The sequence below is a fragment of the Streptosporangium heterodermiicola genome, assembly GCF_051390675.1.
Classification (GTDB): Bacteria; Actinomycetota; Actinomycetes; order Streptosporangiales; family Streptosporangiaceae; genus Streptosporangium.
The window spans coordinates 226,548-309,328 of the sequence record NZ_JBPJSR010000012.1 but is presented as its reverse complement, the minus strand read 5'-3'; the positions used below and the strand labels follow the sequence as shown (position 1 = coordinate 309,328).

Below are 82,781 nucleotides of genomic sequence, written 5' to 3'. Positions count from 1 at the left end.
AGCAACTTCAACTACACACTCGGTTCATTGAGGATCTGTGAGATGCGCTGGTGGGACAGGCGCATCACGCTGCCTACGTCGCGCGTGGTCCACCCTTGGGCGGTGAAGAGGCGGACGGCGTGGCGGACGGCGTCGCGCTCGGCCTGCTCGGCGAGAACGCGCGCCTGACGCGCCTCGATGACAGCCTCAAGAGCGGCCTTGGCCTCCGGGTCGGCGGGGCTGACGTGGAGGCCGATCACTTCGGGCTTGTCCCGGAGAGTGTCGAAGATGAGCTGAGCGACGTTGCTCTTGACATTGGTCCAGCTCGCGCCCTGGGCCTGGACCGTACGCCCGCCAGGAAGTTCAGCGGTGGCGGTCCACTGCTTTCCGGTGCGCGCGACGGTGACAAAGTATGTGACGGTTTCGACGATGGTGTCGTCGTCGCTTGGGGGGGTGAGGTCGGGCTGGTCGAAGATCAAATCGTGGATCATCAGCTCCATGGCCTTCAACTTAGAGACCGCAGCACACACTGTCTAGGCCGGTAGCTCAAGTTCGTCTAGCAAGCTTGCCAAAGTTGACACGCTCGGCGAGCGGCGTACAGCGGTGAACTGCAACCCCGGCCATAGGCCCTCGTGTCCAGCCAGCCGAGAGCCAGCTGACGCCCGTATGGCACTCTCTTATGATGATCACGAAAGGTTCTGCTGCCACGTGCGCGCCGCGATGATCTACCAATACGCCGTACGGGGTGCCGACAGGGTGATCGCGGACGCGATCGAGAGGCAGTTGGAGAAGTGGAACGACGGCGACTGTCCGAGACGAGAGTCAATGGCCCGAGAAGATCGAAAAGCCCCGAAAACAAGTAAGGCCCTGGTCGGAAATCCATCCCTAACCTGGGCCTCGAAGCGTGGAGCGGGTGACGGGAATCGAACCCGCGCTGTCAGCTTGGGAAGCTGATGTTCTGCCATTGAACTACACCCGCGTGCGGCGTGCCGCGCGTCACCACTCTAGCGGAAAGTTGGGCGACTCTCGTCCCTCCCGGGAGCAAGATTCGTTCGGTCCTCAGGAGGCGAGCTTCATGTGCCCCTCCCGGGAGGGAGCTTCCGGGGCGAGCTCCGGGTGTCTCTTCCGGGAGCGGGCTTCATGCGGTCCTCCGGTGGGCGAGCATCGCGCGTCCCTCCCAGAGAGGGAGACCTAGCGTCCCTCCCCGGAGCAAGACCTGGCTCCGGGAGCAAGACCTATAGGGAGCAAGCTTCACGGCTCCGCCGTTGGTAGGTTCCACACGTGCTGCTTTCCGATCGTGACATCGCCGCTCAGATCGAGGCTGGAAGGGTCAGGATCGATCCCTTCCAGCCGGAGATGATCCAGCCGTCCAGCGTCGACGTACGCCTGGACCGCTACTTCAGAGTCTTCGAGAACCACCGGTACCCCCACATCGATCCGGCGGTCGAGCAGCCCGATCTGACGCGGATGGTCGAGCCGGACAAGGGTGAGCCGTTCATCCTGCATCCGGGGGAGTTCGTGCTGGCGAGCACGTACGAGGTCGTCACGCTGCCGGACGACATCGCCTCGCGGCTGGAGGGCAAGAGCTCGCTGGGCAGGCTCGGGCTGCTGACGCACTCGACGGCCGGGTTCATCGACCCCGGGTTCAGCGGGCACGTCACGCTGGAGCTCTCCAACGTCGCGACGCTGCCGATCAAGCTCTGGCCCGGTATGAAGATCGGCCAGCTCTGCATGTTCAGGCTCAGCTCCCCGGCGGAGTACCCCTACGGCTCGGAGAAGTACGGGTCGCGCTACCAGGGGCAGCGGGGGCCGACGCCGAGCCGTTCGTACCTCAACTTCCACCGGACCCCCATCTGATCCTCGCCACCCTCGTGCGGGCCGTCGGGAAGGCCCCGAACGCGGTTTAGTGCGGGGCCGTGATGGAAATCACCCTGATTGTTCGCAGGGGCCGCCGGTCTGTCCGACCCTGGTGGATCTCGGGGAAACGTCGTGGAAGCGGGGGCTTCGGGGGGGAGTGCGGGCGACGCGCCGGACGACGATCCGGGGGAGAGAGTCCCATACGTGACCTGCCTTCGGCATAATGTGGCCGAAAACTAGCAAAAACGGTCACCGGAAAGATGCCCGCAAGACTGCCTCAAGCTGTGTGTCGCCGGGTACCCGCCGGGTAACGACATCACGAAGAGTGCGTGTCTGGCGGGTGAAGTTCGCATTTCCGCTGGTAACCCGTACCCTTCTCTGCGGACCATCCCCGCACATCTGGAGAACGACGTGCGCCTGCGTCTCACACCTAGTGAGGACAGCTACTACGACTTGTTCGCCGACTCGGCGAACAACCTCGTCACAGCGTCCCGTCTGCTGGTAGAGATCATCAGTGACGGATCGGACCGGGAAGCCCTGGCCGAGAAGATGCGCGCATGTGAGCACGCCGGCGACGAGCGCACTCACGCGATCATGAATCGGCTCAACGAGAGCTTCATCACCCCCTTCGACCGCGAGGACATCTACCGTCTCGCCTCGAATCTCGACGACGTGATGGACTACATGGAGGCGGCCGCCGACCTGATCGTCCTGTACCAGATCGACCACCTCCCCAAGGAGGTCGTCCGGCAGGTCGAGGTCCTGGAGCGCGCCGCCGAGCTCACCGCCGAGGCGATGCCGAGGCTGCGCTCGATGAAGAACCTCAACGAGTACTGGATCGAGATCAACCGGCTGGAGAACCAGGCCGACCAGGTCTACCGCCGCCTTCTCGCCAAGCTCTTCGGCGGGGAGTACGACGCGTTGACCGTCCTCAAGATGAAGGAGGTCATCGACCAGCTGGAGATGGCCGCCGACGCCTTCGAGCACGTGGCCAACACGATCGAGTCGATCGCGGTCAAGGAAAGCTAAGTGGATCTCACGCTCGCACTCGTCATCGGCGTGGTGGTCGTGGCGTTGGTGTTCGACTACACCAACGGCTTCCACGACGCCGCGAACGCGATCGCGACCTCCGTCTCGACGCGCGCGCTGACGCCGAGGGCCGCGCTGTTCATGGCCGCGGCCATGAACTTCCTGGGTGCGCATCTCGGTACGCAGGTGGCGGCGACCGTCGGCAAGGGCATCATCGACGCCCCGCAGGGAAGCCACGGCCTCGTCATCGTCGGCTCGGGCCTGATCGGCGCGATCACCTGGAACCTCGTCACGTGGTACTTCGGCCTGCCCTCCTCCAGCAGTCACGCGCTGATCGGAGGCCTGGTCGGCTCCGCGATCGCCTCGGCGAGCACCGTCCACTGGGACGGCGTGATGGAGAAGGTCGTCATCCCGATGATCCTGTCCCCGCTGATCGGCTTCACCCTCGCCGGGCTCATCATGATCGCCATCCTGTGGGGGTTCCGGCGTTCCCAGCCCACGAAGACCAACCGGGGCTTCCGCCTCGCGCAGACCGTGTCCGCGGCGGCGATGGCGCTGGGCCACGGCCTCCAGGACGCGCAGAAGACCATGGGGGTCATCTTCCTGGCCCTCGTGGTCGGCGGCTACCAGAACGACGGTGACCCGATCCCCCAGTGGGTCATCCTCTCCGCAGCCACGGCCATCTCGCTCGGCACGTACGCGGGCGGCTGGCGGATCATGCGGACCCTCGGGCGCCGGATCATCGCGCTCGACCCCCCGCAGGGATTCGCGGCGGAGACGGCCGCGGCGACCGTGCTCTACACGGCGGCCATCGGCTTCGGCGCCCCGATCTCGACCACCCACACGATCACCAGCGCGATCATGGGCGTCGGCGCCACCAAGCGCCTGTCGGCCGTGCGCTGGGGTGTCGCGGGCAACATCGTGACCGCCTGGATCCTCACGATCCCGGCCGCCGCGCTCGTCGCCGCGCTGTCCTACTTCGCGCTCCACTGGATGGTCGAGTAGTCCTCGGGTGACCGCGCCGGACCGGGGAGCCGACCCCGGTCCGGCGCGCCCTGCTTTCCGGCCGCCTTTCCGCTCCCGTTTCCGGGCCGCCTTCCCGCTCCCGTTTCCGGGCCGCCTTCCCGCTCCCGTTTCCGGGCCGCCTTTCCGGCTCCTGTTTTCGAGGCGCCTTTCCCGCTCCGGTTCCCCGCTCCAGCCAGATCGGTTCCGGTACGTCGGTTCCGGTAGGTCACGTGAGGGCACCCGGTACGTCACGCGAGAGCGCCCGGTACGTCCCGTGAAGGCACCCGGTGCGTCCCGCGGAGGGGCATCCCTACTTCCGGTACATCACGTCGACGTCCCAGCGGGTGAAGCCCAGCCTCTCGTACAGGCGGAGCGCCGCGGGGTTGCTCTCGTCGACGTACAGCATCACCTGGCTCAGGCCCCGTGACCGCAGGTAGGTCAGGCCCGCGAGGGTGAGCGATCTGCCCAGGCCGCCTCCCCGCTCGGCGGGGTCGACGCCGACGACGTACACCTCGCCGAGGGGGTCGTGCGCGTGGTCGCCGTCACCGTGGACCTTGGTCCAGTGGAAGCCCACCAGCCGGTCGCCCTCCCCGGGACCGCCCGGTCGTACGGCGAGGAAGAACCCGGCCGGGTCGAACCAGGGCTCCCGCTCGCGCCGTTCCAGGTCCTCGATCGTCCACGCCCCCTGCTCGGGGTGCTGGGCGAAGGCCTTGGCGTTGAGCGCCACCCACGCCTCCCGGTCGGAGGTGCCGGGCTCGAACGTGCGCAGCCGTACCCCCTCGGGGAGGTCGAAGCCGGGGATGCCGGCGGACAGGGGGCGGCGCATCCGCCACAGGGACCTGACCTTGTCGAATCCCGCCGACCGGGCGAGGGCCTCGGCGGCCGGGTGCCCGCCGTGCGCCCACAGGCGCAGGTGCCCGCCGGTGTGGTCGAGCACGGCCTCCAGCAGCCGCCTCCCGTACCCCTTCCGGCGGAACGCCGGGTGGACGACCAGCTCCCCGCTGGGGCCCTCGACGGGGTCTGTCGGGTCGACGTGGGCGTAGCCCGCGAGATCGTCCCCATCGTCCCCATCGTCCCCGGCGTACAGCAGCACGGCCCCGGCCCGTTCGTCGCCGCCGTAGCGCAGGTGCAGCATCACATGTTCGTTGAGCGGCCTGATCCCGTCGGCCTCCGTGGCGGCCTCCACCACCGCGAGGACGCCGGACACCTCATGCTCGCCGAGCGACCCCCGGTACTCCACACGCGCGTTCATGGTGTGGACTCTAAGCGGGCACATGTTTCCCGAGTCCACCGGGGGACTGGCAAAAGGCGCCATGTGCTCGCCGGGCGAATCGTTACCTCTCGGTCATTCCTTGCACAGACAGTCCCCCTAGTGTCGTGGTTCATGATGTCTCGTTCCTTCCTGCGGCTGGCCATGGCGGGCGTACTCGCCACGGGCGGTCTCGTGCTCGCGATGGGACCGGCCCAGGCGGGCGACAAGCCCGCCGCCAAGCCCGCCAAGACGGTGCCGGTCCGCCTGCTCTCCCTCAACGACTTCCACGGCAACCTTGAGCCGCCGACCGGTTCGTCCGGCCGCATGGTCGACGAGAACGGCGCCACGGTCGACGCGGGTGGTGCCGCGTTCGCCGCCACCCACCTCAAGCAGCTCTCCGACAAGAACACGCTGAAGGTCGCCCAGGGCGACCTGATCGGCGCCAGCCCCCTTATCTCCGCGGCCTACCACGACGAGCCCGCGGTGGAGTTCCTCGGCAAGGTCGGCGTCACCGCCTCCGCCGTGGGCAACCACGAGTTCGACGAGGGGTACGCCGAGCTCAAGCGGATCATGAACGGCGGCTGCCACCCGGTGGACGGCTGCTCGCCCGCCGGTAAATGGAAGGGCGCGAAGTTCAGCTACCTCGGCGCGAACGTCATCTTCAAGCGCCCGGAGCGGGGCGCGGAGAAGCAGGCGCTGGAGGCCCTGGGCGGCACGAACAGCGGCTCGCTGCGCAACCTCCTCAAGGACTACGGCATCCCCGCGCTGCCCCCGGTCGCGATCCGCTGGATGAACGGCGTGCCGATCGGCTTCATCGGCCTGGTCACCCAGACCACCCCGGGCATCGTCACCTCCGAGGGCATCAAGGACCTTGAGTTCATCGACGAGGTGAAGGCCGCGAACGTCGCGTCCAAACTCCTGCAGATCGTCGGCGTCAAGGCCCAGGTCGTGCTCGTGCACGAGGGCGACCAGGTCACCGCGGGCCAGTCGCCCGACGCGTGCAGCGCCCAGCCGGGCGCGGGCAACCGGATCGCCACCCAGGTCGACGCCGAGGTCGACATGATCCTCAGCGGTCACTCCCACCAGGCGTACCTGTGCCGGGTGGCCGACCCCAAGGGCGGCTCCCGCCTCTACAGCCAGGGCGGCTCCTTCGGCCGGGTCATCACCAAGGTCGACTTCCAGGTGGACGTCAGGACCCGCGACGTCGTGCGCTCCTCGGTCGTGGCCGACAACCAGGTCGTGACCAGGACCGTCACCCCCGACCCGGAGATCGCCACGTTCGTCCAGACGTGGAAGGACCGCGTCGCGTCGGTGGCCAACAGGCCGATCGGCAGGATCACCGCGGACATCACCAACGCCGCCGTGGCCTCCGGGGAGTCCTCGCTGGGCAACCTCATCGCCGACGCCCAGCTCGCCGCGACCAGGACCGGCGGCAACGCCCAGCTCGCCCTGATGAACCCGGGCGGCGTGCGGGCCAGCCTCAACTACGCGGGCTCGCCCGCCGGTGAGGGAGACGGCGTGGTGACGTACGGAGAGGCGTTCACGGTCCAGCCGTTCAACAACCTCATGCAGGTGGTCACGCTCACCGGGGCGCAGCTCAAGACCGTTCTGGAGCAGCAGTTCGTCGGCGGCCCCAACGCCCAGGCGTTCACCAAGATCCTGCAGCCGTCGTCAAACTTCACCTACACCTACAGCGCGAGCGCGCCGTGGGGTTCGAAGGTCTCCGACATGAAGATCGACGGTGTCGCCGTGACGGACACGCAGACGATCAGGGTCGCGGCCAACAACTTCCTGGTCGGCGGCGGCGACGCGTTCCTCGCCTTCAGGGACGGCACGGACCTGTGGAGCGGCCCGCTGGACATCGACGCCTTCGCCGCCCACTTCGCGGCGAACCCGTCGATCACGCCCCCGGTGCCCAACCACATCACGGTCGTTCCGTAACGCGGGCGAAAGGCACGCCACGCCGCGAGGATCGCGGTACGTCGTGAGGCGTGACACACCGTGAAGGCGTGACACGCGCGAGAGGCCCACCGGACGCGTCCGGTGGGCCTCTCGTCCATCGGGGCTTCCAGCTGAGTCTTCCGTTCCCGGGAGTCGCGTTATGTGGGCTTTTCGTACGCTGTGCGCCCGGCGCCGTACACCGGGCGTGGTATCCGCGGCCCGGCGGAGGCCCGGCGTACGGCAGGGGATGTACGGGTGACCTCCTCCTTCCAGGGGTCGGCACCACGCGTACGGTGACCTACCGTGTCAGAGGTGAGGATCCGGAGAACCGACGCGCTGGTCGCGGCCGGGGCGCTGTCGGGGATCGTCGCGGGCACCTACGGCGGGCTGTCCAGCTCGGGTTTCCCCGAGCGCCCGCTGGACACGTCCGGCCTGGCGCTGATCACGGTGTCGTCGCTGGCGCTGGCGTTCCGGCGGAGCGCGCCACTGCCGGTGGGAACGATCACCGTGGCCTGCGTGGTCGCCTACTACGCCTGGCGGTATCCGGGGATCTTCGCCGCCGCGCCCGCCCTGATGTCGATCTACACGGTGGCGACCCTCGGACGGCGTCACCTCGCGCTCTGGCTGGCCGTCGCGATGGCCGTGGGGGTTTACGGCCTCATCGCGCTGGCCGAGGTCGACCCCGCCCCCGACGGCGGTTTCACCCTGCTCAGCGGCTGGCTGGTGGCGATGGTGGTCCTCGGGGAGACGACCAGGAACCGCCGCGCGTATCTGAACGAGGTCGAGAGGCGGGCGGCCGAGGCCGAGCGTACCCGCGAGGAGGCCGCGCTGCGCCGGGCCGACGAGGAGCGGCTGTGGATCGCCCAGGAGCTGCACGACACCCTCACCCACAACATCTCGGTCATCAACGTCCAGGCCTCCGTCGCCATGCACCTGCTCGACCACGACCCCGCGCGGTCCCGAGAGGCACTGACCGCGATCAAGGAGTCGGGGCGGGAGGCGATGCGGGAGCTCCGCGCCACGCTGGGCGTGCTGAGGCAGGCCGATCCCGACGGCCCCGAGGCGGGTCTCGCCCGGCTGCCCCGGCTGGTCGCCAGGGCGGAGGCGGTGGGGCTGCCGGTCAGGGTCCTCGTCGTCGGAGAGCGCCTGGACCTGCCCCCGGACGTCGACCGGGCGGCCTACCGCATCGCGCAGGAGGCGTTCACCAACGTGCTCCGGCACGCCGGGCCCGCGTCGATCACGCTGACGACCGAGTACCGGCCCGGAACGGTCGTGCTGCGCGTCGAGGACGACGGGAAGTCCGCCGAGGAGGTCGCGAGATACGGGATGGGGCTGATCGGGATGCGCGAGCGCGCCGTCGCCGCCGGAGGATCGCTCACCGCGGGCCCGCGCCCGCAGGGCGGGTTCGCCGTCCGGGCCGAACTGCCCCTGGCGAGGCGGCCGTGATCGGGGTGCTGACGGTCGACGGCCGGAGGCTGGTGGGGTGGGCTGTGATCTGTGATCAGGGTGCCGTCGGCGTACGGCCGGGCGCCGGAGGGGCGGCCGTGATCAGGGGGCTGACGGCCTGCGACCAGGTGCCGGAGGAGGGGTGGCTGTGATCAGGGTGCTGCTCGCCGACGACCAGGCGCTGATCCGTGCGGGCTTCCGTGCGCTGCTCGACATGGCCGGGGACATCACCGTCGTCGGCGAGGCGGGCAACGGCGTCGAGGCCGTCGAGATGTCCCGCGCGCTACGGCCGGACGTGGCGCTGCTGGACGTCAGGATGCCGTTGCTGGACGGCATCCAGGCCACCAGGAGGATCGGCGCCGACCCCGAGCTCGACGCGGTGCGCGTGGTGATACTGACCAACTACGCCCTCGACGAGTACGTCTTCGCCGCGCTGCGCGCCGGGGCCGGGGGCTTCCTGCTCAAGGACATCGAACCGGCCGAGCTGCTGAGGTCGGTCCGGGTGGCCGCCGCCGGGGACGCGCTGCTCTCGCCCTCCGTGACCCGGCGGCTGATCGAGGAGTACGTGTCCACGCCGCCCAGGCCCGCCGCGGGGCCCGGTCTGGAACGCCTGACCGGCCGCGAGCTGGAGATCCTGGCACTGGTCGCCACGGGCATGTCCAACGCGGAGATGGCCGGGCACCTGGCCATCAGCCACGCCACCGTCAAGACCCACGTCAGCCGGTCGATGACCAAGCTGGGGGCACGCGACCGGGCCCAGCTCGTCGTCTTCGCCTACGAGTCGGGGCTGGTCACGCCCGGAGCGTCTGGGCTGTCGGGGGTGTCCGGGCCGTCCGGGGCGCCCGGGGCGTCTGGAACGTCCGGGGATCCTGGAACCCTCGGTGTGCCCGGCGCGTCCGGAGCCGGAGCATCTGGAACGTCTCAGGCGCCCGGAGTGTTCGGAAGGCCCGGCACGTCGTCCGGTGGGCGTGCCTGAGGGCACGCGCGTCACGCGCACGGCCGGACACAGCCGGGCCACCCGGACACGGCCGTCACGACCGCGTACGCACATGGTGTGCCCGACAGCGCCTGGCGTGGCCGGCGCGGGCGCGTTCGGCTCCCGCCCTCGCGAGGACTCCGCGGGGCGGGAGCGGGAACGTGCCACGGCCGTTTCCGGTGACTCCCGGGAACCCCGGGCCCCTGGACTTCCGGATTTCTGGAAGACCAGGATTTCTGGAAGACCTGGACTTCTGGAAGCCAGGGCTGGGAGGCGAGGGGCCTAGTGGCGCGCGGGCTCGCGCTCCTCGACGGGCTCGTTGCCGCGCTCGGGGACGAACCGGTAACCGACGTTGCGGACCGTTCCGATCAGCGCCTCGTACTCGGCGCCGAGCTTGGCGCGGAGCCGCCGGACGTGGACGTCCACGGTGCGGGTGCCGCCGAAGTAGTCGTACCCCCAGACCTCCTGGAGGAGCTGGGCGCGGGTGAAGACCCTGCCGGGGTGCTGCGCCAGGTACTTCAGGAGCTCGAACTCCTTGAAGGTCAGGTCCAGGGCGCGCCCGCGGAGCCTGGCGGTGTAGGTGGCCTCGTCGATCGAGAGGTCCCCGTTGCGGATCTCGTCCGGCACCTCCTCGGCGGCGGACAGGTGGAGCTTGCCCACGGCCATCCTGAGCCGCGCCTCGACCTCGGCGGGTCCGGCGGTGTCGAGGATGACGTCGTCGGTGCCCCACTCCGCGGTGAGCCCGGCGAGACCGCCCTCTGTGACGATCACCACCAGGGGACAGGCGACGCCCGTGGTGCGCAGCAGCCTGCACAGGCTCTTGGCCTGGACGAGCTCGCGGCGCGCGTCCACCAGGATCGCGTCGGCGGGCGGGGCGTCGAGCAGGGCGGATGCCTCCGCGGGCGCGACCCGTACCGAGTGCAGTAGCAGCCCCAGCGCCGGAAGCACCTCAGTTGAGGGCTCAAGGGCGTTGGTGAGCAGCAGGAGATTGCTCACGATGCCTCCTTCCCGCGTCATGTCGGCGATAGCCGTACAAACACGTAAGGACCCGGGGGCTACGTTGCCCAGGTCCCGTAGTAGGTGAGGATAACCCACAAGGGTTCAGCGTCCAGCGAACGTCCACCTGGTGAACACCCGTTCTCCATGTGGATTCGCCGTAATGGTGCGGTAACCCTACGTGTGCTTGGGGAGTTGATTCACTGATGGCGACGGTCATTGTCAGATATTGGGCCGCGGCGAAGGAAGCGGCGGGGATCGCGGAGGAGCGTTCGGAGGCCGCGACGCTTGCCGAGTTGATGACGAAAATCACATCGAATCGTGAAGACCTGGCCCGGGTGGTGAGCCGGTCGTCGTTCCTGGTGGACGGCGATCCGGTGGGCAGAAGGGCCCACGAGACGATCATTCTGACGGACGGGGCGACGGTCGAGGTGCTCCCGCCCTTCGCGGGCGGCTGAGCGGGACTGGCCCGGGGGGACGGCCCAGAGCGGGGTGAATTCCGAGCGAGGCGGACCCGGGAGCGGCCGGCGCTACCACCGGCACGGCGTTTCGGACAGGATTACCAGGGGAGGTCACGCCAATGGCCCCCTCGGGCCGGAGAACGAACAGGGAGTCGGATGCGCAAGCTGATCGGTTTTCTCCTCGTGCTTCTCGTTCTCGTGGTGATCCTCGACAGGGTCGCCGTCACGGGGGTCCAGCGCGAGATCGCCACGCAGGCCACGGCGAAGTACGACCTCTCGACCCCGCCCGAGGTCACGATCGAGGGAATCCCCTTCCTCACCCAGGCGATCGCCGGGCGCTACGAGGAGGTCAGGGTCGCCGCGGGCGCGATGACCATCTCGGGCATCCGGCTGTCGAGCGTCGGCTTCACCCTGCGCGGCGTCACGGCCCCGCTGGAGGACCTGGTGCTCCGCCCCCAGCAGGTGGACATGCGCGCCGAGCGCGTGGAGGGGACGGTGGTCGTCCCGGTGGAGACGCTCAACCAGCGGGCGCCTCAGGGGATCAAGGTCAACGTCGTGGGCGACGAGCTCAACGTCAGCGGGGAGATCACCGTGCTGGGGCAGAAGGTGCCCGTGAAGGCGGCGCTGAAGGTCGAGATCGCCGAGGGCGGCCTGCGGCTCGTCCCCGGGAAGGTGACCCTGGGCGGAGGCATCCCCGTGCCCGATCCCGAGCGGTTCATCAACTACCGCATCCCGATCGGGAAGCTGCCGTACAACCTCAAGCTCACCGAGGTCAAGGCCGTTCCCGAGGGGCTGCGCATCTCCGGCGAGGCCTCCGACGTACCCCTCCGAGGCTGAACGTGCCCCGTGCCTGAACCGGATCGTCCCGCCGTACGTCGTGAGGATGTGAGCCAAGCCGGAACCGCCGACGAGCAACTCGTCAGGGCGCTCTTCGACGAGCACGGCGGGCCACTCTACGGCTACGTGCTGCGGCTGACGGGCGACTCGGGGAGAGCGGAGGATGTCGTGCAGGAAACGCTGTTGCGGGCCTGGCGCCATCCCGACGCGTTCGCCGGCCGCTCCATCCGCGCGTGGCTGTTCACGGTGGCCCGCAACCTCGTCGTCGACCAGCACCGCGCCCGCAAGGCGCGTCCCCCGGAGACGGGTGACGAGGCGCTCGCCGTGGTGCCCGCCGACGACGAGCTGGAGCGGGCCGTCGAGTCGTGGGCGGTCGCAGAGGCGCTGGCCGCGCTGCGGCCCGAGCACCGCGAGGTGCTGGCCGAGGTCTACTACCAGGGGAAATCCGTCAAGGAGGCCGCCGAGTCGCTCGGCATCCCCGCTGGAACGGTTAAATCGCGCACGTATTACGCGCTTCGGGCGCTCAAGCTGGCGCTGGAGGAGCGGGGGCTCGCGCCATGATGATGACCTGTGACGAAGTACGGATGTCGCTCGGGGTCTACGTTCTCGGTGCCCTGGAGCCGGACGAGCGCGTGCTCGTCGAGGCCCATCTCGCCGAGTGCGCCGAGTGCCGGGCCGAGCTGGAGGAGCTGGCCGGGGTGACGACGTTCCTCGGCAGGGTGTCCGAGGGCGACGTGGCGCAGGTGGCGAGCCCGCCCACGGCGGTGCTCGACCGGCTGCTCAGCGCCAAGGTCAAGCGGCGCCGTACGAACCGCCTGATGCTCTCGCTGGCCGCCTCGGTCCTGGTGGTCGGGCTCGGCGGCGGGACCCTGTGGACCGTCGTCCAGACCCAGGGCTCCCAGGAGGCCGCCCCGGCGTCGGGGACTTTGGCGGACAGGGCGCCGGACTCCGCGAGGGAGGGCGAGGAGAACGCCCGGGCCTTCACGGACTCGACCGCGCCCGACACCGACGCCAAGAGCAGCGCCAAGAGGGCCTCCGAGGCCCCGATGGCCGAGCCTGCCCCGTCTCCGGCGGACAGTTCCGCACCGGCGGCGTCCGGGTCCTCGACGGCCGACCCCGCACCGAAGGCCTCCAGGACCCCGCTGTCCAGCCCCGCGCCGGAGGTCCTGCTCGCCCCGAGCGAGCTGCGGTTCACGGGGGAGGACGACACGGGCACGGTCCGCGCGACGGTGACCGCGTCCGCGGGGGAGGGTGCGACCACGGTCAAGGTCATGCTCACCGGGGTGGCCAAGGGCACGCGCTGCCGGCTGGAGGTGATCGGGGCGGGAGGAGTCAGGGAGACGGCGGGCAACTGGGTCGTCAACAGGGCCGCCTACGACGAGTCGGGCGGCTTCGAGGGCACCACGACGATCCCGCCGGAACGGATCACGTCGTTCGTGATCACCACCGCCGAAGGACGGGTGCTGCTCACCGTCCCCGCCCCCTGAACCCGCTCCGCTTCCGCCGGGGCGGTGCGGGAACGGCCCGGGGTCCCGAACCCGTCCCGCCGGGGCGATGTGGGAACGGCCCGGGCCGGGCTTCGTGGGAGAGCGTGTGACCTGGGACCCCGAACCCGTTCCGCTTCCGCCGGGGCGATGTGGGAATGGCCCGGGGTGCACGTCTGTTGTCGTGTTGCGTGACCGGTTTGACGGTGGTGGTCGTCACCCTCGCCCTCGCCACGCTCGTGGGCGTGGTGCTGCGGCGTCGGAACGGCGTGGCGCGAGAGGTGAGGGGCGACGTGGAGCGGCTCACGTCCGGCGACATCCACGCGGAGCTGGGAGAGCGGGCCACGCTCGTGCAGTTCTCCACCTCCTTCTGCCAGCCGTGCCGGGCGACTCGGCGGATCCTCGGCGAGGTGGCCGGAATGGTGCCCGGCGTCGCGCACGTGGAGATCGACGCGGAGTCCCGCCTCGACCTGGTCCGATCGCTGAACATCCTGCGCACCCCCACCGTCCTCGTCCTCGACGCGACCGGCCGGGTCGTGAAGCGCGCCTCCGGCCAGCCCAGGAAAGCCGACGTCATCGGCGCCCTCGGTCTGGCGGTCGGCGAATGAGCGGGGCACCCTATCGCCCATTGAACGATCATGTCTCAGAAATTGGACAGGGATGTGACAGATGGCGGGACGCCGGGGTAATGTCGTGGACATGAACTCCACGACAGAGCTGCTCACGAAGCGGCGCGCGGTTGATTTCTGCCGCGTGACCACCGCTCTCTGTCGCGTTTCCTAAGGGCGATCTCAAGCGGCCGTCGAGCCGCACCGATCTGCACAACCCTTCAGGAGCATCAGGCGATGCAGGTTGATTCCCGAGCCCTCCGCTTCGCAGCGGCCGTGACTACCGTCGTGCTCGCACTCGTCCTCGTGACGGGCAGCGCATGGCTGCTGGCCGCGCAGGCCGTCGTGTTCGCACTGGGCACTCTCGGCACCTCGCCGTACGGGATGATTTTCAAAGGGATAGTGAAGAGCCCGCCCAAGGAGCTGGAGGACGCCGCCCCGCCGCGTTTCGCGCAGGGGGTCGGACTCGCCTTCGCTCTGGTGGGCTTGGTCGGATACGTCGCACAGATCACGCCGCTGGCCCTCGGCGCCGTCGCAGCGGCCCTTTTCGCCGCCTTTCTCAATGCCGCTTTTAGTTTCTGTCTCGGCTGCGAGATGTTTTTGATCATTCGCCGTTTACTACCCGTCGCACGATGATCCTGGAGGATCAAAATGAGCCGCTCCGCCGTCCTGGTCGACGCTGACTGGGTCGAGGCCAACCTCGACACTCCCGGTGTCGTTCTCGTTGAAGTGGACGAGGACGCCAGCGCATATGACAAGGGCCACATCCGTGGTGCCGTCAAGGTCGACTGGAAGCAGGACCTGCAGGACCCGGTCCGCCGCGACTTCATCGACCGTGAGGGCTTCCAGGCGCTGCTGTCGTCCAGGGGCATCGCCAACGACGACACCGTGGTCCTCTACGGCGGCAACAACAACTGGTTCGCCGCCTACGCCTACTGGTACTTCAAGCTCTACGGCCACGAGAACATCAAGCTCCTCGACGGTGGCCGCAAGAAGTGGGAGCTCGACTCCCGCGAGCTGGTCAAGGACGTCGTCGCGCGTCCCGCGACGAGCTACCAGGCCAAGGACCAGGACCTGTCCATCCGCGCCTTCCGCGACGACGTCGTCGCCGCGATCGGCAAGCTCAACCTGGTCGACGTGCGCTCTCCCGACGAGTTCTCCGGCAAGCTGCTCGCGCCCGCCCACCTTCCGCAGGAGGCGGCGCAGCGCGGCGGCCACGTTCCCACCGCCCGCAACATCCCCTGGTCGAAGACGGCCAACGACGACGGCACCTTCAAGACGGACGAGGACCTCAAGGCCCTCTACGAGGGCGAGGGTGTCGACTTCTCCAAGGACACCATCGCCTACTGCCGCATCGGGGAGCGCTCCGCGCACTCGTGGTTCGTCCTCCACGAGATCCTCGACCAGGCCAGCGTCAAGAACTACGACGGATCGTGGACCGAGTACGGCTCGCTCATCGGCGTGCCGATCGAACTGGGAGAGGCCCGATAATGACACAGGGATGCGCTGCTCCGGAACAGACGGTTGCCCTTCCGGCCGGGATCGACCTTTCGAGCCAGGCCGTCATCCAGGGCGTGGTCTCGGGCGCGGGCACGGCATACGCCCGCCTGCTCGACCACGCGGGAGAGTTCACCGGTGAGGTCGTGGTGTCCGAAGAGGGCATCTTCCGCTTCTTCGCCGCCCCCGGTGACTGGACCGTCCGCATCATCGCGGGCGGCGGGATCACCAAGGACATCCCGGCCCAGGCCCGCCTGGGTGAGGTCACCCAGCTCGCCGTGGCCGTCTGACCTCCCGGGTCCGGACTCGCCACAGCGAACCAGCACGTTGACCGAACGGCCCAGGTAGCACCACCGACCAGCAGGGTGAAAGGACCGGCCTCCCGAGGGGAGGCCGGTCCTTTCCGTTGAGCGGGACATGCGGACCGCGCCGGATGCGCCGGCCGTGCGGACCGCGCCGGGCGCGCCGGCCGTGCGGTGTGCCACCGGCCCCGCCGGTCGGGCTGCGCTCCGTCGGGGGAGTCGTTAGCATGCGTCGGGTGCCTGAAACGCCTGTTATGCCCGCACAGTCGCCGGCGGTCGGCCGGAGGTCCGCCTCGCTCTCCGCGACCTCGCTGCCCATGCACACGCTCAGGATCTTCGGCGCCCGCGCCCTGTCGCTGATCCTCTGGTTCTCGGCGGGCAGGGTGGTCCGCGCGCTGCTGATGGTGGCCGCCAGCGAGGTCTCCCACGGTGACCACCGGCAGGTACGGCTCGTCATCACGATGTTCGTGTTCACGCTGATCGTGCTGAACGAGCTCGTGATCATGGTCGGCATGCTGCACTCGGTGCGCGGGGCGCTGCGGGAGATCCAGGCGCGGCGGGCGGGCGGCGAGGCGGACGAGAGCATGTTCGGCGCGCTGAACCGCGCCACGATGGTCTTCGCCACCATCTACCTCGCCTGGAGCTTCCAGAACGCGGACGCCAGGGAGTTCATCGCCGTCGACACCGCCAGGCGGGTCGACCAGGACTTCGCGACGAGTCTCGCGGGCGGCGAGATCGAGGGCGGCACCGGGCTCTCCACGCTGGACGTACGGGTCTCCCTGGGTGTCGCCGTGGTCGCGTACCTGCTCAAGACGCTGTTCGGCTGGTGGCACGTCAACGGCAAGGTCAAGGGCAGTGGCGTGTTCGCGACCTTCTTCGAGCTGGCCTTCGCCTTCTACAGCCTCAACGCCCTGTTCGCCTTCGCCGAGGCGCGGGCGGACTGGCTGGACCACCGGGTCGTCGTGACGACGGTCAAGGACTGGACCGAGGCGGCGGGCGAGGCCATGCCGTGGTGGAAGGCGTTCTGGGACGCGGTCGGTGAGGTCTGGCCCCATGTGATCGACGGTCTGGTCGTCCCGCTCACCTGGCTGACGGTCGCCTCGCTCGTCTACGGGGCCTTCGCCGAGGACACCCGGGCCGTCGTACGGGGGACCAGGCTCGACAACGTGGCCACCCGGATGGAGCGGACGCACAACCTCACCCAGACCACGATGACCCGTGCCACGGCCGGGTTCCAGGAGCGCTGGGTCCCCCCGGTGAACGCCTTCCGGCTCGCGGTCCGGGGCGGTCCCGCGCTGTTCGGTCTCTTCTGTCTCGGCTACGTCGGGATCAGGGTGGTCACCGACTACGCGGACCGGGGCGTACGGACGCTGGTCGGCAACGAGGACCCGTTCGTCTGGCTGGCGCTGGCCGGGCCGGTGTCCTTCGTCAGGGAGATGGTGGTGCTGACGCTGACCGTCTGCCTGCTGGCGGCCACGTTCGACATCGCGGCCACCCGCAGTCGTGAGGCGGGGGAGACGCTCACCGCCTGAAGCGCAGCACCTGGTCCTGGACGGGGTCCTTCTGCTTCGCGGCGTTCTTGAAGATGTCCTTCACGGACTCGTCCTCCACGACGTGGTACGTCGCGGGGCGGACGTAGGCCTCGACCTGTCCGGCCAGCTTCCTGGGCACCACGCCGACCATGTTGTAGGAGTAGGCGGTGCCGACCCTGTGGTCCTTGGCCTCTTCCGGGAGGTCGTTGCTCTCGGGCAGGACCTTCCACACGCGGCCGTCGGAATGCCTCATCTCGACCTGGGGTTCGCCACGCAGGCTGACGCCCTCGGCGTCCAGCGCGGTCCTCGTCACCTTGATCTTCAGCCACTGGCGGTCGGCGGGGAGGGGCTTCTGGCCGGGCAGGTTGTCCACCTGCTCGACCGAGGCCTTCCACGACACGTGCATCAGCGTCATGGCGCCCCCCGGGGCGACGGTGTGGATCCTGTCGGCGGGGTTGCCGGTCCTGTAGACGGTGTAACCGCTCCACGCGGAGACCACGAGGCCGAGTCCCACGGCCACGATCGCCCCGCCGGCCCGCAGCACCGTACGGCGACTCCTCGGGCGGCTACTCGTCGGCGAGGTCTCCTCCGTGGTCGCCGAGGTCTCCGGCGGGGGACGTTCCCCGGGCCGCTCGGTCCGGGGGGCGCCGGTGGGTGCGGCGACGGGGGTGGCCGCGACCGTCCCGGCCCCGGTGGCGGGGGGCCTGGGCAGCGGGGGGCCTGGGACGGAGGGGAACGGCTGGGTCGAGGCCCCCGGTGACTCTTCCGCCGGTTCTTCCACGGGCGGCTTCGGGGGCCAGACCTGCTCGTCGGGGAACGTCCGCATCGGTCCGGGCGTCCACTGGCCACCGCCGCTCGGAGGTTGCCGGCGCTGAGGCGGGGTGGGGCGGCTCCTGGCCGGGGTGAGGGGTGCGGCGGGCCCCGGGGCCGGGGTACCCGGGGTACCCGGGCTGCTCGGTCCGGGGGGCGCCGGTGGCGCGGCGGGCCGAGGCCGGGGGGCGGGGGCCGGCTGCGCCGGAGCGGGGAACCCCTGCCCGGCACGGCGGTTCCCGGGCTCGGGCGGGTTCAGCCGCCGGGCCCGGGGCGGCGCGGGCCGTTCCGGATTCTGCCCGGCGGGCGGCCGGTGGGCCGCGGGAGGCTCCGCGTGACGTTCCGTTTGACGCTCCGCGTGACGTCCGCGAGGTCGCGTGGGCGCGTCGTCGTCGAGATGACCGGGCGGTGCCGGGTGCCTGAGGGGGGTGCCCGGGGTGCCGGGAGTGCTGGGGGGAACCGGCCAGGTGCCGAGGGTGGCGGGCCAGGGGCTGTCTCGGTAGGGATCGTGAGACGGCGTGGAGGAACGACCTTCCGAGGCGGGCCCGTTCTCCCCCGGGGGCCGGGCCCCCTCGGCGGGCCAGGTCTCCCCGGCGGGCCGGGGCTCGTGTGCGGACCGTTCCTCTCGCGCGGACCGTTCCTCTCGTGCGAGCCGTTCCTCCCGCGTGAGCCGTTCTTCTCGCGAGGCGAACCAGTCGCGGCCCTGCTCGTCCTCGGGGCCTCCCTGGTGTGGGGTCCCCATCAGGTCCTGCTCGCCAACTCGTAGACGTCCTTCGCGGTGGAGGTCAGTCGCCGGGCGGCCGCCTCGTCCAGGCCCAGGTCGATCTCGATCTCGGGTCCGTTCGGCTCGACGATGAAACCGGATGAGGGGGCGATCAGGATCCGCGAGTCGGGAAGCTCGGCGGGCGGGATCTCGAAGACCGTCACGCCCTCGGTCCACCAGCCCGGCTGGATGTAGGGGTTGGTGATGGTCAGCGTCCGGTCCACCCTGTCGGAGGCCACGTAACGGTGCCCGCCGCCCGTCAGCAGGCGGGGAGGCCCCAGCTGCTGCGGCTCCCAGGTCGCCGTGGCGCCCACCTCGACGATGACGAAGATCCCCTTGGCGGTCACCCGTTCCCGCTCGCCGCCGGGCTTCGGGGCCGCGATGGCCTTGGCCGCGTGCACCGCCTTGATCCGTGCGGAGATCCGTGAGCCGGTGACCTCCTCGTTGATGTCGCCGGTCGAGGTGAGGGGCGCGTCGTGGTCGGCGATCCCCGAGCGGAAGGCCTGCAGTCCCACGGCCGAGGCCGCCAGCGCGATCCCGGCCAGCACGGCACCGGCGGTGCGCCACCGGCTCGGCGGCGCGGTGGTTCCGCGACGGGCGGGAGGCCCGGAGCGGGAGCGGGAACCGGGCCGGGAAGGGGACGTCTCCGGCCGGGAAGGGGACGGGGGAAGGGTGTCGGGCTGGGGGCGGGAGGAGACGTTCACGATCGCGTTCCCTTCGGTACGACGGGAAGCGTGACCTGAGCCGTCACCACGGGCTTCTCCTTGCCCGCGTCGTCCTCCGTCACCAGGAACCAGCCCGGCGCCAGGGTGACCCCCTCACGCCACTCGTACCTGCCGACGTCGATCGTCAGCTGCTTGGGAGCCCGCTGCCCGTCCTCCAGCTCGTACTTGACCACGATGCTGGTCGGCAGGGCGGGGTGGAGTTGGGTGCTCTCGCCCCCTCCCGTGGGGGAGAACACCGACGCGCCGTACTTGCCCTTGATCGCCGGGGTTATCTTGAGCAGGGACGAGCCGAGGGACCCGCCGGCCAGGCCGCCCTCGTAGAGGAGTCCCGTGGTCGCGGTCTCGTCGCCCTTGTTGACGACCCGGAGCTCGATCTCCAGGAACCGCTTGGCCGGGCTGCCGAACAGGCCGGGCTCGCTCAGGGTGCGGGACCCGACGAACGTGGTCGTGAACTGCGCCTGGTCCACGGTCGAGCCCTGGCCGAGCCGCTTGGGAGGCTTCTCGGAGGCCGTGGCGAAGCCGCCGGCGGCGGCGGTGGCTCCCAGGCCGGCGATCGTCACCAGGGCGACGAGCGGAACCGCGATGGGGCGCCGTCTGGTGGGACCCTCGGGAGGGGGAGTCATGAGAAATGATGTTAATCGCTGACGTCCGTCTCATCCGACTCATCTGTCCCTTAAGTACTGGTGAACCTGGGGAAAATACAGCGGATTGACGGGAACGCTGCCCGAATATGATGTCGAACTCTTACGCTGTCTCCGAGGCTTCCGATGAGCCCGATGGCGGAGGTTCCGTGGCGGACGTGCATCCAGAGCATGCGCAGCTCCAGGCGGACCGGATCTACCTGGGCTGGCAGTACGCCTTGTTGCACCCTGATCCGGGTCCGGCTCCCAGGCGACCCTCGCCCGTCGAGAATCCTCCCGAGCCGCTCGACCCCGAGTGGGTGCGCAGGGAACGCCTCAACGAGGACCTCCTGAACCGGCCGGTCAAGATCGTTCGCGGGTTCATGGCCGCGCTCGCCACCCTGATCCTCGTCCTCGGCCTCACCGAGATGCTCAGCTGGTCGTTCGCCGCCGTCGGGGTGATCGCCGCCGGTGGGATCGCGGCGTTCTGCAGTTACGCCGTCCACCAGGGCGACCGGGCGGTGCGCCACCGCATCAAGGAGCGCGAGGTGGCCGGTGACCGGCTGCGGGAGGAACGCGACAGGGAGCTCTTCCTCGCCCAGGAGGAGCACGCCGCCCGATACCGGGAGTGGGCGGAGAAGAAGGAGCGCCACGACCGCCAGCTGACCTGGTACGCCGTGGCGGTGCCCGACGAGATCGACCGGATCGACGTGGCCGGGGGCACGCTGCCCGGCTGGTCGGCGCTGATCACCCTGCTCGGCGCGACCCGCCTCTACAGCGGCGGCCACCTGACCGTGCTCGACCTGTCCGAGGGCGCGATCGCCAAGGACCTGATCGAGCTCGCGCGCAGGGGCGGCGACGACCCGCTGGTCTGGGTGCTGCCGGTCGACCTGCCCCGGCTCGACCTGGGCGCGACGCTCGCCCCGGAGGCCTTCGCCGACGTCCTCGCCCACGTGGTGAGCGTCAGCGAGGAGCACCGCTCGACCAGGGACCTGTCGTTCGACAACGCCATCCTGGAGCGGGTCCTGGAGGTCCTCGGCGAGAGCGCCACGATCAACCAGGTCACCGCGGCCCTGCGCGCCCTCGCCCAGGTCGGCGACCCCCGAGAGGACCTGCGGTTCGGCCTGATCACCGCCACCCAGCTGGAGCGGATCGGCACGCTGTTCGGCCGGGGCGTCAGCGACCGGGTGGTGATCGAGCGGGCCTGGGCGCTGGAGTCGCAGCTGCGCAAGCTGGAGACCCTCGGCTCCGAGGCGGTGCGCCTGCCGCCCGCGCGCCTGCGGGTCGTGTCGATGGACCGCCAGGCGGGCGTGTTCGGCAACCGCGTCCTCGGCACGTACGTGGCGACCGCGCTCACCCACATCCTGCGCCAGTCGCCCGCCTCCGAGCGGCCCTGGTACCACACGATCATCGTCGCGGGCGCGGACAAGCTCCGCGGTGACGTGCTCGACCGGCTGATGGACGCCTGCGAGACCTCCAGGACCGGCCTCGTCCTCACCTACCGCGCGCTGACCCCGACCGTACGGGAGCGGCTCGGGCGCGGGCACGCGGCGGTGACGTTCATGCGGCTCGGCAACGCCGAGGACGCCCGGGTCGCCAGCGAGCACGTCGGCACCGAGCACCGGCTGGAGCTCGCCCAGCTCACCGAGACGATCAGCGCCGCCGGGGCCGGGATGGACGGCGGCTACGTCTCCACGGTCGGCCAGGCCGAGGAGGGCGACGAGGAGCGCGACGTGAGCCACACGGACCTCAAGGAGGACATCACCGAGTCCACCGAGTGGGGCCGTCGCGCGACCAAGGCGATGGGGGAGACCGAACGGGTGCTGCACCGCTCCAGGGAGTTCCTCGTCGAGCCCCACCAGCTCCAGCAGCTTCCCACCACGTCGGTGATCGTCACCGACGCCACCGCCGACGGCCGCAGGGTCCGTCTCGCCGATGCCAACCCGGCCATACTGACCTTCCCCAAGACGACGCTGGGCGAGTTCGACGAGATCAAGGAAGCCGCGCTGGACCACGTGCACCAGGAGAAGAGGGCCGAGCCGCGCGCGTCGAGCGCGTTCGAGGACGCGCCGCCCAACCTCGGCCCGCCCCCGGCCAGGCTCGACTGGCGCCGCCGCCAATGAGAACCCGGCCCGCGCCGACGAGAGCCCGGCCGACGCGGGCCCGGGGGGTGGGGGCTCGGGCGGCGGCGTTTTCGCCGGATGCGTCAACGGGCCGTCCGTATGTCGTAATGGGATGGTCAATGCGGGGGTGCGAGCCCCGAGTCAGGTTCGACCGTGGTTGCGGGGGTGACCTACCCTCGATCTCGATCATGCGTCGGCCGGTACGACGGAGCGATCCGTGAAGCGTCAACCCTCCGGCCTGGAGCCGGGTCCCCCGGGTGGAGACCAAATGCAGCCAAGTGTGTCCCGTCCGCCCAATGCCTTGACAGGTCCCTGGTACAGAATCCAGGCGATCACGGCGCCCTCGCGCAGCTCCTCCGCCGAGTGGGACTTCGTCACCGTCCTGCCCGCCGTACTCTCCACGGCCCAGCGCAACCGGCCCTTCGTGGTCGGCTGGCTCTCGCGCGGGTCCGGCGCCCCGCTGGAGCTGATCACCAACGCCGGGCCGCTCACCCCGCCGCGCCCGCCCCGCAGGGCCGCCACCGAGGCGGAGCACGCCCCCGGCGGCCCCGAGCCGCTGCTGTTCCCCAGCGGCGCCCGGGGTGTCCGGATCGGCGACGAGTGGCTCCGCGACCTGTCCGACCTCGCCTGGACCGTCTGCCCCGGACGGCAGGCCCCGCCGCTCGGCGGGCGCCGCGAGCCGGACGCCGACGAGATCAGGCGGCCCACGCTCTTCGAGTCGACACTGGTCACGCTCATGTCCCGGCCGTTCGCCTGGCTGGTGGTGGCCGAGCAGACCGACCTGCTCGACGCCGAGGTCGCGCACCTGCGCACCCAGCTCAACGTGCTGCGGCAGTACGGTGACGCCTCCGAGCGCTCCCGCTACGACGCCGAGCGGGCCGAGCGGCGCATGCAGGAGCTGGACGCCTTCCGCGAGGCCGGGCTCTGGAACGTCCGGGTGCTCGCCGGGGCCGCCGGGCCGGAGGAGCTGCGCCAGATCGCCCCGGTGCTCGTCGGCTCCGCCGAGATGAGCCACCACCCCTACCGCCTGCGCAGCGCGCTGTCCGGCCCCGTGTACGGCTTCGCCGAGGCGCTGGCCACCACCCTGCAGGACCCGGCGGACGGCGCGGCCTCGCCGTTCGCGGCCACCGCCGGGGCGCTCGCCGCCCTCGCCGGGCTGCCGCACCGGGAGGTGCCGGGGGTACGGGTCCTCGACGCGGGCTTCTTCGACGTGACCAGCGAGGCGGACACCGTGCCCGGCGCGCTCACCGTCGAGCTCGGGGCCATCCTCGACGGCCAGGACAGGCCGGTCGGCTCGTTCAAGGTCCCGCTGGCCACCCTCAACCGGCACGCGTTCATCACCGGCGCCACCGGCTCCGGCAAGTCCCAGACCGTCAGGCACCTGCTGGAACAGCTCACCGGCGCGGGCATCCCGTGGCTCGCCATCGAGCCGGCCAAGTCCGAGTACGCCTCGATGGGCGGCCGGATCGAGCACCTCGCGCCGGTGACCGTGATCAACCCGTCGGCCCCGGAGAGCGTGCCGTTCAGCGTCAACCCGCTCGCCCCCGAGCCCGGCTACCCGGTGCAGGCGCACATCGACATGGTCCGCGCGCTGTTCATGGCGGCCTTCGACGCGGAGGAGCCGTTCCCGCAGATCATGTCGCTCGCCCTGCAGCGGGTGTACGAGGCGAACGGCTGGGACGTGGTCACCGGCTGGGCCGCCCCGGGGGCCGCAGTCCGGCCCGCCGTGCCGACCCTCGAACAGCTCCAGCGGCACGCGATGGACGTGATCAAGGAGATCGGGTACGGCCGGGAGGTCCAGGCCGACGTGGAGGGCTTCATCTCGCTGCGGCTGCGGTCGCTGCGGGTGGGCTCCGCGGGCCGGTTCTTCGAGGGCGGGCACCCCGCCGACATCGGCGACCTGCTCCAGCGCAACGTGGTGCTCGCGATCGAGGACGTCGCCAACGACGAGGACAAGGCGTTCCTGATGGGCACCTTGATCATCCGGATCGTGGAACACCTGCGGATGCGGGCCAGGAAGGAGCGCAGCAGCGGGCTCAAGCACGTCATCGTGATCGAGGAGGCGCACCGGCTGCTCCGCGACCGGGGCGCCGGCCGGGCCAGCACGCACGCCGTCGAGCTCCTGGCGGGCATGCTCGCCGAGATCCGCGCGTACGGCGAGGGCATCGTGGTCGCCGAGCAGATCCCCACGAAGCTCGTCTCCGACGTGGTGAAGAACACCGCGCTGAAGGTGATCCACCGGCTCCCCGCCGAGGACGACCGCCAGCTGGTCGGCGCGGCGACGAACCTGAGCGAGGAGCAGTCCCGGCAGGTCGTCTCGCTCCCGCCCGGCGTCGCCGCGGTCTTCGCCGACGGCATGGACCGGCCGCTGCGCATCCAGGTGCCGCTGGGCGAGGACCGCGAGCGCCCGGTCCCCGGCCACATGCCGCCCATCTGCGGGCGCCGCTCGGCGGCCTGCGGGCAGGAGTGCCGGGCCGGCCGGGCGTGCACGCTGGTCGAGCTGCGCGAGGCGGACCTGCTCGCGGGGGCGGCCGACTGGGCCTGGCTGCGGATCTGGACCGACACGCTGGTGCTGGCGTTCTGCACCAACCGGCCGATGCCCGGGGTGCCGAGGGCGCTGGCCGACCTCTGGGCGGATCTCCCGGCGCGGCGCCGCGAGTGCCTGCTGGCCACGGCGGTGGAACGCTGCGTGGGCCGCCGCGCCTGGTCGTTGCGGACCGTGAGCGACCCGGCCAATCTGACCGAGCAGGTCGCCGCGGTCGCGACCAGGCTGCTCGGCCCCGACCGCGACCCCGGCGAACGCCCCGGGCCCGCCTGGGTCATCCCGCAGGTGCGGTGGCTGCACGAGGTGGACAGGCTCTTCCCGCACGGCCAGCCCGCGCCCAACCCGCGCGGCTCCGCGCCGGTGATGGAGTACGCCCTGTTCAACCGTCCCGCGGGCGGTACCGAGCTGCTCGGCCACCGGGCCAAGGCGCTCCGCCACCACCCGCTGTCCATGGAGGTCGACAGGAACAGGGAGCTGGCCTGGCGGGTGATCCTCGGCGACGACGAGCGCGAGAGCGTGGAGCGCGACATCCTCACGGTCACCATCGGCGTCGACCCGGCCGACCGGCTCCGGCACGTGTCCCAGACCATGGGGGCGGGCTGGCTGGAGAGCGTGCTGTCGTGGCCGCACCGGTTCGTGCTGCCCTTCGACGCCGACTCGCCGGAGTCCGCGGAGCTCGCCTTCGCCGAGCAGTGAGGGCGGTCCGGCCGTGGAGGATGCGCCGTACGAGTTTCCACGGGCTTTCCACGAGCGTTTCCGTGGGCTCTGCCCGGAGGGCTTTCCCGGGTGCTTTCCGACGGGGTTCGAGGGCTTTCGTACCTCACCGTCACCGGGGGGTACGTGTGACGTGCCGCCGGGGGTGACGGTGCCGAAGCAGGGCTAAGATCTGCGGCATGAACGATTCGGTGATTCCGGTCCCGCGGCCGGGCCGGTCGGCCGCCGGGTCGCCCCGCGACGGGTCGCCACGCTCGTCCCGCGACGGGTCGTCAAACTCGGCCCGCGGCGGGTCGCCAGGCTCGTCCCGCGACGGGTCGCCAAGCGAGGAGACGGCATGACTCAGCTTCCGCTGCGGGCGCAGCTCGCCACCGCTCTCGGCCGGACGGCCGCGACCCTGTCCCGGGTCACCGGGCGCGGCGACGGATCGGTGATCGGGGGCCGGGTCAGCCTGGTCCTGGAGCCCGACCTGCTGCGCAAGCTCGCGCACGACCGCAAGCTCGCGCTGGTGAGCGCGACCAACGGCAAGACCACGACGACCCGCCTGATCACCTCCGCGCTGTCGGAGCTCGGCGACGTCGCCACCAACGCCTTCGGCGCCAACATGCCCGCCGGGCACGTCTCGGCGCTGTCGTCGGCCAAGCACGCCCCGTACGGCGTGCTGGAGGTCGACGAGAAATACCTGCCCGAGGTGATCGACACCACCGGTGCCGGGGTCATCTGCCTGATGAACCTCAGCCGCGACCAGATGGACCGGGCGGGCGAGATCTGGCTGCTCGCCCAGAAGTGGCGGCGGGCGCTGGCCGGGAAGAACACCCACGTGATCGCCAACGCCGACGACCCGCTGGTGGCCTGGGGCGCCTCCACCGCCGCCTCGGTCACCTGGGTGTCGGCGGGCCAGCCGTGGAAGGAGGACTCCTGGTGCTGCCCCGAGTGCGGCGGCCCCCTCGACCGCAAGGGCATGGAGTACGTCCCGCCCGGCAGCGTCGGCGCCGGTGCCCCCTCGAAGGCGGGCGAGAACGACTGGGCCTGCCGCGAGTGCACCTTCCGGCGTCCCGAGCCGTCCTGGATCCTCGACGACGACGCGGTGATCGACCCGCGCGGGCAGCGCTGGGTGCTCGACATCCAGCTCCCCGGGCGCGCCAACCGGGCCAACGCGGCGATCGCGCTGGCCACCGCCGAGGTGTTCGGCCTGCCCGTCGAGCGGGCGCTGCCCCGGCTGCGCGAGGTCAGGTCGGTCGCCGGCCGTTACACCACGGTGGAGCGCGACGGCCGGCACGCCCGGCTGCTGCTCGCCAAGAACCCGGCCGGATGGCTGGAGGCGTTCGACGTGCTCGACTCCTCGCTTCCGGTGATCCTCTCCGTCAACGCCCAGGGGCCCGACGGCCGCGACACCTCATGGCTGTGGGACGTCGACTACCGCGTGCTGCGCGGCAGGCCGGTCTTCGTGTCCGGTGAGCGGCGGCTCGACCTCGCGCTCCGGCTGGACGTGGCGGACGTGCCGTTCCAGCTGGCCGGCTCGTTCGAGCAGGCGCTCGCCGCGCAACCGCCCGGCAAGGTCGACGTGATCGCCAACTACACCGCCTTCCAGCAGATCCGATCGGAGTTCGGTCGTGCAGTCTGACAGCGCCCTGCGCCTTGTCTGGATCTACCCGGACCTACTGAGCACGTACGGCGACCAGGGCAACGTCCTGGTCCTGGAGCAGCGCGCCAAGCGCCGGGGGATCCCGGTCGAGACCGTGCACGTGCGCTCGGCCGATCCGGTCCCCGAGGGCGGCGACATCTATCTGATCGGCGGTGGTGAGGACCGGCCGCAGATCCTGGCCTCCGAGCGGCTGCGGCGCGACGGCGGCCTGCACCGGGCCGTCCAGCGGGGCGCGGCCCTGCTCGCCGTGTGCGCGGGCTACCAGATCATCGGCACCACGTTCGGTGGCGAGGAGGGCCAGCCGGTCGACGGCATCGGCCTGATCGACATCTCCAGCGGGCGCGGCCAGGGCCGGGCCGTCGGCGAGCTGGCGGGGGAGGCGGACCCGGCGCTCGGCATCCCGACGCTGACCGGCTTCGAGAACCACATGGGCGTCACCCGCCTCGGGGCCGGGATCCGGCCGCTGGCGCGTACGGCGGTCGGCACGGGCAACGGCGACGGCACCGAGGGCTGCTACACCGGCAAGATCGTCGGCACCTACCTGCACGGTCCCGCGCTCGCCCGCAACCCCGGCCTCGCCGACCTGCTGCTCACCTGGGCGGTGGGCGCCCAGCTGCCGCCGATCGACGACTCCTGGTTCGACCGCCTCCGCGAGGAGCGTCTGGCCGCGGTGCTGCCCCACTGACCGGGTGCCATCGTCGCCGACGGGGACGTCTTGCTGTCGGAGACCTCTCGGTGAGAGGGAGCTCTCAGAGACAGGGAGCTCTCACCGATGAGGAGTTCTCGCCGATGGGGAGTTCTCATTGGCGGGGGCTCTCAGCTACAGGGGCTTTTCGCTGACGGGTACGTCCCGTCGCCGTGGAAGACCGGCTGCCCGGTCTTGCCGGGCGGCCGGTGGTCCGGCGGAAGCGGGCCTGGGGGCGGTGTTCCGGTGACCTCAGTAGACGAGGGCCTGGACGCCCTCGCCCAGCACCTCTTCCACGAAGGTGGGGGCGCCCGCGATGCGGATGCCCTCGATCACGTCGTCGACCGTGATGTCCCGCCGGGCCGCGCACTGCGTGCACAGGGTCACCCTGCCCCCCGCGAGCACCGCGTCGAGCAGGTCGCCGAGCTGGGCGGCGTGCGGGAGGGTGAACTCCTTCGCCCGGCCGGGAAGGGCGAACCAGGCGGACTCGCCCGTCAGCCAGAGCGAGACGGGAACCCCGCTCGCCAACGCCGCCGCGGCCACCGTGAACGCCTGATTGCAGCGCTCGGGTGAGTCTTCGCCTGCGGTAACCTTGATCACCAGTGATCGTGCCATGCTCGAAGCCTATGCGGCCCGGTGTCACCGGCGCGAACCATACCCGAGCGGCCCTAGGCTCGTTTTCATGGACGTTCCCGAACTGCATCCCGATCTTGAGCCGATCGCCTTCCTCGTGGGCCGATGGGAAGGCGCCGGGGTCGGGGGATATCCGACGATCGAGAGTTTCAACTTCGGCCAGGAGATCGTCTTCGGTCACAACGGCAAGCCGTTCCTGACGTACACCAGCCGCACCTGGCTGCTCGACGAGGCGGGTGACAAGGTCCGCCCGCTGGGCACGGAGACCGGTTTCTGGCGTCAGCTCCCGGGCCGCCAGCTTGAGGTGTGCCTGTCGCACCCCACGGGCATCGTGGAGGTCTACGTCGGCGAGGTGGTCTTCAACAAGATCGAGCTCCAGACCGACGTGGTGGCCCGCACCGCGACCGCCAAGGAGTACACGGCGGGCCACCGCCTCTACGGGCTGGTCAACGGCAACCTGATGTGGGCGTACGACATGGCGGCCATGCGGCAGCCGCTCCAGTCCCACATCTCGGCCGAGCTGAAGCGGGTCGGTGACTTCGTACCCGACGAGGTGTGAGGTCCGCGACCGGGCAGGACACGGCTCTGGCTACGCTCTGGAGCATGAGCACCCCCTTCACCCCCGACGTGGTCGAGGCCATCAAGCGCCACATGAACGACGACCACGCCGATGACGCGCTGCTGATCTGCAAGGGCCTCGGCGGGCAGCCCGAGGCCACCGGCGCGACGACGACCGGCGTCGACGCCGAGGCGATCGAGTTCGCCGCCGTGGTCGGCGGGCGGGACGTCACGGTCCGGGTCCCCTGGAGCGGCACGCTGACCGAACGCGCCCAGGTCCGGATGGAGGTCGTCCGCCTCTACCGTGACGCCTGCGCCGCCCTCGGCGTCCCCGCCCGCGGCGAGCACTGACCCTTCCTGCTCCGTCCCTCCCTCTTCACGCCGACCGCGCGCCGGGCCGGATCCGGTGGAGCGGCGATCCGGCATGGCCGTGCCGTCCGGCCGGTGTTCGCCAGGGGCTCTCCTTCCGAACGGTGAACGGTAGGGGAGGGGCCGGTGGGCCGGTTGATGACGGTCCGGTCACTGTCGAGACCGATCGTGGCGTTCGTGGAAAGCTCCCAGATACCAAAATTTCCTGAAAAAGGAGGCGCGGTGAAACCACGAGCACTCGTACTGGCGCCGATGCGAGGTCAGGAGTGGAACCGCCTGAGAGAGTTGATCGACGTTCACTACGACCCAGCCGACCACAGTCCCCACCAGGCGGCCGAGCTCGCCCGGCAGCTCGTGGACACCGGCGCGCGCATCCTCATCACCGAGTCCGACGAGGTCGCCGGTCCGGTCCTTGACCTTCCCCTGCTGGTGGTGGGCTGCGCCCGTAGCGAGGCGGGGAACGTGGACCTCCCGGCCGCCACGGCGAAGGGCATCCCCGTCGTCTGCGCCCCCGGCCGCGACGCCGACGCGGTCGCCGAACTCACCCTCGCCCTGATCCTCGCGGTGACCCGCCGGGTGGCGGTCGGAGACAGGGAGATCCGGCAGGGCATGGCCTCCTACCGGCGCCACCGCGCGTGGGAGCTCGCGGGCCGGACCGTCGGCCTGATCGGCTACGGGGTGGTCGGCCACGCGGTGGCCTGGCGGATGAAGGGGCTGGGCATGCGCGTCATGGTCCACGACCCCGAGGCGGCGGAGAACCGGTACGGGCTCGACGTCCTGCTGGCCCAGGCCGACGTCGTCTCCGTGCACGCCCCCGCGTCCGCGGGCCGGCTGGTCGGCGCGGCGGAGTTCGCCGCGATGAAGCCCGGAGCGATCTTCGTCAACACCTCGGACGCGACCCTGCACGACATGGACGCGCTCGTCGGGGCCCTGAGGGCCGGCCATCTCGGCGGCGCGGCCCTCGACCGGTTCGCCGGGGAGTGGCTCGACCCGGCCCACCCGCTCGCCGACATGGACAACGTGGTGCTCACCCCGCACCTGGGCTCCGGAACCTACGACACCGAGATCAACCAGACCCGGATGATCTGCGAGGACATCGTCAGGGTCCTCGGCGGCGAGCGCCCGCTGCACTGCGCCAATCCGGGCTTCCAGGAGTGACGGTCTCGTAAAGGGACGGCATCCGGAGGGAAGGGACGGCTTCCGGAGGCGTGCCTCGCGGAAGCGGGACGCTCCAGAAGAAAAGCGCTGGAAAGGGAAGAACCCCGGGCCACTTCCCCCTGCTCGGCAGGGGGGCCGGTGGACTACAGGCGGGATCGCCCGCCTCCGGCGGCCCGGGGTTCCGGTGATTGTCGTGGATTCGCCGAACGTCGCCAGACGCCCGGACAGAGTCCGGTCGCGGCGTCCTAGCGGACAGCCACCTCGCTAGCCCAACTATGAGCAACCATCGTTCGGACCACCTCCTTTCGGCGTGCCTGTACGTTATGAAACTCCGCGCCCCCAGGGCAAATGAATTTTCCCGATCTCCCGCCGCCACCCGGATCCGGCCCTCTGACCAGCCGCAAGGGCCGATGGGAGCGAAACGGGGCCAGTGCGCGGACGCTCGTACCCGCGCCGTCTCCGTTGGCGATTCCCGAACGGGAGCCGCTGCCGTCGGTCGCGATCAGGCGCCGGGGGCGACCGGTTCGTGAGCCGGTGCCCGGCCGGGCGGCAGCGGACGGCCGGTGAGGGTGAGCGCCCGGCCGCCGCCACAACCGAGACGCAAGTGGATCACCAGTGCGCCCCGTGAGCCTCCGTGAGGCAAGCGAAAACGCGTCCCAGGAGACATGCATATGAGGAAGAAGGCGTTATCCGCCGCGGCGGTCACCCTGACCGCCCTGGCGGCCCTGACCGTGGCGGCTCCCGTATCCGCGTCCGCCACGGCCGCGACGATCGAGGTCGAGCGCGCCTACGCCGAGACGGTGTGGGAGTGGATCGACCCGTTCACCTGCCCGACGAACACGGTGCTCACCGGCCGCTCGCACTACGGCGACGAGGACGCTCCCACCACCTACTACTGCAGCTTCATCCTCATCGACGGCGAGCAGGCCCAGGTGCACCTCGGCGACTGGACCTCCCGCCAGAAGGAGAGCAGGTCCGACTACAGCGCCCCCGACCACCACGCGGTCGTCGGCAGGTGGCACGAGGGTGACGAGAACGGCTACACGAGGTACCGCACCGCCACCGTCTATTGGCGGGGTCAGCAGGTGCTGCTGGCCAACGGAGAGATCAGCGGTGCGCACAAGGAGAGCAACCACACCTGGCACGCGAACAGGAACAAGGTCATGACCGGTCGTCTGCACAGCGGGGACGAGAACGGCAGGACCTACTACCGGTCCGCCGGCGTGACCCTCGCGGGCTGACCCCGCCGACCGCCGCCCACCTCGAAGCGGCGGAGATCCACTGACCGTCGCGCCGGGCGGCGCAACCGGCCGGGCCCGATCGTTCCCGAAGCGGTTCTCGTCCTCAGGCCTCCGGGAACAGCCGGCCGGACCCTCCTCGATCCTCGCCGCCCCGCGCGTGATCGCACTTCGAAAGGAACCGAAGACGATGAGAACGTACGGCAAGGCCCTGTCCGTCGTCGCCGTGGCCGCCGCCCTGTCGGCCACCACCATGGTCTCCCCCGCCTCGGCGGCGGTGACGATCAAGATGGAACGCATCTACAGCGAGACCGTGTGGGAATCGGCGGGCGTCCAGTTCACCTGCCCGCCGAACCAGGTGCTCACCGGCCGCTCGCACTACGGCGACGAGAACAAGCCGACCACGTACCAGTGCAGCCGGATTCTGATCAACGGCGAGCAGGTCCAGGCGCACGCCGGCGACTGGACCTCCCCGCAGAGGGAGAGCAGGTCCGACTACAGCGCCCCCGACCATCAGGTGGTCGTCGGCAGGTGGCACCACGACGACGAGAACGGCGACACGAGGTACCGCAGCGCCGCGCTGTACTGGCAGGGACGGCAGGTGCGGCTGATCGACGGGAGCACCAGCGGTGAGTACAAGGAGAGCGGCCACAGCTGGCTGGCGGGGTCCGGCAAGGTCATGACCGGCCGTGTCCACCACGGGGACGAGAACGGCAAGACCTGGTACCGGTTCGCCACCGTGTCGTTCGAGGGCTGAGCTCCCGTGCCACACCGGCCCCCGCCGGTGGATTGGCGGGGGCTTCTCCTCGTGTCAAAAGATGACCTTCAGGCGGTACGCAGGGCGTCGGGGTGTGCGGCGAAGTAGTCGGCGATCGTCGCGGGCCTGCGACCGGCCAGCCGCTCGACGGCGTGCGTGGTGACGTCGAACCAGCCTTCGCGCTTGTACGCGCCCAAACCCATCCACCCCTGGACGTATTGCTCGGGCAGCCCGCGTTCGGACAGCGTCGCGGCCAGTCCGGCGTCCGTGACCTGCTCGCAGCGCACCGGGCGGCCCGTGACCTGGGACAGCGCCTCGGCGACGTCCGCGTCCGTCACCGCCGCGGGGCCCGTGACCTCGACGAGCTGCCCCTCGCACCCGCCGTCGGCGAGCACGGCCGCGGCGACGGCCGCGCTGTCGTCGCGGGTGACGTGTCCCACGCGACCGTCACCCGAGTTGCTGGGCAGCACCCCCGTGGCGACGGCGATCGCGGGCACGCCGACGAGGTTCCACATCTCCGGCCACTGGTTGAAGCGCAGCGCCGTGAACGTCAGCCCCGACTCCGCCAGCAGCCGTTCGGTCCCCAGGTGGTTCTGGATGAGCGGCTGGGGCTGGCCCGGCTCGCCCGCCCTGGCGAACGACGTGTAGATCACATGACCCACGCCCGCCTTGACCGCCGCGTCGATGGCGTTCGCGTGCCCCGGGGCCGGTCCGGTGAACGAGCCGACGCTGATGATCAGCAGTCGTTCCGCGCCCTCGAACGCGCCGGGCAGGCCGGCGGGGTCGTCGAAGTCGGCGTACCGGGTGGTCACTCCGAGATCGGCGACGTCGTCCGGGGTGCGGGACAGGGCCACGACGCGTGCGGCGTCCACCCGCTGGAGCAGATGCCCGACGGTGAGGCGTCCGAGCTTCCCGGACGCTCCGCTGACAACGATCACGGTGAATCCTCCTTGGAGGTCGAGGTGCGTACCCTGATCCTTGGCCAGCAGGTGAACAGCCCGAAAGAAGGCACATTCATGTCCACTGCCTCCGTCACCGTGCCCGTCACGATGGACGATCACCGGAACTGCCCCGCGACGAGTGTGCTGCGCCGGGTGGGCGACAAGTGGAGCGTCGTGATCCTGTCGATCCTGGCGCGCGGCGCCCACGGCTTCAACGAGCTGGACAGGTCGGTGGAGGGCCTCAGCCGCCGCATGCTGACGCGCACGCTGCGCGGGCTCGAAGAGGACGGGCTGATCAGCCGCACCGTGCACCCGAGCGCGCCACCGCGCGTCGACTACGCGCTCACCGACCTCGGACGCTCCTTCCTGGAGCCCGTGCTCGCCCTGGGCCTCTGGGCCGTCGACCACCGGACCGGCCTCGAAGCCGCCCGCACCCGCGCCCGCCGTGATCGCGCCACGGAGGTCACGGCCCGCTAGCTTGCCGCACCGGGAATTCGTCGTGGAAGCCGAGAACGCCTGAGTGGCGAGGACCGGACGGGCATCAGTCGTACAGGTGTCCCAGCGGGGCTCCCCGACCTCTGCTTCGCTCCGGCGTCTCAGGCGAGTCATAAGGAACACCGATGGCGTCCCAGTGCTCATAGACTCTGGACATGACCGAGACGTCGTGGCATGAGGAACTGCGGGCGCGCGGTTACCGGGTCACTCCGCAACGCCAGCTGGTGCTTGAGGCGGTCAAGGCCTGCGAGCACGCCACCCCGGAGGAGATCTGCAACCGGGTGCGGGAGACCGCGCGCGGGGTGAACATCTCAACCGTCTACCGGACCCTGGAGCTCCTTGAGGAGCTCGGCATGGTCACCCACTCCCATCTCGGGCACGGCGCTCCCACCTACCACCTGACGGCCGAGGCCGATCATGTGCACCTGGTCTGCCGTGGCTGCGGGGAGATCAGTGAGGTCAGCCCCGACCTGGTGGAGAATTTCGTCGCCAACCTCGACCAGAAACTCGGGTTCCTCACCGACGTGCACCACCTGACGGTCTTCGGCCGCTGCCGCAACTGCCGCGACTGACGGCCGGGCCGAGGGGCGCGGCGCTCGGCGCGTATCGGCCGAGAGCACAGGACGGCTCCCGCCGGGCACGACCGCCTCGGTGATTTCCGGCGCCGGCGCGCGAGGACGAGGGGTTACCCCTGGCCCCGGCGCCCGGGCGGGAGTGTGATCTGTTCTCGCAGCGCCACCCGGGCCGGAGTGTGATCAGCTCTGGCCCTAGTAGCCGGGCGGGAGCGTGATCAGAGAAGGGTCGGTACCTCGCCGCCCTCCGTCCACTCGACGCCGACTCCGCGCAGGCCGGTCGCCCATGGAGCGGTGATCTCGGCGAGCCTGGCCGCGTCCGGTGGCGTGCGGCCGAGTCCCACGGCGTACCGGGCCGTTCCCCGGCCGATCTCGAACGGTCGGGGCCAGGCGTGCGCGTCCCGTACCCCCGCGCGTTCCAGGGAGGTGAGCAGCGCGCGCATCCGGCCCCGCACGCGGCCCAGCGTCACCTCGAACCCCTCGGATCGTCGCACCCGCACGGTCACCACCGCCCACGCGGCGTGCCGCCGGTGCGACGGCGGTGCCGACAGCAACTCGGGCCGGGGATCCCGGCCGGTCTCCGCCGCCGCCTCCACGATCTCCCAGGCGTTGTAGAGCTCCTGGGTCAGGAGATCTCGCCCACCGGCGCCGACCTGCTCGCTGCACAGGCGGACCGGGGCCGTGGGAGTCATGATCGACACAGCCGCGTCAGACCTTCCGTCCTGCTGTCCGTACGGGGACCTGGCCGACCCGTCCGTTTCCTCCGCCAGTGGTTCGCCCGGGTCGGTCGACGCGCTTTCCGTTCCCGGTACGGGAGCCTCCGGCCGGAGGACGATCGGCCGGTGCCAGTCCCACGCGGCCCAGGTGCCGAAGAAGTGGCGGAGCAGGTCGCCCGGCGGAAGATCCCCTGCCTCGCGCACCGTCCGCGCGGCGAGGACGGTCCAGGCCAGACCCGGCAGCCCCCCGAACGGAGCCGAGTCGAGCCCGCGCGCCCTCGCCCACGCCTTCACCTCCCGGGCCAGCTCGACGAAGGCGGCACGGCGATCGCCGACCGAGGCGAGCACCGCGTCGGCGTCACCGACCGCGCTCAGCGCGATCGCCGAGGCCTCGTCCAGCTCGGTACGGCGCGACACCGCCTCGGCGGGAGTGACCTCCACGGCCCCCGCGATGTCTGTGACCGCTGTGATGTCCGTGGCCCCGGCGGTGTTCGCGGCCACCATGCCCTCTGTGACCTTCGCGATGTCCGTGACCCCCATGGCCCCCGTGACCGGCACGACGACCAGGTCGACGTCCAGGTCGCCGAACCGGAACCGGAGGCCGGGGACCCTGGCGCCGATCACGCGCCGCAACCCGGTCGCCTCCGGCAGGGCCGCCCTCACCCGCGCCTCGACGTCCGCGAGGTCGGCCGTCGAGGGCAACGCCAGCACCAGGTCCAGGTCCGCGCCGGGCAGGGCGCAGCCCAGGCGCCGTGACCCGGCGACGTGGACGACCCCCTCCGCCTGCGGACACCGCAGCCGCTCCACGATCTCCCGGGCCCGATTTTCCGCGGAATCGTCCTCCGGGGTATGCGCCGGGTCCTGCGGGGAGCCGGGCGGGTGTGTCCCGTGGTCGAGCCAGCGCACCTCACCCGTTCCGAGGGCGACGGTCGCCCGGGGCCGCATGGGCTCCTCGCCCCGGCGCGACAGCAGGACCAGCTCGCCGACCCGCGCCGTCTCCCCGGCTTCCCCGCCCAGCCGTCGCTCCCAGTCGGCGGCGAACCGTCCGGGATCCCGGACCCTTCCCAGGGTCAGGTGCGGTGTGTAGTCGCCGGAGCGGCCCCGGCAGTGCGGGAAACCGCGCTCCAGCGCGGCGCGTAGCGCGGCCCAGGGTTCCGGCCCGTCCGACGCCGGATCGAGCCAGACCGTGGAGCCGTCACGATGGGAGAAGGCGCGCACGCCCCGCAGCCGGGCGGTGAACGGGGGGATCGCGGCCGTGGCGGCGGCCAGGACGGGAGCCGCCCGCTCGAAGGAGGATTCCGGTACGAAACCAAACATCACCGTGACGTGCGGCGGCCACCGGTGGCTCCGGGGGTCGTGTTCCCGGCGGATCTCCTGGATCGCCGGCCAGAGTTCGGCCGGGGGGATCCAGACCACCGCCGTCCGGACGGTCGGCCGCGCGTCGAGGACGCCGGGAACGCCGGTGAAGCCGCGTGTTCCCGAGGAGCCGGAGACCCCCGAAGCGCCGTGCGTACCCGAGGCGTCGGGGATCCCCGAAGCGCTGCGCGTACTTGAGAGGCCGGGGATTCCCGACGCGCCGTGCGCCCCCGGGGAGCTGGAGACCCCCGAAGGGCCGCGCTTCCCTGAGGTGCCGGGGACTCCCGAAGCGCCGTGCATCCCTGGGGAGCCGGGGACGTCGGAGGAGCCGTGCCCGGTGGCGATGTCCACGACGACGCCGTAGTGGTCCGACACGAACAGGCCGTCGGCCGCCGGGGAGTCGCCCCGCAGGGCCGCGGCCGTGACCCGCAGGTCGTGGCCGCGCAGCAGCACACGATCGAGCCGGGACGCGCGGCCGGAGAGCGAGGAGAGGGCCGCCAGCGGGTTGACCCGCGGATCGAAGGTGGCGGTCGGGTCGCCGGGGCCGTGGATCTCCGTCCAGGCGTCCCGCAGGCCCAGCACCTCGGCGGGCCCGCTCCCGCCGTCGTTGAGGTCGCCCGCCAGGATCACGTCCCCGTCCACGCCGAGCAGCCCCTCGGCGAGCCGGGCGAGTTCGGCTCCACGCCGGGCGGGACCGTTGTCGGAGTGGTCGCTGCTGAGGTGCGTGACGGCCACCACGATCGGTCCGGCGGCGGACTCCACCGTGACGGCGGTGACGGCCTTGTGCGGGCCGAGGGCGTGCGTGCCCACCTCCAGCACGGGCAGGCGGGTGAGCAGGAGGAGCCCGTCGTTGTCGACGTCCCGGCCCGAGGGGTCGGTGCTCAGCGTGTAGGCGGAACGGATCCACGGGGTCCGCAGCAGCATGCCGAGCAGCTCGGCCTCGACCTCCTGCAGCGCGATGACGTCCGCGTCCGCCCGCTCCAGTTCCTCCAGCAGCATCGGACGGCGCCGCGCGGTGTCCAGCCGGTCGCTGTCGTAGCGGTCCCACAGGGTGTTCCAGGTCAGCACGCGCAGGCACGTCGCGGCCGGAGCGTATCCGGCCGGTGCCGGTGCCGGTGCCGGTGCCGCGGGACGCCAGCCCGCGACCGGATCCCACGAGAACGGCGTCCTGGCCGTGAAGAACGGCGCCCGGAGCCTGCGCGGGTCGCGCACCCGGCCCGCCTGCGACGAGTCGATGAGGTCCAGCCCCGCGGACCGGTCCCAGACCGTCTCGCCGTCGGCCTCGACGAACAGGATCCGGTGCCAGGGGATGTCGCCCCCGGGGACGAACGCGGGCAGCGGCAGTCGCTTGGGCGCGGCCCCGCGCACGTGTATCCCCAGGACGAACCGCGCCGGGTCGAACCGCGGATCCCAGCGGACCCGGTGGAAGATCTCCTCACTTGTCCGCATGCTCACACCTCGTCGCCGTCGAGGGCCCCGGCGACGTCGAGGACGGTCCCCTCCGGCCCGATGTACCAGGTACGGTGCGTCTCTCCCGCGTACGGCGGGGAGAAGCGGCGAAGCTGGGCCGAGAGCACCTCCGGCGGCACCGGGTGCGCACGGCTCGCGTTGCGCCGGGCCAGCAGGTCGCCCGGAACCAGCATGACCGCCTGCGTCGCCAGCGCGTCGCGCCCCCGGGCCACGGTGTGCACCAGGGAGCGCTGGTGCCGGTTCAGGGCCGTGGCGTCCCACACGACGGTCCCGCCGGAGGCGAGGAGCGCGTCGAGCCGGTGCAGGCCCTCGCGGAGGATCGCCTGATTGGCTCGCTGGTCGGACCGGGATCCACGCGCCTGGCGCAGGTCGTCGAGCGCGACGACGGCGCCGGTGTTCGTGAGGTTTCCGGCGAACGTGCTCTTCCCGCTGCCCGATGGGCCGACCATGACGACGAGCCGGGGAAATCCACCGGACCGCCGGTGCCGGCTCAGTGCCAGGCCACCCTCGGCCGTGGAGATCCGGCCCAGCGCGTAGGCCTCCCGGGTCTCGGCCCAGCAACGGTCCGCCACCTCGGGTTCGCAGTCGCCGAGCGCCTGGCGCAGGCCCAGGCGCAGCGGCTCCAGCGGCGCCTCGCCGAGCAGGCCGGCCTCGTCGGCGTGCAGCTCCGACCACGCGACCTGCTCGCGCGCGCCGGTGGCGTCGCCGTCCGCGCGCCCGGTCAGCGCGGCGGCGGCGACCGCGTGCAGGACCCCCAGGTCGGCCGCGAAGGTCAGCCGCACCAGGCCGGTCCTGCGCGCCTCGTCGGGGAAGTCGCGGTGCAGGCGGGGATGCAACTCGACCAGGTCGGCGACCCGCCGCGCCAGGGGCATGCCGAGGGGGGCCACCAGGGCGGGCGCCAGCCAGGACCGGCGCGTGCCACGGAACAGGGCGGCCATGACGCCCGCCAGCCGGGCGTCCCCCGTCCGGCCCAGCAGGTCGAGCCTGGCGGAGACGTCGGCCACGGCCGCCTCGGCGCGCTCGACGGCGGCCTCCGGCGGTGCGGGCCTCGCCGGGCCACCGGCCGTCACTCCCCGTCCGGGCGGCACGGTGACGGCGCGCGTGCCGGCGGCCGGTGTCGCGGTGACCGCGTGAGGGGCGACGGTCCGTGTCGCGACGGTCGCCACGGTCGCGCGGGCACCGGCGGCCGGTGCCGCGTGTCCCGCCGGGGCCAGGTCGCCGGTCGTCAGCCCCGTCGCGGCGAGGAGCGCCGGCACGTCCGGATCGGCTCCCGAACGCACGTCCCACAGTGCCGCGACCGGCCCCAGACCGTTCTCGACGACGGGCGCGAGCATCCAGTGCCCGGTCGTCCGGACATGGCGCGGGCGCACCCACTTGGCGACGCGGTGGGGGAACTCCTCCCGGTGGAACCCGTCGGCGGTCCGCACGACGTACCCCTCCCGCCGCGCCGTGTCCAGGCGCAGGGCCCGCAGCGCCCGCTCGTCGAACGTGCCGCGCCACAGCACCGGCGGGACCGGGACCCCCAGCCGCCTGGTCAGGCGCACCGTCCTGTCCCAGTCGAGGCACCGGTCGCCGTCCCAGACGGAGAAGGCGTAGAACCAGCTCTCCAGGTCCCGGTACTCGATGGAGTGCCGGGCGTAGAGGTTCTCGCCGCACACCCGCCATCCCGGCGGGATGAACCTGGCGATCCTGCCGTGCAGGGCCTTGATCCACGCGCGGGACGGATGGTGCGCCGAGTCCAGCGAACGGGCGTGCGTCCCGTCCGCGTACAGGGTGGTGTTCTCCCCGTCGAGCTTCTCGGTGACGACGACCTCCCGGCCTGCCAGCCCCGACAGGCTCCCGGCACGCACGTCGTCCGAGGTGGCCCCCGGGGACCAGGGCAGGTGGGGAGTGCGGGGATAGTGCACTCGCATGATCTGCTCCCGATGACGAAGTCGCGCTGCGGCGACTGTATGGGAGGCGGCGGGGCGGATCCACATAATAACCGCGCGGCTCGACCGGCCCCCGCTCGAAGCACGAAGCACGAAGCACGAACCGCGTGGCGGCCGGGGCGGCCGGTTTCACCGTGACGGCGGTGACGGCGGTGACGGCACTGTCGATCTTTCTTGTCGTGTGGTCCGGATCATGTGGCGACCGCCGAGGTGGGGGAGTCCTGGTGATCCTTTCGTTCCCGGGCCGCGGGACAGGCGGGGGCTTCGGAATCCTCCTCGTGAGCGGGGCCTCGTGAGCGGGCGGAGCCGCTGCCGTTCGCACCGGCGGGGCCTCGTAGGCTGTGTGTATGCGAAGCCCTCTGCTGGACACTCCCGGCGCGGTCGCGGCTGAGACGCCCGACGCCGACGTCGCCGGACACTACGGCGACCCGTTCGCCGAGCAGCGCGCGCTGCTCGCCGGAGAGGCGATGGTCGACCGGAGCAACCGCGAGGTCGTCCGGATCTCCGGACCCGACCGTCTGAGCTGGCTCAACAGCCTCAGCTCGCAGAAACTCGACGACCTGAAACCCGGTCGGCCCACCGAGACGCTGCTGCTGGACGCCCAGGGCAGGGTGGAGCACCACCTCGTCCTCGTCGACGACGGCGAGGCGGTGTGGGCCCACGTCGAGCCGGGCACCGGCGCGGAGGTGACCGCGTTCCTCGACAAGATGCGGTTCATGCTGAGGGTCGAGGTCGCCGACGTGACGGATCGCTACGCCGTGGTCTCCGTCGCGGGGGAGTCGCACCCCGACCTGCCCGAGGGCGCCGTCGCCGTCGGCCGGGACATCCTGCTCCCGCGTGACCTGCTGGCCGGGCGGCTCGGGCTGGGGCTCGCCGGGCTCTGGGCGTACGAGGCGCTGCGGATCGAGGGGCACCGTCCCCGCCTGGGCTTCGAGACCGACCACAAGACGATCCCGCACGAGGTGGGCTGGATCGGCGCGGCCCTCCACCTCAACAAGGGCTGTTACAAGGGACAGGAGACCGTGGCCCGCGTGCACAACCTGGGCCACCCGCCCCGCCGCCTGGTCTTCCTGCACCTGGACGGCAGCGTCGACACCCTGCCCAAGCACGGCGCCCCGGTGACCCTCGACGGCACGGAGGTCGGGTTCGTGGGCAGCTCGGCGCGCCATCACGAGCTGGGCCCGGTCGCGCTGGCCGTGGTGAAGCGGACCGTGCCGGTGGAGACCACGCTGGAGGCCGGAGGGGTGGCCGCGTCCCAGGAGGTCATCGTGCCGCCGGACGCCGGGCGCAACGTCCAGATCGACCCGAGCCTGCGCCGCCGCGTCCGCTGAAGGCCGACGGCCCGCGACGGAACGGGGGCGACCGGGCGGGCCGCTCGGCCTTCCCGGAAGCCGTGACGACACGGTCCCGAGCCACCCGGCCCTCCCCGGGCAGCGTACGGCCCGGGGCGCGGTTCAGATGTCCAGGACGCGTACGGCCCGGGGCGCGGGTCAGATGTCCAGGACCAGGGTGATCGGGCCGTCGTTGGTCAGGCCGACCTTCATGTCGGCGCCGAACACCCCCGTCTCCACGCGGGCGCCCAGCCCGCGAAGCTCGGCGCAGAGCGCCTCCACCAGCGGTTCGGCGACCGGGCCAGGTGCGGCGGCCTGCCAGGTGGGACGGCGTCCCTTGCGGGTGTCGCCGTACAGGGTGAACTGGCTGACCACCAGCAGGGGCGCGCCGATGTCGGAGCAGGACTTCTCGCCGGAGAGGATCCGCAGGCCCCAGAGCTTGGCGGCGAGCCTGGCCGCCTCGGCGCGCGTGTCGGTGTGGGTCACGCCGACCAGGACCAGCAGCCCCGGCTCGTCGATCGCCCCGACCGTCACGCCGTCCACCACCACAGACGCGGAACTCACCCGCTGTACGACCGCACGCATGCCCCCATCATCCCGCGCCCCCGGGCATCTCTAGACTTCGGACGAAAGGAGACAAAGGTGTCTGCTGAGTCATTGTTGGTCGAGGTCGTCCGCTCGGGGTTCGTGGAGTCCACCCACCGGGCGCGAATGCTCGCTGTGGCCGCCGACGGGTCGCTGGTGAGGGTCCACGGGGAGGTGGACGCGCTGGTCTCGCCGCGCTCGTCCTTGAAGCCCCTGCAGGCGCTCGCCATGGTCCGCGCCGGGCTCCCCCTGCAGGGGGAGCTGCTCGCGCTGGCGTGCGCGAGTCACGCGGGGGAGCCGTTCCACGTGGACGGGGTACGGAGGATCCTGGCCGGGGCCGGGCTGGACGAGAGCGCGCTCGGCTGCCCTGAGGACCTGCCGGAGGACGTCGCCTCCCGCGACGAGGTGCTGCGCGCCGGAGGGAGCCGGGCCAGGGTCTACATGAACTGCTCGGGCAAGCACGCGGCGATGCTCGCCACCTGCGCGGTCAACGGCTGGCCGCTGGAGACCTACCTCGATCCGGCGCATCCGCTGCAGCGGGCCGTACGCGCCACGGTCGAGGAGCTGACCGGCGAGCGCGTCGCCGCGAGCGGGGTGGACGGTTGCGGCGCCCCGCTGTTCTTCGTCTCGATGCTGGGCGTGACGCGGGCGTTCCGCGCCCTCGTCCGGGCCGGAGAGGACACCACGGAGCGCCGGGTCGCCGACGCCTTCCGCGCCCACCCCGAGTGGACGTCGGGCACCACCCGCCCCGAGGCCAGGCTGATGCGGGCGGTTCCCGGGTTGCTGGTCAAGGCCGGGGCCGAGGCGTTCGACGCCTTCGTCTTCACCGACGGGCGCTCGGGAACCGTCAAGATCGAGGACGGCGGCCAGCGCGCCCGGGTCCCGGTCACCGTCGCGGCCCTCACCGCCCTCGGCTTCGAGGCGCCCGCGCTCGACGAGCTCGCCGCCGGGGTCCTGCTCGGCGGGGGGCGCCCGGTGGGCGAGATCCGGCTGAGCCGGGTGCCCTGACGGCCGTACGCCCTGCCAGCCGTGTCCCCGGGGGGAACGGCCCGGGTTTCCCGTGGGCCGCGATCGCCGATGTCTGGTCTTCCACGGCCCGGGTCCGATACGACTGTACGACCCGGTACGACCCGGTTCCCGCGCGCTCCGGCCCCGGGAGGACCAGATGGGGCACATCGTGAGGAAAACCGTGGAAGACACCGCGACGATTCCGCCGGGGCGCAGTCACGAGCGCGTGGGGGCGTTCACCGACGCGGTCTTCGCGATCGCGATGACCCTGCTCGTCATCGAGATCCCCCGGCCGGAGGGTCCCGAGGCGGAGGCGATGGAGGCAGGGGAGGGCGGCGACCGGATGGCCGTGGCGGGCAGGCTCTGGGACTTCCTGGCCCAGAACTCCTGGGTGTTCCTGGCGTTCGTCGTCGCCTTCCTGATGCTCTGGGCGGCCTGGCGGCAGCATCACAAGGTCTTCGACCAGCTCACCCACGTCCCCCAGCGCACGCTCAACCTGCATGTCCCGGGATCCTCACCCCGGCGGTGATACACGGGGCCCGGTGGGCCGGTCACCGGATGATTCCCCAGGTGACCGGCCGCTGACCCGCGGGTCGGCCACGACTCGCCTACAGCGAGCGGAACTGGCGGGTGGTGGAGATCGCCCCCGAGGTGGTCATGGTGAAGGTGCGCATCGAGTCGGCGAACCTGGACAGGTCCCACTCGGCCGGGCCGTGATACCAGTACAGGTGGTCGGCCTGCTGGCCGTTGCCGGTGACCGAGGAGACCACGCGGGCCCAGCGGTCGACGCTGTCGAAGATCACGGCGTACGGCAGGTAGCGGGAGAACAGCTCCACCCGCTGGGCCACCGGGACGTCCCCGCCGATGTCGGCGCCGGACAGATACTCCCTGAAGCCCAGGGTGTGGGCGAGGGCGCCCGCGCCCTTCGCGGTCTTGGCGGGCATGTACTGACCGCCCACGGCGAGGGCGGCACCGGCGATGATCAGAGCCAGTCCGAGCACCCCGTACGTGGTGAACCAGGCCAGCGCGACGGTGGCGAGGACGCCGAGGCCGGTGAGGACCACGCCGACGGTCGTCCAGCGGGTGCGGACGGTGTCGGGGCGGCGGGCGAACCAGCCCTGCGTGACCACGTCGCGGTAGAGGGCCTCGCGGACCTTGCCCAGCTTGGCCCCGAACGACCCCTGGAGCTCCGACAGCAGCACCGCGTCACGGCCGTCGAAGATGGCGTCGTGGAGCTCCCGCTCGTAGGGCATCAGCGAGGCGATCTGGGCGGCGGGCATCCGGACCAGCCTCCAGTCGGGCGTCTCGTACGTCTGCCGGGGCTGCTCGTCGATCCTGAGGTAGCCCCGGACGGCCAGGTCGACGATCGTGGCGGTCACGTCGATCACGTCGGCCTGCTCGTCCATGAGGGTGCCGATCTGGCCGGGGCGGACGCCGTCCGGCGGGGCGAAGTGGCCGTTCTCGACGCCGCTGAGCGAGCCCGACTCGTGGCCGACCACGCGGGCGTCGCGGCCCCGGGTCCAGTAGAGGAGGACGAGGCCGCCGAGCATCAGGAGCAGCAGGGCGGCGAGCGCGCCGCCGGTGACGGCGTTCAGGGTGAAGGCGTTGGACAGCTCGAAGCGGCGTTCCAGGATCGGCGCGCCCTTGGTCGCGCCGCCGGGGTAGCCGACGACCACGGTGAGCACCTCACCGGCGCCGAGGTCCTGCTGCCCGAACTCGGCGGTGACGCCCGTGTGGTCCATGGAGGCCTCGGTGCAGGCGATCGCCGAGCTCAGGGGACCGGCGAAGCACGACAGGTTCTGCATCGTGGCCGGCCCGCTCACGCTGACCTTGGCCCGCTCGACCGGGACGGACCAGGCGCCCACCGCGTACCACCGCAGCTCCTGGGCGTCGGCCAGCGGCGTGACGGCGCCCTGGACGTCGTACTCCAGGGTGGCGCTTCCGGTGCCCTTCAGGGTGATGGTCTCGCCGGTCAGCGTGGCGTCGCCCTTGAGGCCGGTGACCCGGTAGAGGCGGTCGCTGCCGTCGTCGTAGCGGGTCCGGTCGACGAGGCCGCGCGACGGCGCGTCACCCTCGAAGACGACCTCCTCCTTGACGTGGAGCACGCCGTCCTGCCGGAGCTCCAGCTGGACCGTCGTGCTCGTCACCTTGCCGGCCCGCGCGACCTGCCCGGCCTGCCCTGCCTGTCCTGCCCGCGCGAGCCGGGTGTTCCGCCCGGCCTGGGAGGACTTCGCGCCCGCGCCGCTCGCCAGTGCCGGAGAAGCCAGTGCCGGAGAAGCCGGTACGAGGGAAGCCGATGCCGAGGAAGCCGGTGTCAGGGAGGCCGCCGCCGAGGACGCGAGGGCGGGGGAGGTGAGGGCGGGGGACGCGCTGAGTGCCAGCGCGAGGAGGGCCGTCGCGGCCAGGCTCCCGGCTGCCCGGCGGGAGAGAACCGACCCGCGGGAGAAAGCCGACCCGCGGAAGAGAACCGACCCGCGCGAGAGAGCAGATCCGCGGAAGGGAACCGACCTGCGCAGGAGAGCCGACCCGCGCGAGAGAACCGTTCGGCGTGAGGAGGACGGTTGGCGCGAGGAAGCCGCTCGGTACGAGAAAGATGCCGCCATGTGTCGGGAGCTTAGCGAGATCCACCGGCCCGTGATGGCCGACCCCATATCCATTTTTTCCCGCTCATAAACGCATATGTGGCTATATCCGCTAGATTGCCGCCCGGAGATCAACTCTTTGGAGAGGCGGTCGCATGCGACCTCGGGGGTCGAACCCGCTGGCCTTCGGTGTGCTCGGTGTTCTCGCCCTGGCGTTCGCCGCCGTCGTGGTGATCGCGGGCCTGGCCGGGGAGGAGGAGGCCGAGGTTCCCGCCGGGCCCGGGACCGCCCCGGTGGCGACGGGGAGCGCGGTTCCCCGGCAGACGGGCGACACCGAGATCACCACGCCGGACTTCACCCCGCCGGAGAAGCTGGACCTCGGCTCGCTGGGCGGCGTGGCGGTCACGCCGGTCGCCGCCAAGCGGAACCTGGCCGTCGACCTCCGCTACATGCGGCGCTCGGACACCGCGGCCCGGCTCAAGCGCAACCCGCTGTACGGCACGGGCCTGATGCGCAGGACCACCTGCCGCGCCCCGCGCCCCTCGGCCCAGCCCCGCGACATGCTGTCCTACCTCAACGCCGTCACCGACTGCCTGGAACGGGCGTGGTCGGCGAAGTTCTCCCAGGCCGGGGCGGTATTCCTCCCGGCGCGCAAGGTCTACTGGTCCCGTCCCGGACGGGGACCCTGCGGGACCTACCCCGACAAATCGGCCTCCGCCTACTACTGCCCGTTCAACCGGGGCATGTACATCGGCCTGAGCCACGTGATCGAGCAGAGCGGCGACGTCGACCCCGCCAGGAACCACGTGCCCTACCTGACCGTGCTGGCCCACGAGTACGCGCACCACGTGCAGAACATGGCCGGCATCGGCGGAGCCTGGTGGTGGGAGGTCTCCAGCAAGTCCCGTACCGCCCAGGACTCCCACTCCCGCCGTCACGAGCTGCAGGCGCAGTGCCTCGCCGGGGCCTTCGTCCGCACCGTGCGGGAGCCGCTGGGGGTCACCGCCGCTCGCTGGCAGGAGGTCCTGCGGACGGAGTTCGGGCGCGGCGACGACCAGAACGGCAACCCCCGGCGCGACCACGGCAGCGGCGACCACTACGCCGCCTGGCTCCACCAGGGCTGGAAGTACGCCAGGATCGCCTACTGCAACACCTGGTCCGTCGGCCCCTCCGACGTGAGCTGACCCACTCCCGCCCCGCCGAGCCGGGCGGGGCCCGTGGGACCGATCGGGTTCATGAGGCGGAGTCGCCGCGATCGCCGGTGGACATCTGCAATCATGTCGGGAGCCCGACGTTTCCCGAGGTGGCATGCGCGCGCCCGTACGTAGACGACCGTGGACGCCCGCGGTCGCGTTTCTCGTGGCGATTTCCTGTCTTCTCCCCGGATGCAGCCTCGGCGGTGGCGCGGCCACGCCGCCGGCCGCCGGTACGGGGCTCCCGCGGACCTCACAGCTCCCGGCCCCGCTCGTCATGATCGTCGGTGACAGCTTCACCGTCGGGTCGGGTCCGGTACGGGCGTGGGACGGCTACGCCGCCAGGGTCGCGCGGGAGCTGGGCTGGCAGCTGATCACCGCTGGCGCCGCGGGGACGGGCTTCGTCAACCCCGGCCGGGTGGGCCGGACGTTCCGGGACTCCTTCGTGAAGGAGCTCTCCTGGCGTCCCGAGCCCAACATGCTGATCATCTCCGGCGGGCGCAACGACCGCAGGATCGGGGCCGCGAGGATCGAGAACGCGGCCGTCCACCTGGTGGAGCTGGTCAGGCGGCGGTGGCCGCACACCAGGATCGTGATCGTCGGCCCGATCTGGATGAGCAGGGCTCCCCGGTGGGCCTACGACGTGCGGGAGGCCGTCCTGCTCGCCGCCGACCGGCAGGAGGTGCCCTTCCTCGACCCGTTCGAGCCCCTCGGCCCGCACGGCCGGGGCTGGGGTCGCGGCGCGGTCCTGCCCGACGGCGTCCATCCCACCCTCACCGGCCACGTACGCCTCTCGCGCTGGATGGTCTCCGCGCTGCGGAAGTACGGCATCGAGGCGCGCTCCTCCTGAGGACGCCGAACCGTCCGGCCGCTTCCCTTGATGTCACATAAGGGACATTTCACTACAAATCAGCCCGTAATGCCTTGATAACTCTCATAACCCGACAATCGTAGTGTAAAAGGATTGAATTATCGTTTATGGGCAGAGATGACAGGAAAGTATGACAAGCGGGGATGGGTCATATCTATCCATCACTAATGGTTCTCGGCTGATCCAGAAATGCCGGGAATCGGGGTAATTGAACCTTTCGAGGGGAAAAGCAATGCCCAAGTTCAAGAGTGTTATCGCAGGACTCGCTTTCAGCATGGCGCTGACCGGCGGAGTTGTCGGCATGGGCGCGGCGACCACCGCCGCGAGCGCCGCCGCGACGACCACCGCGGTCACCGCCGGCGCCTTCCCGACCTGGGGCGGCGGTGGCTGTGGCCGCCGCTGCGGTTGCGGCGGCGGCGGTTGCGGAGGCTTCCGCGGTCACCGCAGCCGGAGCCACGTCAGGGTGCGGATCAACAACCACAACAACAACAACAATTACCTGTCGAACAGGAACCGCAGCGGCGGCTTCGGGTTCGACGACGACTGACGGATCCCCCGATCGCCGGACCACGCCCGCTACCTGATCCGGGCGCGGCGCGGGGGAGCCCCGTGACCGGTGCGAGCCGGTCACGGGGCCGCGGCGGGACCGCCGGTGACGGCGGTCCCGCCGCCCGGCGTACGGCCGGGAGCCGCGGTGCAGGGCGGGGCGGCGAGGTCGTCGGCCGTACGGTGAGGGAACGGATCGGGCTACGGCTAGGAGACGGTGGGGGCGGGCGGGGCGCCGGTGCCCGACCAGGTGCCGATGAAGCCGAAGGTGGTGGATCCCCCGGCGGGGACGGATCCGTTCCAGGCGGCGTTGGCGAAGGTGAAGACCGGAGGGGTCGCGGAGAGGGTGGAGCTCCACGACTGGCTGATGTTCACGCCCGAGGGATAGGTGAGGACGGCTCTCCAGGTGGTGACGGCCGCGGTGCAGCGGACGGTGACCTCGCCCTGGAAGCCGCCCTGCCAGGAGTTGGTCGTGCGGTACGTCGGGGTGCAGCCGCTCGGCGGGGTCGAGGTGGTCGTGAAGGTCGTCGCCGCGGAGGCGGCCGAGGTGTTCCCCGCGGCGTCGCGGGCGACGACGGTGACGGTGTAGGCGGTCTGCGCGGTGAGGCCGGTCAGGGTGATCGAGCTGGTCGCGGACGAACCGAGCTTGGTGGTCCCCCTGAGGACGTCGTAGCCGGTGACCGCGCGGTTGTCGGTGGAGGCGGTCCAGGACAGCCGGGCACCGGTCGAGGTGACGTCCGAGGCGGCGGGCGTGCCGGGCCGGGTCGGCGCCTGGGTGTCCGGGGTGCCGGTGCCGCCGTAGATCGTGGCCTCGACGGAGGTCTGCGCGATGCCGTTCGCCCCGTTGAACAGACGCTGTCCCCAGGTGGTGAGGCTGGCGACGTTGAAGTTGGTCACCTGGTCGAGATACTCGACGCCGCCGCCGTTGCCGCTCCACGACCAGCCGAGGTAGCCGACCCCCCTGGCCTGCGCCTGGGCCATGATCGTGTCCTCGTCGGGGTTGCCGTCGGAGTGGTTGAAGCCGAACTCGCCGATCACCAATGGCAGTCCCGCCGTCTGGAACGCCTGAAGGTAGGAGGTGACCTCGGCGGCCGTGTCGAACACCCCGTACATGTGGACGGAGAAGACCGTGTTGCGCTGCGGGTCGGCGGCGGCGACCGTGGCCGCGTTGTCGCGCATGGTGAAGCCCCAGTCCTGACCCCAGTTGGGCGCGTCCACCATGATCAGGTGCTGGAACCCGTTGCTCCGCAGCCGGGTGATCGCGGCCGAGGTGGCCTGGGTCCAGCCGGGGGTGGTCGCGTTGTTGCCGAAGGGCTCGTTGCCGATGTTGAGGACGACGTAGTCCTCCTGGCCGACGATCGCGTTCTTGACGCCGATCCAGTAGTCCACGGCCTGGTCGAGGGTGTACGCGCCGCTCTGCTCGCCGTACCCGGTGGTGTCATGATTTTCCAGGACACAGATGAGTTTGTTCTGCTTGCAGAGCGAGACGACGTTCGCCACGTCGGCCGCGCCGTTGGCCGTCCACCGGCCGCCGCTGAGCACCACCCTGACGGTGTTCGCGCCCAGCGACTTGATGTCCGCGAACGAGCCGGTCTGGGTGGCGTACCAGGTGTGCGCGTGGCTGGTGCCCCGCATGACGAACGCGTTGCCGTTCGCCTCAAGGATCCGCGTACCGCTCACGCGAAGACCGACGGCGGCGTGGGCGGGCGGTATGGAGACGATGAAGGGGAGAAGGAGCGCCGCGAGCAGCGCCAGTCTGATGCGCATGACCTACCTCGGTTGGGGAGTGCCCGGCCGGGCGGAGGGGTCGTCGCGCCCGGCCGGGGCGGTGAGACGTCCGGGGGATCCGGGGAGGAGCGGACGCCTGGACAATGGGGTCAGCCGGTGGTGCAGGTCACCGGCGTGGGGACGCCGTTGGTGCCGTTCTGGCTCGCGGTGAAGCCGAAGGACGCCGAGGCGTTCGGGGCGAGAGGGCCGTTCCAGGCCACGTTCCTGACCGACACGTCCGCTCCCGTCTGGGTGTGCGTGCCGTTCCAGAGCTGGCTGATCGTCTGGCCGTTGGGGAAGCGCCAGGTCACCGTCCAGCCGGTGATCGCCGAGCTGCCCGCGTTCGTGACGGTGACGTTCCCCTGGAAGGCGCCCTGCCAGCTGTTGCCGACCGTGTACGTGGCCGTGCAGCCGCCCGCCGGGGCCGTCGTCGTGGTGAACGCGGTGCTCTCGGACGCGGTGGAGGAGTTGCCCGCCGCGTCCCTGGCCACCACGGACACGGTGTACGCCGTCGCGGGGGTCAGCCCGGTGAGGGAGTACGAGGTGCCGGTGGAGGTGGCGACCTTCGTCGTCCCCCGGTAGACGTCGTAGCCGGTGACGCCCACGTTGTCGGTCGAGGCCGTCCAGGTGAGGGTGGCGCCGCTGCCGGTGATCGCCGAGACGGCGGGCTTGCCCGGCCGCGACGGCGCGACGGTGTCGTCCTCAGGGGGCGGCTCGTCGCCGGGCGGGTTGCCCCAGATCTTCGTCGTCCCCGCGTAGACCGTGATGTTCTGCACCCGCACCGGGGTCGCGCCCGGCGTGGTGGCGACACCGGTGTACGACCAGTCGTTGGACGGGTCCCACGTCCCGGTGCTGGCGAGGCGGAACTGCACCTCGCGCCGGTGCTGCGACTGCCCCGCCGGGGCGATCGAGGTGTTCGAGCAGTCGATGGTGACGTAGTAGGTCTTCCCGGACAGCAGGGTCGGCCCGGTCGGGGCCTTGCACTGGTTGTAGGCGGACGTCACGGAGACCTGGCTCGCGGTCGTGGCGCCGTCGAGGGTGAAGTAGTAGCGGAACGAGCCGTTGGCGAGCGGGCGGGCCGGCCAGGCCGACTGGTTCCGCACGATGGCCTTGATCTCGGTGAACGCCGAGCCGGAGGCGTTCACCCCGGCCTCCACGAAGATCTCGGGGCCGTCGGGGGTCTCCGCCACGGGGAAGTTCGCGGCGGGGGCTCCGCCGTACTCGCGGTAGAGGCGGGCGAGGGCGCTGGTGAAGCCCGCGTTGTAGTCGGTGGCGACCTCGTTCATCACGTAGTCGTCGCGCCGGTCGGTGTAGGCGTCGTCGGGGTCGGGCGGGCCGCCGACGAGGGCGCCGTACAGGGTGTGGCGGGTCTCGACCGGGTTGGTCATCTGGTCGGTCCACGAGCCGTGCGCGGTGCGGTGGTGCGGGTTCCTCGGCGGGTTCGCGCCGAACCCGATCACGTACGAGGAGTTGCGCGGGTTGTCGCCGAGCGCGTAGTTGATCTGCCTGACCGCGAAGTCGTGATATCTCGCCTTACGTGTCGCGTCGGTGATCGCGTCCGAGTGGACCAGCGCCACGAACGAGGTGTTGGCCGCGTAGCGCAGCGACCCCCACCGGTCGAGCACGGCCTGCCCGCCGGGGGAGTACCTGATCCGCTGCCCGTTGACCCCGACCGTCCAGAAGTCGAGCCAGCGGTTCGCGTCGTCGAGGTACTTCTGCTTGCCGGTCAGCTTGTTCAGCAGCACGTAGGCGCCGTAGGACTTGTCGTCCCAGGCGATCGTCCACTTGTAGGACTTCGTGGTGGACTGCGGCTCGGTGCCGAGGTTGTCGTAGTACGACTCCGCCTTGGCCAGGTAGGAGGCCTCCTGGGTGGCCCGGTGCAGCCAGATCGCGCCCCAGACCAGCTCGTCGTTGAAACCGCTCCACGACTGGTAGTAGCCGGACGCGTCGGTGACGCAGTCGCTGTACTTCTTCCGCACGGTGTCGGCGAAGGTGTAGAGCTGCCTGGCGTGCGTCACCAGCGTGTCGGCATAAGTCGGATTTGTCGGGCGGAAGACGATCGACGAGGCCGCCATCGCCGCCGCCGTCTCCCCGGCCAGGTCCGACCCGCCGCAGGAGGCGTCGATCTTGTACGCGGGCCGCTCCATCTGCATCGCCTCGGCCGGGCCCCACCAGGCGTGGTCCTTGCCGCCGTTGCCGACCTGCCCGTACAGCACGTTCGCCGACGGGTGGGCCTTGATGAAGTAGTCGTTGACGAACTTGAGGTTGTTCAGCAGGTGGGTGAGCTGCCCGGAGGAGGCGTACGCGTCGCGGTACTCCACCGCGCCCCAGGCCAGCATCGTCGCGCTCGCCGCCATCGGCAGGCCGAACTTGACGTGGTCGCCCGCGTCGTACCAGCCGCCGGTCAGGTCGAGCCCGGCGTCCTGGCCGTCGGTGAGCCCGGAGGGGCCGCGCCAGCCGACGCGGTTCCAGCTCGGCAGCGGCCCCGACTGCTGGGCCTCGTAGAACCAGAGGGACTTCTGCAGCGCCTCGCCGTACGCGAAGGCGGGGGCCGCGGCCTGGGCGCCGGTGGCGGTCACCGTCACCGGTACGGCCGTGAGCGCCAGCAGCGCGAGCGCCGCCAGGGTTCTCTTCATTGGGGGGTGCGCCTCTCGGAGATGGTGCTCGGGGCGTGACGGCAGGTCAGGGGTACCGTCACGCCCCGAGGTCTCAGGGGGTCCGGGCTCGCGCCCGGACCGGTTCGGGTCCGGGTAGGGCTCGCGCCCGGTTCAGGGCCTGGCCGGAGTCCAGGTGGGGCTCGGGTAGGGCCCGGGTCCGGCCCGAGGGAGGGCCGGACCCGGGAACGGGGGACCGGAAGGGGGTCAGGAGGGGATCAGGGGAAGAGGCGGCCGTACTCGGCGAGGGCGACGGCGACGTCCACCTGCGCCCAGAACCGGTGGTAGTTGAAGGACGGCGCGGGGCCGGTGCCCTTCAGGTAGGCGTCCACCTTCGGCCAGTCCGGGTCGTTCTTGTAGAAGGACCGGATGGACATGAAGGTCGAGCTGGAGTTGATCGTGTCGCCGTTGGGCATCTTGCCGGTCCAGCCCGGGGGCACGTAGACCGGGTCGTTGAGGCGCCGGTAGTCGGCCTTGGTCTCGGTGACCGACACGCCCTTGGCGTCCTGGTTGTTGCGCCACATGCCGTCGAGCAGGCCCTTGGCGACGTTCTTGGCCGTGGCGTTGCCGGACTTGGCCGCGTAGTAGGTCAGCACCTTGGCGTACGAGCCCGCCACGCCCACGTCGGTCGTGTAGTCCCTGATGCTCACGTGCAGCCCGGAGTTGGAGCCGGGGCTGCTCGGGTTCCAGGTGTCGGGCTGGCCGGTCCACACCAGCGTCGAGGGGATCTGGTAGGTCCCGTCGGCGTTGATCGTGGTGTTGTCGGTGGCCCACTTGACCCACTTGTCCAGCACGAGCTTGGCGTCGGCGTTGCCGGTCGCGTAGTACAGCTCCGCGACCCGCTCCATCGACCACGCCTGGAAGCCGAACCACTGGTTGGACGGCGGGTCGTGGTAGACCGGCTGCCAGTCGTAGGCCATCCCGTAGAAGGTCGGCAGCGTCGACGGCGGGGCCGCGTAGTGACCCTGCCAGCTGTTGGTGGCGCCACCGGCGATCGCGCCCTCGGTCGACTGCAGCCAGCGGTAGAACTCAAGCTGACGCTTGGTGCTGGTGGTCCAGTCCTGTACGGCGGTCGCGCCCTTGGGCTTGAGCACGTCCACGCTGGACAGCGCCCACGCGGCCATCGGGTTCTGGTAGCCGGAGTGGTTGTGGCTGGAGCCGATCCGCCAGGCCCATCCGGCGGAGGTGTCGTTGGCGCCGCCCCAGGCGTAGTACCAGCTCAGCAGGTAGGCCGAGCTGTCCTTGCCGGTCCCGGCCGGGCAGGAGGTGCTGGTGCAGCCCTGCTTCTTGAAGTACTTGTCGTACATCGCGTAGCGCAGGTAGTCGCCCATCTTCGCGGCCTTGGCGACCGTGGCCGAGACCTGCGAGGCCTTGCCCTGCTCGGTGGCCCAGGTGTGCGCCCAGTAGGCGACCTGGACGGCGCGGGCGTCGGCGTCGGGGGCGTTGGTGTACTTCCACTGCTTGGCGTAGGCGCTGTCGCCGGTGAACAGGTCCAGGAACCCGTTCGGGCCGCCGTGCTTGAAGGTGTCGCAGGACGGCTGCGGGATGGTCTCGAAGACCGACTCCTCCGGGCCGCGCTGGTAGGTGTTGATGTACGCGGGCTTGGTGGTCCCGTCCCCGCAGCGGCCGAAGCCGTAGGTGTTGTCCACGTCCAGCAGCCAGTGCATGCCGTAGACGTCGCTGGTGCCGTACGCCGTCTTGAGCTCGTTGGCGATCGGGTCGGTGCCGACGCTCACACCGCTGTCCAGCCTGGACGGGTACTGCTTGATGTCGTCCCACTCACCGGCGTACGTGGCGGGCTTGGCCGGGTTGTAGAAGGAGTTGGTCGGCTGGTCGGCCGTGGCCGGGATGATGTACCTCTCCATCGAGGCCCAGGCGTCGTTGAACTTGGTCCAGTCGCCGGTCACCTTGCCGTACGCCGCCTCCAGCCACAGGTAGTAGCTGTAGGCCTCGGAGGTGGTCTCGTGCCCGTGGTCCGGCGCCTCGACCATGAAGGTCTCGACGGAGTGGTAGGGCACGCCCTGCGGCGAGAAGTAGCCGTTCGCCGGGTCCTTGAGCTTGTTGTACATCGTGGTGAAGCGCTGGACGTACTCGTTGTTCCCGCCGCCCGAGTCGTTGTCGACCTCGGTGGCGGTCGCCTTGGCCGACGTGTGGCCGGTGGCGGTGGAGGTGAACTCGGCGGTGCCGGAGGTCTGGTCGGCGTCCTCGGCCGCCGCGATCCGTACCGTCTGGGCCGTGTTCCAGTTGGCGGTGGTGAAGGTGAGCGACGCGCCGGAGGCGACGGTCAGGTCGGTGTCGCCGCTCGTCCTCGCGGTCGCCACGGTGACGCTCGCGGACGGGGCCTTGGAGAGCCTGACCGAGAGGTTGGCCGAGCCGCCCTCGGGGACGGCGACCGTGGCCGGGGTGACGACCACGGCGGGCGCCGCGTTGGCGGTGACGGTGATCCCCACCGGGGAGGAGGTGGTGGCCGCGCCCTTGTCGTCGGTCGCCCTGGAGGTGATGGAGTAGCTCCCGGCGGCGACGTTCGTCCAGCTGTAGGCGTACGGCGCGCTGGTGTCGGTGCCCAGCAGCGTGCCGCCGTTGAAGAAGTCGACCTTGGAGACGGTGCCGTCGCCGTCGGCCGCGTTGGCGGCGATCGCCACCGTCGCGGGAGCGGCGAAGGTGGCCCCGGCCGCCGGGCTGGTGATGCTCGTGGTGGGCGGCTGGTTGACGGGGGTGGCCCCCCCGCAGGTGGTGCCGTTGATCGTGAAGGCGGCAGGCTTGGGGTTGGAGCCGGACCAGGTGCCGTTGAAGCCGATGCTGGTCGAGGCGCCGGTGGCCAGGTTGCCGTTCCAGGCGAGGTTCTGGGCGGTGACGTTCTGGCCGCTCTGCGCCCAGGTGGCGCTCCAGCCCTGGCTGACCCGCTGGGTGGCCGTCGGGAAGGTGAACCCGAGGGTCCAGCCGGTCAGCGGGTCGCCCAGGTTCTTGACGGACACGTTGGCGCTGAAGCCGCCCTGCCAGTCGCTGGTGGTGTACGTCACGTCGCAGGCGACGGCGGCGAGGGCGGGGGAGGCCGCCAGCGCGGTGCTCGTCCCGGCTGCCAGGCTGAGCAGCGCCAGCGCGGCGATCCGTCTCCGGAAGCGTGGGAGCGCTCCCGCTTTATTGGGGAACAAATGCATGAAATGGGCCTCCGTGAGTGGGGATCGATGCGAATTCGCTGGTGGTGGCGCCGCATCGGATCAAGCAAGGGAGAGAGGGGGTGGGAGCGCTCCCATAAGCGATTCTGGAGACGGTGAACGGGATGTCAATGGCAGGCACCCCCGGTTACGCCGATGTTTCGCGGCCCATGCCGCCAGGCTGCTGCGATCCGGGCGGCCTTTTTCGCGGGACGTGAAAGTTTCATGGCTTCCGGCCTCCCCACCCGAATGCTTGCTTGTGGACGGGCGCCCGGGTCCCCCTCGCGGCGATCCGCCCCACCGGCCGGCGGCCGATGGGGCGGATCCGAGACCTCGGGGAGACCCTTCCCAGGTCAGCCCCGTCTTGTCAGCGGGGACGGCGGTGGTTGCCGGGACGCGCGTGGTGGTGACGGTTGCGGTCACGCTTCCTCGCCGTGAACGGCCTGTCGTTGGGCGGATACGTGATGACGGTCCGGTCCCTCTTCTTGCCGCTGGGGCTGGCGCCGGCGTTGGCACCGGCGTCGCCTGCGGCGGCCGGAGCCGCCGGAGGCGCCGGAGGCGCCGGGCAGATGCCCTCGGGACCGACGACCACGCTCAGCACCGGTGAGGTGCTGGGCTCCAGCCGGTTCGTGCCCGCGAAGGCCGCCACGAACTCGTGGGTCCGTGGCGTGATCTTGGAAATGATCAGCTTCGCGTGGCCCGCGGAGTCCGAAGGGAACTGGTCCTGGCGCACCCCGTTGGCGAAGAACTCGACCGGCCCGACCGGGGGGACCGGCCCCGAGGACGTGACGGTCGCGACGAGGGCGAGGTTGCCCGGCGATGCCGGATCGCAGAACGCGCCCAGCTTGGTGGTGGTCCTCCTCTGCGGCACGCCCGCGCAGGCGGACCGGGTGACGGTGGCACCGTCCAGATTGACGGTGCCCGCGCGGGACAGCAGGCGGCCGTGCACGGTCGCGCCACTGGCCGCGGTGATCGAGGTCAGTGCGAGGACGCTCCCGGCGAAGCGGGAGCCCGCCCCCAGCGTGGCCGCACCGCCGACCTGCCAGATGACATTGCACGCCTGGGCGCCGTTGGCGAGCCGCACCGTGCTGGCGGGCGCGGTGATCAGGCTGGGAGTCCTGAAGACGAAGAGGGCGTTCGGGTTCCCCTGCGCGTCGAGGGTCAGCTCCCCGTTGATCTGGAAGGCGCCCGAGATGGAGTTGTAGACGCCGGGAAGCACCGTGGTCCCGCCGAGCTGGGGCCGCAGGGAGGCGGTGCCGGGCCGCATCGCGGCGCTGGCGTAGGCGGCGCCCAGGTCGTCCTGGGCCTGTTCGGCGACGGGGTCGTCCAGGTAGACGGCACCGGCCACGATGCCCGGCGGGAATCCGGCGGTCGTCGAGCCCGGGCTCACCCCGACCTCGCCGGTGACGACGGTGGCCCCGGTGCCCGCGACCGTCGTCCCCGCCAGGACCGCGAAGTTCGCGGCCGCGCCGAGCGACAGCGCCGCCCCCGGATTCGGCTCGTTCGCCGTGCCCATCGTGCTCGTCGCGTTTACTGCTTTTGTCGCGCTTGTCGCGTACGCCGTGTGCGGTGTCGCGGTGACGCAGCCCAGCGCGACCGCGGCCGTCACGGCCCCCGCCAGCCAGGAACGGACGGTATTTCGCGGAACGATGGGTGGGTGACCAATTCTTGTCACAGTGCTGCCCTTTTCTTTTGGTATTTCTCCGTCCAGGCGCATTGCCGATGATGCGCCATTTCCTGCGACCCTACTGATCGGCGGTGTCGTACTTGTTATACGACATGCGGGATATTTTATTGCATGGTTATCAGTGTATTTATGCAGTATTCGACGGTATTGCTGATTCAACCGTGCGAGGCGGGTCCCCCTCTCACGCATGCGAGGGCGTGCCGCTCGGCGGCACGCCCTCGATGGTTCCGTGAGACGGTTCCGTGAAACGGGGAGTGGGGATCAGACGCAGGTGATGCCGGACGCGCCGGGGGTGGAGGGTCCGTTCGCGGTGAATCCGACGACGACGGACTGACCCGCCGCGAGGTTCGCCGCGTGGCTCGGGGCCTTCGCGGTGAAGGTGGTCCCGCTCTGCGTGACGGTGGCGTTCCAGCCGCTGCCGAGCGCCACCCCGGACGGCAGGGTCCATCGCACCGACCAGTTGTTCCAGGCCGAGGTCCCGGTGTTCTTCACGGTCAGCGCGGCCTGGAAGCCGCCCTGCCAGGAGTTCGTGAGCGCGTACGACGTCTCGCAGGCCGCCGTGCCCGGTGTCGGGGTCGGGGTCGGGGTGGGGGTGGAGGTGCCGCCCCCGCCGACCGGCGGGATCAGGTACGGCTGGAGGATGTCCTGCTTGTCCTGGTTGATCGAGGTCCAGTCGTCCTTGGCGATGCCCCCGGTGTCACCCGAGTTGGGGTTCCACGACCAGTAGGTGAAGGACATCCCGTTCACCCCGGTGCCCAGATACTTCATCAGCTCCTGGAGCCAGACCTTGTCCACGGCGGCCTGCATGGTGGTCCCGAACTCGCCGAGCATGATCGGCGCGATGTTCTGCTTGTAGAGGTATCCCCAGTACTTGTCCCAGATCGCGGGCATGTTCGCCGGGTAGTCCGGCGCGTCGAACCACGTCTGGCGGTAGACCGAGGTGGCGTAGTCGTGCGGCGAGTAGACCAGCCGGTTCGCCACGTTCAGCCGCACCGGGAACTCCCCGGCCTTCGACAGGTTGCCGCCCCACCAGCCGCAGTCCTCGTCGTTGCCCGGGTCGTTGTCCCATACGTTCGACAGGCCCCCGCTCGGGCAGCTCACGCCCTCGACGAAGATCAGCCAGTTGGGGTTGACCGACAGCACCGCGTTGCCCGCCCGCTCGGCGGCGAGCCGCCAGTCGCGCGCCGTGTCGCCGCAGCCCCAGCACGCCCCGGTGGCGGCCGGGTTGGTCCCCTCGGCGTGCGGCTCGTTGTGCAGGTCGGCGCCGATGACGGTGGTGTTGCCCGCGTACCGCTGGGCGAGGGCCTTCCAGTCGTTGATCCAGGTGCTCTCCGGCGTCGCGGCGACGTACCACAGCGGCGACTGCCCGGCCGAGGTCGGCCGGTGCCGGTCGAGGATGATCCGCATGCCCTTGCTTCCGGCGTACGCGATGACCTTGTCGAGGATCTGCAGGGGGCTGTTGCCGACCAGGTCGGGGTTGACGAAGTCGTTCACGCCGCTGGCGACCGCGCCCGACTTGAGGGCGTCGTTGGAGAACGGCACGCGGAGGGTGTTGTAACCGAGCGAGGCCATCTTGTCGATCTGGCCTCTCCAGGGGTTGCTCGACCACAACCCGTGGAAGGTCTTGTTGTCGGTCTCCATGCCGAACCAGTTGATGCCGGTCAACCGGACGGTCGCGCCCGTGCTGTCGACGATCTTGTTGCCGGAGGTGCGCAGGTAGCCGGTGCCGGTTCCGCCCGCGGCACCGGCCGGGGAGGAGCCGAGCGCGACCGCGAGCGCCGAGGTGACCACGAGCGCCGCGAGCGCCGCCGACCACCTGCGAACACGCAGGACTTTCATTCAAGAGCCCTTCGAGGACGGGATCTGTTCGCGGGGTGGGAGTCCCCGCGATCGAAAGGTGCGGCCGGTCGCGCTCGCCATGGTTCGGCGCCCGCCCCGCTCCCGTCAACCGCCGCCCGGACCGGTCCCGCCCCCTCACGGCACCCGCGACCCCTCCCATCTCGCCCTGTACGGCCACCGCCCCGCCGATCGCCGGGTGAAAGTTTCAGGGGAGGGCGGGGGGCGGGGCCACGGGGGAGCAGTCGGCGTTCGACGGGTCGGCGGGAATGGCACACCACACGGTCCGGCCACCGGGCCCGAAATCGCGGACCCCCCAATTCCCGGCCGAGATCTCGTCGACGATGAACAACCCCCGGCCGCTTTCCGCGTACAAGGGCGAACATTCCTGGAGGTGGGGCTTTCTGGACGCGGAACCGGGGTCGGTCACCTCGACGTACACGAAATCGTTGACCACCTTCAGGACGACCATCACCAGATCCCCCACGGGGCCGGATTCTGAATGCTCGACGGCGTTCGTCGTGATCTCGGAGACGACCAGTCGCGCCTGTTCGTAGGCCGGATGATTCGCACCGAGGAGATCACGCACCATCTCGCGCGCCTGGGAAACCGATTCGGGCTTTCTCCGGACGAAGATCTCGCCTAGCTTTCTGGGTGTTTGCGGCATGGCGCCCCTTCGTGCAATTCGTACGGCTGCTTCCCTGTCCTATTGACCGAGGTGTCGACGTCTGTCTGACTGGGTGCCTCCACGATCCCAAAGGACACATGGAGCCGGAAGCACAATGGGGTTCACATAAATTCACAACCGCCCTGGAATTGGTGCGCCGGAGTACGAAGACGGAGAGTATTGACGCGAAGACGCCGCGAAGTGATGGAAGGTAGGCCGCGATGCCCCAGATTCTCCCCGCTGACCTGACGGTGACGCCTCGCCACTACTTCGGGCAGGAGGTTCGCGGGCTTCGCTCGGCGGCGGGACTGAGCCAGAAACAGCTGGCGAAGCAGGTCCCCGTCTCCGTGAGCCACCTCAGCATGATCGAGACGGGCACCCGCCCGGCGAACCACCACACCGCCGCGAAACTCGACGCCGCTTTGGACTCCGGCACCACCCTGGTCGACCTGCTCGACGCGCTGGAGAAGGCCAATTCCCCGGTCCCGCGCTGGTTCCGCCCGTGGGTGGAGTTCGAGCGCGAGGCCGAGGAGCTCCACGTCTGGGAGGTGAACGTCTTCCCCGGCCTGCTCCAGACGGAGGACTACGCCCGTGCCCTGCTCAGCCGCGAGCCCGACGTGGACCACGAGCAGACAGAAGGGCTTGTCGGCGCCCGGATGCGCCGTCAGACCATCCTCGACCGCCTCAGGCCCCCGATGCTCTGGGTCGTGGTCGACGAGGCGGTTCTGCACCGGCCCGTGGGCAGCCGGGAAATCATGTTCTCCCAGCTCAACCGCCTGTTGGAGATGGGCGGGCGGACCAACATCTCACTTCAGATTCTCCCTCACAGCGCTTACAGTGTTCTTGGGCTACTCGGCGCGTTCACCGTCGCCACACTGCCTCGCGGTGCCTCCCCCTAGCAATGGCGGCAATTGCGTTGAGGTCGCCGGTTTGTCCGGGGGGCGTGCGGCGGTCAGGGACAGCAAGGACCCGTCCGGTCCGGCGCTGGTCTTCACCCGTGGCGAATGGGCGGCCTTCGTCGGCGGCGTGAGAAACGGCGAATTCGACTAGCCCGAAGGGCCAATAACCTAAGCCCCCTCCATCGTAAGATTTGAGGGGGCTTAGTCGTATATTTCGGCTTTTTAACCGGCTAATGCCACCGACACGAGCAGGAGCTGGGCCTCCAGGGCGTGGCGGAAGTCGTCGGGCAGCGAGCCCTCCCGGCTGCGTTCGGCGATCTTTCCCCGGATCGGGGTGAGGTCGCGGGAGTCCCAGACGCTGCTGGCCATTATCTGCCGCAGGTCCAGGGCCACGTCGGAGCGGATCCTGCCCTCGTCCTCCCCCTTCGCGAGCACGGCGTTGAAGCGCCGCACGCTCTGGTTGAGATTCGGGTCGTAGGAGCGGATCGCCTTCGCCTCCGGAACGGCCTCCGCCCCCGGGGCCGGGTCCGCCGCCTGCCCGCTCCGCTTGGAGGTGGTGGAGGGACTGGGACGCGGCGTCGTACCCGGTTCGGGGTAGGCCGTGGTGGGGTCGAGGACCGTGGGCGGCACCGTCCCGCGACCCGGCGGACCGGCCACCCGCTCCTCGTAGGAACCGGCGATCCGGCTCCACACCAGGAGACCCGCGAGCAGTGCCGCCACCGTCGCGACCACCGTCCAGCGCACCAGCCCGCTCGCGCTTCTGGAAGGGGCCGGTGGCCTGAGGGCCGCGGCCAGGTCGTCGGCCACCTCCTGCGCCCTCGGCCTCGCCTCGGGCCGGTGCGACAGGCAGACCTGGCAGAGCGCGCTGATCCGCGCGGGCATCCCCGGCACCGCCGCCACCGGCGGCGGTCCCTCCCGGCGGACGTTCTCGATCTCCTCCCAGGTCCGTTCCGGGTACGGGGGATCACCGGTGAGCATCTCGAACAGCAGCACGCCCAGCGCGTAGACGTCACTCGCCGGATCCGCGACCGTGCCGGTCAGCCGCTCGGGCGCCACGTAGGGAGGGGTCCCGTAGTCGGAGGCCCGGTCGTCGCCGTCCTCCCCGATGAACGCCGCGATGCCGAAGTCCAGCAGCTTGGCGCCCGTCGAGGTCAGCAGCACGTTCTCGGCGGTGACGTCCCGGTGCACGATGCCCCGCTCGTGGGCGGCGGCCAGCACGGTGGCCAGCCTGGCGGCGATCGTCGCCGCCTCCGCCCACGGCAGCGGGCCCTCGTTGATCCGGTCCGCCAGCGGGCGCCCCTCCAGCAGGCGCATCACGACGTACGCGGCGAGGCGACCGTGCGAGGTCACGGTCTCCCCGTAGTCGTAGACCTCGATCGCGTCGGGGTGGATGAGGCGCGCGGTGGCACGCGCCTCCCTGCGGATCAGCTCGCGTTCCCCCAGGTCGACGCCCAGCTCGCCGTCCAGCAGCTTGACGGCGACCATCCGCTGGAGCGACTGGTCGAAGGCACGCCAGATGACGCTCATGCCACCCCACGCGATCCGCTCCAGCAACAGGTACCTGCGGGTGAGCACGTCCCCCGCGCGAAGCCCGACCTGGTCAGGCCGACTCACGGACCACCAGCTCAGTGGGTAGTACGGGATTGTCGCGGGGAGCGCCGGCCGAGCTCATCGAGAGCAGCAGCAACCGGGTGGCGAGCGCGGAGAACTCCTCCACCGGCTGGCGGACGGTGGTGAGCGTGGGGGAGGTCCGCCGGGCGGCGGGGGCGTCGTCGAACCCGATGACGGCCACGTCCTCCGGCACCCGCCGGCCGGCCCGGCGCAGGGTCTGCAGCGCGGCGGCCGCCATCACGTCGGAGGCGGCGAAGACCGCGTCGACGTGTGGCATCCTGCGCAGCAGCCACTGCATTCCGTGCACTCCCGACGTGTGGCTGAAGTCGCCGTACGCGACCGGCACGCCGGTCATCCCGGCCAGGGCGAGGGTCTGCATGAATCCGTCGAGCCGGTCGCGGGCGGCCGGCAGGGCGGGCGGACCCGCGATGACGCCGATGGACCTCCGGCCGCCGAGCAGCAGGTGTTCCGCCGCCTGCCGGCCTCCGTCGCGGTTGTCCATGTCGACGTGGGGGAGGTCGATGCCGTCCGGGGGACGGCCCGCGCTCCGTACCGGGATGCCCGAGGCGGCGAGGGTCACCACGAGCGGATGCCTGTCACGCGCGCCGATCAGCAGGACGCCGTCGATGCCTCCGGCGACGAGCGGTGGCGTGGCGATGGTGGAGGTGGCCGCCGTGGCGGTCATCACGGCGAGGGGGACGCCGTGCCCGGTGAGGACCTCCTCCGCGGCTGTGATCATCCGTGCGTAGAACGGCTCGGTGAAGAGCCGGTGCGCGGGTTCGCAGACCACGATGGCCACGACCTGGTCGGATCGGCGGCCGGAGCCGCCACGGGGAGCGCGATGCCTTACGTAACCGAGACGCGATATTGCGTCATGCACCTGCCTACGAGTCGATGTGCTGACTCTGACTGAACCGGTGAGCACCCGGGACGCCGTGGCAGGGGAGACCCCTGCCTCTGCTGCGACCTGGGCGAGTGTGGGTAGATCGGTCATAACTTCCTCCACACCAAGATCCTGCACAGGTGGGAGCGCTCCCAGTGAACCTAGCATTGTTTCGGAAGTGTCAAAAGATGTTTCCGAAAAATCACCATGTGTATGTCAAATTTCCCTGACAACCCAGTCAGGGGCAAGTATCGACATGATTACGGAGTCATACCATTCCCCGTTTAGACGCAAGGCGTCGCGGCAGACGCCCTCCTGGACGAAGCCGATCTTGCGGTAGACGTGCGCGGCCCGCTCGTTGAAGGCGTAGACCTCCAGGGCCACCCTGTGCAGCGGCGTGGTGCGGAAGACGTGGTCGAGGGTGAGCCGGATCGCCTCGGTGCCGTATCCCCTGCCGTACGCCCGGGGGCCGATCAGCGCGATCCGCAGGTTGCAGGAGAGGTTCTCGGCGTCGAGCTCGTTGAGCACGATCTCGCCCACGTAGGTGTCGTCCCCGGCGTCGCAGATCGCCAGGTCCAGCCGGTCGCCGTGGTCGCCCCGCGAGCCGTACCAGGCCTTGAGCCCCTCGTACTCGGGCTTGCCGTGCGAGCCGGTGAGCCGGACGGTCTCGGGGTCGTTGACCAGCTCCCAGAGGCCGTCCACGTGCTCGGGACCGACCGGCCTGAGCGTCACGTGCTCTCCGGAGAGCGTGGGTTTGCGTGCGAACATCATCCGGCGTGTCTACCGGCAGGAACCCCGCCGGGCAAACCGGTTGTCCGCGGCCACCCCGGGACCGCGCCAGGATCATGCCCGGACCGCGCCCGGGTCGTGTCGCCCGGCCGCGGGAACGAGCCCCGCCCGGGCGCGTCCGGGGCCGCGCCGAACCCCGGCCCCGGGACGGGTTACCAGGGTCCGTACGGCCCCTGGTTGCCGCCGCCCTTGCCGATCTCCCGCACGGCGGGACGCACGTCGGCCAGGTAGATGCCCGAGGCGATGACGGACGCGATCGTGAAGATGCTCAGCACGCTGAGGTACTGCACCGCGGCGGCGAAGCCGAACAGCGCCGCCAGCCCGAGGATGACCATCCACAGGTTCTTCGTCTGCTTGCCGGTTACCGCGAACGCCCGCGCCGGGGTCTTCACCGCGTGCACGAGCGCCCAGCCCGACAGCGCGAACACTCCGACGGCCAGGATCCAGAAGACCAGGTCCAGGGCACCGTGGATTTCGATCATCGTCTCTCCAGAACGTTCGCCTCGCCGGTCTCCCTCAGCCTAATGCCGAAAGTCCCGTTCGCGGCGGCCTCGGACCGTACCGGCCGGGCCCGACGGCCCGTTCTCACGCCCAGCCGGGGCCGTTCCCCGTCCTCGCGCCCGGCCCGGTTGGCTCGCGTCCGGTCCCGCTCCCCGTACGCGGCGGCCTCCCCGTACGCGCCGGCCGCGGGCCCTCGAACGCCGAAGGCCCGCCCGGGGAATGCCGGGGCGGGCCTTGGAGGCGGAGTGCGCGAGGGACGCGCTCAGCCCCTGGTCGTGGTGGACCTGCCGGTCGTGGTGGACTTCGAGGTCCGGGTGCCCTTCCTGGGCGTCCGGGCGGCGGCGATCGCGGGCTCGGCGGCCTCGGAGACCTCCTCCAGCTCCAGGGCGATCTCGCCGCTGGTCTTGGAGACGACCTTGCGGCCGCGGTTGGCGAACTCCTCGTACAGCTCGTTGGCCCGGCCCGCGATCTGGTCGGCGTAGTCGCGCGCCTTCACGGGGAAGTCCTTGGCGTAGCCCTCGGCCTTGCCGGCGAGCTGCCTGGCCCGCTCCGGGATGTCCTTCGCGGCCTCGCGGATCTCCTCGCGGCGGCCCTGCAGCCTCTGGATCTGCTCGGGAAGCTCCAGGAGCTTCTCGACGGCGAAGTCGCCGGCCCCGGCGACGGCGTAGAACGGCTTGGACTCGGCCAGCTTCTTGACTTCGGTGGCGATGGGCATGGGTTAACCTTCCTTGGTTTCCTCGGTGATGTGGCCGTTGCTCGGGGGGACCGCGTAGGGCTTCAACGCGGTGAGGTATTCCCCGGGAAGCGGCACCTCGTCGTCAGGCGAGGAGTCCGCGTCACCCCGCCGGGGCTCCGGTGCGAGGCGTGCTTTCTGGGAGGTCTGCACGTCCTCGTCCGGGGCCTCGGCCTGCTGGTTCTCCTTGCGGAACGACTCGTAGATGTCGATCAGCACCTGGCGTTGCCGCTCGGTGACGAGGTGGTCGGCCCTGATCGCGGTCAGCACGTCGCTGTCCGGCTCGCGCTCCTCGATGAGGCCCGCCTGGACGTAGAGCGCCTGCGACGAGATGTGCAGGCCCTTGGCGATCTGGTTCAGGATCTCGGCGCTGGGCTTGCGCAGCCCGCGCTCGATCTGGCTCAGGTAGGGGTTGGAGACCCCCGCCGCCGCGGCGAGCTGTCGCAGGGAGATCTTCGCGTGCGTGCGCTGCTCGCGGATGTACTCACCGATCGAGCCGACCTTCGGTAGTGCCATGCGTCGAGTCTGCCCCAAAGTGCTTGCTATTGCAAACGGGTTGGCTAACACTTGCAAGCACTTTGGGGTGAGTTTGGCGAAAGATGGACGAATCCGGCCGAAGTGCCAGGGGTGACTCTTGGTTCGGTACGCGGACAGCCCACACCTTCAACACAGGTCAACGCGGACCCGCCCGGCGCACGCCCTGGTACAGGACTAGTACGGGACCAGCCAGAGCAGCGGCGCCGACGACGTCAGGACCACGGAGAAGGCGACGATGGCGTAGCGGATCCCGCGCGGCAGGACGGGGACCGGGTTCACCAGGCGCTCGACCCTGGCCATCACGGCGGTGGCGGAGCTCGCGGCGCCCAGGGCGCCGTGCGGGGCCGGGACGGCGCCCGCCGTGCCGAAGCGCAGCAGGGCGGTCGCCAGGCGGCGCGCGGAGCAGCAGCGGCGGGCGACGTCGTCGGCGGCCATCTCCACGAGCAGGCCGACCTCGCCCTGCGCGTCCCTGACCACGCGCGACCAGGGCAGCGCCCGGCGCAGCGCGGCGAAGGGCAGCAGCACCAGGTCGTGCCGCTCGCGCACGTGGGCGGCCTCGTGGGCGAGCACCGCGCTCAGCTCGTCGGCGGAGAGCAGCTTGAGCGCCCCCTCGCTCACCACCACCTGGGAACGCAGGCCGGGCACGCAGTAGGCGGTGGCACCCGGGTGGTCGAGCACCCGTACGCCGGGGACCACCGGGTCCTCCCTGGCGATCAGGGCGAGCAGGGTGCGGTGGCGGTGGCGGGCGCGGAACGTCTGCGCGCCCGCGGCGAGCAGCACCAGGATCAGCACGGCCAGCGCGGTGAGCCCGGCGACGAGCGCGACGACCCTCGGCAGCTCGTACGGCTGGGGGAGCCCGCGCCCGCCGACGAACGGGGAGACCGCGAACTCGTGCAGGCCGTGCAGCACGCCCTCGTCGTAGGGCTCCAGGGCGTAACCGAGCAGGGCGCCCGTCCCGGCCAGGCCCCAGGTGACCCCCAGCGCCTGCCACAGGACGATGGCCACGTGCGGGGCGCGGTAGGTCCACCGTGCCCGGGTGAACCGCCAGGCGCCGACCGCGCAGACCAGGGCGAGCGTCGCCAGGGCTGCCGCGGTCATCTACTCGTCCTCCAGCTCCTCCAGGTCCGTCAGGGCCCTGCGCAGGATGTCTGCCTCGGTGCCGGTGACGGCCTGGGCGAACCGGGTGAGGGCCGCCGACCGGTCACCGGTCATGTCCAGCGCCTCCAGCATAAGCTCCGCGACGTAGGCGTCGCGGCTCTCCGCCGGTGCGTACCGCCACGCGCGCCCGTCCCGGGTGCGGAGCAGGAACCCCTTGCGGGTGAGCCGGTCGAGCACGGTCATCACGGTGGTGGGCGCCAGGTCGCGGTCGGCGATCAGACGCCCGACCTCCCGCGCCGTCACGGAGGATGGCTGTGCCCAGATGATGTCCATGATGCTGCGTTCAAGCTCGCCGAGACCCTTCACGCATCCAAGCCTAACTCCCGCACCACGAGGGGTAGTACTACGGGTTGTCGAGTGACTTGCGTCACAGGTGTTTGACCATGTAAATCTCGTCCCTGTCGTCGCCGGGGGCAAGGCGGATCGACCGCGGGATCCGGCCGACCTCCGTGTATCCCAGCCGTGCGTAGAAGCCCTCGGTCCCAGTGCCGCCGCGGACCGTCAAATGCAGCGCCTCCACGCCCAGGTCGCGGGCGGCGTCGTCGGCGGCGCGCATGAGCAGCGTCCCGTAACCCCCGCCCTGGTGCTTGGGGTGGACCATCACCCGCAGCGCCCAGCGCCAGTGCGCCCGCAGCCGCGACTTCCCGTCGCCCAGGATCAGCCAGCACGCCACCCGGTCCTCCGCGTCGAAACCGACGAGCAGGTGGTCGGGGTTGTCGCGGGTGGTGTCGCAGGCGGCGAAGGTGGCGGTGGCCGTCTCCAGGATGTCGTCGGAGGTGACCGGGGGGACGAAGCCGACCGATCCCCCGGCGTTGACCACCTCGGTCCAGCACTCGACGAGCTCGCCGGTGAGCGCGGGGGTGAGTTCGGGGTCCACCACGAACCGCAGTTCTGCCATGCGTGGACTTTACCAAATATATGAGTGCAAGTTAGGTATGCCTAACCAAACTTCTGAGATCGTACGGGGTGGCCGCGACCAGGTCAGCGCGAGGCGACCGCGGCCCGGTCAGTACGAGGCGAGTACGACCCGGTCGACACCAGGCGACCGCGGTCCGTTCAGCGTGGGGCGATCGCGGCCCAGGGAAGGGTGATCTCGCCGAGCCGCCAGCGCGCCCGGCCGCCCAGCGGCGGGCGCTCGGCCAGCGGCCAGGTCCCGGCCAGCGTCCCGGCCGAGGCGATCCAGCGCTGCCGGGAGCCGTACGAGCTCAGCGGGGCGTTGACGGCCCAGGCCCGGTCGAAGTCGCGCAGGAAGGCGTGCACGGGCTCGCCGGGGACGTTGCGGTGGATGAGCGTCTTGGGCAGCCGGTCGGCCAGGTCCGAGGGGCGCTCGAAGGAGTCGAAGCGGGCCGAGAGGGTGAGCGTCCGGGGCCCCGAGCGGTCGAGCCCGGCCCAGACCGCGCGGTGGCCCACCTCCGAGCAGGTGCCCTCGACGATCACCCCGCCCGGCGCGAGCCGTCCGGAGAGCATCGCCCAGTACTCCCACGCCTGCGCCTCCCCGTACTGCCGCAGCACGTTGAACGCCCTGACCAGCAGGGGCGGCCGCGCCACCGGCAGCTCGAAGCCGCCCAGCGCGAAGGACAGCCCCGGCCGCTCGTACGGCTTCGCCGCCGCCACCCTGGCCGGGTCGATCTCGACGCCGACGACCTCGACCGAGGGGCAGATCGCGCGTAGCCGCAGGAACAGCTCCAGGGTCGTGGTGTGCGAGGCCCCGTACCCCAGGTCGACCACGAGCGGGCGGACGGCGGAGCGCAGCAGGCGGCCGTGCGCGGCGACGACCCAGCGGTCGGCCCGCCGCAGGCGGTTGTGCCCGGTCGTCCCCCTGGTGATCGCCCCTACCGGCTTCGGCGCGATCGGGCTCGGCTTCGGCACGGTCAGACGCGGTGGACCTTGTGCTGGGCGGCCTGGGCCCGGGGGCGGATGACGAGGCGGTCGACGTTCACGTGGGCCGGGCGGGTCACGCACCAGGCGATGGCGTCGGCCACGTCGGCGGCGGAGAGCGGGTCGGGCACGCCCTCGTAGACCCTTCCGGCGGCGGCAGAGTCGCCGCGGAAGCGGTTGAGCGAGAACTCCTCGGTGTGGACCATCCCGGGGGCGACCTCGACGATCCTGACCGGCTGACCGACCAGCTCCAGCCGCAGCACCTCGGTCATCGAGGTCTGCGCGTGCTTGGCCGCGTTGTAGCCGCCCCCGCCCTCGTACGAGACGAGCCCGGCCACCGAGGTCAGCATCAGCAGCACGCCGTCGCCCGACCCGATCAGCCGGGGCAGCAGCGCCTGGGTCACGCGGAGCGCGCCGAGCACGTTGACGTCGTACATCCGCTGCCAGTCGGCGACCTGCCCGCTCGCCACGGGCTCCAGGCCGATCGCGCCACCGGCGTTGTTGACCAGCACGTCACAGCGGTCGAGCGAGGCGGCCAGCTCGTCCACCGACTCCTGCGACGTCACGTCCAGGGTGACCGGGCGGATGCCGGGCACCTCGGCGGCCAGCTCGTCGAGCCGCTCCCTGCGCCGCGCCGCGGCCACCACCTCGAAGCCCTCGGCGGCGAGCCTGCGGGCCGTCGCCTCGCCGATCCCACTGCTGGCCCCTGTCACCACAGCTGTCCTCTTCATGGGTCCCCATCCTGCCAGGAGCCGCAGGGACGGCCTGTTCGGGGCTGAAGCGGTCATGTGTCGGGAATGTTGCGGATTATCCGATGGTTGAGCCCTCTCGGAGGTGGTGTCGGTGAGGCGCCGACGGGTCAACCGAGTCGCGACGATCAGCATGCACACGTCCCCCCTGGACCAGCCGGGGACAGGGGACGCGGGCGGGATGAACGTCTACATCGTCGAGGTGGCGAAACGCCTCGCCGAACTCGGGGTGGAGGTGGAGATCTTCACCCGGCAGACGTCCCGGGATCTGCCACCCGTCGCCGAGCTCGTCCCCGGCGTCTCGGTCCGCCACGTCACCGCCGGGCCGTACGAGGAGCTCGACAAGGGCGACCTGCCCGGCCAGCTCTGCGCCTTCCTCTCGGGCGTGCTGCGCACCGAGGCCATGTACGAGCCGGGCCGCTACGACGTCATCCACTCCCACTACTGGCTCTCCGGCCAGGTGGGCTGGCTGGCCAAGGAACGCTGGGGCCTGCCGCTGGTGCACACCATGCACACCATGGCCAAGGTGAAGAACCTCCTGCTCGCCGCCGACGACAGGCCGGAGCCGGCCGCCAGGGTGCTGGGCGAGCAGCAGGTCGTGGACGTCGCCGACCGCCTGGTGGCCAACACCCCGACCGAGGCCAGGGAACTCGTCGAGCTGTACGGGGCCGCCCCGGCCCGCGTCGAGGTCGTCAACCCCGGGGTGAGCCTCAGGGTCTTCCAGCCCGCCTCCCGGGGCGCGGCCCGCCACCGGCTCGGGCTGCCGCAGGACGCCCACGTGCTGCTGTTCGTGGGCCGCGTACAGCCGCTGAAGGCCCCGGACGTGCTGCTGCGCGCCGCGGCCAGGATGCTCATCGACGACCCCTCGCTCAGGTCGAGGCTGGTCGTCGCCTGCGTCGGCGGCCCCAGCGGCAACGGCCTGGCCAGGCCCTCCTACCTCACCGACGTGGCCGCCTCGCTGGGGATCTCCGACGTGGTCAGGATCGTTCCCCCCGCGCCCCAGTACGAGCTGGTCGACTGGTACCGCGCCTCCGACGTGACCGTCGTCCCCTCCCACAGCGAGTCGTTCGGCCTGGTGGCCCTGGAGTCGCAGGCCTGCGGCACCCCGGTCGCCGCCGCCTCCGTGGGCGGGCTGCGCACCGCCGTGCGCGACGGGGTGTCCGGGGTGCTCGTCGAGGGGCACGACGCCCACGACTGGGCGCGGGTGCTCCGCAGGTTCGTCTACGAGCCCGCCTGGCGGGAGACGCTGTCGGCGGCCGCGGTGGCCCACGCGGCGGCCTTCGGCTGGTCGGCCACCGCGGCCCGGCTGGCGGACGTCTACGCCGGGGCGATGACGAACCTGCACCGCCTCCCGATCGCGGTCAACTCCTGAGCCCCACCCCGGAGCCCGCCCGCGAAGCGCTCATTAGGCGCTCGTGAGGCGTTCGTAGACTCGTGAAGCGCTCGTGAGGCGGAGTACTCGTGCGGCCGGGTGCCCGTGAACGCTCGTGAGACGCGGTGCCCGTGAAGCGCTCGTGAGGCGGAGGTCGCGTCGTTCGTGAGGCCCGCTCGTAAGCTGGGCCCATGCGTGAAGTGATCGAGGCGGCGCTGAAGAGCGCGGACGCCTCCTACGAGCAGCCCCGGCCGGGGGCCTTCCTGGTGAGGCTCCCCGGCCAGCACAAGCTCGCCACGATGACCTGGCTGATCGTCGGCGACCAGTCCCTGCACGTGGAGGCCTTCTTCTGCCGCCAGCCCGACGAGAACCACGCCGAGTTCTACCGCTGGCTCCTCACCAAGAACGGCTCCATGTACGGGGTCCACTTCGCCCTCGACCCCGTCGGCGACGTCTATCTCGTGGGCCGCGTCCCGCTGGACGCGGTCACCGACGAGGAGGTCGACCGCCTCCTCGGATGCGTGCTCACCTACTCCGACGAGGGCTTCGACCGCGCCCTGGAGCTGGGCTTCGCCTCCTCGATCCGGCGCGAGTGGGAGTGGCGCGCCAAGCGCGGCGAGTCGCTCGCCAACCTCCAGGCCTTCGCCCGCTTCGCCGACCCCGAGCGCTGAGGGGCCTGTTCCCTCGGGAGGCCGGACCCGGGTCAGGTCCGGGGCGGGTGGAGCGCCGAAGACGTCAAGCAAGCGCCCACTAAGCTTGTCCGCATGTCGACTTTGGTGCTGCTTCGGCACGGTGAGAGTGAGTGGAACGCAAAGGGTCTGTTCACCGGATGGGTGGACGCGGGGCTCTCGGCCAAGGGCGAGGAGGAGGCGCGCCGCGGCGGGCGGCTGCTGCTCGACGCGGGGGTGCGGCCCGACGTGGTGCACACCTCCCTGCTGACCAGGGCGATCCAGACCGCCAACCTCGCGCTGGGCGCCGCGGACCTGCTCTGGCTGCCGGTCTCCCGGTCCTGGAGGCTCAACGAGCGCCACTACGGCGCCCTGCAGGGCAAGGACAAGGCGCAGACGCGGGCCGAGTTCGGTGACGAGCAGTTCATGCTCTGGCGCCGCTCCTACGACGTCCCGCCGCCCCCGATCGCCGACGACGACGAGTTCTCCCAGGCCGGCGAGGCCCGCTACGCGCTCCTGCCGGGCGAGCTGCTGCCGAGGACCGAGTGCCTCAAGGACGTCGTCGAGCGCATGCTGCCCTACTGGTACGACCAGATCGTGCCCGACCTCGCGCAGGGGAGGAGCGTGCTGGTCGTCGCGCACGGCAACTCGCTCCGGGCGCTGGTCAAGCACCTGGACGGGATCGGCGACGAGGAGATCGCCGGGCTCAACATCCCCACCGGCATCCCGCTCCGGTACGAGCTGGACGACGCCTTCCACCCGGTCACCAAGGGCGGCCAGTACCTCGACCCCGCCGCGGCCGAGGCCGCCATCGAGGCAGTCGCCAACCAGGGCAAGTAGCCCCGGCGTCCGGGAACGTACGAGAACGCCGGAAAAGCCGGGAAAAGAGGGAGGGCCCGCCGGATCCGGCGGGCCCTCCCTCTTCGCGCGGACGTTCGTGAGGGGCGACGGGGGTCAGAAAGCGGAGCCGTCCTGGGGCCGGGAGCCCGTCACCAGGTAGACCACGTCGTGCGCGACGCGGACCGCGTGGTCGGCGTAGCGCTCGTAGTAGCGGCCGATCAGCGTCACGTCGATGGCCGGTTCGACGCCGTACTTCCAGTCGGGGGCCATCAGGACCTTGAACAGCTTGCGGTGCAGCTTGTCCATGGCGTCGTCGTCGGACTCCAGCTCCAGTGCCGACTCCACGTCGCGCGAGGCGATGCAGCTGCCGGTCTTGGTGACGAGGCGCTCGGCGATCTGCCCCATCTCCAGGATGGTGGAGCGGACCTCCGGCGGGATCGCGGAGTCGGGGTGGCGCAGCCTGGCGATCTTGGCCACGTGCTCGGCGAGGTCGCCCATGCGCTCCAGGTCGGTGCCCATCCGCAGCGCGGCGATGATCATTCTGAGGTCCACGGCCACGGGCTGCTGCCTGGCCATCAGGTCGAAGATCGAGGCCTCGACCTCCGCGAAGATCCGGTTCACCTCCTCGTCCTGGGAGATGACGCTCTCGGCGAGGTGGACGTCGGCGTCGAGGAGGGCTGTGGTGGCCCGCGATATCGCCGACCTCACGAGCCGGGTCATCTCGACCAGCCGCTCGGTGAGGGCGTCGAGTTCTTCGTGATAGGCGTCGCGCATGAGAATCACCGTAGGGCGGTAACGGTGAACGAACCTCGACCGTAAAGTGAACTTTATGGGAAAGGCCATGGTCATGCCCTCTTAGCAGTCCTCAATGGGAAAACTCCGACCTACCATCGGGGACGTGAAGCCTACGGGAGGACCGTGTGAGTGAGCTGATGGCGAGCCTGGCCGCGCTGGCCGGTTTCGTCGTGGGAGCGCTGGCCGTGATGGTCGTCCGCCATACCCAGGGACAGCGGAGTGCGATGACACCGGTCGACGGCGTTGAGCCCGGCGCGCTGCCGCAGGGGGTCGCCTCGGTGCTGGCCGTGCTGCCCTCCTCGGCGGTCGTGCTCGACAAGGAGGACCGCGTGCTGCGGGCCAGCTCGGCGGCACGCGCGTTCGGCCTGGTCAAGGGAGATCACCTGATGGCGGCCGAGCTGCTCGCGCTGGCCAGGAAGGTACGCAGGGACGGCGAGATCCGCGAGAGCGAGATCGAGGTGGCCGGTCACAAGTTCGGCCAGGAGTCGACCAACTTCGCGGTGCGGGTCGCCCCGCTCGGCTCGCACGGCCAGGTGCTCGTCCTGGCCGAGGACCAGACCGAGCACCGCCGCGTCGAGGCGGTGCGCCGCGACTTCGTGGCCAACGTGAGCCACGAGCTCAAGACGCCGGTGGGCGCGCTGTCGCTGCTGGCCGAGACCATCCAGGACGCCGCCGACGACCCCGAGGCGGTCACCCGCTTCGCCGGGCGCATGCAGCACGAGGCGGCCCGGCTCACCTATCTCGTCCAGGACCTCATCACCCTCTCCCGTATCCAGGGCGCCGAGCCCATCCCCACCCCGGGCCCGGTCCTGATCGACGAGGCGGTGCACGAGGCCATCGACCGCTGCAACACCACCGCGGCGGCCAAGGACATCACCCTCGTCGCCGGCGGGGTCGAGGGCCTGCGGATATGGGGCGACGACGAGCTCCTCGTCACCGCCCTGCGCAACCTCATCGACAACGCGGTCGCCTACAGCCCCGAGCACACCCGGGTCGTGGTCAGCGCCCGCGCGGCCGGCCCCAACACCGAATCCGTCGAGATCAGCGTGAGCGACCAGGGGATCGGCATCCCCGAGAGCGCCCAGGAGCGGATCTTCGAACGGTTCTTCCGCGTCGACGCGGCACGTTCGCGGGCGACCGGTGGCACCGGCCTCGGCCTGGCCATCGTCAAGCATGTGGCCGCCTCCCACAACGGGGCGGTCACGGTGTGGAGCAAGGAGGGTTCCGGTTCCACATTCACCCTCCGCCTGCCCGCCTTCGGCGGCATGGCGGTCACGGAACCCGTCACAGTCACGATTCCCCTGGAGGCCGCGCAGTGACTCGCGTGCTCGTTGTCGAGGACGAGGAATCGTTCTCCGACGCCCTGTCATACATGCTGCGCAAGGAAGGCTTCGAGGTGGCCGTGGCCACCACCGGGCCGGAGGCGCTGGAAACGTTCGACCGCAACGGCGCCGACCTGGTGCTGCTCGACCTGATGCTCCCCGGCCTGCCGGGTACCGAGGTCTGCCGCTCCCTCAGGCAGCGCTCCAACGTGCCCGTCATCATGCTCACCGCCAAGGACAGCGAGATCGACAAGGTCGTCGGGCTGGAGCTCGGCGCCGACGACTACGTCACCAAGCCCTTCTCCTCCAGGGAGCTGGTGGCCCGCATCCGCGCGGTGCTGCGCCGCCAGGGCGACGTGGAGGAGCTGGAGTCGGCGGTGCTGGCCGCCGGTCCGGTCCGGATGGACGTCGACCGCCACATCGTCGCCGTACGCGGTGAGGCCGTGCAGCTGCCCCTGAAGGAGTTCGAGCTGCTGGAGGTGCTGCTGCGCAACGCCGGGCGGGTGCTCACCCGGGGCCAGCTCATCGACCGCGTCTGGGGCGCCGACTACGTGGGCGACACCAAGACCCTGGACGTGCACGTCAAGCGGCTGCGGGCCAAGGTCGAGTCCGACCCCTCCAACCCGCGCTGCATCCTCACCGTCCGGGGACTGGGCTACAAGTTCGATCCCGCGGAGATCTGAGCCTCCCCGCGCGTCTCCAGGCGACCGTCCGCTCCCGGACCCGGGACGGCGTCCGCCTCCGCGGTTGTTCACCCGCCTCCGGACGACCGAGGGGCCGTACGGCGTGCCCGCGCCGTACGGCCCCTCGGCGTGTCCGGAGGCCGTCGCCGGCCCCGGAGCGTCAGTGTCCTGAGGAGTGCTCGTCCCCGGTGGTGGCGGAGGGGGTGGGCGACGGCGTGGGGGCCGCGGAGGCGCCGGGCGCCTGCGGGTAGGCGGTGAACTCGCGGCTGCGGGTGACGACGGGGATCGTGAGCTGCACGATGCCGGCGTTGGCGAACTGCAGCTGCACCTTCACGCCCTCGCCGCCGCTGAGAGGCTTCTTCAGCGCCTCGACGAGGATGGTGGGGGTCGGCTTGCCGACGGTCACCCGCTGGTTCTGAGGGAGCGCCACGGGCGCGCTCACCTTCGCCGTGCCGAGGGCGGGGTCGACGCCGAGGCCGACGAGCTGGTCGGTGCCCGCGTTGGTGTTGACCAGCGACAGGTAGAGCGGGGTGGCCGCCCCGGCCGGCAGCGTCGCGCCGGAGTCCGGGCCCAGGAAGAAGGCCTGGGAGATGTCGATGCCCTTCGTCTTGACCGAGAGGGCCTCGGTCGGCGAGTAGGGCTTGTTGGTGATCGCGTCGGATCCGGCACCGCAGCCGGCCAGGGCCGGAGCGGCTGCGAGGAACGCCGCGGCGACGATCGCCCGGTGGCGGATGTTGCGGGTCACGGTGCGAGTTCTCCTTGTCACGCGTGAGATAGGGCAAGGGCAACCCTATCGGCGACGTTTACCGGGTTTCCCGCCGACCCGCCCCGTCCTTTCGCGCCGGCCCGCCTCGTCATCCGAAGGCGAGGAACGCAGGTCATAAGTGCTTTTTGCCCCTCTGATTCACACACTTGGTCACTTGTCAAGTCATAAGATGCGGCTTTGACCTGCAGTTATGGTGATTTCACTGTTCCGGGAGGCTGTGGATACGTGGTACTCTTGAGTACAGCGGAAGGGGTACTTGTCACATGACTTTCCAGGTCGGCGACACTGTCGTCTACCCCCACCACGGGGCTGCTCGGATCGAGGCGATCACGACCCGAACCATCAAGGGTGAGGAAAGGACCTACCTGGTTCTTAAGGTCGACAAGGGCGACCTTACCGTCCAGGTGCCGGCTGACAACGCAGAACTCGTCGGTGTTCGCGATGTCGTCGGACAAGAGGGCCTTGAGCGCGTCTTCGACGTGCTTCGAATGCCTCACACCGAAGAGCCCACGAACTGGTCCCGACGCTACAAGGCGAACCTTGAGAAGCTGGCGTCCGGCGACGTCAACAAGGTTGCCGAGGTCGTTCGCGACCTGTGGCGGCGAGACAGGGAGCGCGGACTCTCCGCAGGAGAGAAGCGGATGCTGGCGAAGGCCAGGCAGATCCTCGTCAGCGAGCTCGCGCTCGCGGAGAAGACGAACGAGGACAAGGCCGAGGCCCTGCTGGACGAGGTTCTCAACTCCTGAACAAGACATTTCCACGGGTGGGCGTCGGGGTCGACGTCCACCCGTTCGCTTCTGGCCGCGAGCTTCACCTCGCCGGTCTGCACTGGCCCGGCGAGACCGGCCTGGCAGGTCACTCCGACGGTGACGCCGCGGCCCACGCCGCCTGTGACGCGCTGCTGTCCGCGGCGGGCCTCGGTGATCTCGGCGGCCTGTTCGGCACCTCCGACCCCCGATGGGCGGGCGCCTCGGGTGTCGCCCTGCTGGAGGAGACCGCGCGCAAGGTGCGGGCCGCGGGCTTCGAGATCGGCAACGTGGCCGTCCAGGTGATCGGCAACCGTCCCAAGCTCGCCCCCCGCCGCGTCGAGGCCGAGAAGGCCCTCGGCGCCGCCGTGGGGGCTCCCGTGAGCGTCAGCGCCACCACGACGGACGGGCTCGGGCTCACCGGGCGCGGCGAAGGAGTCGCGGCCGTCGCGACCGCGATCGTGGTGAACCTGTAGCGGGTGTCAGGCGTCTTCTATACGGAACGTGGAAAACGTTCCGGCGGGCGGCGCGGAATGCCCGCCGATTCATATCGAGGCGGTGGCCCGTTTCCTGGCGCGGTACGGGCCACCCCTTTTTTAGCGTGATCAGTGAATGCGCTGGGTAACCCCTTGGTGACCGTGTCTCGTAACAGGGGGAGCCAGACATGATCGTCTCGATTGTCTCCGCAATCATCATCGGCGCCATCATCGGCGCCCTGGCGCGCCTCATCCTTCCCGGGCGTCAGAACATCAGCATCGGACTGACGCTCATCGTCGGCATCGTCGCCGCGCTCATCGGCACTCTCATCGCCGGAGCGCTCGGGCTGACCAACACGCGCGGGGTCAACTGGTGGGAGCACATCATCCAGCTGGCGCTCGCGGTGCTCGGGGTGCTCCTCGTCGTCCAGATGCAGACGAGAAAGACGCACTGAAGGATTTTTTGCCGCCTGTAGGAATATCCGTGACTCAGGGGGTAGCCACCTCCCTGTGAGAGTGAAGGTCTCACGATCACTGGGAGGTTGAAAGTGACTATCGCGTCTATTCTCGGGGCCATTGTCATCGGCGCGGTCGTTGGCGCCCTCGGTCGTCTCCTGCTTCCCGGTAGGCAGGCGATCGGGCTGATCCTGACCGTCGTCGTCGGCATCGTCGCCGCGCTCATCGGTACCGCCATCGCCCAGGTTCTCGGCGTCGCCACCACGGACGGTATCGACTGGATCGAACTCGTCATGCAGGTGGGCCTCGCCATCGTCGGTGTCGGCCTGGTCGCCGGCCTCAAGCGCTCCAGGGTCTAGCGAACACCGGGTGAGACATCCCGGCGACCTCGCCGAGACTCGACTGGACCCCCTCCGGTCCGGAGGCACTCGCGATGACGCGCACGATGTCATCGTGCTCCAGGAGAAGACCCGCTCGGTTCCATCTGGCCTGCCGAGCGGGTCTCGGTCGTTCACGGCCGGTTCGAGCAACGTGCCGAACCGGTCTCCGGCCGCTCCTGACACGGGCCCGGAGGTGAGCAAATCGCCGGTCCGCAGCGGGGCGCCGTTCACACATGTGTGAGCGAATAGCTGCGGGCCGGTCCAACCCGGTGGACGAACGGCGGTTCCGGCAGGAGACCGCCGCTCGGTGTCCACCACGGTGTGCGGCCCAGACCCCGCCGCCACCCCGTCGCCGCCCGGCCGCCTGACAGGCCGGCCGGGCGGCGACGGGGCCCGTACCACCTCCGGCCGATTCCCGCCCCGGCGAGACCACCCACGAACAGGGCCGGTACCGCTCGCGAGGGGATGGAGCGGCCGAACGGTGCGACCCTCCCGGGCGACGACGCCCCGGGTCCACCCGCCTGTCCACACCCGGAGAACGTGGTTCTCGAACGCCTGGAGCACCTGCCCAGCGCGTACGGCGGGGCCGAAGGGACGCCGACCACGTAGCCGATCTCAGCGGTCTCAGCCGTTCAAGCGGAGAGACCCGGCTGAGCCGACGGCCCGAAGCCCGGGTCAGCTCCTCCCAGGCCCCGGAGCTGACCCGACAGGCACCCGACGGCAGCGCGGAACCTCAACGGCCGCGCGGGAGCCTTGGCGGACGACTGGGAAGCGGCTCAGGGCCGCCCCCGTCTCTCGCTTCCCACTCCTCGCCTTCGTCTCTTCACTCACCCGGTGGTACGGGCGTGCTGCGCATCCGCCCGGAGGGCGGTGCCGCGCTGCCGTCCTCGTCGTGCGACCGCGCCTCGGCTTCCTCCCCGGCCTCGGCGGCCTCGGCGCCGTGCGCCGGGTCGGGGGACTTCCCGGCCTTCCGGCCCGCGGTACGCGTCTCTCGCGCCGCCACAGGCGCCTCCGAGGCGCTCTCCGAAGCCGCCTCCGTGGCCGTCCTCGCCGTCCGCTCCGTGGTCATCTCGCCAGGCGGGACGTTCGCAGCCTGGTCCTTCGCCGCTTGGTCCTTCGCCGCGCGGTCTTTTGCCGGGCGGTCCTTCACTGGGCGGTCCTTCACGGCGAGGATCGGCTGGGTGTCGGCGTCGCGCTCGCTCACCTCGGCTACCTGCTCCCGGGGAAGGGCCGCCTGCTCCCGGGGAAGGTCGGTCCGTTCCTGGGAAAGGGCCGTCCGCTCCCGGGGAAGGTCGGCGTCACTGTCCCACGTCTCCACCCGCTCGCTGACCCTGCCACCGCTCTCGGGCTCTGGTGCCCGTACGGCGGGACGGGGCGGGTGGACGAGCAGGTCGCCCTGGCGAGGCCGGACCAGGTCGCCCCAACGCATCGGCTTGCCCGGCAAGGGAGCCGCGGGCCCCCGAGGGGGCGGCGGGTCCTGCGGGATGTCGGTGACCTCGGGCGTCTCCGGTGCCGCGGTGGGGCCGACCACCGGCTCTCCCGCCGGGAGCTCGTGGTGCGGGGCGGCCTCCAGGGGAGGCGCGGAATGCGGATCGAGCATGATCTCCGCCGCGGGGTGGTGCACCAGATGCCCCGGATGCACCGGATGACCCGGACGGTCTCCGTGACCTGAGTGGTGCCCGTGACCCGGGTGGTCCCCGTGAGCGGAGTGGTCTTCGTGGCCGGGGTGGGCGGGCCGCTGCTCGGGGTGGGGCGGCGGGGCCTGCCACCGCTCCTCGGGATCGGGTGCGCCGGGACGGTTCTGAGCCGCCCGGCCCGCCTCGGGGAACGGCACGATGTCGCGCCCGGACGGCGGCAGGCCGGACAGGGCCGCGTCGCTCGCGGCCCTGCGGGCGGCGGCGTGCTTGATCAGCAGGAGCCAGAGCCACAGGGCCAGGATCAGCGTCACCCAGGGGGCGACGGCGACCACGACGGCCGCGCGCCCCTCGTCCACCGCCATCCGCATCGCGGTGGACACCTCGGCGGCGGCCGCGCCGGCGAACAGCAGCGTCAGGATCACGCCCGCCTGCAGCCGTACCGGCCACCAGCCGCCTCTCAGCAGCAGTACGCCGATCATCGCGATGACGAGCAGGGCGTCGAAGGCGGCGGGATACAGGTACGCGAGATCGGCGGGCGCCCTGCCCGCCACGGCGAGGGCGCGCAGGTCCTCGAAGGAGAGTACGCAGGCGGCGGCGGTGAGCCCGGCCACGCCGACTCCGGTGACGGCGATCCCGGCGCGGCGCAGGGCGACGGTCACCCGGCTCGGCTCGGTGGCGGCGGGCAGCGACGGGGGCGGGGATGGGCGGGAGATCGAGCCTGCCGCCCCGGGGGATTTGACGTCCATGGCCCTTTGAGCCTACAGAATCGGCATCTAGCATGATCGAGGAAGTTTTCTGGAAGCGGCCGGGACAACGGTCGGGACAAAGGGCCGGAGAAATCATCCGATCTCATCAGAGATGTTCGACACCGCGAACTTCGCCGCCGTGACGCCGCTCAACGGCGACGGAAGCCCGTAGGCGCGTGCGCCGTCGGGGCGGGGCCGGGCGAAGGCAGGTCTCGTGTTCTCGACGGTCAGGACGGGGACGGGCGAAAGCAGGTGGGGACGACCTCGTGTTCTCGACGGTCAGGGCGTGACGCGAGAGCGTCGGCCTCGCCCGCGACCCGCGCACGGCCATCGCGGTGTCCGACCCCACAGACCCTCACGGAATGTCATCGCCACGCCGAGATATGGGAGATGACGCACGAATGCCGGGCCGGTGCGAGTGGAATCTCCGGGTGCGGAAGACGGCGTCAGGACCAACCTCGGCAGTGTCTTCTGTCACGGTGCCGTTCTGCTGGATCAGCTGGGCGACATTCGCCGCTAATGGTCATAAAACACTCTGCTGAGTGTCTTCAACGTCCCGCAACCCGGTTTGTGAGGGGAGGTGAGGCATTAGCCTTGCCTTCGTGAGCCTGCAGCTATACGACACCAGCGTACGCACTGTCCGCGAATTCGTCCCGGTCGAACCCGGCCGGGCCTCGATCTACCTGTGTGGTGCCACCGTGCAGGCTCCCCCGCACATCGGGCACATCCGCTCGGGCGTCAACTTCGACGTGCTCCGCCGCTGGATGATCAGGTCCGGCTACGAGGTGACCTTCTGCCGCAACGTCACCGACATCGACGACAAGATCATCAGAGTCGCCGCCGAGGAGAACGTGCCGTGGTTCGCCGTCGCCGAGCGTAACCAGAGGGCCTTCACCTGGGCGTACGAGGTGCTGGGCTGCCTGCCCCCCACCGTCGAGCCCCGTGCCACCGGCCACGTGCCCGAGATGATCGAGCTGATGGACCGGCTGATCGCCGCCGGGCACGCCTACGCCGCCGAGGGTGACGTCTACTTCGACGTCATGTCCTACGCCGACCGCTACGGCTCGCTGTCCAACCAGAAGCTCCAGAACATGCGGGCCGCCGGCGACACCGACACCGACTCCTGCAAGCGCGACCCGCGCGACTTCGCGCTCTGGAAGGGCGAGAAGCCCGGTGAGCCGACCTGGCCGACCCCGTGGGGCCGGGGCCGTCCCGGCTGGCACCTGGAGTGCTCGGCCATGGCCACCAAGTATCTCGGGTCCACCTTCGACATCCACGGCGGTGGCGTCGACCTGATCTTCCCGCACCACGAGAACGAGCTGACCCAGTCCCAGGCGGCAGGCGACGGCTTCGCCCGCTACTGGATGCACAACGGCATGCTCAAGATCGGCGCGGAGAAGATGAGCAAGTCGCTCGGCAACTCCCTGCTGATCCCCGAGGTCACCAAGAAGGTCCGCCCGGTCGAGCTCCGCTACTACCTGGCGGCCCCGCACTACCGCTCCTCGATCGAATACTCGGAGGAGGCGCTGTTCGAGGCCGCCGTGGCCTACCAGCGCATCGAGGGCTTCGTCACCCGCGCGGCCGAGGTCATCCACGACGTCGACGCGCACGCGCCGCTTCCCCAGGCCTTCTCCGACGCCCTCGACGACGACCTGGGCACCCCCCAGGCGCTCGCCGTGGTGCACGAGGTGGTCCGCGAGGGCAACGTCGCGCTGGCCCAGGGCAACAAGGAGCAGGTGGCGAGGCTGCTCGCCGAGACGCAGAACATGCTCGACGTCCTCGGCCTCGACCCGCGCTCGGAGCAGTGGCGCTCCTCGGGCGGCGAGACCGGCATGCGGGCGACCGTCGACGCGCTGGTCGCCGTCGCGCTGGAACAGCGGCAGGCGGCGCGGGCGCGCAAGGACTTCTCGGCGGCCGACGGCATTCGTGACCAGCTTTCCCACGCGGGCATCCACGTCGAGGACACCCCCCAGGGACCACGCTGGGAACTCTCGCGGTGAAACCAGGCCGTACGCTATAGACCATGGCTGGTGGGGGTAAAGGGTCCGGGCGACCCGCGAAGAAGAAGAGTCCGACCAAGGGCACGGGCGGCAACGTCCGTCGTGGCCTGGAGGGCAGGGGAGCCACCCCGCCGGCGCATCTGCGGCACTGGCACAAGGACAAGGCGCGCGGCGAGCGGATCGAGCGCGAGGAGAAGACCGGCAGGTCCTCCTCCCCGCGCACCCCGGTCCGCACCCGGCGGAGCGAC

78 protein-coding genes, 1 tRNA gene and 1 pseudogene (1 of these 80 only partly in view) are annotated in these 82,781 nt (G+C 70.8%); 47 read left to right on the top strand and 33 right to left on the bottom strand.

Annotation, left to right across the window (positions count from 1 at the left end):
* Positions 1 to 11 precede the first annotated feature (11 nt).
* Positions 12 to 479 (bottom strand): hypothetical protein, encoded by a 468-nt coding sequence (locus tag ACSC1Q_RS26255; RefSeq protein ID WP_436761332.1) that lies wholly within the window; start codon positions 477 to 479, stop codon positions 12 to 14.
* 405 nt (positions 480 to 884) lie between these two features.
* A tRNA-Gly gene (locus ACSC1Q_RS26250) sits at positions 885 to 958 on the bottom strand.
* 302 nt (positions 959 to 1,260) lie between these two features.
* Here ACSC1Q_RS26250 and dcd point away from each other — a divergent pair.
* From dcd to ACSC1Q_RS26235, 3 genes are all read left to right on the top strand, one after another.
* Positions 1,261 to 1,836 carry a dCTP deaminase gene (dcd, locus tag ACSC1Q_RS26245; RefSeq protein WP_362840615.1) on the top strand — a complete coding sequence of 192 codons (576 nt, stop codon included), beginning with the start codon at positions 1,261 to 1,263 and terminating at the stop codon, positions 1,834 to 1,836.
* Positions 1,837 to 2,247: 411 nt separating this feature from the next.
* Positions 2,248 to 2,865: a DUF47 domain-containing protein gene (locus ACSC1Q_RS26240; RefSeq protein ID WP_030924556.1), complete on the top strand. Its 618-nt coding sequence runs from the start codon at positions 2,248 to 2,250 to the stop codon at positions 2,863 to 2,865.
* Positions 2,866 to 3,870 carry an inorganic phosphate transporter gene (locus ACSC1Q_RS26235; protein WP_436761331.1) on the top strand — a complete coding sequence of 335 codons (1,005 nt, stop codon included), beginning with the start codon at positions 2,866 to 2,868 and terminating at the stop codon, positions 3,868 to 3,870. It abuts the gene before it with no gap.
* A gap of 310 nt (positions 3,871 to 4,180) precedes the next feature.
* On the opposite strand, the gene mshD is transcribed toward ACSC1Q_RS26235, so the two are convergent.
* On the bottom strand, positions 4,181 to 5,122 hold the full coding sequence (mshD, locus tag ACSC1Q_RS26230) for a mycothiol synthase (RefSeq protein WP_436761330.1): 942 nt from the start codon (positions 5,120 to 5,122) through the stop codon (positions 4,181 to 4,183).
* Between the two features lie 132 nt (positions 5,123 to 5,254).
* Between mshD and ACSC1Q_RS26225 the strand changes: the two genes are divergently transcribed.
* From ACSC1Q_RS26225 to ACSC1Q_RS26210, 4 genes and pseudogenes are all read left to right on the top strand, one after another.
* Complete coding sequence (locus tag ACSC1Q_RS26225; RefSeq protein WP_436761329.1) at positions 5,255 to 7,063, top strand: bifunctional metallophosphatase/5'-nucleotidase; 1,809 nt, start codon at positions 5,255 to 5,257, stop codon at positions 7,061 to 7,063.
* A gap of 312 nt (positions 7,064 to 7,375) precedes the next feature.
* On the top strand, positions 7,376 to 8,509 hold the full coding sequence (locus ACSC1Q_RS26220; protein ID WP_436761328.1) for a sensor histidine kinase: 1,134 nt from the start codon (positions 7,376 to 7,378) through the stop codon (positions 8,507 to 8,509).
* Positions 8,506 to 8,661 (top strand): hypothetical protein, encoded by a 156-nt coding sequence (locus ACSC1Q_RS26215; protein WP_436761327.1) that lies wholly within the window; start codon positions 8,506 to 8,508, stop codon positions 8,659 to 8,661. Before ACSC1Q_RS26220 ends, ACSC1Q_RS26215 begins: the two co-directional genes overlap by 4 nt.
* A pseudogene (locus ACSC1Q_RS26210) lies at positions 8,658 to 9,311 on the top strand (response regulator); the annotation flags it as partial. The gene ACSC1Q_RS26215 and the pseudogene ACSC1Q_RS26210, both read left to right, overlap by 4 nt.
* A gap of 456 nt (positions 9,312 to 9,767) precedes the next feature.
* Here the strand turns inward: ACSC1Q_RS26210 and ACSC1Q_RS26205 are convergent.
* The gene (locus ACSC1Q_RS26205) at positions 9,768 to 10,481 is read right to left on the bottom strand and encodes a winged helix-turn-helix transcriptional regulator (RefSeq protein ID WP_436761326.1); all 714 of its coding nucleotides are present in this window, start codon (positions 10,479 to 10,481) and stop codon (positions 9,768 to 9,770) included.
* 206 nt (positions 10,482 to 10,687) lie between these two features.
* Here ACSC1Q_RS26205 and ACSC1Q_RS26200 point away from each other — a divergent pair, with 206 nt between their 5' ends.
* The 10 genes from ACSC1Q_RS26200 to ACSC1Q_RS26155 all read left to right on the top strand — a co-directional run bounded on the left by ACSC1Q_RS26200 (position 10,688) and on the right by ACSC1Q_RS26155 (position 17,202).
* Entirely contained in the window at positions 10,688 to 10,939 is a 252-nt protein-coding gene (locus ACSC1Q_RS26200; RefSeq protein ID WP_436761325.1) for a MoaD/ThiS family protein, read from the top strand.
* A gap of 159 nt (positions 10,940 to 11,098) precedes the next feature.
* Positions 11,099 to 11,779, top strand: a complete 681-nt coding sequence (locus ACSC1Q_RS26195) for an LmeA family phospholipid-binding protein (RefSeq protein ID WP_436761324.1) — start codon at positions 11,099 to 11,101, stop codon at positions 11,777 to 11,779.
* Positions 11,780 to 11,827: 48 nt separating this feature from the next.
* A complete protein-coding gene (locus ACSC1Q_RS26190) occupies positions 11,828 to 12,340 on the top strand; it encodes a sigma-70 family RNA polymerase sigma factor (protein WP_350969222.1) in 513 nt (170 codons plus the stop codon).
* A complete protein-coding gene (locus tag ACSC1Q_RS26185) occupies positions 12,337 to 13,266 on the top strand; it encodes an anti-sigma factor family protein (RefSeq protein WP_436761323.1) in 930 nt (309 codons plus the stop codon). The genes ACSC1Q_RS26190 and ACSC1Q_RS26185 overlap by 4 nt, the downstream gene beginning before the upstream one ends.
* Positions 13,267 to 13,532: 266 nt before the next feature.
* Positions 13,533 to 13,871, top strand: coding sequence for a TlpA family protein disulfide reductase (locus ACSC1Q_RS26180; RefSeq protein WP_436761339.1), 339 nt, complete (start codon positions 13,533 to 13,535; stop codon positions 13,869 to 13,871).
* Positions 13,872 to 13,932: 61 nt separating this feature from the next.
* Positions 13,933 to 14,046 carry a putative leader peptide gene (locus tag ACSC1Q_RS26175; protein WP_362840590.1) on the top strand — a complete coding sequence of 38 codons (114 nt, stop codon included), beginning with the start codon at positions 13,933 to 13,935 and terminating at the stop codon, positions 14,044 to 14,046.
* A gap of 62 nt (positions 14,047 to 14,108) precedes the next feature.
* Positions 14,109 to 14,507: a DUF4395 domain-containing protein gene (locus ACSC1Q_RS26170; RefSeq protein ID WP_436761322.1), complete on the top strand. Its 399-nt coding sequence runs from the start codon at positions 14,109 to 14,111 to the stop codon at positions 14,505 to 14,507.
* A 15-nt stretch (positions 14,508 to 14,522) separates the two neighbouring features.
* On the top strand, positions 14,523 to 15,362 hold the full coding sequence (locus ACSC1Q_RS26165) for a sulfurtransferase (protein ID WP_350969225.1): 840 nt from the start codon (positions 14,523 to 14,525) through the stop codon (positions 15,360 to 15,362).
* Positions 15,362 to 15,658 carry a DUF1416 domain-containing protein gene (locus ACSC1Q_RS26160; RefSeq protein ID WP_350969226.1) on the top strand — a complete coding sequence of 99 codons (297 nt, stop codon included), beginning with the start codon at positions 15,362 to 15,364 and terminating at the stop codon, positions 15,656 to 15,658. Before ACSC1Q_RS26165 ends, ACSC1Q_RS26160 begins: the two co-directional genes overlap by 1 nt.
* 266 nt (positions 15,659 to 15,924) lie before the next feature.
* Positions 15,925 to 17,202, top strand: coding sequence for a hypothetical protein (locus tag ACSC1Q_RS26155; protein WP_436761321.1), 1,278 nt, complete (start codon positions 15,925 to 15,927; stop codon positions 17,200 to 17,202).
* Here the strand turns inward: ACSC1Q_RS26155 and ACSC1Q_RS26150 are convergent.
* The 3 genes from ACSC1Q_RS26150 to ACSC1Q_RS26140 form a co-directional block, all read right to left on the bottom strand.
* Entirely contained in the window at positions 17,192 to 18,028 is an 837-nt protein-coding gene (locus ACSC1Q_RS26150; RefSeq protein WP_436761320.1) for a hypothetical protein, read from the bottom strand. The genes ACSC1Q_RS26155 and ACSC1Q_RS26150 overlap by 11 nt on opposite strands.
* A 725-nt stretch (positions 18,029 to 18,753) precedes the next feature.
* Positions 18,754 to 19,479, bottom strand: coding sequence for a hypothetical protein (locus ACSC1Q_RS26145; RefSeq protein WP_436761319.1), 726 nt, complete (start codon positions 19,477 to 19,479; stop codon positions 18,754 to 18,756).
* A complete protein-coding gene (locus tag ACSC1Q_RS26140; RefSeq protein WP_436761318.1) occupies positions 19,476 to 20,123 on the bottom strand; it encodes a hypothetical protein in 648 nt (215 codons plus the stop codon). The genes ACSC1Q_RS26145 and ACSC1Q_RS26140 overlap by 4 nt, the downstream gene beginning before the upstream one ends.
* A gap of 176 nt (positions 20,124 to 20,299) precedes the next feature.
* Here ACSC1Q_RS26140 and ACSC1Q_RS26135 point away from each other — a divergent pair, with 176 nt between their 5' ends.
* From ACSC1Q_RS26135 to ACSC1Q_RS26120, 4 genes are all read left to right on the top strand, one after another.
* A complete protein-coding gene (locus tag ACSC1Q_RS26135) occupies positions 20,300 to 22,243 on the top strand; it encodes a hypothetical protein (RefSeq protein ID WP_436761317.1) in 1,944 nt (647 codons plus the stop codon).
* 301 nt (positions 22,244 to 22,544) lie between these two features.
* Positions 22,545 to 25,484: an ATP-binding protein gene (locus tag ACSC1Q_RS26130; protein WP_436761316.1), complete on the top strand. Its 2,940-nt coding sequence runs from the start codon at positions 22,545 to 22,547 to the stop codon at positions 25,482 to 25,484.
* 355 nt (positions 25,485 to 25,839) lie between these two features.
* Entirely contained in the window at positions 25,840 to 27,126 is a 1,287-nt protein-coding gene (locus ACSC1Q_RS26125) for a MurT ligase domain-containing protein (RefSeq protein WP_436761315.1), read from the top strand.
* Complete coding sequence (locus tag ACSC1Q_RS26120; protein WP_436761314.1) at positions 27,116 to 27,832, top strand: type 1 glutamine amidotransferase; 717 nt, start codon at positions 27,116 to 27,118, stop codon at positions 27,830 to 27,832. The genes ACSC1Q_RS26125 and ACSC1Q_RS26120 overlap by 11 nt, the downstream gene beginning before the upstream one ends.
* Positions 27,833 to 28,084: 252 nt before the next feature.
* Here the strand turns inward: ACSC1Q_RS26120 and ACSC1Q_RS26115 are convergent, their stop codons facing one another.
* Positions 28,085 to 28,447 carry a DsrE family protein gene (locus ACSC1Q_RS26115; RefSeq protein WP_355622372.1) on the bottom strand — a complete coding sequence of 121 codons (363 nt, stop codon included), beginning with the start codon at positions 28,445 to 28,447 and terminating at the stop codon, positions 28,085 to 28,087.
* 67 nt (positions 28,448 to 28,514) lie between these two features.
* Between ACSC1Q_RS26115 and ACSC1Q_RS26110 the strand changes: the two genes are divergently transcribed.
* From ACSC1Q_RS26110 to ACSC1Q_RS26090, 5 genes are all read left to right on the top strand, one after another.
* Positions 28,515 to 29,024, top strand: a complete 510-nt coding sequence (locus tag ACSC1Q_RS26110) for a heme-binding beta-barrel domain-containing protein (RefSeq protein ID WP_436761313.1) — start codon at positions 28,515 to 28,517, stop codon at positions 29,022 to 29,024.
* A 44-nt stretch (positions 29,025 to 29,068) separates the two neighbouring features.
* Entirely contained in the window at positions 29,069 to 29,374 is a 306-nt protein-coding gene (locus tag ACSC1Q_RS26105) for a DUF2470 domain-containing protein (RefSeq protein ID WP_436761312.1), read from the top strand.
* Between the two features lie 240 nt (positions 29,375 to 29,614).
* Positions 29,615 to 30,550 carry an NAD(P)-dependent oxidoreductase gene (locus tag ACSC1Q_RS26100; protein ID WP_436761311.1) on the top strand — a complete coding sequence of 312 codons (936 nt, stop codon included), beginning with the start codon at positions 29,615 to 29,617 and terminating at the stop codon, positions 30,548 to 30,550.
* Positions 30,551 to 31,221: 671 nt separating this feature from the next.
* Entirely contained in the window at positions 31,222 to 31,791 is a 570-nt protein-coding gene (locus tag ACSC1Q_RS26095) for a hypothetical protein (RefSeq protein WP_436761310.1), read from the top strand.
* Positions 31,792 to 31,978: 187 nt separating this feature from the next.
* The gene (locus ACSC1Q_RS26090; protein ID WP_436761309.1) at positions 31,979 to 32,545 is read left to right on the top strand and encodes a hypothetical protein; all 567 of its coding nucleotides are present in this window, start codon (positions 31,979 to 31,981) and stop codon (positions 32,543 to 32,545) included.
* A 68-nt stretch (positions 32,546 to 32,613) separates the two neighbouring features.
* Here ACSC1Q_RS26090 and ACSC1Q_RS26085 read toward each other — a convergent pair whose 3' ends face one another.
* On the bottom strand, positions 32,614 to 33,483 hold the full coding sequence (locus ACSC1Q_RS26085) for an NAD(P)H-binding protein (RefSeq protein WP_436761308.1): 870 nt from the start codon (positions 33,481 to 33,483) through the stop codon (positions 32,614 to 32,616).
* Positions 33,484 to 33,561: 78 nt separating this feature from the next.
* Between ACSC1Q_RS26085 and ACSC1Q_RS26080 the strand changes: the two genes are divergently transcribed.
* Positions 33,562 to 33,963 carry a winged helix-turn-helix transcriptional regulator gene (locus ACSC1Q_RS26080; RefSeq protein ID WP_436761307.1) on the top strand — a complete coding sequence of 134 codons (402 nt, stop codon included), beginning with the start codon at positions 33,562 to 33,564 and terminating at the stop codon, positions 33,961 to 33,963.
* A 173-nt stretch (positions 33,964 to 34,136) separates the two neighbouring features.
* Complete coding sequence (locus ACSC1Q_RS26075; RefSeq protein ID WP_436761306.1) at positions 34,137 to 34,553, top strand: Fur family transcriptional regulator; 417 nt, start codon at positions 34,137 to 34,139, stop codon at positions 34,551 to 34,553.
* Between the two features lie 218 nt (positions 34,554 to 34,771).
* On the opposite strand, the gene ACSC1Q_RS26070 is transcribed toward ACSC1Q_RS26075, so the two are convergent.
* Both ACSC1Q_RS26070 and ACSC1Q_RS26065 read right to left on the bottom strand, forming a co-directional pair.
* The gene (locus ACSC1Q_RS26070; RefSeq protein ID WP_436761305.1) at positions 34,772 to 38,074 is read right to left on the bottom strand and encodes a poly(A) polymerase; all 3,303 of its coding nucleotides are present in this window, start codon (positions 38,072 to 38,074) and stop codon (positions 34,772 to 34,774) included.
* Between the two features lie 2 nt (positions 38,075 to 38,076).
* A complete protein-coding gene (locus tag ACSC1Q_RS26065) occupies positions 38,077 to 40,008 on the bottom strand; it encodes an RNA ligase family protein (protein ID WP_436761304.1) in 1,932 nt (643 codons plus the stop codon).
* A 365-nt stretch (positions 40,009 to 40,373) separates the two neighbouring features.
* Between ACSC1Q_RS26065 and ygfZ the strand changes: the two genes are divergently transcribed.
* Positions 40,374 to 41,357 (top strand): CAF17-like 4Fe-4S cluster assembly/insertion protein YgfZ, encoded by a 984-nt coding sequence (ygfZ, locus tag ACSC1Q_RS26060; RefSeq protein WP_436761303.1) that lies wholly within the window; start codon positions 40,374 to 40,376, stop codon positions 41,355 to 41,357.
* Positions 41,358 to 41,516: 159 nt separating this feature from the next.
* Here the strand turns inward: ygfZ and dtd are convergent, their stop codons facing one another.
* On the bottom strand, positions 41,517 to 41,942 hold the full coding sequence (dtd, locus tag ACSC1Q_RS26055) for a D-aminoacyl-tRNA deacylase (RefSeq protein WP_436761302.1): 426 nt from the start codon (positions 41,940 to 41,942) through the stop codon (positions 41,517 to 41,519).
* Between the two features lie 57 nt (positions 41,943 to 41,999).
* On the opposite strand from dtd, the gene ACSC1Q_RS26050 reads away from it, so the two are divergent.
* The gene (locus ACSC1Q_RS26050) at positions 42,000 to 42,950 is read left to right on the top strand and encodes an asparaginase (RefSeq protein WP_436761301.1); all 951 of its coding nucleotides are present in this window, start codon (positions 42,000 to 42,002) and stop codon (positions 42,948 to 42,950) included.
* A 181-nt stretch (positions 42,951 to 43,131) separates the two neighbouring features.
* Positions 43,132 to 43,479, top strand: coding sequence for a TMEM175 family protein (locus tag ACSC1Q_RS26045; protein WP_436761300.1), 348 nt, complete (start codon positions 43,132 to 43,134; stop codon positions 43,477 to 43,479).
* Between the two features lie 79 nt (positions 43,480 to 43,558).
* Here the strand turns inward: ACSC1Q_RS26045 and ACSC1Q_RS26040 are convergent, their stop codons facing one another.
* Entirely contained in the window at positions 43,559 to 45,097 is a 1,539-nt protein-coding gene (locus ACSC1Q_RS26040) for a DUF2207 domain-containing protein (RefSeq protein WP_436761299.1), read from the bottom strand.
* 590 nt (positions 45,098 to 45,687) lie between these two features.
* Between ACSC1Q_RS26040 and ACSC1Q_RS26035 the strand changes: the two genes are divergently transcribed.
* The 3 genes from ACSC1Q_RS26035 to ACSC1Q_RS26025 all read left to right on the top strand — a co-directional run bounded on the left by ACSC1Q_RS26035 (position 45,688) and on the right by ACSC1Q_RS26025 (position 48,143).
* The gene (locus ACSC1Q_RS26035) at positions 45,688 to 46,716 is read left to right on the top strand and encodes a neutral zinc metallopeptidase (protein WP_436761298.1); all 1,029 of its coding nucleotides are present in this window, start codon (positions 45,688 to 45,690) and stop codon (positions 46,714 to 46,716) included.
* A 286-nt stretch (positions 46,717 to 47,002) separates the two neighbouring features.
* Positions 47,003 to 47,575, top strand: a complete 573-nt coding sequence (locus ACSC1Q_RS26030) for an SGNH/GDSL hydrolase family protein (protein WP_436761297.1) — start codon at positions 47,003 to 47,005, stop codon at positions 47,573 to 47,575.
* A gap of 253 nt (positions 47,576 to 47,828) precedes the next feature.
* Positions 47,829 to 48,143 (top strand): hypothetical protein, encoded by a 315-nt coding sequence (locus ACSC1Q_RS26025; protein ID WP_436761296.1) that lies wholly within the window; start codon positions 47,829 to 47,831, stop codon positions 48,141 to 48,143.
* A 206-nt stretch (positions 48,144 to 48,349) separates the two neighbouring features.
* Here the strand turns inward: ACSC1Q_RS26025 and ACSC1Q_RS26020 are convergent, their stop codons facing one another.
* The 6 genes from ACSC1Q_RS26020 to ACSC1Q_RS25995 all read right to left on the bottom strand — a co-directional run bounded on the left by ACSC1Q_RS26020 (position 48,350) and on the right by ACSC1Q_RS25995 (position 59,908).
* Positions 48,350 to 49,909: a cellulase family glycosylhydrolase gene (locus tag ACSC1Q_RS26020; protein WP_436761295.1), complete on the bottom strand. Its 1,560-nt coding sequence runs from the start codon at positions 49,907 to 49,909 to the stop codon at positions 48,350 to 48,352.
* 110 nt (positions 49,910 to 50,019) lie between these two features.
* Entirely contained in the window at positions 50,020 to 52,545 is a 2,526-nt protein-coding gene (locus tag ACSC1Q_RS26015) for a glycoside hydrolase family 9 protein (RefSeq protein WP_436761294.1), read from the bottom strand.
* 236 nt (positions 52,546 to 52,781) lie between these two features.
* The gene (locus tag ACSC1Q_RS26010; protein WP_436761293.1) at positions 52,782 to 55,721 is read right to left on the bottom strand and encodes a glycoside hydrolase family 48 protein; all 2,940 of its coding nucleotides are present in this window, start codon (positions 55,719 to 55,721) and stop codon (positions 52,782 to 52,784) included.
* 364 nt (positions 55,722 to 56,085) lie between these two features.
* Positions 56,086 to 57,327, bottom strand: coding sequence for an ice-binding family protein (locus ACSC1Q_RS26005; RefSeq protein ID WP_436761292.1), 1,242 nt, complete (start codon positions 57,325 to 57,327; stop codon positions 56,086 to 56,088).
* 339 nt (positions 57,328 to 57,666) lie between these two features.
* The gene (locus ACSC1Q_RS26000) at positions 57,667 to 59,244 is read right to left on the bottom strand and encodes a cellulase family glycosylhydrolase (protein ID WP_436761291.1); all 1,578 of its coding nucleotides are present in this window, start codon (positions 59,242 to 59,244) and stop codon (positions 57,667 to 57,669) included.
* Between the two features lie 205 nt (positions 59,245 to 59,449).
* Positions 59,450 to 59,908 (bottom strand): ATP-binding protein, encoded by a 459-nt coding sequence (locus tag ACSC1Q_RS25995; protein WP_436761290.1) that lies wholly within the window; start codon positions 59,906 to 59,908, stop codon positions 59,450 to 59,452.
* A gap of 221 nt (positions 59,909 to 60,129) precedes the next feature.
* On the opposite strand from ACSC1Q_RS25995, the gene ACSC1Q_RS25990 reads away from it, so the two are divergent.
* The gene (locus ACSC1Q_RS25990) at positions 60,130 to 60,807 is read left to right on the top strand and encodes a helix-turn-helix domain-containing protein (RefSeq protein ID WP_436761289.1); all 678 of its coding nucleotides are present in this window, start codon (positions 60,130 to 60,132) and stop codon (positions 60,805 to 60,807) included.
* Positions 60,746 to 60,958, top strand: a complete 213-nt coding sequence (locus ACSC1Q_RS25985; RefSeq protein ID WP_436761288.1) for a DUF397 domain-containing protein — start codon at positions 60,746 to 60,748, stop codon at positions 60,956 to 60,958. The genes ACSC1Q_RS25990 and ACSC1Q_RS25985 overlap by 62 nt, the downstream gene beginning before the upstream one ends.
* A gap of 71 nt (positions 60,959 to 61,029) precedes the next feature.
* Here ACSC1Q_RS25985 and ACSC1Q_RS25980 read toward each other — a convergent pair whose 3' ends face one another.
* The 11 genes from ACSC1Q_RS25980 to ACSC1Q_RS25930 all read right to left on the bottom strand — a co-directional run bounded on the left by ACSC1Q_RS25980 (position 61,030) and on the right by ACSC1Q_RS25930 (position 69,628).
* Complete coding sequence (locus ACSC1Q_RS25980) at positions 61,030 to 62,421, bottom strand: serine/threonine-protein kinase (RefSeq protein WP_436761287.1); 1,392 nt, start codon at positions 62,419 to 62,421, stop codon at positions 61,030 to 61,032.
* A complete protein-coding gene (locus ACSC1Q_RS25975) occupies positions 62,408 to 63,412 on the bottom strand; it encodes a LacI family DNA-binding transcriptional regulator (protein ID WP_436761286.1) in 1,005 nt (334 codons plus the stop codon). Before ACSC1Q_RS25975 ends, ACSC1Q_RS25980 begins: the two co-directional genes overlap by 14 nt.
* Before the next feature lie 105 nt (positions 63,413 to 63,517).
* A complete protein-coding gene (locus ACSC1Q_RS25970; RefSeq protein ID WP_436761285.1) occupies positions 63,518 to 64,069 on the bottom strand; it encodes a GNAT family N-acetyltransferase in 552 nt (183 codons plus the stop codon).
* Positions 64,070 to 64,242: 173 nt separating this feature from the next.
* Positions 64,243 to 64,572 carry a DUF2516 family protein gene (locus ACSC1Q_RS25965; protein ID WP_436761284.1) on the bottom strand — a complete coding sequence of 110 codons (330 nt, stop codon included), beginning with the start codon at positions 64,570 to 64,572 and terminating at the stop codon, positions 64,243 to 64,245.
* 281 nt (positions 64,573 to 64,853) lie between these two features.
* The gene (locus ACSC1Q_RS25960; RefSeq protein ID WP_436761283.1) at positions 64,854 to 65,306 is read right to left on the bottom strand and encodes a hypothetical protein; all 453 of its coding nucleotides are present in this window, start codon (positions 65,304 to 65,306) and stop codon (positions 64,854 to 64,856) included.
* 3 nt (positions 65,307 to 65,309) lie between these two features.
* Positions 65,310 to 65,840: a helix-turn-helix domain-containing protein gene (locus ACSC1Q_RS25955; protein WP_436761282.1), complete on the bottom strand. Its 531-nt coding sequence runs from the start codon at positions 65,838 to 65,840 to the stop codon at positions 65,310 to 65,312.
* A 195-nt stretch (positions 65,841 to 66,035) separates the two neighbouring features.
* Positions 66,036 to 66,959 (bottom strand): M56 family metallopeptidase, encoded by a 924-nt coding sequence (locus ACSC1Q_RS25950; protein WP_436761281.1) that lies wholly within the window; start codon positions 66,957 to 66,959, stop codon positions 66,036 to 66,038.
* Positions 66,960 to 67,325 (bottom strand): BlaI/MecI/CopY family transcriptional regulator, encoded by a 366-nt coding sequence (locus ACSC1Q_RS25945; protein WP_344750298.1) that lies wholly within the window; start codon positions 67,323 to 67,325, stop codon positions 66,960 to 66,962.
* Between the two features lie 61 nt (positions 67,326 to 67,386).
* On the bottom strand, positions 67,387 to 67,917 hold the full coding sequence (locus ACSC1Q_RS25940; RefSeq protein ID WP_436761280.1) for a GNAT family N-acetyltransferase: 531 nt from the start codon (positions 67,915 to 67,917) through the stop codon (positions 67,387 to 67,389).
* 158 nt (positions 67,918 to 68,075) lie between these two features.
* On the bottom strand, positions 68,076 to 68,888 hold the full coding sequence (locus ACSC1Q_RS25935; RefSeq protein WP_436761279.1) for a class I SAM-dependent methyltransferase: 813 nt from the start codon (positions 68,886 to 68,888) through the stop codon (positions 68,076 to 68,078).
* 2 nt (positions 68,889 to 68,890) lie between these two features.
* Entirely contained in the window at positions 68,891 to 69,628 is a 738-nt protein-coding gene (locus ACSC1Q_RS25930; protein WP_436761278.1) for an SDR family oxidoreductase, read from the bottom strand.
* Between the two features lie 106 nt (positions 69,629 to 69,734).
* Here ACSC1Q_RS25930 and mshA point away from each other — a divergent pair, with 106 nt between their 5' ends.
* From mshA to ACSC1Q_RS25915, 3 genes are all read left to right on the top strand, one after another.
* The gene (gene mshA, locus ACSC1Q_RS25925) at positions 69,735 to 71,018 is read left to right on the top strand and encodes a D-inositol-3-phosphate glycosyltransferase (protein WP_436761277.1); all 1,284 of its coding nucleotides are present in this window, start codon (positions 69,735 to 69,737) and stop codon (positions 71,016 to 71,018) included.
* 191 nt (positions 71,019 to 71,209) lie between these two features.
* Complete coding sequence (locus tag ACSC1Q_RS25920; RefSeq protein WP_436761276.1) at positions 71,210 to 71,689, top strand: type III secretion system chaperone family protein; 480 nt, start codon at positions 71,210 to 71,212, stop codon at positions 71,687 to 71,689.
* Positions 71,690 to 71,782: 93 nt separating this feature from the next.
* On the top strand, positions 71,783 to 72,526 hold the full coding sequence (locus tag ACSC1Q_RS25915) for a phosphoglyceromutase (RefSeq protein ID WP_436761275.1): 744 nt from the start codon (positions 71,783 to 71,785) through the stop codon (positions 72,524 to 72,526).
* Positions 72,527 to 72,640: 114 nt separating this feature from the next.
* On the opposite strand, the gene phoU is transcribed toward ACSC1Q_RS25915, so the two are convergent.
* Entirely contained in the window at positions 72,641 to 73,300 is a 660-nt protein-coding gene (phoU, locus tag ACSC1Q_RS25910; RefSeq protein WP_436761274.1) for a phosphate signaling complex protein PhoU, read from the bottom strand.
* A gap of 158 nt (positions 73,301 to 73,458) precedes the next feature.
* On the opposite strand from phoU, the gene ACSC1Q_RS25905 reads away from it, so the two are divergent.
* Entirely contained in the window at positions 73,459 to 74,640 is a 1,182-nt protein-coding gene (locus tag ACSC1Q_RS25905; protein ID WP_436761338.1) for a sensor histidine kinase, read from the top strand.
* Entirely contained in the window at positions 74,637 to 75,326 is a 690-nt protein-coding gene (locus ACSC1Q_RS25900) for a response regulator (RefSeq protein WP_344750312.1), read from the top strand. The genes ACSC1Q_RS25905 and ACSC1Q_RS25900 overlap by 4 nt, the downstream gene beginning before the upstream one ends.
* 160 nt (positions 75,327 to 75,486) lie before the next feature.
* Here the strand turns inward: ACSC1Q_RS25900 and ACSC1Q_RS25895 are convergent, their stop codons facing one another.
* On the bottom strand, positions 75,487 to 76,071 hold the full coding sequence (locus ACSC1Q_RS25895; protein WP_436761273.1) for a copper chaperone PCu(A)C: 585 nt from the start codon (positions 76,069 to 76,071) through the stop codon (positions 75,487 to 75,489).
* Positions 76,072 to 76,355: 284 nt separating this feature from the next.
* On the opposite strand from ACSC1Q_RS25895, the gene ACSC1Q_RS25890 reads away from it, so the two are divergent.
* From ACSC1Q_RS25890 to ACSC1Q_RS25875, 4 genes are all read left to right on the top strand, one after another.
* Positions 76,356 to 76,838, top strand: coding sequence for a CarD family transcriptional regulator (locus ACSC1Q_RS25890; RefSeq protein ID WP_030924410.1), 483 nt, complete (start codon positions 76,356 to 76,358; stop codon positions 76,836 to 76,838).
* A gap of 17 nt (positions 76,839 to 76,855) precedes the next feature.
* Entirely contained in the window at positions 76,856 to 77,314 is a 459-nt protein-coding gene (gene ispF / locus ACSC1Q_RS25885) for a 2-C-methyl-D-erythritol 2,4-cyclodiphosphate synthase (RefSeq protein WP_436761272.1), read from the top strand.
* 188 nt (positions 77,315 to 77,502) lie between these two features.
* On the top strand, positions 77,503 to 77,769 hold the full coding sequence (locus tag ACSC1Q_RS25880; RefSeq protein WP_436761271.1) for a GlsB/YeaQ/YmgE family stress response membrane protein: 267 nt from the start codon (positions 77,503 to 77,505) through the stop codon (positions 77,767 to 77,769).
* A 93-nt stretch (positions 77,770 to 77,862) separates the two neighbouring features.
* Positions 77,863 to 78,129 (top strand): GlsB/YeaQ/YmgE family stress response membrane protein, encoded by a 267-nt coding sequence (locus ACSC1Q_RS25875; RefSeq protein WP_436761270.1) that lies wholly within the window; start codon positions 77,863 to 77,865, stop codon positions 78,127 to 78,129.
* Positions 78,130 to 78,973: 844 nt separating this feature from the next.
* On the opposite strand, the gene ACSC1Q_RS25870 is transcribed toward ACSC1Q_RS25875, so the two are convergent.
* Positions 78,974 to 80,533, bottom strand: coding sequence for a hypothetical protein (locus tag ACSC1Q_RS25870; RefSeq protein WP_436761269.1), 1,560 nt, complete (start codon positions 80,531 to 80,533; stop codon positions 78,974 to 78,976).
* 602 nt (positions 80,534 to 81,135) lie between these two features.
* On the opposite strand from ACSC1Q_RS25870, the gene cysS reads away from it, so the two are divergent.
* Both cysS and rlmB read left to right on the top strand, forming a co-directional pair.
* Positions 81,136 to 82,533 (top strand): cysteine--tRNA ligase, encoded by a 1,398-nt coding sequence (gene cysS / locus ACSC1Q_RS25865; RefSeq protein ID WP_350971056.1) that lies wholly within the window; start codon positions 81,136 to 81,138, stop codon positions 82,531 to 82,533.
* A 23-nt stretch (positions 82,534 to 82,556) separates the two neighbouring features.
* Positions 82,557 to 82,781: the 5' portion of a 23S rRNA (guanosine(2251)-2'-O)-methyltransferase RlmB gene (rlmB, locus tag ACSC1Q_RS25860; RefSeq protein ID WP_436761268.1), read on the top strand. It continues 744 nt past the right edge of the window; only the first 225 of its 969 coding nucleotides appear in the window; it begins with the start codon at positions 82,557 to 82,559; its stop codon lies off the right edge, out of view.

Excerpts from the sequence above, each read along its gene's own strand:
- ACSC1Q_RS26125 (WP_436761315.1), top strand. The coding sequence starts at position 25,840 with ATGACTCAGCTTCCGCTGCGGGCGCAGCTCGCCACCGCTCTCGGCCGG.
- ACSC1Q_RS26115 (WP_355622372.1), bottom strand. The coding sequence starts at position 28,447 with ATGGCACGATCACTGGTGATCAAGGTTACCGCAGGCGAAGACTCACCC.
- ACSC1Q_RS26070 (WP_436761305.1), bottom strand. The coding sequence starts at position 38,074 with ATGCGGACAAGTGAGGAGATCTTCCACCGGGTCCGCTGGGATCCGCGG.
- ACSC1Q_RS26020 (WP_436761295.1), bottom strand. The coding sequence starts at position 49,909 with ATGCGCATCAGACTGGCGCTGCTCGCGGCGCTCCTTCTCCCCTTCATC.
- ACSC1Q_RS26075 (WP_436761306.1), top strand. The coding sequence starts at position 34,137 with ATGACCGAGACGTCGTGGCATGAGGAACTGCGGGCGCGCGGTTACCGG.
- ACSC1Q_RS25930 (WP_436761278.1), bottom strand. The coding sequence starts at position 69,628 with ATGAAGAGGACAGCTGTGGTGACAGGGGCCAGCAGTGGGATCGGCGAG.
- ACSC1Q_RS26035 (WP_436761298.1), top strand. The coding sequence starts at position 45,688 with ATGCGACCTCGGGGGTCGAACCCGCTGGCCTTCGGTGTGCTCGGTGTT.
- ACSC1Q_RS25955 (WP_436761282.1), bottom strand. The coding sequence starts at position 65,840 with ATGGCACTACCGAAGGTCGGCTCGATCGGTGAGTACATCCGCGAGCAG.
- ACSC1Q_RS26140 (WP_436761318.1), bottom strand. The coding sequence starts at position 20,123 with ATGACTCCCCCTCCCGAGGGTCCCACCAGACGGCGCCCCATCGCGGTT.
- ACSC1Q_RS25950 (WP_436761281.1), bottom strand. The coding sequence starts at position 66,959 with ATGACCGCGGCAGCCCTGGCGACGCTCGCCCTGGTCTGCGCGGTCGGC.
- ACSC1Q_RS26000 (WP_436761291.1), bottom strand. The coding sequence starts at position 59,244 with ATGAAAGTCCTGCGTGTTCGCAGGTGGTCGGCGGCGCTCGCGGCGCTC.
- ACSC1Q_RS26030 (WP_436761297.1), top strand. The coding sequence starts at position 47,003 with ATGATCGTCGGTGACAGCTTCACCGTCGGGTCGGGTCCGGTACGGGCG.
- ACSC1Q_RS26110 (WP_436761313.1), top strand. The coding sequence starts at position 28,515 with ATGGACGTTCCCGAACTGCATCCCGATCTTGAGCCGATCGCCTTCCTC.
- ACSC1Q_RS26225 (WP_436761329.1), top strand. The coding sequence starts at position 5,255 with ATGATGTCTCGTTCCTTCCTGCGGCTGGCCATGGCGGGCGTACTCGCC.
- ACSC1Q_RS25880 (WP_436761271.1), top strand. The coding sequence starts at position 77,503 with ATGATCGTCTCGATTGTCTCCGCAATCATCATCGGCGCCATCATCGGC.
- ACSC1Q_RS25970 (WP_436761285.1), bottom strand. The coding sequence starts at position 64,069 with ATGTTCGCACGCAAACCCACGCTCTCCGGAGAGCACGTGACGCTCAGG.
- ACSC1Q_RS26095 (WP_436761310.1), top strand. The coding sequence starts at position 31,222 with ATGAGGAAGAAGGCGTTATCCGCCGCGGCGGTCACCCTGACCGCCCTG.
- dtd (WP_436761302.1), bottom strand. The coding sequence starts at position 41,942 with ATGCGTGCGGTCGTACAGCGGGTGAGTTCCGCGTCTGTGGTGGTGGAC.
- ygfZ (WP_436761303.1), top strand. The coding sequence starts at position 40,374 with ATGCGAAGCCCTCTGCTGGACACTCCCGGCGCGGTCGCGGCTGAGACG.
- ACSC1Q_RS26105 (WP_436761312.1), top strand. The coding sequence starts at position 29,069 with ATGAGCACCCCCTTCACCCCCGACGTGGTCGAGGCCATCAAGCGCCAC.
- ACSC1Q_RS26255 (WP_436761332.1), bottom strand. The coding sequence starts at position 479 with ATGGAGCTGATGATCCACGATTTGATCTTCGACCAGCCCGACCTCACC.
- ACSC1Q_RS25920 (WP_436761276.1), top strand. The coding sequence starts at position 71,210 with ATGCGTGAAGTGATCGAGGCGGCGCTGAAGAGCGCGGACGCCTCCTAC.
- ACSC1Q_RS26195 (WP_436761324.1), top strand. The coding sequence starts at position 11,099 with ATGCGCAAGCTGATCGGTTTTCTCCTCGTGCTTCTCGTTCTCGTGGTG.
- ACSC1Q_RS25960 (WP_436761283.1), bottom strand. The coding sequence starts at position 65,306 with ATGCCCATCGCCACCGAAGTCAAGAAGCTGGCCGAGTCCAAGCCGTTC.
- ACSC1Q_RS25995 (WP_436761290.1), bottom strand. The coding sequence starts at position 59,908 with ATGCCGCAAACACCCAGAAAGCTAGGCGAGATCTTCGTCCGGAGAAAG.
- ACSC1Q_RS25915 (WP_436761275.1), top strand. The coding sequence starts at position 71,783 with ATGTCGACTTTGGTGCTGCTTCGGCACGGTGAGAGTGAGTGGAACGCA.
- ACSC1Q_RS25905 (WP_436761338.1), top strand. The coding sequence starts at position 73,459 with ATGGCGAGCCTGGCCGCGCTGGCCGGTTTCGTCGTGGGAGCGCTGGCC.
- ACSC1Q_RS26080 (WP_436761307.1), top strand. The coding sequence starts at position 33,562 with ATGTCCACTGCCTCCGTCACCGTGCCCGTCACGATGGACGATCACCGG.
- ACSC1Q_RS26200 (WP_436761325.1), top strand. The coding sequence starts at position 10,688 with ATGGCGACGGTCATTGTCAGATATTGGGCCGCGGCGAAGGAAGCGGCG.
- phoU (WP_436761274.1), bottom strand. The coding sequence starts at position 73,300 with ATGCGCGACGCCTATCACGAAGAACTCGACGCCCTCACCGAGCGGCTG.
- ACSC1Q_RS26170 (WP_436761322.1), top strand. The coding sequence starts at position 14,109 with ATGCAGGTTGATTCCCGAGCCCTCCGCTTCGCAGCGGCCGTGACTACC.
- ACSC1Q_RS25890 (WP_030924410.1), top strand. The coding sequence starts at position 76,356 with ATGACTTTCCAGGTCGGCGACACTGTCGTCTACCCCCACCACGGGGCT.
- ACSC1Q_RS26090 (WP_436761309.1), top strand. The coding sequence starts at position 31,979 with ATGAGAACGTACGGCAAGGCCCTGTCCGTCGTCGCCGTGGCCGCCGCC.
- ACSC1Q_RS26010 (WP_436761293.1), bottom strand. The coding sequence starts at position 55,721 with ATGCATTTGTTCCCCAATAAAGCGGGAGCGCTCCCACGCTTCCGGAGA.
- ACSC1Q_RS26065 (WP_436761304.1), bottom strand. The coding sequence starts at position 40,008 with ATGCGAGTGCACTATCCCCGCACTCCCCACCTGCCCTGGTCCCCGGGG.
- ACSC1Q_RS26185 (WP_436761323.1), top strand. The coding sequence starts at position 12,337 with ATGATGATGACCTGTGACGAAGTACGGATGTCGCTCGGGGTCTACGTT.
- ACSC1Q_RS26175 (WP_362840590.1), top strand. The coding sequence starts at position 13,933 with ATGGCGGGACGCCGGGGTAATGTCGTGGACATGAACTCCACGACAGAG.
- ACSC1Q_RS26155 (WP_436761321.1), top strand. The coding sequence starts at position 15,925 with ATGCCCGCACAGTCGCCGGCGGTCGGCCGGAGGTCCGCCTCGCTCTCC.
- ACSC1Q_RS26160 (WP_350969226.1), top strand. The coding sequence starts at position 15,362 with ATGACACAGGGATGCGCTGCTCCGGAACAGACGGTTGCCCTTCCGGCC.
- ACSC1Q_RS26165 (WP_350969225.1), top strand. The coding sequence starts at position 14,523 with ATGAGCCGCTCCGCCGTCCTGGTCGACGCTGACTGGGTCGAGGCCAAC.
- ACSC1Q_RS25975 (WP_436761286.1), bottom strand. The coding sequence starts at position 63,412 with ATGACCGATCTACCCACACTCGCCCAGGTCGCAGCAGAGGCAGGGGTC.
- ACSC1Q_RS26025 (WP_436761296.1), top strand. The coding sequence starts at position 47,829 with ATGCCCAAGTTCAAGAGTGTTATCGCAGGACTCGCTTTCAGCATGGCG.
- ACSC1Q_RS26015 (WP_436761294.1), bottom strand. The coding sequence starts at position 52,545 with ATGAAGAGAACCCTGGCGGCGCTCGCGCTGCTGGCGCTCACGGCCGTA.
- ACSC1Q_RS25965 (WP_436761284.1), bottom strand. The coding sequence starts at position 64,572 with ATGATCGAAATCCACGGTGCCCTGGACCTGGTCTTCTGGATCCTGGCC.
- ACSC1Q_RS25990 (WP_436761289.1), top strand. The coding sequence starts at position 60,130 with ATGCCCCAGATTCTCCCCGCTGACCTGACGGTGACGCCTCGCCACTAC.
- ACSC1Q_RS25870 (WP_436761269.1), bottom strand. The coding sequence starts at position 80,533 with ATGGACGTCAAATCCCCCGGGGCGGCAGGCTCGATCTCCCGCCCATCC.
- ACSC1Q_RS25940 (WP_436761280.1), bottom strand. The coding sequence starts at position 67,917 with ATGGCAGAACTGCGGTTCGTGGTGGACCCCGAACTCACCCCCGCGCTC.
- ACSC1Q_RS26150 (WP_436761320.1), bottom strand. The coding sequence starts at position 18,028 with ATGCGGACGTTCCCCGACGAGCAGGTCTGGCCCCCGAAGCCGCCCGTG.
- mshD (WP_436761330.1), bottom strand. The coding sequence starts at position 5,122 with ATGAACGCGCGTGTGGAGTACCGGGGGTCGCTCGGCGAGCATGAGGTG.